The sequence below is a fragment of the Microcoleus sp. Z1_A1 genome, assembly GCF_036700305.1.
Lineage (GTDB): Bacteria > Cyanobacteriota > Cyanobacteriia > Cyanobacteriales > Microcoleaceae > Microcoleus.
Map to the genome: position 1 here is coordinate 26,053 of NZ_JAUBOR010000011.1, position 115,343 is coordinate 141,395.

Annotated in this window: 103 protein-coding genes (1 of these 103 running past the window's edge); 55 read left to right on the forward strand and 48 right to left on the reverse strand. The window is 46.3% G+C overall.

Features of this window, described 5'->3' with window-relative positions; all coding sequences use genetic code 11:
• Positions 1-190: 190 nt before the first annotated feature.
• A complete protein-coding gene (locus QT973_RS09580; protein ID WP_333391223.1) occupies positions 191-2,173 on the reverse strand; it encodes a calcium-binding protein in 1,983 nt (660 codons plus the stop codon).
• Positions 2,174-2,636: 463 nt separating this feature from the next.
• Complete coding sequence (locus QT973_RS09585) at positions 2,637-3,770, reverse strand: cob(I)yrinic acid a,c-diamide adenosyltransferase (protein ID WP_333054445.1); 1,134 nt, start codon at positions 3,768-3,770, stop codon at positions 2,637-2,639.
• A gap of 227 nt (positions 3,771-3,997) precedes the next feature.
• Between QT973_RS09585 and fraC the strand changes: the two genes are divergently transcribed.
• From fraC to larE, 4 genes are all read left to right on the forward strand, one after another.
• Positions 3,998-4,516: a filament integrity protein FraC gene (gene fraC / locus QT973_RS09590; RefSeq protein WP_333054446.1), complete on the forward strand. Its 519-nt coding sequence runs from the start codon at positions 3,998-4,000 to the stop codon at positions 4,514-4,516.
• Between the two features lie 5 nt (positions 4,517-4,521).
• The gene (locus QT973_RS09595; protein WP_333054447.1) at positions 4,522-5,520 is read left to right on the forward strand and encodes a DUF5357 family protein; all 999 of its coding nucleotides are present in this window, start codon (positions 4,522-4,524) and stop codon (positions 5,518-5,520) included.
• 189 nt (positions 5,521-5,709) lie between these two features.
• Complete coding sequence (locus QT973_RS09600) at positions 5,710-6,483, forward strand: ABC transporter permease (protein ID WP_333054448.1); 774 nt, start codon at positions 5,710-5,712, stop codon at positions 6,481-6,483.
• 354 nt (positions 6,484-6,837) lie between these two features.
• The gene (gene larE / locus QT973_RS09605) at positions 6,838-7,665 is read left to right on the forward strand and encodes an ATP-dependent sacrificial sulfur transferase LarE (protein WP_333054449.1); all 828 of its coding nucleotides are present in this window, start codon (positions 6,838-6,840) and stop codon (positions 7,663-7,665) included.
• A gap of 452 nt (positions 7,666-8,117) precedes the next feature.
• On the opposite strand, the gene QT973_RS09610 is transcribed toward larE, so the two are convergent.
• The gene (locus QT973_RS09610; RefSeq protein ID WP_333054451.1) at positions 8,118-9,950 is read right to left on the reverse strand and encodes a polysaccharide biosynthesis/export family protein; all 1,833 of its coding nucleotides are present in this window, start codon (positions 9,948-9,950) and stop codon (positions 8,118-8,120) included.
• Between the two features lie 333 nt (positions 9,951-10,283).
• On the opposite strand from QT973_RS09610, the gene QT973_RS09615 reads away from it, so the two are divergent.
• Complete coding sequence (locus QT973_RS09615) at positions 10,284-10,973, forward strand: class I SAM-dependent methyltransferase (protein ID WP_333054452.1); 690 nt, start codon at positions 10,284-10,286, stop codon at positions 10,971-10,973.
• Positions 10,974-11,032: 59 nt separating this feature from the next.
• On the opposite strand, the gene QT973_RS09620 is transcribed toward QT973_RS09615, so the two are convergent.
• The 4 genes from QT973_RS09620 to QT973_RS09635 form a co-directional block, all read right to left on the reverse strand.
• Positions 11,033-11,380, reverse strand: a complete 348-nt coding sequence (locus QT973_RS09620) for a type II toxin-antitoxin system RelE/ParE family toxin (RefSeq protein ID WP_333054453.1) — start codon at positions 11,378-11,380, stop codon at positions 11,033-11,035.
• Positions 11,380-11,634 carry a hypothetical protein gene (locus QT973_RS09625; RefSeq protein ID WP_242716968.1) on the reverse strand — a complete coding sequence of 85 codons (255 nt, stop codon included), beginning with the start codon at positions 11,632-11,634 and terminating at the stop codon, positions 11,380-11,382. Before QT973_RS09625 ends, QT973_RS09620 begins: the two co-directional genes overlap by 1 nt.
• 709 nt (positions 11,635-12,343) lie before the next feature.
• Positions 12,344-12,565, reverse strand: coding sequence for a hypothetical protein (locus QT973_RS09630; RefSeq protein ID WP_333054454.1), 222 nt, complete (start codon positions 12,563-12,565; stop codon positions 12,344-12,346).
• On the reverse strand, positions 12,552-12,824 hold the full coding sequence (locus tag QT973_RS09635) for a BrnT family toxin (RefSeq protein WP_333054455.1): 273 nt from the start codon (positions 12,822-12,824) through the stop codon (positions 12,552-12,554). The genes QT973_RS09630 and QT973_RS09635 overlap by 14 nt, the downstream gene beginning before the upstream one ends.
• A gap of 63 nt (positions 12,825-12,887) precedes the next feature.
• Between QT973_RS09635 and QT973_RS09640 the strand changes: the two genes are divergently transcribed.
• Positions 12,888-13,526, forward strand: coding sequence for a histidine phosphatase family protein (locus QT973_RS09640; RefSeq protein ID WP_333054456.1), 639 nt, complete (start codon positions 12,888-12,890; stop codon positions 13,524-13,526).
• 148 nt (positions 13,527-13,674) lie between these two features.
• The gene (locus QT973_RS09645; RefSeq protein WP_333054457.1) at positions 13,675-14,442 is read left to right on the forward strand and encodes a YebC/PmpR family DNA-binding transcriptional regulator; all 768 of its coding nucleotides are present in this window, start codon (positions 13,675-13,677) and stop codon (positions 14,440-14,442) included.
• A 9-nt stretch (positions 14,443-14,451) separates the two neighbouring features.
• Here QT973_RS09645 and QT973_RS09650 read toward each other — a convergent pair whose 3' ends face one another.
• The 7 genes from QT973_RS09650 to QT973_RS09680 all read right to left on the reverse strand — a co-directional run bounded on the left by QT973_RS09650 (position 14,452) and on the right by QT973_RS09680 (position 26,681).
• Entirely contained in the window at positions 14,452-15,054 is a 603-nt protein-coding gene (locus QT973_RS09650; RefSeq protein WP_333054458.1) for a Uma2 family endonuclease, read from the reverse strand.
• Between the two features lie 494 nt (positions 15,055-15,548).
• Positions 15,549-17,423: an adenylate/guanylate cyclase domain-containing protein gene (locus tag QT973_RS09655; RefSeq protein ID WP_333211253.1), complete on the reverse strand. Its 1,875-nt coding sequence runs from the start codon at positions 17,421-17,423 to the stop codon at positions 15,549-15,551.
• 159 nt (positions 17,424-17,582) lie between these two features.
• Complete coding sequence (locus QT973_RS09660) at positions 17,583-20,891, reverse strand: PAS domain S-box protein (protein WP_333314910.1); 3,309 nt, start codon at positions 20,889-20,891, stop codon at positions 17,583-17,585.
• Positions 20,892-21,278: 387 nt separating this feature from the next.
• Positions 21,279-24,530 carry an SMC family ATPase gene (locus QT973_RS09665; protein ID WP_333211257.1) on the reverse strand — a complete coding sequence of 1,084 codons (3,252 nt, stop codon included), beginning with the start codon at positions 24,528-24,530 and terminating at the stop codon, positions 21,279-21,281.
• 64 nt (positions 24,531-24,594) lie between these two features.
• Positions 24,595-24,936 (reverse strand): type II toxin-antitoxin system PemK/MazF family toxin, encoded by a 342-nt coding sequence (locus QT973_RS09670; RefSeq protein WP_333054462.1) that lies wholly within the window; start codon positions 24,934-24,936, stop codon positions 24,595-24,597.
• Entirely contained in the window at positions 24,929-25,333 is a 405-nt protein-coding gene (locus QT973_RS09675) for a hypothetical protein (RefSeq protein WP_333054463.1), read from the reverse strand. The genes QT973_RS09670 and QT973_RS09675 overlap by 8 nt, the downstream gene beginning before the upstream one ends.
• Positions 25,334-25,571: 238 nt before the next feature.
• Positions 25,572-26,681, reverse strand: coding sequence for a hypothetical protein (locus tag QT973_RS09680; protein WP_333054464.1), 1,110 nt, complete (start codon positions 26,679-26,681; stop codon positions 25,572-25,574).
• A gap of 658 nt (positions 26,682-27,339) precedes the next feature.
• Between QT973_RS09680 and QT973_RS09685 the strand changes: the two genes are divergently transcribed.
• A complete protein-coding gene (locus tag QT973_RS09685) occupies positions 27,340-27,879 on the forward strand; it encodes a cyclic nucleotide-binding domain-containing protein (RefSeq protein WP_333054467.1) in 540 nt (179 codons plus the stop codon).
• A gap of 123 nt (positions 27,880-28,002) precedes the next feature.
• On the opposite strand, the gene QT973_RS09690 is transcribed toward QT973_RS09685, so the two are convergent.
• The 3 genes from QT973_RS09690 to QT973_RS09700 form a co-directional block, all read right to left on the reverse strand.
• Positions 28,003-28,416, reverse strand: coding sequence for a hypothetical protein (locus QT973_RS09690; RefSeq protein WP_333054468.1), 414 nt, complete (start codon positions 28,414-28,416; stop codon positions 28,003-28,005).
• A gap of 207 nt (positions 28,417-28,623) precedes the next feature.
• Complete coding sequence (locus QT973_RS09695; RefSeq protein WP_333054469.1) at positions 28,624-29,484, reverse strand: FAD-binding domain-containing protein; 861 nt, start codon at positions 29,482-29,484, stop codon at positions 28,624-28,626.
• 81 nt (positions 29,485-29,565) lie between these two features.
• Complete coding sequence (locus QT973_RS09700) at positions 29,566-29,793, reverse strand: hypothetical protein (RefSeq protein ID WP_333054470.1); 228 nt, start codon at positions 29,791-29,793, stop codon at positions 29,566-29,568.
• Between the two features lie 11 nt (positions 29,794-29,804).
• On the opposite strand from QT973_RS09700, the gene ribD reads away from it, so the two are divergent.
• The 3 genes from ribD to QT973_RS09715 all read left to right on the forward strand — a co-directional run bounded on the left by ribD (position 29,805) and on the right by QT973_RS09715 (position 33,315).
• On the forward strand, positions 29,805-30,980 hold the full coding sequence (gene ribD, locus QT973_RS09705; protein WP_333054471.1) for a bifunctional diaminohydroxyphosphoribosylaminopyrimidine deaminase/5-amino-6-(5-phosphoribosylamino)uracil reductase RibD: 1,176 nt from the start codon (positions 29,805-29,807) through the stop codon (positions 30,978-30,980).
• Between the two features lie 264 nt (positions 30,981-31,244).
• Positions 31,245-32,678 carry a transposase gene (locus QT973_RS09710; RefSeq protein ID WP_333054472.1) on the forward strand — a complete coding sequence of 478 codons (1,434 nt, stop codon included), beginning with the start codon at positions 31,245-31,247 and terminating at the stop codon, positions 32,676-32,678.
• Positions 32,679-32,703: 25 nt separating this feature from the next.
• Entirely contained in the window at positions 32,704-33,315 is a 612-nt protein-coding gene (locus QT973_RS09715) for a hypothetical protein (protein ID WP_333337998.1), read from the forward strand.
• A gap of 291 nt (positions 33,316-33,606) precedes the next feature.
• Here QT973_RS09715 and QT973_RS09720 read toward each other — a convergent pair whose 3' ends face one another.
• Positions 33,607-34,521: a PPC domain-containing protein gene (locus tag QT973_RS09720; protein ID WP_333054475.1), complete on the reverse strand. Its 915-nt coding sequence runs from the start codon at positions 34,519-34,521 to the stop codon at positions 33,607-33,609.
• Between the two features lie 93 nt (positions 34,522-34,614).
• On the opposite strand from QT973_RS09720, the gene QT973_RS09725 reads away from it, so the two are divergent.
• The 3 genes from QT973_RS09725 to QT973_RS09735 all read left to right on the forward strand — a co-directional run bounded on the left by QT973_RS09725 (position 34,615) and on the right by QT973_RS09735 (position 39,058).
• Entirely contained in the window at positions 34,615-36,318 is a 1,704-nt protein-coding gene (locus QT973_RS09725) for an NAD(P)/FAD-dependent oxidoreductase (RefSeq protein WP_333210217.1), read from the forward strand.
• A 189-nt stretch (positions 36,319-36,507) separates the two neighbouring features.
• Complete coding sequence (locus tag QT973_RS09730) at positions 36,508-36,990, forward strand: FxLYD domain-containing protein (RefSeq protein ID WP_333054477.1); 483 nt, start codon at positions 36,508-36,510, stop codon at positions 36,988-36,990.
• 340 nt (positions 36,991-37,330) lie between these two features.
• Positions 37,331-39,058: an ABC transporter ATP-binding protein gene (locus tag QT973_RS09735; RefSeq protein ID WP_333054478.1), complete on the forward strand. Its 1,728-nt coding sequence runs from the start codon at positions 37,331-37,333 to the stop codon at positions 39,056-39,058.
• A 125-nt stretch (positions 39,059-39,183) separates the two neighbouring features.
• On the opposite strand, the gene QT973_RS09740 is transcribed toward QT973_RS09735, so the two are convergent.
• Complete coding sequence (locus QT973_RS09740; RefSeq protein WP_333054479.1) at positions 39,184-39,408, reverse strand: AbrB/MazE/SpoVT family DNA-binding domain-containing protein; 225 nt, start codon at positions 39,406-39,408, stop codon at positions 39,184-39,186.
• Positions 39,409-39,718: 310 nt separating this feature from the next.
• Positions 39,719-44,212 carry a WD40 domain-containing protein gene (locus QT973_RS09745; RefSeq protein ID WP_333391226.1) on the reverse strand — a complete coding sequence of 1,498 codons (4,494 nt, stop codon included), beginning with the start codon at positions 44,210-44,212 and terminating at the stop codon, positions 39,719-39,721.
• Positions 44,213-44,592: 380 nt separating this feature from the next.
• On the opposite strand from QT973_RS09745, the gene QT973_RS09750 reads away from it, so the two are divergent.
• Positions 44,593-44,949 (forward strand): hypothetical protein, encoded by a 357-nt coding sequence (locus QT973_RS09750; RefSeq protein ID WP_006631047.1) that lies wholly within the window; start codon positions 44,593-44,595, stop codon positions 44,947-44,949.
• Positions 44,950-45,001: 52 nt separating this feature from the next.
• Here QT973_RS09750 and QT973_RS09755 read toward each other — a convergent pair whose 3' ends face one another.
• The 4 genes from QT973_RS09755 to QT973_RS09770 all read right to left on the reverse strand — a co-directional run bounded on the left by QT973_RS09755 (position 45,002) and on the right by QT973_RS09770 (position 50,307).
• Positions 45,002-45,970, reverse strand: a complete 969-nt coding sequence (locus QT973_RS09755; RefSeq protein ID WP_333054482.1) for a YegS/Rv2252/BmrU family lipid kinase — start codon at positions 45,968-45,970, stop codon at positions 45,002-45,004.
• A gap of 374 nt (positions 45,971-46,344) precedes the next feature.
• A complete protein-coding gene (locus QT973_RS09760) occupies positions 46,345-47,073 on the reverse strand; it encodes a DUF3891 family protein (protein WP_333054483.1) in 729 nt (242 codons plus the stop codon).
• A gap of 182 nt (positions 47,074-47,255) precedes the next feature.
• On the reverse strand, positions 47,256-48,857 hold the full coding sequence (locus tag QT973_RS09765; RefSeq protein ID WP_333054484.1) for a metallophosphoesterase: 1,602 nt from the start codon (positions 48,855-48,857) through the stop codon (positions 47,256-47,258).
• Positions 48,858-49,251: 394 nt separating this feature from the next.
• A complete protein-coding gene (locus QT973_RS09770) occupies positions 49,252-50,307 on the reverse strand; it encodes an alpha/beta fold hydrolase (RefSeq protein ID WP_333391228.1) in 1,056 nt (351 codons plus the stop codon).
• 383 nt (positions 50,308-50,690) lie between these two features.
• Here QT973_RS09770 and QT973_RS09775 point away from each other — a divergent pair, with 383 nt between their 5' ends.
• Positions 50,691-51,884 carry a DNA cytosine methyltransferase gene (locus tag QT973_RS09775; protein ID WP_333391230.1) on the forward strand — a complete coding sequence of 398 codons (1,194 nt, stop codon included), beginning with the start codon at positions 50,691-50,693 and terminating at the stop codon, positions 51,882-51,884.
• Here QT973_RS09775 and QT973_RS09780 read toward each other — a convergent pair.
• Both QT973_RS09780 and QT973_RS09785 read right to left on the reverse strand, forming a co-directional pair.
• Complete coding sequence (locus QT973_RS09780) at positions 51,847-52,578, reverse strand: restriction endonuclease (RefSeq protein WP_333391232.1); 732 nt, start codon at positions 52,576-52,578, stop codon at positions 51,847-51,849. The genes QT973_RS09775 and QT973_RS09780 overlap by 38 nt on opposite strands.
• Positions 52,575-52,823, reverse strand: a complete 249-nt coding sequence (locus QT973_RS09785; protein WP_190740357.1) for a helix-turn-helix domain-containing protein — start codon at positions 52,821-52,823, stop codon at positions 52,575-52,577. The genes QT973_RS09780 and QT973_RS09785 overlap by 4 nt, the downstream gene beginning before the upstream one ends.
• Positions 52,824-52,971: 148 nt before the next feature.
• On the opposite strand from QT973_RS09785, the gene purB reads away from it, so the two are divergent.
• Positions 52,972-54,267, forward strand: coding sequence for an adenylosuccinate lyase (purB, locus tag QT973_RS09790; protein ID WP_333039418.1), 1,296 nt, complete (start codon positions 52,972-52,974; stop codon positions 54,265-54,267).
• A 300-nt stretch (positions 54,268-54,567) separates the two neighbouring features.
• Positions 54,568-55,293 carry a M15 family metallopeptidase gene (locus QT973_RS09795; protein ID WP_333313113.1) on the forward strand — a complete coding sequence of 242 codons (726 nt, stop codon included), beginning with the start codon at positions 54,568-54,570 and terminating at the stop codon, positions 55,291-55,293.
• Between the two features lie 129 nt (positions 55,294-55,422).
• Here the strand turns inward: QT973_RS09795 and QT973_RS09800 are convergent, their stop codons facing one another.
• Entirely contained in the window at positions 55,423-56,262 is an 840-nt protein-coding gene (locus QT973_RS09800; protein WP_333271332.1) for an SH3 domain-containing protein, read from the reverse strand.
• A gap of 389 nt (positions 56,263-56,651) precedes the next feature.
• Between QT973_RS09800 and QT973_RS09805 the strand changes: the two genes are divergently transcribed.
• The 5 genes from QT973_RS09805 (at position 56,652) to QT973_RS09825 (ending at position 62,519) form a co-directional block, all read left to right on the forward strand.
• A complete protein-coding gene (locus tag QT973_RS09805; RefSeq protein WP_333391234.1) occupies positions 56,652-58,019 on the forward strand; it encodes an NACHT domain-containing protein in 1,368 nt (455 codons plus the stop codon).
• A gap of 152 nt (positions 58,020-58,171) precedes the next feature.
• Complete coding sequence (locus QT973_RS09810; RefSeq protein WP_333109434.1) at positions 58,172-59,155, forward strand: alpha-ketoacid dehydrogenase subunit beta; 984 nt, start codon at positions 58,172-58,174, stop codon at positions 59,153-59,155.
• A gap of 189 nt (positions 59,156-59,344) precedes the next feature.
• Positions 59,345-60,742 carry a protein translocase subunit SecD gene (gene secD, locus QT973_RS09815; protein WP_333054497.1) on the forward strand — a complete coding sequence of 466 codons (1,398 nt, stop codon included), beginning with the start codon at positions 59,345-59,347 and terminating at the stop codon, positions 60,740-60,742.
• Between the two features lie 194 nt (positions 60,743-60,936).
• A complete protein-coding gene (secF, locus tag QT973_RS09820; RefSeq protein ID WP_333210200.1) occupies positions 60,937-61,905 on the forward strand; it encodes a protein translocase subunit SecF in 969 nt (322 codons plus the stop codon).
• Between the two features lie 233 nt (positions 61,906-62,138).
• Entirely contained in the window at positions 62,139-62,519 is a 381-nt protein-coding gene (locus QT973_RS09825) for a hypothetical protein (protein ID WP_333210197.1), read from the forward strand.
• 189 nt (positions 62,520-62,708) lie between these two features.
• Here the strand turns inward: QT973_RS09825 and QT973_RS09830 are convergent, their stop codons facing one another.
• Positions 62,709-64,193 (reverse strand): ATP-binding protein, encoded by a 1,485-nt coding sequence (locus tag QT973_RS09830; protein WP_333391236.1) that lies wholly within the window; start codon positions 64,191-64,193, stop codon positions 62,709-62,711.
• A 1,429-nt stretch (positions 64,194-65,622) separates the two neighbouring features.
• Between QT973_RS09830 and QT973_RS09835 the strand changes: the two genes are divergently transcribed.
• Positions 65,623-66,021: a DUF4342 domain-containing protein gene (locus QT973_RS09835; RefSeq protein ID WP_333259880.1), complete on the forward strand. Its 399-nt coding sequence runs from the start codon at positions 65,623-65,625 to the stop codon at positions 66,019-66,021.
• Between the two features lie 478 nt (positions 66,022-66,499).
• Positions 66,500-66,700, forward strand: coding sequence for a hypothetical protein (locus QT973_RS09840; protein WP_333298497.1), 201 nt, complete (start codon positions 66,500-66,502; stop codon positions 66,698-66,700).
• Positions 66,701-66,813: 113 nt separating this feature from the next.
• Here QT973_RS09840 and QT973_RS09845 read toward each other — a convergent pair whose 3' ends face one another.
• Positions 66,814-67,998, reverse strand: a complete 1,185-nt coding sequence (locus QT973_RS09845) for a class I SAM-dependent methyltransferase (protein ID WP_333391238.1) — start codon at positions 67,996-67,998, stop codon at positions 66,814-66,816.
• Positions 67,999-68,653: 655 nt separating this feature from the next.
• Between QT973_RS09845 and QT973_RS09850 the strand changes: the two genes are divergently transcribed.
• The 4 genes from QT973_RS09850 (at position 68,654) to QT973_RS09865 (ending at position 76,072) form a co-directional block, all read left to right on the forward strand.
• A complete protein-coding gene (locus tag QT973_RS09850; protein ID WP_333054505.1) occupies positions 68,654-71,425 on the forward strand; it encodes a phycobilisome rod-core linker polypeptide in 2,772 nt (923 codons plus the stop codon).
• A 1,599-nt stretch (positions 71,426-73,024) separates the two neighbouring features.
• On the forward strand, positions 73,025-74,389 hold the full coding sequence (locus QT973_RS09855) for a P-loop NTPase fold protein (protein ID WP_333054506.1): 1,365 nt from the start codon (positions 73,025-73,027) through the stop codon (positions 74,387-74,389).
• A gap of 103 nt (positions 74,390-74,492) precedes the next feature.
• Positions 74,493-75,533, forward strand: coding sequence for a shikimate dehydrogenase (locus tag QT973_RS09860; protein WP_333054508.1), 1,041 nt, complete (start codon positions 74,493-74,495; stop codon positions 75,531-75,533).
• 107 nt (positions 75,534-75,640) lie between these two features.
• Positions 75,641-76,072 carry a hypothetical protein gene (locus tag QT973_RS09865; RefSeq protein WP_190657424.1) on the forward strand — a complete coding sequence of 144 codons (432 nt, stop codon included), beginning with the start codon at positions 75,641-75,643 and terminating at the stop codon, positions 76,070-76,072.
• Between the two features lie 224 nt (positions 76,073-76,296).
• On the opposite strand, the gene QT973_RS09870 is transcribed toward QT973_RS09865, so the two are convergent.
• The 3 genes from QT973_RS09870 to QT973_RS09880 all read right to left on the reverse strand — a co-directional run bounded on the left by QT973_RS09870 (position 76,297) and on the right by QT973_RS09880 (position 77,669).
• Positions 76,297-76,584: a YggT family protein gene (locus QT973_RS09870; protein ID WP_333054509.1), complete on the reverse strand. Its 288-nt coding sequence runs from the start codon at positions 76,582-76,584 to the stop codon at positions 76,297-76,299.
• 230 nt (positions 76,585-76,814) lie between these two features.
• Positions 76,815-77,138, reverse strand: coding sequence for a hypothetical protein (locus tag QT973_RS09875; RefSeq protein ID WP_333054510.1), 324 nt, complete (start codon positions 77,136-77,138; stop codon positions 76,815-76,817).
• A 162-nt stretch (positions 77,139-77,300) separates the two neighbouring features.
• Entirely contained in the window at positions 77,301-77,669 is a 369-nt protein-coding gene (locus tag QT973_RS09880; protein ID WP_333054511.1) for a YkgJ family cysteine cluster protein, read from the reverse strand.
• 492 nt (positions 77,670-78,161) lie between these two features.
• Between QT973_RS09880 and psb30 the strand changes: the two genes are divergently transcribed.
• Positions 78,162-78,302, forward strand: coding sequence for a photosystem II reaction center protein Ycf12/Psb30 (psb30, locus tag QT973_RS09885; RefSeq protein ID WP_333054512.1), 141 nt, complete (start codon positions 78,162-78,164; stop codon positions 78,300-78,302).
• Between the two features lie 106 nt (positions 78,303-78,408).
• Here psb30 and QT973_RS09890 read toward each other — a convergent pair whose 3' ends face one another.
• The gene (locus tag QT973_RS09890; RefSeq protein WP_333391240.1) at positions 78,409-80,556 is read right to left on the reverse strand and encodes a DHH family phosphoesterase; all 2,148 of its coding nucleotides are present in this window, start codon (positions 80,554-80,556) and stop codon (positions 78,409-78,411) included.
• 375 nt (positions 80,557-80,931) lie between these two features.
• On the opposite strand from QT973_RS09890, the gene QT973_RS09895 reads away from it, so the two are divergent.
• Positions 80,932-81,837: a bestrophin family ion channel gene (locus QT973_RS09895; protein ID WP_333054515.1), complete on the forward strand. Its 906-nt coding sequence runs from the start codon at positions 80,932-80,934 to the stop codon at positions 81,835-81,837.
• Positions 81,838-81,903: 66 nt separating this feature from the next.
• Here the strand turns inward: QT973_RS09895 and lnt are convergent, their stop codons facing one another.
• Positions 81,904-83,724, reverse strand: a complete 1,821-nt coding sequence (lnt, locus tag QT973_RS09900; protein ID WP_333391268.1) for an apolipoprotein N-acyltransferase — start codon at positions 83,722-83,724, stop codon at positions 81,904-81,906.
• Between the two features lie 64 nt (positions 83,725-83,788).
• On the opposite strand from lnt, the gene QT973_RS09905 reads away from it, so the two are divergent.
• Positions 83,789-83,965, forward strand: coding sequence for a hypothetical protein (locus QT973_RS09905; protein ID WP_333054517.1), 177 nt, complete (start codon positions 83,789-83,791; stop codon positions 83,963-83,965).
• A gap of 95 nt (positions 83,966-84,060) precedes the next feature.
• On the opposite strand, the gene psbA is transcribed toward QT973_RS09905, so the two are convergent.
• Positions 84,061-85,143: a photosystem II q(b) protein gene (psbA, locus tag QT973_RS09910; RefSeq protein ID WP_333160757.1), complete on the reverse strand. Its 1,083-nt coding sequence runs from the start codon at positions 85,141-85,143 to the stop codon at positions 84,061-84,063.
• 674 nt (positions 85,144-85,817) lie between these two features.
• Positions 85,818-86,165, reverse strand: coding sequence for a histidine triad nucleotide-binding protein (locus tag QT973_RS09915; protein WP_190657440.1), 348 nt, complete (start codon positions 86,163-86,165; stop codon positions 85,818-85,820).
• A 265-nt stretch (positions 86,166-86,430) separates the two neighbouring features.
• Here QT973_RS09915 and QT973_RS09920 point away from each other — a divergent pair, with 265 nt between their 5' ends.
• A complete protein-coding gene (locus tag QT973_RS09920) occupies positions 86,431-87,960 on the forward strand; it encodes a YifB family Mg chelatase-like AAA ATPase (protein ID WP_333054521.1) in 1,530 nt (509 codons plus the stop codon).
• Positions 87,961-89,039: 1,079 nt separating this feature from the next.
• The gene (locus QT973_RS09925; RefSeq protein ID WP_333233760.1) at positions 89,040-90,425 is read left to right on the forward strand and encodes a hypothetical protein; all 1,386 of its coding nucleotides are present in this window, start codon (positions 89,040-89,042) and stop codon (positions 90,423-90,425) included.
• A 433-nt stretch (positions 90,426-90,858) separates the two neighbouring features.
• On the opposite strand, the gene QT973_RS09930 is transcribed toward QT973_RS09925, so the two are convergent.
• The gene (locus tag QT973_RS09930; protein WP_333210184.1) at positions 90,859-91,701 is read right to left on the reverse strand and encodes a hypothetical protein; all 843 of its coding nucleotides are present in this window, start codon (positions 91,699-91,701) and stop codon (positions 90,859-90,861) included.
• Between the two features lie 526 nt (positions 91,702-92,227).
• Positions 92,228-93,217 (reverse strand): GTP 3',8-cyclase MoaA, encoded by a 990-nt coding sequence (gene moaA, locus QT973_RS09935; RefSeq protein WP_333054525.1) that lies wholly within the window; start codon positions 93,215-93,217, stop codon positions 92,228-92,230.
• 166 nt (positions 93,218-93,383) lie between these two features.
• Here moaA and QT973_RS09940 point away from each other — a divergent pair, with 166 nt between their 5' ends.
• Together QT973_RS09940 and QT973_RS09945 are read left to right on the forward strand one after the other, a co-directional pair.
• Positions 93,384-93,833 (forward strand): nitrate reductase associated protein, encoded by a 450-nt coding sequence (locus tag QT973_RS09940; protein ID WP_333210182.1) that lies wholly within the window; start codon positions 93,384-93,386, stop codon positions 93,831-93,833.
• 135 nt (positions 93,834-93,968) lie between these two features.
• Positions 93,969-95,258 carry a hypothetical protein gene (locus QT973_RS09945; RefSeq protein WP_333391243.1) on the forward strand — a complete coding sequence of 430 codons (1,290 nt, stop codon included), beginning with the start codon at positions 93,969-93,971 and terminating at the stop codon, positions 95,256-95,258.
• 98 nt (positions 95,259-95,356) lie between these two features.
• Here the strand turns inward: QT973_RS09945 and QT973_RS09950 are convergent, their stop codons facing one another.
• Positions 95,357-95,578: a hypothetical protein gene (locus QT973_RS09950; protein WP_333054528.1), complete on the reverse strand. Its 222-nt coding sequence runs from the start codon at positions 95,576-95,578 to the stop codon at positions 95,357-95,359.
• A gap of 177 nt (positions 95,579-95,755) precedes the next feature.
• Here QT973_RS09950 and QT973_RS09955 point away from each other — a divergent pair, with 177 nt between their 5' ends.
• The 8 genes from QT973_RS09955 to QT973_RS09990 all read left to right on the forward strand — a co-directional run bounded on the left by QT973_RS09955 (position 95,756) and on the right by QT973_RS09990 (position 102,117).
• Entirely contained in the window at positions 95,756-96,217 is a 462-nt protein-coding gene (locus QT973_RS09955) for an ATP synthase subunit I (RefSeq protein WP_333054529.1), read from the forward strand.
• Positions 96,218-96,272: 55 nt separating this feature from the next.
• Complete coding sequence (gene atpB / locus QT973_RS09960) at positions 96,273-97,031, forward strand: F0F1 ATP synthase subunit A (RefSeq protein ID WP_006631104.1); 759 nt, start codon at positions 96,273-96,275, stop codon at positions 97,029-97,031.
• A gap of 128 nt (positions 97,032-97,159) precedes the next feature.
• On the forward strand, positions 97,160-97,405 hold the full coding sequence (gene atpE / locus QT973_RS09965) for an ATP synthase F0 subunit C (protein ID WP_006631105.1): 246 nt from the start codon (positions 97,160-97,162) through the stop codon (positions 97,403-97,405).
• Positions 97,406-97,502: 97 nt separating this feature from the next.
• Positions 97,503-97,988: a F0F1 ATP synthase subunit B' gene (locus tag QT973_RS09970; protein ID WP_333054530.1), complete on the forward strand. Its 486-nt coding sequence runs from the start codon at positions 97,503-97,505 to the stop codon at positions 97,986-97,988.
• A gap of 87 nt (positions 97,989-98,075) precedes the next feature.
• The gene (locus QT973_RS09975; protein WP_333054531.1) at positions 98,076-98,603 is read left to right on the forward strand and encodes a F0F1 ATP synthase subunit B; all 528 of its coding nucleotides are present in this window, start codon (positions 98,076-98,078) and stop codon (positions 98,601-98,603) included.
• A gap of 3 nt (positions 98,604-98,606) precedes the next feature.
• Positions 98,607-99,152, forward strand: a complete 546-nt coding sequence (atpH, locus tag QT973_RS09980; protein ID WP_333233762.1) for an ATP synthase F1 subunit delta — start codon at positions 98,607-98,609, stop codon at positions 99,150-99,152.
• A 111-nt stretch (positions 99,153-99,263) separates the two neighbouring features.
• Positions 99,264-100,781 (forward strand): F0F1 ATP synthase subunit alpha, encoded by a 1,518-nt coding sequence (atpA, locus tag QT973_RS09985; protein ID WP_333037344.1) that lies wholly within the window; start codon positions 99,264-99,266, stop codon positions 100,779-100,781.
• A 382-nt stretch (positions 100,782-101,163) separates the two neighbouring features.
• Positions 101,164-102,117, forward strand: a complete 954-nt coding sequence (locus QT973_RS09990; protein ID WP_333391244.1) for a F0F1 ATP synthase subunit gamma — start codon at positions 101,164-101,166, stop codon at positions 102,115-102,117.
• Between the two features lie 148 nt (positions 102,118-102,265).
• Here QT973_RS09990 and QT973_RS09995 read toward each other — a convergent pair whose 3' ends face one another.
• Together QT973_RS09995 and QT973_RS10000 are read right to left on the reverse strand one after the other, a co-directional pair.
• The gene (locus QT973_RS09995; protein ID WP_333054533.1) at positions 102,266-102,574 is read right to left on the reverse strand and encodes a DUF2442 domain-containing protein; all 309 of its coding nucleotides are present in this window, start codon (positions 102,572-102,574) and stop codon (positions 102,266-102,268) included.
• Positions 102,555-102,791, reverse strand: coding sequence for a DUF4160 domain-containing protein (locus tag QT973_RS10000; RefSeq protein ID WP_333054534.1), 237 nt, complete (start codon positions 102,789-102,791; stop codon positions 102,555-102,557). Before QT973_RS10000 ends, QT973_RS09995 begins: the two co-directional genes overlap by 20 nt.
• Before the next feature lie 108 nt (positions 102,792-102,899).
• Here QT973_RS10000 and QT973_RS10005 point away from each other — a divergent pair, with 108 nt between their 5' ends.
• Positions 102,900-103,274: a hypothetical protein gene (locus tag QT973_RS10005; RefSeq protein ID WP_333391246.1), complete on the forward strand. Its 375-nt coding sequence runs from the start codon at positions 102,900-102,902 to the stop codon at positions 103,272-103,274.
• Positions 103,275-103,303: 29 nt separating this feature from the next.
• Here QT973_RS10005 and QT973_RS10010 read toward each other — a convergent pair whose 3' ends face one another.
• From QT973_RS10010 to QT973_RS10025, 4 genes are read right to left on the reverse strand one after another with little or no spacing between them, the layout of a single operon-like run.
• The gene (locus QT973_RS10010) at positions 103,304-103,516 is read right to left on the reverse strand and encodes a helix-turn-helix transcriptional regulator (protein WP_333391248.1); all 213 of its coding nucleotides are present in this window, start codon (positions 103,514-103,516) and stop codon (positions 103,304-103,306) included.
• A gap of 54 nt (positions 103,517-103,570) precedes the next feature.
• Positions 103,571-103,783: a helix-turn-helix domain-containing protein gene (locus tag QT973_RS10015; RefSeq protein WP_190735550.1), complete on the reverse strand. Its 213-nt coding sequence runs from the start codon at positions 103,781-103,783 to the stop codon at positions 103,571-103,573.
• Positions 103,784-103,839: 56 nt separating this feature from the next.
• On the reverse strand, positions 103,840-104,052 hold the full coding sequence (locus QT973_RS10020; protein WP_333054536.1) for a helix-turn-helix transcriptional regulator: 213 nt from the start codon (positions 104,050-104,052) through the stop codon (positions 103,840-103,842).
• Between the two features lie 52 nt (positions 104,053-104,104).
• Positions 104,105-104,317 carry a helix-turn-helix transcriptional regulator gene (locus QT973_RS10025; RefSeq protein WP_333054537.1) on the reverse strand — a complete coding sequence of 71 codons (213 nt, stop codon included), beginning with the start codon at positions 104,315-104,317 and terminating at the stop codon, positions 104,105-104,107.
• Positions 104,318-104,466: 149 nt separating this feature from the next.
• Between QT973_RS10025 and QT973_RS10030 the strand changes: the two genes are divergently transcribed.
• Positions 104,467-104,910, forward strand: coding sequence for a hypothetical protein (locus QT973_RS10030; RefSeq protein WP_333391249.1), 444 nt, complete (start codon positions 104,467-104,469; stop codon positions 104,908-104,910).
• Positions 104,911-105,096: 186 nt separating this feature from the next.
• Here the strand turns inward: QT973_RS10030 and QT973_RS10035 are convergent, their stop codons facing one another.
• Positions 105,097-108,279 carry a type ISP restriction/modification enzyme gene (locus QT973_RS10035; RefSeq protein ID WP_333391251.1) on the reverse strand — a complete coding sequence of 1,061 codons (3,183 nt, stop codon included), beginning with the start codon at positions 108,277-108,279 and terminating at the stop codon, positions 105,097-105,099.
• Between the two features lie 108 nt (positions 108,280-108,387).
• On the opposite strand from QT973_RS10035, the gene QT973_RS10040 reads away from it, so the two are divergent.
• The 9 genes from QT973_RS10040 (at position 108,388) to QT973_RS10080 (ending at position 114,316) form a co-directional block, all read left to right on the forward strand.
• Positions 108,388-108,927: a Uma2 family endonuclease gene (locus QT973_RS10040; RefSeq protein ID WP_333391270.1), complete on the forward strand. Its 540-nt coding sequence runs from the start codon at positions 108,388-108,390 to the stop codon at positions 108,925-108,927.
• Between the two features lie 188 nt (positions 108,928-109,115).
• Positions 109,116-109,613 carry a DUF29 domain-containing protein gene (locus tag QT973_RS10045; RefSeq protein WP_333054540.1) on the forward strand — a complete coding sequence of 166 codons (498 nt, stop codon included), beginning with the start codon at positions 109,116-109,118 and terminating at the stop codon, positions 109,611-109,613.
• A gap of 155 nt (positions 109,614-109,768) precedes the next feature.
• Positions 109,769-110,950, forward strand: a complete 1,182-nt coding sequence (locus QT973_RS10050; RefSeq protein ID WP_333054541.1) for a GTPase — start codon at positions 109,769-109,771, stop codon at positions 110,948-110,950.
• A complete protein-coding gene (locus QT973_RS10055) occupies positions 110,943-111,233 on the forward strand; it encodes a hypothetical protein (protein ID WP_333054542.1) in 291 nt (96 codons plus the stop codon). Before QT973_RS10050 ends, QT973_RS10055 begins: the two co-directional genes overlap by 8 nt.
• A gap of 22 nt (positions 111,234-111,255) precedes the next feature.
• Complete coding sequence (locus tag QT973_RS10060) at positions 111,256-111,801, forward strand: Uma2 family endonuclease (RefSeq protein WP_333298245.1); 546 nt, start codon at positions 111,256-111,258, stop codon at positions 111,799-111,801.
• Positions 111,802-112,045: 244 nt separating this feature from the next.
• Positions 112,046-112,363: a 2Fe-2S iron-sulfur cluster-binding protein gene (locus QT973_RS10065; RefSeq protein ID WP_333054544.1), complete on the forward strand. Its 318-nt coding sequence runs from the start codon at positions 112,046-112,048 to the stop codon at positions 112,361-112,363.
• A 57-nt stretch (positions 112,364-112,420) separates the two neighbouring features.
• Positions 112,421-112,612 carry a hypothetical protein gene (locus tag QT973_RS10070; RefSeq protein ID WP_333076025.1) on the forward strand — a complete coding sequence of 64 codons (192 nt, stop codon included), beginning with the start codon at positions 112,421-112,423 and terminating at the stop codon, positions 112,610-112,612.
• Positions 112,609-113,712 (forward strand): DUF3326 domain-containing protein, encoded by a 1,104-nt coding sequence (locus QT973_RS10075; protein ID WP_333054546.1) that lies wholly within the window; start codon positions 112,609-112,611, stop codon positions 113,710-113,712. The genes QT973_RS10070 and QT973_RS10075 overlap by 4 nt, the downstream gene beginning before the upstream one ends.
• 10 nt (positions 113,713-113,722) lie before the next feature.
• A complete protein-coding gene (locus tag QT973_RS10080) occupies positions 113,723-114,316 on the forward strand; it encodes a CPBP family intramembrane glutamic endopeptidase (RefSeq protein WP_333391254.1) in 594 nt (197 codons plus the stop codon).
• Between the two features lie 385 nt (positions 114,317-114,701).
• On the opposite strand, the gene QT973_RS10085 is transcribed toward QT973_RS10080, so the two are convergent.
• Both QT973_RS10085 and QT973_RS10090 read right to left on the reverse strand, forming a co-directional pair.
• A complete protein-coding gene (locus QT973_RS10085) occupies positions 114,702-115,106 on the reverse strand; it encodes a TIGR02588 family protein (protein ID WP_333054548.1) in 405 nt (134 codons plus the stop codon).
• A protein-coding gene (locus tag QT973_RS10090) for a TIGR02587 family membrane protein (RefSeq protein ID WP_333391256.1) crosses the window boundary here: on the reverse strand, positions 115,103-115,343 show its end. 614 nt of this gene lie beyond the right edge of the window; only the last 241 of its 855 coding nucleotides appear in the window; the start codon falls outside the window, past its right edge — the gene reads right to left on this strand; it ends in the stop codon at positions 115,103-115,105. Before QT973_RS10090 ends, QT973_RS10085 begins: the two co-directional genes overlap by 4 nt.

Genomic DNA, 115,343 nt, shown 5'->3' on the forward strand with positions numbered 1-115,343 from the left:
TTATCGAGATTATTGATGGGTGGCAAAATTTATGGGTGAACCCGCCCCTACAGATTCTACTTTTCGGCCCAATTCCCAATGCCCACAAAAAAGCCAGGGATGGATATCCCCAGCTCGAAACATAGGACAATTAGTTTTGAGAGTTGGTAGGGCGATGTTTCAGAATCGACCCCACCCACTTTTACCCAACTTAAATCAGGGTAATGTCAGAAGCCGTAATGCCCGGTCTGCCATTCAGAATTGCCAGCGTAACTACTCCGCCAGCAGTACCAAAACCGTTAGAGTCATATCCTAGTCGTCCAGTTTCATTTTCATAAAAGACGAACGGCTCTGTCGCGCCCGCCCCGGCTGGACCAAAACTGCCGTTGTACTGCCCACTCTCAAGCGGCAAGAACGCCTTCGAAGAAATTCGATTCGTATTATCCAGTACCCTCAAGTTGGGGAAGCCGTTGGAGTCATTGATTTGGAAGATAAACTTGTCTTGGCCGACTGTAAAATCGCCGATTTGGTCTACGTTAGTACCCACGGCGCCCTCGCCGGAGTTGTTGTAGTAGAAGCTGTCATTACCCGATCCGCCAATCAGGGTGTCAGCACCAGGGCCGCCGCCGAGAGAGTCGTTACCGTCGCCTCCGATCAAATAGTCGTTACCAAAGCCGCCCAGCATGGTGTCGTTCCCGCCACCGCCAATTAAGGTATCGTCCCCGGCTCCTCCGAGGGAGTCGGTAGCATTGGATGAGTCGCCGAACAGGATGTCATCCCCGTTACCAGTAGTGATCACATCAGTGCCGTTGCCACCAATAATGAAGTTGCTGCCTAAGGTATCGGTAATCAAGTTGACGACTGTGCCGCTAAAGGTGATGGTGCTAGCGTAGGAGATGAAGTCGTTACCCTCCAAGTTGCCAATCAGGCGATCGAACTGGCTGCCAAAGATGATGGTGTCACTTCCCACGCCACCGTTCATGAGGTTGGTGACGGTGAAGCTGCTGCTAGTAGTAGGATTGGTGTAGCCAATTAACGAGTCGTTGCCCAGCCCGCCTTCGAGAGTAATCAAAGCAGTACCAGTACCAGCAAAAATGGCAGCGGTAGCATTGATAGTATCGTTGCCATCTCCACCGGCTGCATTAGTAAAGGTTCCGCTGAGGCTGTCGTTGCCTTCACCGCCGATCATTGTATCCGTCGCAAAAGCTGCAACGATCGTGTCATTGCCTACTCCGCCGTCGAGCAAGTTGCGACCCGCGAAACCTGGAAATGAACTCCGCGCGCCTACGCTCGAAATTACATCCGGCACCGACGCCGACCGGATGAAGTCGTCGCCTTCACCTCCCAACGCGGTATCAGAAAAGGCAAAAACGTTGATCGTGTCGTTGCCTTCGCCGCCGTCAAAGAAGTTTCTGCCGCCGCCAAAGTCGCCGATCGCGCCGTTGAGAGAATCGTCGCCGCCACCGCCAATCAAGGTGGTTCTCTCAATGCCGATCGTGATGACGTCGGTAGTAAAGGGGCTGCTTTGCGTACTGTTGGTAATGACTAAGGTGTCGTTGTCATCATCGCCCGACAGGTAGCTGTTGCTGGCCACACCACGTAGCGTGTCGTTGCCTTTACCGCCATAAAGACTGTCTCTTACATTGATACCTACAACTAAGTCGTCGCCCAAATCACCCCGCAAGAAGTTGCTGCCTTCATTGCCAGCGAAGCCAATAGCCAAGCCACCCTCTAAAGAGAGGTTGTTGCCACCGCCTGCGATGAAGAAGCCGATCGCGTCATTGTCCTTACCGCCATAGAGGGAATCTCCTCTCTGCGCCCCTCCCAGCATCGTATCTGCGCCCTCATTACCAAACATGAGGTTAGCTTCGACAGTACCTTGGACGAAGTCTTCTCCCTCGCCGCCGTACAGGGTAGCGCGGGCTTCAGCGACTATGGTGTCATTACCTCGGTCGCCTAACAGCAAAGCCGGAGTGCGCTGGGATCTGATTGAGTCTTCGTCGTCGCCGCCGTACAGTGTATCGTTCGGGCCAACTGAAATCAGAGTATCGTTATCGCCTTGGCCAAATATTAAGCTGCCGCCCAGGGTGGAAGTTCTAACGAAATCCGCCCCGCCTGCGGCGAAGATTGTATCCGGGCCCAGTCCCGGAAGGTTTAAATCTAGTTGATTAGAATCGTCATTTAACGTTGTCATAAAGCTTCACTCCTCTACTTGTTGGTCATCGCTGGTGCGACTACAGACACTGCCTAGAACACCGAATGTTTGGATTCCGCTGTAGTTTAACCTGTTTGCCAGCCGCAAGTCTAGCCTACTGGCGTTAACCCTGTCTAGACTTTCTCCCTCGCGGATTTTTTGCTTGTAAGCTTTTATATTCAATGTCTTCACCCTTTAATAATCCTGGTGCACTGTCTCAGGTGCTCACGCTCTACAAGACGCGGCTCATATTCTTAATGTTCCATTCTGGATTGGCGGTCGGGGATCGCGTCCGGGGGAGGAAATTAAAGATTAAAAAAGGCTGATCTGGGTGATCCCGAAGACAAGGAAAATTGGGAGATTTGTTACTTGGTAACAAGGCTTTGTGGCAATTTCCGGTTTTCCAGGCAGGGCCCTCATTTAATAATTCTGGCCCGGATTGAACTCGGTACCGCTCCGGGCTTTAAAAGTCTACGCCCCGCTTTAGTTCTACGCCCCGATCGCCGTAGTGTTTGTGACAGTATACCTCGGAGTGTACGCTTGCCAAGTCAAAGTAAGCGTGGGGTTTGTGGCAGCGCCCGGTGATAATAATTTCTGTATCCCGCGGCTTGCGTAGCAGGGCTTCGACGATCGGCTCTACCGGCAGCAGTTCTAAGTCTACTGTGGGATTGAGTTCGTCGAGAATAATCGTTTTGTACCAACCGCTGGCGATCGCACATTTGGCGATTTCCCAGCCGCGTTCTGCTTCTATGCAGTCTAGCTCTTGCTGTTGCCCCCGCCAAACTATAGCATCTCGGCCGCACCGCTGGTGATCTACTAGCTGGGGGTAGCTTTGTCGCAAGGCTGCGATCGCCGCATCTTCTGTATAACCGGTGCCACCTTTGAGCCATTGCACGATTAACACCCGGTGAGATTGGTCTTGACTGATACCCCTACCTATTGCCTGCAAAGCTTTTCCCAAAGCGCTCGTAGACTTGCCTTTCCCCGCTCCGGTGTATATTTCGATACCGGAAATATGATGGTCTGCCGCTGCGGGGTTATAGTGGGGCTTCATTTCTGAGTGTAAGTCGGCAATCTCCAGCAAAGCTTCGGGGGCCGCTCGGCCTGTGGCGATGACTTCTAAATATTCTGGTTTGTTTTTGAGGGTTTGGACTACTTCGTCAACTGGCAGCAAACCCAAGTCCAATACGGGGTTTAGTTCGTCTAGTACCACCACGGAATAGAGCGAGCTTGCGATCGCTCCTTTGGCGATATCCCAGCCTCGCTGAGCTTCGGCCCGATCGAAGCGGGTGATTGCTTCGGCCCCAAAATATTCGGCTCTGCCGGTTCGCACTTGGTCGATCAAGTGCGGAAATGCCCGTTGCAAGGCTTCTATTGCCCCGTCTTCGTCGTAGGAGCGGCCGGGGCCTTTGAGAAAGCGCAGCAATAAGACTCGTGTGGGCGAGTCAGAATTGATACCCAGCCCGATCGAGCGCAACACTACTCCCAAAGCTGCCTGAGACTTGCCTTTACCAGCGCCGTCGTAGACGTGAATCTGACCCGCGGCGCGTTCCGAGCGGGATGAGGCTGTCCGAATACCAATGCCATTCCTTACCATAATCAGCAGTTGTTTGAGTCTGTATCGGGGTGGGTATTCGATCGCGCGCCTTGAATGTTTAATTTTTCCATTCTGTTGGCGGATCTCAACAGATTATACGATAACTTCTAACTCCCAATCTTTTAAGCAGCGATCTAACGGAATCAGGTGCTCAAACCTCCGGTTAAGATTCTTCCGCTTGTGCTGTACAATTAAAATTTAACACGGACTGATATACCTAAAGGCTTATGATTGCGAGTGTTTTCCCATTTCGGACTGTTTTGGTGCAAATTTTAATTATGTTTTTGGCGATCGCGATCGAATCGTGGTTTTTGCAAAAACTACTTAAACTCGGCCCCAAAACCAGCATTGAATATACAGCCATCCTCAATCTATCTTGCACTTGCGTAGGCTGGTTAGTTTTCTTCGGCATTGAAAGCGTTCTTAGCAAAGAATTGCGGGAACAGCTTATCGGTTATATTTTATTAGGACGTGGGGATAATGTTTACGCTCCAATAACTATGATAGCACTGTCAGTATTAGCAGTAACCTTTCTAGCTAAATGGCAGGGATTAGAATTCATAGAAAACATGGTTTCCGGCAATAAAAAAGCTTCCACACCTCAGTTTTTAGGACCACCAACCCTCACCCGCCGTCCTCCCAAAAAAACTTTTCAAGTAACTACCCAGTTTGGGGGAATTTTAATCGCCCACACTGTTAGCAATCTCGTTATTTTAACCGTGTTGTTTTTGCAAAGCGTGTATTGAAATTTATGATGAAGCAATTTTTAGATGTCACTCAGCAGCTAACTAAGCTGACGAACAACCTTTGGGAAACCAATAAAAAAATCCAAAAGGCGATGATTCCGCCTAAAGTTGTTCACTGGAAGACTCCTTTACTACTCAGCATCTTTTTAGCTTTGCTGACAGTGGCAGCCGTAACTGACTGGCGGACGAGAACTCTGCTTTTTGATATGAGCTGGTTATTATTTACACTTTCAATGGGTTTGCTGACCAGCCAGCAACCTTTTGTGATTAAAGGAGTAAGTCTGAGTCCGTGGGTGACAAGCATCTTAATTGGCTTGTGGTTACTGATAAGATTACCGTCGGATAGGAAGGAAATAGCATGGATATCCGGCCCACTTATAGCAGTAGCAGTTCTTGCTACAATAGAGATTTGGAATAGCGAGTCAAAACGGGAAGGTATCAGGTCGTTGGTGCGCCCTCAGTTTTTGATGATTACTCTCGTTCACCTGCTGTTTTCCTGTTGGTTTGCTTTTCACTTTTTAATTCAAGGTTGGATAGAACAGTATCCGAGTGTTTTATCTCAGGATTTAAGGCAAAGCGATTATGTGGTGACATTTCAACAGCCAACTATTAATCGCTCCCGAGGAGTTGTCATCCTCAATGAAATGGAGCGATACCTGCGAAATGAAGCCCGCACAAAACCGTGGGCGCAGGTAGAGCAAATGTTAATAGATATTGACAATGAGCGATTTTTTCTGCGGAATCAAGCCTTACAAACAACTGGGGTAGTCGCAGAAGATGGGAGGTGGGATGTCAAAACTTCGATCGTCCAAGGAGAGTCTCGCTATCAGTTAGATATGCAGGCAACTTGGCTGGGAGTGGTTTTTAGACCGGAAATATATTCGTTTACCAAATCTTGCGAGGTGTTCCAGATAGCCAATAGGGCGACTGTAACCTGCGATGCCATCAAACGCTCTCAACCCGGACAGAAAAAAGATGGAACGCCGGGGGACACTCAAGTTTGATTCTGTCTCTGTTAACTAATTGCGATGGGTATAGCGGGAGAGTGGGAGAGTCTGAAAGTGGGAGAGTCTGAGAGTCTGAGATGGAAAAAATCCTCTTTCTTCCCTCTTCCTTCTTCCTTCTTCCCTCTTCCTTCTTCCTTCTTCCTTGCACTAAAGTATGGCGAAAGTTTCCAGCGGGTTAATAACTAGATGAATTTGAGAAGAATCTTGACAGTCGCGACCAATGTATTTTGGGAAGTAATTCGCGATCGCATCCTTTACTTAATTATTATTTTTGCTCTGTTGATGGGCGCCTCGGTACGGTTGATACCGGAATTGGCGGCGACAACCGAAAAGAAAATTATCTTAGATATCGGTTTGGGTGCTATGAGCATTCTCGGTTTAATTGCCACAGTGTTTGTGGCTACCGGACTGGTCAACAAAGAAATTGAAAAGCGCACTGTTTATCTGTTAGTTGCTAAGCCGATAAGTCGGGCTGAGTTAATTGTGGGCAAGCACTTAGGACTGTCGGCGGTGCTGGCGGTGCTTGTAGCGGCAATGACTGTTATCTATCTGGCTATTCTGAGTTTGAGTAGCATTCCTTTCCCTTTGGGAAGCATTTTAATCGCTTCGCTGTTTATCTGGTTTGAGCTTTGTCTCATGGCTGGTGTAGGGATTTTATTTGGGGTGTTCAGCAGTTCGCTGTTGGCAACTTTACTGACATTTGGCGTTTATTTGATGGGACATTCGACGCGGGATTTAGTGGCTTTGGGCAAGTTAACTAAAAATCCTGGCCTAGAACAATTGATGATGGGACTATATCTGGTTTTGCCGGATTTAGCCAGATTCAATTTGAGAAATGATGCTGTTTACGGACAAGTTCCTTACTTGGCAGGTTTGATTACAGATGCTGGCTACGGTTTGCTGTATGTGGTGCTGCTGCTGTCAATTGCGATCGCCATATTTTCCCGTAGGGAATTTTAAAACGCGCCTTCGCTACTTTCAAAAGTGTGACTATATCAAATTATCACGCTAAAATATAAAGGAGGCGATCGCTCAGAAATCTCAACTAAAACTCAAACTTTTAATTGATCCCGAATAAGCTATTCTGTATTTAAATAGTACCTTTGGGCGGACTTTTCTGCCCTCCCCACAAGATAGGGACTTACGCATCGGGGTCCAGAAACCGGGTTTGTTACCGAATCTGCGGTCTACAACGCGTCTTTTCGTAAAAAAAACCTCGTTTCTAAACAATAGTGCGTAAGCCCTAAAGATGTTGAAGAGACATCCCCCTGTAAATTAGATTGCGATAGCTTAGCAGTAAGAAAAAATGAAATTATGTTAGTAGAAAAACTCGAACAATTAAAAGATATTTTCGCACAAATGGAACGGGCTTTGATTGCCTACTCCGGCGGAATTGACAGCACTTTGGTAGCAAAAATCGCTTTTGATGTGTTGGGCGATCGCGCTTTGGCAGTGACGGCAGTTTCCCCCTCTCTACTGCCCGAAGATTTAGAAGATGCGCGGATTCAAGCAGCAGAAATTGGTATTGCCCACGAGGAAGTACAAACTCAGGAAATGGCAAATCCAAATTACACTTCTAACCCGGTTAACCGCTGCTATTTCTGCAAAAGCGAACTGCACGATACTTTGAAACCCCTAGCACTAGCAAAGGGTTATCCTTATGTGGTGGATGGGGTTAATGGTGACGATTTAAAGGATTACCGTCCCGGAATTCAGGCGGCAAAGGAACGCGGCGCGCGATCGCCTTTAGCCGAAGTAGGAATCACTAAATTTGAGGTGCGGCAATTGGCAAAAGAATTGGGTTTGCCTTGGTGGGACAAACCGGCTCAACCTTGTCTCAGTTCGCGCTTTCCTTACGGCGAAGAAATCACCGTTGGAAAGTTGCAAAGAGTGGGGCGCGCCGAACGGTATTTGCGGCAGTTGGGACTGAAAAATCTGCGAGTGCGATCGGACGGAGATACGGCACGCATTGAGTTACCCGCAGAGGAGATTCAGGAGTTTGTGGTAAACACGGATTTGCCTGCATTGGTGGCGGTATTTCAAGAGTTTGGTTTTGTTTACGCTACTTTGGATTTGGAGGGGTTTCGCAGCGGCAAATTAAATCAGGTTTTGCAGCCGCAGTTGTTGGAAACGAAAGGTTGATTAATTTTCCCGAATACAAAAATTTTTTCATGATTGATGTAGTTTGGGACATGGACAAAGGGGAACAATGTCAATCGAACCTTTATCTTTGATGTAGCAACTTATACGTTTCAAGGATCGAATTGTTAGGATTACAGGACTTACGCAAAAGTAAGGTATTTCTGTTGCCCAGCGAACTCAGTGAAGCAATCTCAAGGTGGCGTTACTTAATCAGGGTATGAAAAAAAAATCACTTTAAAATCCACCCGCTTTGTGGATACTGGTTTCTCTGACGGGCCTATTTAACGTTTCATACCGTAAATCAGCAACGCCTAGAGGGCCGGCACTCTTGGCACGGCCCCTACGGATAATGAAACAGCCCTGCCTTTGCTCGGACGAAAGTTTGACTCTATGCAGCGGTTTCAACCACCTCTTCATAAAAATGGTGGCTAACTATCAACGCCCGAGTCCGATCAAGGAGTAGTTGGCTGAATTTGCTGTGGCTGCATTTGCTGCTGCTGATTTTGGAGCTGAAGTTGCTGCTCCTGGATCTCGATTTGCCGATTCTCAAGATCTATTTGCCGCTGTCTGTCTTCGAGTTGCAAGCGTCTGTCTTCAAGTTGCAGTCTTCTGTCTTCTGCTTGCTGCAATCTATCTTCACGTTGTAGCTCTCTTTCTAGCAGTCTGTCTTCACGTTGCTCTTGTCTGTCTTGACGTTGTTCGCGAAGCTCTCTGAGCTGATTTCGTCGCTCGAAATCCCCTCCCAAAAATAAGTTTTGAAAAGCGTTGATAGTTGCTTGAAACCCAGTAAAAACGCTGCTAACAGCGCCGATACCTGTTGCTACTCCTGTTATTGGCTGCAAGAAAGTGTTGATATTGTCTGCTACCCTAGCATAGCCCGATCGCGCTACCAGAATCACATCGTTGTTGCGGAGAGTGGGGTTATTATTAGGATTCAATCCTTGAGCAAAATCCACCTCTATCGTGCGGCGAGAAACAGTACCGTTGGGATTCAATCGCAATAGTTCTACCTTGTCTTTTTTAGCCCGCAATTGATTGAAACTGCCTGCGGTGAGCAAAGCTTGGTGCAGGGATGTACTAGGTCGCACCTGCAAAGCCCCAGGCCTAATTACTTCTCCTACAATATTGATGCTAATCGCGTTCGGAGAAAAACTGCTATTTGCAACTTGAGAAACTTCAGCTAAGTCTACCGTAGCCGCTGTCGGGATAATTACGCTATCTCCTTCTTGCAGCAAAATATCTTGAGTTGCGTCGCCTTTTTGCAGTAAATCCCACAGATTTACCATGATAGTTTGTTCGTTGCCACCTCTGACTCGGCGGCGGATTTGTACGCGGCGAATGTCAGCTTCTGTAGTGATACCACCAGCAATTTTCAGTGCTCTAGTTATTGTTGGTAAGCCCACAACTGCTCCTTGCTGTTGGTCGATAGATACAAAACTCAACTCTGTTTGTTGGTTGCTCGATCGCACATCCGAAGCAAATACAGTATAAGGCCCCGGCCGGTTTACTTCCCCGACAATTACTACCCCAATTGGTTTAGTAATATCAGCGGAAAAATTAGCACTGGCTCTTTGACGAACTTCTTGAGTATTGAGGGCACTTGCTGTCGGTATAAAAATTGTATCTCCATCTCGAATGGTAACATCTTGACGCAAATTTCCCGTCTCTAAAAAATCCTGCAAATCAACAGTAGTAACTTGCTCCGGCCCGCCTCTGCGGGGACGACGAATTTGGACATTTCGCATATCTCCTGCTGATGTCACCCCTTGTGCAAGTTGCAGCATTTCCATCAAAGTCGGGAATTTTACTCCTCCTCCTTCTCTAGTGGGATTAATCTTGTATGAACCCGGGCGAGTAACTTCACCGGCAAGACCTATATTTAGGGGGCGAGCGACTACCAGAGTCACGGTAACAACGGGAACATTGATGAAGGGTTCGTATCGCTGGGTAATCACATTAGCGGCTTGTTGCAGCGTCAACCCTTGAATTGAGACGCTACGAATGATTGGCAAATTGAGCGTCCCGTCAACTAGCACTTGATATTCTCTGCTGAATTCAGGGACGCCGAATATCTCTAAAGCAATGCGATCGCCCGATCCTAAAGTATAAGCTGCTTCTTGTGTCAGCGAACCCGGAGGTGGCGGCGGTACTCTCGGTTGGTTTTGGTTCCTAGCGGGCACAGGATTTCTGACGGCAGGCAACTGAGCTCTACTGGGCGGCGAACTCAATAGCACCAGGAGTGCTGACAAACTCAGACTTGTAGCGGTTTGAACGGTATATTTCATCTTTCTTCCCTGGTTGCGGCCTGCCATTGAACAAGAGCAATTTAGCTAGTGGATTGTAGTTTATTTTCCCTGCTGTCCAGTGTAGCCTCGCTTTGCGGCAAAATCCACAGGTACAAGCATAAAAATTGTGCGATCGCACTTAACTATTTTGCCCCTTGTTTGTAAAGAAAGTGTAAAGCCCGCCAACTGTTGTCAGGATTAATATCTCGTTTGAGCAAAATTCTTCATACATAAGTCCGCATACAAATCAACCCGCCGCAGAAAGGAGATAGAAAAAAACCGCCCTGATTTGAGGTAAAATGTTAAATAATTCTCTCTGCAGGACAAAGACAAGTGTCACTAAAATTGGATAAAGTAATTCCCTGGGGACGCTGCTTGGATGAATACATAGGAATGTTTAGCTTGACATCAAGTGACCTCAAGCTAGCAATTCTTGATTGTGCTGGCGGCCCAGCGAGTTTCAATGCCGAAATGACTCGCCAAGGTAAAAAGGTAATTTCTTGCGATCCAGTTTATCAGTTTACTGCGGTGGAAATTGGCGATCGCATCCAAGAAACATATCAAACTGTGATTGATGCTGTCAAAGCCAATGTAGACGGCTACCTGTGGAACAATTTTGAATCGCCCTACCAGCTAGGAGAAGTGCGAATGAAGGCGATGCAGGAATTTTTAGAAGATTTTCCATCTGGCTTAGAGCAAGGCCGCTACCTGAATGCTGAGCTGCCAGTTTTGCCTTTCGATAACGGTCAATTCGATTTAGCTTTGTGCAGCCATTTCTTATTTGCTTATTCTCACTTGCTTTCCGAAGAATTTCATTTGGAAGCAATTACAGAAATGTGTCGGGTTGCGAAGGAAGTCCGGGTATTCCCTCTATTGCAGAGTTTTAGCGGGGAGGAATCCGATCACTTAAATCCGATTATCACCGAATTAAAAAAGAGAAGTTTTAGTGTAGAAATTCAAGAGGCTCCTTATGAGTTTCAAAAAGGCGGGAATAAGATGCTGCGAGTTAGGGGGCGAATGTAATTCGCGGCTGCGGAGGGCATGGCAATTTGCGATCGCTTATTTCCAAAAAATTAGATAAGCTAAGCATAAGGTTCTGCCTCATCTTGGGGTTCGCCAATCGCACGCTGGACTGCATGGCGAATGTGGATAATCCTCACCGTTGGTATGGGTTGATCGTCAAAAATAATGAAGAGTATGCGATACGTGGTTTTACCACTTCCATACAGAAGCTGGCGAATCTCTTGGCTGAAAAACGCGTTTTCACGGGCTAAAACACAACGACGCGGCATTTCTTTCAGTGAGGAAATCGCTTTAATCAAACCCTGATACCATGCTTGAGCGCGTTCGGGAGTCGTGAATTGGGAAAAGTTCAGAAACGCTGCATCAGCTTCAGATTGAGCTGTACTGGAAAAGTCAATGCGATACATTATGCTTCCAAAGAAAGTCCGTATTTCTGGTTTTGTCTATCGACAAACTCTTCCAGAGTAGAAAACTGACCCCGATCGAAGTCATCAAGTCCGCGTTGAATCCCTTCTAATGCCTCGAAGAAATCGCTTTCATCAAAGCTAAGTCCGAACGCGATAACAGCTAGGGTAACGCTGGTTATATCTTGTCCTGTACTTTCCGCCCGTTGGCGCAGCAGTGCTTCGATTTGGGGGGGTAAGGTGAGTGTAAGAGTCATAAAAGTTATGATGAATGGTTAACTTTATTTTCTAACTTTATTTTGGCATAGGTAGCCAAAACGATCGCTTCCTAAACTATCTGCCCATTCCTGAAACCGATCGAGCTCTGCGGCCCGTCTTGTTTTTCTGGTAATCTTGGAAGGCTGCGAGACTCAAGGCGATCGTTTCTTCTTCACTGAGGGTTTGAAACTCCTTTGCTGTGTCAATTTCGCCCCACTGATATCCCTCCGTTTCCTCGGCAATTTCTGCGATTGTTCAAAGTCGCTGAGATTACCGTTGGACTGATTCAGTCATGAAAGCACGATCGCCTTAACCGAATCGCTGGGCATGGCTTGAATTTGGGCGTGGAGTTGCTTTAAGCTGTTCTGCATTTAAATTGGATGTCAAAAAATAATCAAACTATTGTGGGGTGGGCGTCCCGCCCGCCCTGAACCTACAATTTAAATGCGCGACAGCTTATAGATTGAGCCATTGGACAATAGAGAGTGACTGATGTAATTTTAGCGCAGTGTCAAATAGTTGCACATACTATAGCAATCCTACATGAGTCGTAATTTTTTACCCCACCCCAACCCTCCCCTTACTAAGGGGAGGGAGTAAGAAGTTCACAAATGATTTAGAATGGCTATATAAGGCACAGTGGCGATAAAATTAATTAAAGACTTTAAAGCGACCCCACGGATCGATCGGGGGGCTTATTTCGCGGGCTTATTTCTCAGATACCACGTTTTCTTTAGTAATTCTAATCAAAAACCGCAGAGCTTCATTCACTGCTTCAGAATCGGGAAACATCTCTGCAACATCCGGTTCTAAACGAATATTTACACCACCAAAGGTCTTTCGTCCCGATCCTACCCTTCTTACACGCAACTTCCTCAAATCATATTCCGACCGAAGCTCATCGTCCATCCCTGTTTCATCCTTCTTCATAAACTTCTCGCTCCACTCGTGTTACTTTTCTGGCGCTAATCAAACGAATAAAATCTGCTCTTTCTGTATACGACACTATCAATAAATTACCTTGCTGGGACTCTCCAACAATAATATAGCGATCTTCTTCATCAGAGTGATCCGGATCGTAGAAATCGACGTAGAGGGGATCGTCAAAAACCGTTCTGGCTTCCTCAAATGAGATCCCATGCTTGGACAAATTTACCGCTGCCTTCTTTTCATCCCACTCGAATTTCATAAAGAGCCCAAATCAGCATCTTTGATATAATATTACACCTAGAAGCAAAACTCAAACCAACTCATGCCACAAACAGTCTGGATCGCACGACACGGAAACCGCATCGACTTCGTTAACCCCGACTGGTTTCTCACCGCAGAACACCGCTACGATCCCCACCTTTCCGAAGACGGTCACGTTCAAGCCAAACAACTCGCAAATCGCCTCAAAGGAGAAGGAATTTCTCATATTTTTGCTTCCCCTTTTCTGCGAACTGTCCAAACAGCAAATCACGCGGCAGAAGCTCTCGATTTGTCAATTAAACTAGATTGGGGACTGTGCGAATGGCTGAATCCTGAATGGATGACAGAAATGCCGGAAACAGAGTCCGTCGAAGCTTTGTGCAGGCGTTTTCCCAGGATTGATGCTTCCTACAAAGGCGGTATTGCTAATTATCCCGAAACCGTGGAAGCTTGTTTCAAAAGGGCGGGGGAAACGGCTAAACGCCTCGTGGCTGATTTTCCCGAAGATATGTTATTAGTAGGTCACGGTGCGTCGGTTTTAGGCACTGCGATCGGGCTGGCGGGGGGTGCAGAAACGGAAATTAACGCTTCTTTGTGCTGTTTGGTGAAAGTGGTGCGGGATGAGGGAGAATGGTCGATCGCACTTAATGGCGATACTTCTCACCTGACTGACTCTGAAACCGCGATCCGGTTTAATTAAAGTTGAGATTCGTGCCAAAAATCGCATTTTATGCTATGTGTGTAAGGTGCGCGGCAGAAGAGCACCCTACGTTCATCTGATTAGTCCGAATCTGGGTGTTATTGTTTAATCTCGATCGCACATTTTAAATCGAAAATCTTAAATCGATATGGCTGGACACAGTAAGTGGGCGAATATTAAACGCCAAAAAGCGAGAGTTGATGCCGTTAAAGGCAAGGTTTTTGCTAGAATATCTCGCGAAATTATTGTCGCGGCCCGCAGCGGAGTTCCCGATCCCGCTGGCAATTTTCAACTGCGGACGGCTATTGAAAAAGCCAAGGCGGCGGATATTCCTAATGAAAACATAGAAAGGGCGATCGCCAAAGGTGCTGGCTTGGCGGGGGGAAGTTCGGATTTAGAAGCTATTCGCTACGAAGGTTACGGCGTTGGCGGAGTTGCTATTCTGATTGAAGCGCTGACAGACAATCGCAACCGCACAGCGGCTGACTTGCGAGAAGCTTTTACTAAAAATGGCGGCAACCTGGGCGAAACTGGTTGTGTGGGCTGGATGTTTGACAACAAAGGAGTTTGTACGGTACGCGGGCCGATTGATGAGGAACAATTGTTTGAAGCGTCGCTAGAGGCGGCTGCGGAATCTTATGATTTGATATTAATTGATGAGGATACTGAAGGTGCAGAGGTATTTACAAGTGTGGCTAATTTGGAACAGTTGGCTGATGTTTTGAAACAAAAAACTTTTGCTGTTGTGCAGTCGGAAACTCGCTGGATTCCGAGCAATACAGTGGAAATAGACACTCCTGAAAAAGCTCGATCGCTCTTGAAGTTAATGGATGCACTGGAAGATTTGGACGACGTGCAAAGTGTGACGGCGAATTTTGAAATGACAGATGAATTGATGTCTTTGAGTATGGTTTAATGCTCTAAATCACCAGATTTTTGCCATCCGCAAGACAAATCCCGGTAACTCTGGATCTGCGCTGACTGTTTCAGGATTATCTAAGATTTCCTGTTCGCGATTGGGACGGTAAATATAGACTTTTCTGTTTTTGCGATCGACCAAAAAGCCGAGCGATACACCGTTCTCAATATATTCTTGCATCTTATTTTGCAATCCCTTGAGAGTGTCACTAGCAGACCGCAATTCAATCACAAAGTCTGGACAAATCGGTGCGAATGAGGCTTTTTGTTCTTCAGTTAAGGCATTCCAGCGCTCTAGTTTAATCCATGAGGCATCGGGAGATCGGGTTGCTCCATTCGGCAAGGTAAAGCCTGCACTGGAGTCAAACGTTTCACCTGTGCCATCTTGTTCTGCCCAGTTCCCCAATTGTAGGGCAATCTTGAAGTTGCGGTTCCCTGTATCTGAAAAGGCTGGTGACATAATGATAACTTCCCCACTGGCTGTACGTTCAATTCTCAAATCGCGATTAACTAGACAGAATTCATAAAACTGTTCAACAGTCATCGATTGGATCGCAGGGAAATTGACCGTCAGTGGGACGCTTTCGGTTTGAATTAGCAGCGTCGTCATGGTTTTTCCTTTTTTTGGTGCAGGGGTGATATAATACCTTGATATTACACTATTTTAGCTTGGCGCTCGAAAGTCTTAGTCGATCGGGGAGTCGGAGGCTTGTATCCGTTTTTGGGCTGGATTAATCGATTTTAGATTTTAGATTTTAGATTTTAGATTTTAGAATTGAAGCATTTTTAGATTAAAGATTAAAGATTAAAGATTAAAGATTAAAGATTAAAGATTAAAGATTAAAGATTAAAGATTAAAGATTAAAGAATAGAAGCCTTGACCCAGCCCAAAAACGGATACCGTGCCACGTACTCCTGTCGTGGAAAGATAAAATTTTTAGACCCTAGTTCAAGATCCCAGATTTATCTGTGGGGTAAATCTAAAATCTAAAATCTAAAATCGACTGACCCCACGGATAAATTTGGGGGGCAAGTTTCATCGGATACAGGTTTTTTATTTCTGGACGAATGAATCCGGGGGCTTGTATCCCGGATGCTTGATTGTCAATAATCTTTTTTCCCAGTCAGTAAATAAGTAACCATGTATCCCTTGCCCTTAACTTGAATGGCGCCGCGCTTCTGAAAAGTATATTTATCTTTTAATCTCTCGTAGGTTTCGGCGGTGACTTGAATGCAGCCGGTAATCCCGTGGGATTCCATGCGCGAAGCAATATTTACTGTGTCGCCCCAGAGGTCGTAAATAAACTTTTTTAAGCCGATAACGCCTGCAACGACAGGCCCACTGCTAATCCCGATCCGAATGCTGAAAGGTTCCGAATGTTCTAAACTCAGCAGCCTAATTTCGTGCAGCATATCGATCGCCATGTTCGCAACGGCCTCGGCATGATCCTCTCTGGCTGTAGGCAAACCGCCGACAACCATGTAAGCGTCACCAATAGTCTTAATTTTCTCCAAACCGTGGCGATCGGCCAAGTGGTCAAAAGCCGAAAAAATATCGTTGAGCACTTCCACCACCGCCGTCGCTGAAATTCTCGACGAAAGCTCTGTAAACCCCACAATGTCGGCAAACATCACAGTTACTTCCGCAAAACTTTCGGCGATATTGTGTTCATTGTCCTTCAAACGCAGGGCGATCGCAGCAGGCAAAACGTTGAGCAGCAGTTGCTCGGATTTAGCTTGTTCGAGTTCCAACTGTAGGTAAGCAGCCTGCAACTGTTCGGCTTGGCGAATTCTTTCTCCGGCTAGCTTTTCGATTTGGGCGGTGCGACTCAAAGATGTCAGCATATATGTCACCGGAATCAGAGTCCACAGCATCCCCATCGTCAGAGTTCCCCAAGAGCGCCAGTGCTTGCGAATCCGGCGAATTTCCGGCGTTGCAGACACGTACATAGACCACTGGCGGCCGCTAATTTTCAGCCGCCTTCTGCAAGCTGTATAGTTCGGGCCTGGATTGTCAAGAATTGGGCAGTTTTGCATGAGGGATCGGTCAGCAGTGGCTGATACTGGAAGCACTTGTTGGCTCGCGGATTGGAACTGCACCGCAAATTGCTGAATTTGGCCCTCAGCAGGGAGATTTTTGAGAACCGGGTTGGCCGTTTGGGGTAACAGTGACGCTGCTTGTTGCTTGTCTGGAGCCTCGCTAACGAGATAAATATTGAGGTATTCGGTATTGCGTCCTTTTAAAGAGGTTTGGAAAATATCTTTGCCTCGAAATACGCCCAGAACAAATCCTTGTAGCAGTTGGCGACGGGATTCCAGGGTAGTCGGGTTACTGCTGTTTTCGTAAATCGGAACTATGGCCAAAAGACCTAGTTCCGGGGAATTGCCTTGAGTTAAGCCGATGTAGTTGGTGACAATCATTTCTCCTGTATCGCGTCCTCGATCGAGCGCAGCGCGGATTTCTGGGTGGGAGGCGAGGTCAAAGCCGAATGCTGTCTCGTTTCCGGCTGGTGGTTCGACGTAGAAAGCCGGGAAGTATTCGGAACGCTGGAGGGCCTTGCGGAGTTCTCCTCGCGGGCCACGCTCTGTAATCTCGAAGCTGGGGTCGGTTTCGGTTCTAGCTTTGGTTTCGTAGTTGCGTCGCTCGTCCTGGGGGACGCGGGGGGCCCAAGCCAGGAGTTGCAGGCTGGGGTGGACGGATAGGGGACGGGCGACAAACCGGGCAAAAGAGGAACGCTCGACGGTGTTGAAGGCTTTCATGTAGTCGCTGAGGGCGAGAACAGTATCTAAGTCGGAGTTGAGCTGGCGTTCGATGCCGATCGAAATATCGTCAATGCGGCGGTGCATTTCGTAGTCGCGGCGCTTGTCTTCCCAGTCCCAAACCAAGGCGAATGTGAGAAGCGACAGTCCCACACCCAAACCCAGCGTCAACCCGGCTGGAATGTAGCGAGACCAGGATAAAGGTAGTTTTTTCAGCATATTTGCCTAGCGAATAAGGGCAGCAGATTAGCACACCGCTGAGTGCGATTTGTTCCGGCCTCTGAGTGCGGTTAATTCAAAACCCTGATAACTCAAGCACCGACGGCAATTGGGAGTTAAAAGTTAGATATTTAAACTTTTAGATTAATCGACGATCGCTCAGCAGGGGATTTCAATCCAGAATTCCGCTCCCTGTCCGGGCGCTGAGATGCACCGCAGGCTTCCCTTATGTTTTTCTACCACAATCTGATGGCTGATGGATAATCCTAAGCCGGTTCCAGCCCCTACGGGCTTGGTGGTGAAGAACGGGTCAAATAGCCGCTTGCGAACCTCTTCGCTCATTCCCGGCCCACTGTCGGCGATGCAAATTACAATGCGATCGCAATCACTGAGCTGGCTTTTACTGTGGCTTTTCAACCCAGCTTTTTTCATGAGGGTGCGAATCACGATCGTCCGAGGTTCCGGTTGGTTTTCTAGAGCGTCGATCGCATTGCTTATAATATTGAGAAAAACCTGGTTTAACTGTCCCGCACAACAGTATATTTTGGATATCTTTCCGTATTCTTTAATGATTTCAATCCCGCTTTTTATACTTGCTTGATGCAATCTATGCTGCAAAATTAACAGTGTACTGTCAATTCCTTCATGAAGGTCTACCAACTTCATTTCTGATTCATCCAGTCTCGAAAAATTTCGCAGCGACAACACAATATTACTGATTCTTTCTACTCCTACTCTCATGGAATTCAGCATTTTTGGCAAATCTTCCTTCAGAAAATCCAACTCTAACTCCTTAACTTTTTCAGCAATCTGAGGTACTGGGGACGGATAGCATTCCTGGTAGAGACTTAACAGTTCAATTAAATCGTGAAAATAGTTATAAGTGTGAGAAATATTGCCGTTAATAAAAGTTGCGGGATTGTTAATTTCGTGGGCAATCCCAGCCACCATCTGACCGAGACTCGACATTTTTTCGGATTGAACTAATTGGATTTGAGCGTTTTGTAGTTGTTCGTAGGCTTCTTGCAATTGGGCGGCTTGTTTTCTTAATTGAGATTCGGAAGCTTGGAGTGCGGCGGCGGAAATTTTGCGATTGGTTATATTTTCAATCATCCCTAAGTTGTAAATAGGTTGTCCTTCGCCGTCTCGAATTAAAGTAGCTGTCACATTTACCCAAACAATTTTACCTGTAGCGGTAATCTGGCGGAGTTCGATTTGATAGTGAGTAATTTCTCCCCGCTCAAGAGAATCAGCAACTTGGAGATTTTTGGGAGAATCTTCGGGATGCCCAAGTTCAATAAATGTTTGGGCGAGCAATTCGGCTGCGGTATATCCCAGCATTTCACAGTAAGTTTTATTGACTCTCACTAACTTGTTATCATCTAAATTAGCTAAGTAGATAGCGATGGGTGCATCTTCAAAAATTGTGCGAAATAGTTCCTCGCTGGCCCGGACTTTAGCTGTGAGGGAAAGGCGATCTGTGATGTCTTCAAAGGTAGACAAAATGCCGACAACATTGCCGGAATTGTCGTGTAAAGGTATTTTATTTGTATCCAGACAGCACTGGGTGCCGTCGGCTTGCATTTTGGATTCTATGATGTGATATTCTGGGGTGTTGGTTGCCATGATGCGGCGGTCGCAGGCTCGAAAAAATTCTGTTTCTTCCGGCTTCCAGGGCATATCGAAGTCGGTGAGACCGGCGATTTCACTGGGGTGATTGAAACCTGCGACTTTGGCAAAATTTTTGTTGCCTCCCAAGTAAACTAAATCTCGATCTTTCCAGGCGATTAACTGAGGGATGTTATTGATTACTAACCATAGCATTTTTTGGGATGTTTCCAAGGCTTCCGTGCGTTCTCGGACGCGCTTTTCAAGTTCTTGATTGGCTTGTTGCAGGGCGATTTTTGACTGGCCCAGGGCGATTTCTGCTAGCTTGCGATCGCTGATGTCGATTGTCACTCCCTCCCACAGTATATCGCCCCCAGGCTGCCGCTCGGGGCGGGCTATGCCGCGAATCCATTTCAGTTTTCCCGATCCGGTTACGATCCGCCCTTCATATATCCAAGGTTTGAGAGTTTTGCCGGAAAGGGCGATTGATTCTAACAGATTTTTTAGGTCTTCTGGATGCACCCTTGCCCAAATTAAATCGGAGTTTTGTTGAACTTTTTCAGGATCTAATTCGTAGAGTTCCCAGCAGCCTGAACTGAGATAAATGAATTCATCGGAACCGTCGGGATGCCGCAAGTATTGATAAATCATTCCCGGCACATTGGCGGCCATTTTTTGGAATCTGGCTTCGCTTTGCCGCAGTGCTGATTCTGCAAGTTTGCGATCGCTAATATCAATCAACAAGCCGTCCCAAATAATGTTATCTTTTTCGCCCGGTTCTGGTCGGGAAGCCCCGCTAATCCACTTAATCCGATCGCCCGGAAAAACAAATCTGCCTTCCCACCGCAAAGGCTCTAAAGTTTTAGCTGAGATAGCAACAGATTCATGGAAGCTTGGCGCATCGTCTTGATGAATCATTTCGAGCGCGGGAATAGCTGAGTTTTGCAGTACCTCTGGTTCTAATTCCCAGAGTTCGCGACAGCCGGAACTGACGTAGGGGAATGACATAGTGCCGTCTGCTGCTAACTGAAATTGATAAATCATTCCCGGAACGTTGGCTGCTAGTTTTTGAAACCTCGCTTCGCTTTGCCGTAGTGCTGTTTCTGCTTCTACGCGAGCGGTAATATCGTAAAATGCCGATAAAATTGCGGCTTCCCCATTAAAATTAATCGCTCGCATCGACATTTTTACCCAAAAAAAACTGCCATTTGCTTTCTTGAGGCAGATTTCTTCGCGGTCGCTAAAGCCATTCTTTTTGACCAATTCTAGTAGTTGAATGTTGTCATTTATATTGGCATAGATGTCAATTTTTTCTCCACCCACAAGTTGTTCATAACTCAAACCTAAACTTTCACCAACAGCAGGATTTGCATACAAAATGACGCTGTCTTCTAGGCGCGTAATTAACAGGGGCACGGGAGTTGTACTGGCAATCGCGCGCAATCTTTCTTCGCTTTCTTCCCTGGCAGTTTCGGCTGCTACTCTTTTGCTAATATCGTTCTGAACTCCGATAAAATGAGTTAATTTTCCCTCATTGTCTAAGATGGGGGAAACCATTAATTCGTTCCAAAAAGGAGTTTTGTCTTTGCGATAATTTTTGAGCACTACCTGAATTTCCGTTCCCGCTTCCAAGCTGCGGCGGAGTTTATTTAATTCGACCTGATCGGTATCTGGGCCCTGCAAAAATCGGCAGTTGCGTCCAATAACTTCTTCGGCACTGTAACCGGTCAGTTTCTCAAAAGCAGGATTGCAGTAGATAATCGGTATGTCAGGCTTGCGAGCATCCGCGATGAGAATGCTGTTGCTCGACGCTGCGATCGCCCGTTCTAGGAGAGACAGGTTGAAAGAGTCTGTTGTCATCTGTAGCAATATCCAAACTCCTTGGGAGCGGACAGAACAATAGAAAATTATAAATAGCTTGAGCCATTCTTATTCTATAATTTTATTTTTAATTTAGCTTTTTTAACAAAATCAGCAGCCCAAAAAAGCCGACGGGGAAAGGAGTAATACCATTGTAGATTTTAGATTTTAGATTTTAGATTGGCAATGACTGATTCCATTATGGTTTGGGGCACGGGCCTACAATTGCCTTTTTGTTTGAAAGTAAGTAGTATCACCGAAGGCATGAGGCACTTATCCAGAAAACAGAAGGTGAAAATACCGAAGGCGGCAAGAAAACAGAAGGTGAAAATACTGAGATTTTTAACTTTTTTTCTTCTCCTCCTTCCATCCGGCTCATCAACCCTTTTAAATTGACAAGCTAAGGCAAGAACCCTGAGCAGTTTTGCTTACTTCAATCCTGGCTTGAAAAGCTTCTTTCAGGTGAGGCATATGGGTAACGGTGAGGATGCAGGCGAAGTCGGAGGCGATCGCATTAATTGCAGCAATCAGCCGATCGCACCCTTCAGCATCCTGAGTCCCAAATCCCTCATCAATAATCAACATTTGCAAAGCCGTACCCGCCCGCTGAGACAGCAGTCTCGCCAGCGCCAGCCGAATCGCAAAATTAATCCGAAAAGCTTCACCGCCAGAGTAAGTTTCGTAGGCGCGAGTCCCGCGAGCATCAGCAATTAAAATGTCTAAAGTGTCAATCAATTTAGTTGCTTTTTTAGAAGCAGCCGCCCGCTGAGTAATAAATTGAACGTGCAATTGATTGGCGCTCAATCTCGACAATATCTGATTTGTTTCAGCTTCAAGTTGAGGCAAAACATTTTCAATCATTAAAGCTTGAATGCCGTTTTTACCAAATGCTTGACCCAACTCTTGATAAACTCGCTGCTGGCGTTTTGCAACTTGCATTTGCTCTTTTTGAGCTACTAGCTGAACTTGCAGAGTTTCCAGATTTTGCTGCTGCTGCTGGAGGCGTCCGAGACTGCCCAAATGTTGGTCTAGCTGCTGGCGGCGGCGACTGATTTGCTGTTCGATCGCACTTATGCGCGCTGTGGGATCGGGATGTTCTTGCAACTGCTGGTTCATCGCGGAAGTTTGAGCGCTGACAGCTTGCAAATCTCGATCGCGCACAGCGATGGAATTTGCTATTTCATTAACCCGCTGCTGCACTTGCGGATACTGCACAGTTGCCGATCGCAATTTTTCGGCGCGGGCGATCCAAAACTGCGATCGGCGCATTTCGCTCCGCACGTGTTCGTGCTGTTCCAAATTATAGCCAATTTCCGCAATGTATCTATCTAAAGATAGAATTTGCTGCTGTATTTCCGAGCTGTTTTTTTGCTGTTCTAACTGTTGCTGTACGGTGGCTAATTGAGTTTGCAAATCCGGGCGACGGGCATTAATTTTATTCAGTTTCTGCTGAGCGTCTTTGATTTGAGCTTGCTTAATTTCCGCCCACCGCAAGCGCTTTTCATCGCTGCGGGCGAGGGAATGGCTGCGATCGCTGTAATTGAGCTGTTGCAGTTGCTGTTCGATTTGCTGGAGTTCGCCCAAATCCTCCGCTGCATACTCGCCTGTGCGTAGCAACCGCTCTATTTCTGCCGCGTCTTGACGCATACTCTGCAGTCGAGTTTCATCTTGACTCAGGCTATCTAATTGTGCTTGCAAATGACTGCGACGTTCCCGCAATTCTTGGTAGGGCGCTAATTCCTCTTCTAGTTCGCGGTATTCATGTCTGAGGACTTGAATTTCGCGCTCGGAGACGGCTAACTGTTCGCGCACAACCCACAGTTGGTTCCAGATTTCCTGCTGTTGGGTGTGGTGTTTTGTGACTACCAAATTCCAGTAGTGTTCGTCTAAAGGTCGATCGCACAAAGGACAATTGCCAAAATTTGTATCCCGCACCATTAAATGCGAATTTGATGGCTCGTTTTCCGCAAAATTCGAGGCTTTACCTTCACCTGCGGTTTTTTCTCCTTCATGTTTCCGCAGCAGTTGCAGTTTTTGGTCGATCTCGGCGAGTCTGGTTTGATAGTCGCGGCTTTTGGCTTGCAGGTTTCCGAGAAAGTCGTGCCTTTCTTGACCTTTTTCGCGGACTCGCTGCTGATAAACTCGCTTGTTTTCCAACTGCAAAATTTGATTGGCGATGGCCGAGATTTCCTGCTGTAATTGCGGCTGTCGCTGCTGCTGCTGAACTTGCACCTGTCGGTTGATTTCCTCTAAGCGGGCGGTTAAACCGGCGCGGGCGCGATCGAGCTTTTGTTGCTTTTGCTGCTGCTGTTGTAGAAGCGGCGAAACTTGCAGTTGCAGTTGCTCTAGTTCGTTGAGGCGCGATCGAACTGCTTGCAACTGTGCGAGTCCTTTGTCAACCTCCGGCTGCTGTTTGAGAATTTCCAGAACATCTTTTTCATCCTGTTCTAAAACATCTAATTGAGCTTGCAATTGCTGAATTTTGCTTTGCAAAAAGCTCAGTTCTTGCCGCTGCTGTTCTTGCAATTGCTGGCGCTGATTTTGGGCTTGTTGGTTTGCCTTAAATTTTCCAGCCAGAGTCTCTTCTGTGGCTTGCAAGCTGTGGAAATACGCAATTCCTTCTGTTATTTCATTTTCTTGAACTAAGAGGGCTTGTAGCTCATTTTGCTGCTGTTTGGCGGCGCTGAGTTCTTGCTGCAAGCGGCGGCATTCTTGAGTGATATTGTAGTGCTGTTGCTGGTGGCCGGCGAGGAGTTTTTGCCAAGTTTGACGGTTGTGGTGCTGGAGTTGCAGTTGCTGTAACTCGGTTGTGTCGGCTTGCTGCTGCTGCTGAAGCAAATCGGTTGCTTGCTGCAATTGAGTTTGTTCGGCGGCGATGGTCTCTTTTTGTTGCAGTTGCTCTTGTACGGTTAGCAAACTCTGTTTGAGTACATCGACTTGAGCTTTAAATTGTTTGGACGTATCTTTGGCTTGGTCGGATAAAGTGTCGTAGGAGTCGAGCTTGAGCAGGTTGGCTAAAACTTGTTTGCGTTCGATCGGCTTTTTGAGCATAAATTCATCAGCTCGCCCCTGTCGCAAATACGCCGAGTTGATGAAAGTATCGTAATCAAGTTTGATGTGTTCGAGGATTTTTTGCTGAGTTGTTCTCAGCCCCTTGTCTGTGAGCGTGCGAAAATTCACCCCCCCCGACCCCCCCTTACTAAGGGGGGGAGAAGAATTTACTTCTTCGGGTTCCTCTTTACCAAGGGAAGAATTCACTTCTTGTGGCCCCCCCTTACCAAGGGAAGAATTCACTTCTTGTGGCCCCCCCTTACCAAGGGGGGGGAAGGGGGGGTTTGTTGCTACTTGAAATTCCAAACTTCCCGATTGTCCGCGTCGGCGGTTGCGAATCACCCGGTAGATTTGGCCGCCGGTGGAGAAAGTGAAATCAACGCGCACATCAGTTTCGCCGATATGGATGATATCGTCTTCCGTATCGCTGCGACAACAGCCCCAAAGTGCCCAGGATATGGCTTCTAAGAGGGAGGATTTGCCAGCACCGTTAGGCCCGCAAATGCAAGCGGTGTGCAGGCCGCGAAAGTCTAAAGCAGCTTCGCGATAGCTGAGAAAATTTTTGAGTGTAAGTTGTATAGGAATCATTTAGGCCATCGCGCCATACAATCTATCTATAAATAACACTATTTGTACGCTGTTGCCTAGTTATTCAATCTAGATCCAGAACAATTGTCAGTGCTTCTGCAATTTCTTCCATAATTGTCTCGGACAGGGTTCCGAGTTGTCGGACAAATCTTTGTTGGGAGACGGAACGGACTTGAAAAGTATCGGCTGCTGAGAGTTTGGCTAAGCCATTTTCTGAGGTCGGTTCGAGCTGCACCATCCAATCAAGCGGGGAAAAAAGATCGTTCCATGCTGTAATTGGAACAATTACTTTGAGCCGCAACTTTCCCAATTCATCATCGCTGACAACCACAACAGGTCTAGTTTTGCCAATTTCATCTCCCACCGTTGGATCTAGTTTGACAAGCCAAATTTCGCCCTTACGCATTAGTTTCTACCCCTGCGCTCAGGTATTCTTCCTCTGAATCGAAATACGGTTCGCTGTCGGGCGACCACAAATCGTGCAGCGGCCCTCCTGGTTCATACAAAGGAACCGCTGCTTCTGCTGCGGCTCTGAGTCTGCGTTTTCTCTCAGCTTTGCGCTGGGCTTTTTCTTCTATTTCTTCGCGCATCATCCGCGAAGCTGTTTCGATGATTTCTAGGCGTTCTTCTGCTGTCAGATTTTTGAGTGCTGCTAAGATTTCTGTTTTGGTCACGGTTTTTTCGGGTGGTTGGTGAGAAAGTGCGATCGATCTCATATGTTGCACCATTTTCAAGAACAGGCTTTCCGGCCTGTTCCACAAAGAGTGAATTTGATTGTGGGATGGGCAGGAGAGCCCGTCCATAAAAAGCTTATTGAAAATGGTGCAAGATATAAGATCGATCGCACCATCATTATATCTTTCACAAAAATCCCTATCGGCGCTCTGTGCTTATGACGCAACCTACATTACCGCTCTGTGCTTATGGCGCACCCTACATTGATCGCATAGGCAGATTTTCCATCATCAAAAAGGGTTGACTGTATTCCTACAGCCAACCCCGCGCTTATTTATTTGTCATGCGTTTGCTCAAACAGCAACACTACCGGGCAATATTCGGGAACGTATAGCCGACACCGACCAACAATCCCACTTCAGCTCCGTCTACAAAACCAATATTCAGTCCGGCTGTGGCTGTAAAATTTCTCGACAGTGGCACATCTACACCTCCCGAAATCAGGAAGCCAAAAGTACCGTCATCACCGGTAGAAATTAGCACGCCAGCACCTGCATAAGGAGCAGCAGTAATCACAAAATCATCGCTGACTTCCACGGTCTCTTGAGATACAAAATCGTAGGTAACAGGAACTAGAAAAGCTAAGTTGTCGCGGAACAAAACAGTCGGTCTCACCGAGAAATTGTTCGTCAAACCGATTTTGCTAATAATCGCAAATGAACCGTCGCCTAAAGCTGAATCTCCGCCAAAACCTAGATTGCCGCCAATGCCGATGTAGCTGGGCCCAGAACGGGTTGCTCGGCCTGGTCGGATTTGAGTTCCTTGAGCTACTTTTTCAGTTGCTTCGGAGACAGTTGCAGGTTTTTGGGCAACTTTCGGTTGGTTTGTCAGAGCTGAGGCGGAAGTGCTGACAGGATTGCTCAACAATTCTTGTGCTGTTTGGACTTCTTTTTCTTCCTTTGTTGCTGTTACTTCAAGATTATTGCTCTGGGCAACAATTGAGGTAGGTCGATCGCTCTTTTTGACAGTCTCGACTGTTGACTGCACTTTGACACCATTATCAGCAATTTTAGCGGTTTCTTCCGACTTTTGAGTCTCAGCAGCAATGGATGTATTTTGCGCTGTTTCTGTCTCAGCAATTTCAGATGTTGCTGCTTCCGATTTTTCGGGTGCAGCAATAGATACTTGCAAGTTGGCGGCAGGTTCAGAGGCTGCTGGCTCTGCCGCTTCTGTTAGTTCGCTCCAACTGATTGAATCAATTTTTTTATTACTAGCCGTTGTTTCTGCGTCGGGTTTAACTGCTGAAGTTGCCGTCGGCTCAGAAGTTTGGTCAATATTTTGAGCTGCGATTGTTGCAGTTGTAGCGACATCGGGCAAGTTGCCAGTTTCAGCTTTCGCTGACATGGTACTGCAACAAACAGCTAAAGCTGCAAGATTTATTAACGCAAAAGTAGACTTGGAAAATAGACTATTCATAGCAACTCCTCAATGAAGGGTGTGTTAAAAGTGTAAGTGTTTGAGGGAGAACGTCGAGAGCTTTGGGAAAAAAAGACACAAATATGAGTTGTGTTGTTCCTAGATTGCCATTTTACCGTTGAATAGTCAACTCTCAAGCTGATTAGATTCAAGAACGGACGGTGGGTTTAGAGGCTAATTTTAATTTACAGATCGATCGGCAAAAAATCAATCCTAGGGATGATTTCATCCTTAATCCTGTTTAATTGAGGGGTCGATCGTTCGCCTCGCTTGCATCCTACAATACTTTACTTGGGGGCGCTGCACTCGCAGCCACGCCGGAAAAATCCGGTTTTTGAGGGCGCACCAGCTCTAAACCAAGAGACAACAAGCTTTTAAAACAGTTTGGGCAACCCCGCCGTCCCAAGCAAGTGCAGTTAATACAACGCGATCGGCTGCTGCAGGGTTCCTGACAAGTAATGTAGAATAATACCACCGATTCGAGAAAGATTTGTGGCTCGATCGTGTCAAAATTACTGAATATTATGAAAATTGTGTAAAATTTAGTGTTCTATTTGTAAAGTTTAGCCTTCGCTTTCGCTCAGGGTCTGACCATCTCACAACAGCACGCAACTAAACAAGTAAAAAAATACAAATTATCTCATCTCAACCTGACTTTATGAGCAAAGTTCTAGTGATATTAGGCGAATTGAGCGATCGCGACATCGATTGGATGCTCGCCAACGGCACCCGCACCCAAGTCCTCCCCGGCACAACCCTGATCGCCGAAGGAAAGCCCTTAGACGCCCTGTACATAGTTCTGGAGGGAACTTTGAGCGTTGCTGTATCATCTTTGGGCGACAAAGAAATTGGAAAAATTATTTCCGGGGAAGTGTTAGGCGAAATGTCTTTTGTAGACGGGAGGCTTCCTTCTGCTAGCGTCACGGCAATTGAAGAGTGCCTCATCCTGTCAATTCCCCGGCGACTGCTAACTGAAAAACTCGAGCAAGACGTGCTTTTTTCCCTGCGGTTTTATCGGGCGATTACCAAATTTCTGTCGTCGAGACTGCGGGGTACAGTCAAACGCTTCGGCGATGATAGTGATGGTTTAATATATGAAGATCCCGACGGCGAGGACGCCCTCCGGGGAAATGTCGAAAATCCCGATTTGGCGGCATCGAGATTTCAATGGCTGTTGGAGCGTTTGAAGGGGAGTTGAAGAAAGAAGGAAGTTCGGCAACGGATTCTGTAACGGATGTAACGGATTTCAGGAAGAAGGAAGAGGGAAGAAGGAAGAAGAGAAAAGAACACCTATTTCCAATTACAAATTCCCAATTCCTAATTAGAAAACATATTTTTCAGCGACGCGCCAATAGCGAGAAAAACGCTTCAAATCAATGTAACCATCGTAGCGGACAAAGGGTTCCGGTGGCAAAACTTCTACTGGGTGCGATCGCTTAATTTTCCCGCAAATATCCTGAAAGCGAGGACTGGGACTTTCGGTAGTTACCACTTGATTAGCGCCGGATTCGATCGCAAAAGCGATAACTTCCGCAGCCACATCGCCCCGCCGAATAACTACTGGCAACTCCAGCAAACATTCGTAAATAAACACCATTCGTTTGAGACTCAACTGCCATTCATCAATCAGCGCATCATCCCAAACCCAGATAGCCGGTGCCTGTGGGTGCGCTTGAAAAGCGGGGCCTTCAGGACTCAAACAGTCACCGTGCAGCCAAATAATCGGATTGTTCATAAATTAGTAATTGTTAACTTTTGACTGTTGACTGTTAACTGTTGATAACTACTGACTACTGACTAATGACTAGACCTCTTGCAAAAATAATTAGGACGGGCTCTGGGGCCCATCCCACAAGAAAAAATAACTCTTGTGGGATGGGCCCCAGAGCCCGTCCCATCAATTGAGGAAAAGGATTTTTGCAAGAGGTCTACTAATGACATTTTAATTTCTGCGAGTTTTTTTAGGGCGGTTCCAACTTTTAGAACCGCCGCTACGATCGACCTTTTCTCCATTAGGAAACAACTTCCCTTCCAAATATTCGTAAGTTCCCTCAAAATCGCATTGCCCATACAGAGGACAATCGCGACAATAAACCGCCTTAGTGTAACGCTCCAAATTTTCCCGATTAAAAAAATAAGGTTTGTGACTAAAAGTGCTGGCTACCCACTGCCAAGAAAGATTATTGCTCGCCGGATCTCCATCTAGCAAGTGTTGCAAAAACCAGCGAGCTCCGGCTTGCCAGCGCACGCGGCGCCAGTGTACGAGATAAGCGGCAGTCCACATCCGCTGGTGATTGTGCAAATAACCAGTTTCTCGCAACTCGCGACTGAAACTGTCGATGCAAACCAAACCAGTCGTGCCCTCGACGACATCCTGGGGCAGAGTTTCGCTGTAAGATGAGGCAGTGTAACCAGTTTTGTAGGGTTCCCGGTCTTCCCAAATCCCGTTGCCCAATTCGGCGTAGAGTCGCTGCCAATAATCCCGCCAACCCAACTCGTTGACAAGTTTCACAGCTTCTTCTGGATGCCGCACCTTCTCCAGCACGGCATCCCGGACTTCGGCAAGACTCAAAACTCCGTAGCGCAAATAGGGCGACAAGCGCGTTACCGCACCGTTGAGGAAATTGCGGGTTGAGGCGTATTTGCCGGGGTCAATTTGTTGCAGGGCTGTCTCGGCTGCTTTGCGCCCGCCTGGGGTTGGGGGTACGCTGCTGTCCCGCCGGGCGGCTTCGGGGAACTGTTGGCGCACGTAGGCAATTAATTCGTCGCGGCTGGCAAATTCCCGCTTCATGTCCTGACTCATTCTTTTCTCAAGCACCTGCTATTTTTTCTTAATGTTAAAGCTATTCGATCGGGCCCGCGGCTAGATGCCCTAAATTGCCCTTCACTCCTGGTAACTCACATCTTGCACCCTTGTCAGCAACAGGCTTTTCGGCCTGTTCCACAAAAGATAAATTTTCTTGTGGAACAGGCCGGAAAGCCTGTTCATAAAGGCTAATTGAGAATGGTGCAATATCTCAGTGGTAACGTACATTTTGCCCCCGCCGCAATTGATTGTGGGTTCGCTGCCAAAATTAGCATCAAACTCAGTACACTCAGGGATAGATATCATAGCAAAATCTCATGGAAACTTTTCCGGCGCACGCTCAAGCGATCGCCAGCTTAGCTAACGGACAGCAGCAAGGTACAAAACAACTGGAAAACAGCGAAGTTCAAGAGTTCGATCGAGCCATGATGCGCCGCTGCATAGAATTGGCTCGCCGTGCTCTGGGCAAAACCGCACCCAACCCCCTTGTCGGTTCTGTAATTGTCCGAGACGGCAAGATTGTCGGCGAAGGGTTTCATCCCGGTGCCGGTCAACCTCACGCCGAAGTTTTTGCGCTCCAGGAAGCGGGGGAACTTGCCGAAGGAGCGACTGTCTACGTGAACCTGGAACCCTGCAACCACTACGGCCGGACTCCTCCCTGTTCCGAAGCTTTAGTTAAGGCGAAGGTGGCAAAAGTAGTGGCTGGCATGGTCGATCCGAATCCTTTGGTAGCTGGCACTGGGCTAGCCCGGTTGCGAGAGGCTGGCATTGAAGTGGTGGCGGGAGTGGAAGGGGAAGCTTGCCAAAAACTCAACGAGGCTTTTGTGCACCGGATTTTGCACCGCCGGCCTTTGGGAATTTTGAAATATGCGATGACTTTGGACGGTAAAATTGCTACCAGTAGCGGCCACAGCGCTTGGGTGACAGGCGAGGAGGCTCGGAGCGAGGTTCACCGGGTGCGCGTCGGCTGCGATGCTGTGATTGTTGGGGGAAATACGGTGCGTCTGGACAATCCCCTACTGACGAGTCACCAGCCTGATAGGAATAATCCCCTGCGGGTGGTGATGAGCCGCACTCTGGATTTGCCGAAGTCGGCTTGGTTGTGGGAAACCTCTGTGGCGGCTACTTTGGTGCTGACTGAGCCTGGGGTTAACCCGGAATTTCAGGAATTTTTGATCGCCAAAGGGGTGGAAGTTGTGGAGCTCTCCCCTCTGACACCGACTAATGTTATGGCTTATTTGTACGATCGATCTTTTCTTTCTGTACTCTGGGAGTGCGGTGGCACTTTGGCCGCGAGGGCAATTGCTGAGGGTGCAGTTCAAAAAATTATGGCTTTTATTGCTCCTAAAATTGTCGGTGGCCAAGGAGCTCCAACTCCGGTGGGAGATTTGGGCTTTTCGGCAATGACTGAGGCTTTAACTTTAGAGCGGGTTTCTTGGCGCACAGTGGGTACAGATTGTGTGGTTGAAGGCTATTTAAAAATTAAAGATTGAAAGTTAAAAGCGAGTCTTTTGAGTTTTTGATTTTTAACTTTTAACTACCAGCCGGGAAGTCCCTCGGTATATTCAGATGGGACGCATCTGAGCGCTACGCCCCGTACCCCGAATGAATTACGCCCGCGTGATGAAAGGCTCGTCGGGTGTAGGTACGGAAACCGACAATTAGACATTGCGAGTACCTTTAACTTCGATGTACTTTCTCTAACTATTAAATCGAAAAAATGGTACATTAAGGTAGGTCGAAAAAAGAAATTTCCCATGCAACTAACATACAAATACCGCCTCAAACCCACAAAAGCCCAATTGGCAACAATTGTGGCTCATCTAGAACTATGTCGTCGGCAGTACAACTACCGACTTGGCGAAAGATTTAGGTGGTGGTCAGCCACGAGAACGCCCGTCAACGCCTGTCCCTTGATTGTTTCGATAGTCCCTGTTGAAGAGATTTATCAAAACATTCCTTTGACGAGAGTGCAGACTAGGGATGGTAGAAAAAAGGATGAATCGGGTAATCCTTTGACTAAGAAAGGCGACGTTTTCTCGAACATTGAAGGCGGATATGTACAGTGGCAGACGATACAACTGGCTGACATCAAAAACACTAAAAAGTTATTCCCTGATTATAAAGTGTTGGATTCACAGGTCTTGCAAGATGTCGTCAACAGAGTGGAAACTTCCTTCTCAAATTTCACCACACCCGATAAAAATGGCAATCGTAGGGGTCAACCCAAGTTTAAGGGGCTTCACTACTATAAATCCTTCACTTATCCTCAATTAGACAACTTAGATATTGTCAAGGATGAGCAAAATAGGATTTGCATTCGCCTCGCAAAGATAGGTCAAGTACCTATGGTTTTTCATCGTCCAATACCAACGGGCTTCAAGGTTAAGATGGGGAGCGTTATTAGAGAACCGGATGGGTGGTATATTTCCCTGACGCTAGAAGATAAGACGGTTCCTGTAACGGTTGCAGAAATTCAACCGACTGATGAAAACACTGTTGGTATAGATTTAGGAATAACTAATTACGTTTATCTTTCTAATGGCGAAAGAGTTGATAATCCTAGATTTTTGAGGAAGTCTGCCCAGAAGCTGGCAAGACTTCAAAGGAAGCTAGCTAACCGAGTTAAGGGTTCTAAGCCTTGGAAAGTTATCAAGGACAGAATTTCTAGACTTCATCAGTTCGTAGCCAGAGCTAGATTAGATTTTCAATTTAAAACGGCACATGATCTATTCGGGAAATGTGAAGTTTTAGTTGTTGAAGATTTGAGCGTCAAAAATCTGACTAGACGCGCCAAACCTACAACAGATACTGAGAGTGGTAATTTGGTTTATTTGCCCAACGGTCAATCAGCTAAAAGTGGCTTGAATAAATCCATGCTTGATGCTGCTCATGGGCAGTTCGCCAGCGTCCTAAAATATGTCGCCGGGAAATTGGGTAAAAGCGTTTTGTTTGTTGATCCGAAGGGAACTTCTCAACATTGCTGGAACTGCCTAAATAAAGTTCCGAAAGAATTATCGGATCGGTGGCATTCCTGTCAATGTGGGGAATCATTGGATCGAGATGAAAACTCAGCTAAACTTATTAGAAAGATTGGTCTGAGTTACGAAAGTGGCGGGGGAACTCCGTCACTCAAAAAAGCCTTTGCAAAAAAGGAAAAAGAAGCCTGCAGTCTAACTGTACTCAGTTGACCGTCAGGTTAGTTCACCTCCTTTTATGGTTGAAATTCTGATTTGGAGTTTGATGGTTGGCAGTCTCGGCTTGGAGGCTGCGGTTGTGGGTATTTTGGTGAGCCACGAGCAATGGGATGCGGGGCAAAAATGCGATGAGGAGGAGGAAGTTTTGACTCGGTACGAATCTCAAGATGGTAATTTTAATGCGCCTGAAAATGCGCGATCCAAGGGCAATCCCAAATCCGATCCCAATTCTGTTGATTTGACGGTTTGGGAGTACAAGATTGTGCGGGCTAGCAACGATTTGTTCCGCAATCCTGCGATTTTTCACAAGCTATGCGGTGAAGAGGCGGAAGTTGGCTGGATTTTGCTCGAAAAGCTAGACGACAGGCGGGTGCGGTTCAAACGTTCGATCACGCTGCGGGACGCCCCGATGCCTAATTTACCAACGTTTGACCCTTACCGCACTCATTACGGCCCAATCTCGACTGCGATGAATTGGGCTGTGGCGATCGTGTTTCTGAGTGCGATCGTGCTTCCTGCTGTTTTGGGCTATGCTTTGGTGTCTACCACTCTCACCAGAAGTCGCTCTAATTGGCCTCCGGCACCTGTTCAATCTTTGCCTTCTCCCAGCGAGCCAGCAACTAATAAGTGAAACCTTGGCAAATTGTCGATCGCCCTTTTTGCAGCCTGTTTTATAGCAAGTCTAAATCATTTGTCAACTAGATGTTTTTTACGAACCGCGAAGGCGCAAATACCGCGAAGAAATAGAGGAGAAGTGATATCGTTTCCGGTTGCATCGGAATGATTTAACCGCAGAGGGCGCTCCAGAACGCAGAGGGGGAGAATACAGAGATGAATACAGGACGATGCTACCGGATTTGATATGAGGAGAAGTCTGGGTTCGTTTGACTGATTTAGGCTTGCTATATACGTTATTTTGATTTTAAATTTGGGGCGGTATTGCTGAGGGAGCGGCTAGCAATCTCAAGTCATAATTTGTATCGCCTTGAAATTGAGAAACGCGGACGAAATAAGTCCCCGCAGGCAAAGCCCCATTACTGACAATTGTTTCTGAAGACGTGCCTAAATTGTTAGACGAAGCAATAATATCGTCTAATCCAACGGCGCCGTTGCCGTTCAGATCCTGAATTAATTCAACATCAACATCTGCACTCAAACCGTCAAAAGTTACACTGAAAAGGCTGGGAGTATTGAGGATGAAACTGTAAATGTCGGCTGGTTCAGCATCTCCCACAAAATCGCTCGCCGTTTGAATTTCTGTGAGAATGCCCAAGCTTTTTGCTGCGTTCAAATTGTCGGCGGGATCGGGGAGAGTGCTCAACAATCCTTCTTGTTGACCGAATTGAATGTAATGGTCGATCGCACTTTTAACTGCGCCGCTATTGACTGCTGCTGCTACCAGCGGATATTTTTCTAGATAAAAGCTGGGATCGAAGAAAATGCTGGCTTTGCGGTTTTCTAATTGACCGGCTTTGAAGTAGTGTTCAAATGGGGTAAATTGATTGGTTTGGACTGCAGTCAGCACGTCTGGGTTGCTTGTTAGATAAAAATTAACATCGAAGAATGGGTTGGGGTTGCGTAGTTCAAATTGACCGAATCTGATAAAGTGATCGGCCCCTGAAAAGCCATTGAGTTTGGCTGATACCGCTACATCTGTATTGGTGTCTAAATAATAGCTGGCGTCGAACAGGGCATTCGGGTCGCGATTTTCAAATTTGCCAATTTTTCGGTAGTGATCGAAGGGACTCGATACCGTGCCTCTGGCAACTGCTACGGCGACATCTGGGTTGTTTTCGAGATAAAATTTGCTGTCGAACAGTGTTCTGAGGGTTAGCATTATTAAAAAAATCTCTCTGGACTTTAGTCTGGAAATTGCACGATCGAGAATCCAGTTTACATCAAAGTTTTGTTTTGTGAGGATGTCTTAATTATGGCTAAATCTGCACTGATGGCAATGCTGCGCCGCGCTGCAAGCATTGCCCAGAAATCAAGGGAAACGGGCATTCCGGCTGATGAACTGCTGGGGATGCTGACAGATCGCATTCCTAATTCTGCCATATCTCGGCGCCGCTTGCTGCACGGGGGTTTAGCTGCTGCGGGGGCTGCCGCTGCTGCGACTTTTACCAGGGAGGGAGAGGGAGCTTTTGCTCAACAGGGTGGACGATCGCCGATTTTGGTTGTGGGTGCGGGAATTGCTGGTTTGACGGCGGCTTATCGCTTGCGCCAAGCGGGTGTGCGTGCCGATATAATCGAGGCAACGAACCGCGTGGGGGGGCGGATACGCACTATTCCCAAGGTGGCTGGAACGCTGATTCCGGCGGATTTGGGGGGAGAATTTATTGACACCGGCCACACTAATTTAATCTCGCTGGCGACGGAATTGGGTTTGCGGGCGATCGACTTAGCCCAAGTGCAGAGTGGATTGGTGAAGGATACTTTTTTCTTTCAAGGACGGCGCTTTTCTCTTGAGCAATTAATCGCGGAATTTGCGCCACTAGCGAGTAAAATTACTGCTGATTTGCAGGCGGTTGGCGATGAAATTAGCTATCTTGATTTTACAGAAGCAGCGGAAAGATTGGACAATCTTTCGATCGCTGAATATGTAGACCAAGCCGAGATTAGCACGATTGTCCGGCAGTTACTCCGCATTGCTTACACGACGGAATACGGTCGAGATACCGAGGAGCAGTCGGCGTTAAATCTGCTGTTTTTAATCAGTTCTGAAGCGGGCAGTTTTGAATTGTACGGCGACAGCGATGAGCGCTATCAAATTGACGGCGGCAACAGTCAAATTATCAACCGTTTGGCGGGTCAATTGTCTGGTTCGATCGAGGCGGGGACGGTTTTGGAAGCGATTACTCTTTTGCCGGATGGCCGCTATCGCGTAAATTTGCGATCGGGACTAAGCGCGTTCGATCGCACTTACGAGCGAGTTTTGTTAACTTTACCGTTCAGCACTCTGCGAGACGTTAAAATTAACGTACCTTTGCCCCAACCAAAGCGCAGGGCGATCGAGCAATTGGGTTACGGTACTAATTCTAAGTTAATTACTGGCTACCGCAGCCGCATTTGGCGGGAACCTTATCAATCGACGGCTTCTGTTTATAGCGATTTAGGATTCCAGAATACCTGGGAAGCTACGCCTTTCGCTCCTACTCCTAACGGTTTAGTTACTAATTTTACAGGAGGAAAGCAGGGTTTGTCGATCGGTGCCGGCACTCCAGAAGACCAAGCACAAAGATTTTTGAACCAATTTGAAAGAGTTTTTCCCGGAGTGAGAAATTTGCGATCGGGCAAAGCTGTGCGAGCATATTGGCCGGGAGAACGCTTTTCTAAAGGTTCTTATTCCTGCTATTTAGTAGGACAGTGGACGCAAATGTACGGCGTTGAAGGCGAACGAGTTGGGAACTTATATTTTGCCGGGGAACACACTTCGCTGGAAAATCAAGGTTACATGGAAGGCGGTTGCGAAACTGGACAAAGGGCGGCTGTTGAAATCTTGCAAGATTTAGGTTTAATAGCTGCTGCTGATGCTGTGAATACTCGAACTGCGAGCAGTTTGAACAATCGCCGTCCCAGCCGGAAAATTCCCGGAGCGCGGAATCTTAGGAATAGAAAGCCGAGTATTAGATAATCTCGTCAGGTGTACATCTAATTCTTGTGGGCCGTTGCTCCTAGCCCGTGCATCTAATTCTTGTGGGGAGTAGGGGTTGGGCTTCTAGCCCGCCCAAAAAATTAAATTAGTCATGAGATCCACCATACATAGAGATATGCAAACGTAAAAAATATATGAATTATCATGTACAAGTTATTGCCAAAAAACATGATTATTTTACCTTTCACAGTAGCTTTATCGAGTTTTCTAATCTCGCCGATATCTGCTATTCCTTTGCTGGCAGACGCTACAAATACAATGGCTCAAAAATCACCAGTTGATGAGCCATTTTGCTACATGAAAACTCCCGAAGGCAAAACAGTAGACTTGGGCAAATTGTGCGAGAAACAGCCAGCATCTGGAACTTCCCAAACTTGCATTACCGGTTCCAACATTGCTGCAAAAGTTTCAATTGCGGCGGCTAATTATGACGGTAACTTTTTCAGCGGTCAAGTGCTTAATCGAGGCTGCAAAACAATCAAGAATGTCAAAGTTAATTATGAAGTTTTGGACGAGTCAGGCAATTTAATTGACAACGGATTTATCTACTCTCAACCAGTTACTCTTGCACCCGGACAGTCAGCCGCTTTTCGGGGTGAAGTTGTCGAGGGGGCTCAGGTACTAGCGACTCATGCAGACGGGCAAGAATGATTGTTGATAAATGGCGACCCACTTCCAGAAACCCGATCGAGGTTATAGTAAGGTGCGTCGCTTTGAGATTGTCGCTGTTTTTGAAGATTGTAGATGGCGACGCACCCTACAGCAACTATTCCATGAGTTTTGAGAATTAGTATTATTTACCGATCGCTGTTATCATATTCTGGCTCAGATATCTCTATGACTTACGCAGAGATCCCCTCGCATCCCCCTTCAAAAGGGGAACTTGCAATAATAATCTTGTCCCCCCCTTATTAAGGGGGGTTAGGGGGGATCGAAGTTTGAATATTCTTGCAGAGAACCCCAAAAACAGAATTTGCGAGGGCAAAATATCTTGAAAACTCGATCGACATACTGGCAAATCTTACCCTACCTCCGTCCCCAAAAACAAACCATCGGTAAAGCATTAGCTTGTACCGTAGTATTTACCATATTTTGGCCGATTATAGCGTGGCTAGTTGGCGAAACTGCCAAATTTATAGGTAAAGGAGATTTACAAGGGTTCGCTCAAATTGCGGCACTCAGCGCCATTATATTTCTAATTCGCGGTACAGCCCAGTACGGTCAAGATACGCTGATGGCAAAAGCTGCTTTGACTATTGCTTTGGAAATCCGCAAAAAAGTTTACTCCCACCTGCAAAAACTCAATCTCGGCTACTTTGAAACAGCCAAAACCGGAGACTTATCCTACCGCCTCACCGAAGATATTGACCGCATTGGCGAAGTAGTAAATAAATTTTTTCATCAGTTTATCCCTTGTGTTTTGCAGCTAATTGCGGTTCTGGGATATATGATTTATCTCAACTGGCAATTAACTCTAGGTGCATTAATTATTGCACCGCTGATGGCTATTTTAATTGGCTGGTTTGGTGAAAGACTGCTAAGTTACTCGCGCCAAAGTCAAAATCGCATCTCTGATTTATCTGCTTTGCTGACAGAAGTATTCAGCGGCATTCGTTTAATCAAAGCATTTGTGGCTGAAGACTACGAAATTGCCCGCTTTGCAGAAGAAGCAGAACAAAACCGCCGCGCTAAGTATTTGTCAGAAAGAATAAAAGCACTTCAGTTCGTTGTAGTTGGCTTTCTGGAAGCGATGAGCGTGATTTTGCTCTTTTTCCTGGGAGGTTGGCAAATTTCTCAAGGAAATCTCACAGGTACTCAATTTATAAGTTATATCGCAGGGGTGGCACTGTTAATTGACCCCATTGCTATCACAACTGCTAATTACGGGGATTTTAAGCAGGGAGAAGCTTCTAGCGATCGCATTTTTGAATTATTAGCAATTGAACCCGCTGTAGTCGAAAAATCGGGTGCAATTGAACTTCCCCACGTTACCGGAAAAGTCGAATACCGCAACATTAATTTTGCCTATAACTCAGAGACACCCATTTTACAAAGTATGAGTTTGCTGGTACTTCCCGGAGAAATGATTGCCCTCGTGGGCGCATCCGGTGCGGGTAAAACTACTTTAGTAAACTTGTTACCCAGATTTTACGATCCGCAAGCGGGACAGATTTTAATTGACGGTATTGATATTCAAGATGTCACCTTAAATACTCTGCGGAGGCAAATCGGAATTGTACCGCAAGAAACGATTTTATTTTCGGGTACAATTGCTCAAAATATCGCTTTCGGTCAATCTTATTATGAACTGAAAGATGTGCAAAAAGCTGCGGAGATTGCTAACGCTCATCAATTTATTAATGAGTTTCCCGATGGCTATCAAACTTGGGTAGGAGAAAGGGGTGTAAATTTATCTGGCGGGCAAAAACAAAGAATTGCGATCGCCCGTGCAGTTTTGCTCGATCCCAGAATTTTGATTTTGGATGAAGCGACATCGGCGCTGGATTCGGAATCCGAAGGTTTAGTGCAGGAAGCGCTGGAAAGATTGATGCGCGATCGCACGGTGTTTATTATCGCGCACCGCTTGGCTACTGTGCGGAGAGCCGATCGTATTTTAGTGTTGGAAAAAGGCAGAATTGTCGAATCTGGGACGCACGAGGAGTTGCTGGAAAAGGGATCTCGCTATGCTGGCTACTACGCTCAACAGTTTAGTCAGTAGGCTACTTTAGAAACCGGGTTTTTGGCCGTTTCTGCTGGCCTCAACCAAGTATTATCTAAAAAACCCGGTTTCTGACTACTCGTGGGTAAGTGATGTTCAGGATAACTCTAGTAATAATGTCATTCTTAAGCCTCTCTAGTCTCCAAAGGAAGCTGATTCCTGACTAGCATAAAGTCATCCGCGAACATATTTAAACTATCAAAAAAAGTTTGCCAAGTATTTTCTTTGGAGATTAGGACAATAACATCTCCTATTTTTTTGACATACACTTCATTTCCTGCCAAATGAAATTCTTTAGGTAATATGACTGTCTGATAGTCATCAGCGATCGATAATTTAGCCGTATTCATTGTTTTGCCTCCAGAGTGATTTAACTTATATTTTAAATTGACTCTCCGCTTGCTCCAACTATATTCTAGCAGAGAAGAGTAGATATAGATTCGGTTCAGGTTTTTTCTATTTGACTGTCGCATGAATGCGATGATGTAGATGCAGATTAAGGGTAAACCCGCAGTCCGGCAAGGGTTGAAACCCCTGCCTCAAAGCGAAAGTCCTCTAAAGAGGACTAATTAATTCTTTAGTCCTCTTTAGAGGACTTTCGCTATTAGACAGGGAATTCATTCCCTGTCGGACTTAGTGGAGTGACAGCCTTTGCGACGATTAATTTTCAACAGCCCCTAAAGCTTTGAGCGTGGCTTTTTCAACTTCCGTTAAACCCGTAACTCCTGCAATATTCATGTTTTCATAAGGTCTGTCACTTTTCAATATTTTGAGGCACTCACCAGTCTCAATATCCCAAAGTCTAATTGTGCCATCCCGACAGCAAGCAGCAATAATTTTTTCATTTGAACTGAAGGCAACAGAGTTAATTCTACTGGTATGACATTGCAAAATTTTTAGACATTCACCTGTACGAATATCCCATATTCTTACCGTTCCATCTACACTTCCACTAGCAACTATTTCACCAGAATAACTAAAGGCAACTGAACGTATCCAATCAGTATGCCCCTGTAAGATTTGGAGGCATTCACCACTGCGAACATCCCATAATCTTACTGTTCGATCGACACTTCCACTGGCAAGTATTTCACCGTTCTGGCTAAAGGCGATCGCGCGTGACCAACCCGTATGCCCCTGTAAGATGTGGAGGCCTTCACCAGTATGGATATCCCACAGCCTCACCGTTCCGTCAAAACCTGCACTGGCAAATATCTCACCCAAAGGACTGAAAGCAGCCGAGTATACAGAATTGTTATGCCCGTGCAACGTTTTGAGACATTCGCCAGTACCGATATGCCACAACCTCACCGTTTGTTTGTAACCTGCACTCGCAAGTATTTCACCATTTGGACTGAAGGCGATCGATCGTGTTTCATTGTCAACTTCTGGCAAAGTATGAAGGCATTCACCGCTGCGAATATCCCATACCCTCAATGTTTCGTCATAACTGTTGCTAGCAAGTAGCTTACCATTTGGACTGAAAGCAACCAAGTCTACCCGATCGAGATGTCCGTGCAAGATTTGGAGGCATTCACCACTGCTGACATCCCACAGCTTGACTGTTTTTTCATCATCGCTGCTGGCCAGCATTTCACCGTTGGGGCTGAAGGCGATCGACCTTACTTGATTGCTATGCCCTTGCAGCGTATTCAAGCATTCACCGCTGTTAATAGCCCACAGCCTCAGCGTTTTATCGTAACTGCCGCTAACAAGTATTTCACTGTTTGGACTGAAGGCGACTGACCCTACTCGATCGTTATGCCCTTGCAAAGTATTCAAGCATTCACCGCTGTTGATATCCCACAGTTTTGCTGTGCAATCCTGACTTCCACTTGCGAGTATTTCGTCCGAAGGACTGAAGGCTATTGACCGTACATGACCGAAATGTCCCTCCAAAGTTTTGAGACATTCACCGCTGCCGATATTCCACAGCTTCACTGTTTCGTCGCCGCTGCCGCTAGCAAGTATTTCACCAATAGAATTGAAAGCAACTGAAAACACGTTTTTAGTATGACCGTGCAAAATTTGCAGGCATTCACCAGTGTGAATATTCCACAACCTTACTGTTGTGTCGCTGCTGCCACTGGCAAGCATCTCACCAGCAGGATGGAAAGCCACTGAAAACACACTTTCAGTATGACCTTGCAAAATTTGCAGGCATTTACGCGTGCGGATATCCCATAACCTTATCGTGCGATCGAAACTCCCACTAGCGAGTATATTTCCATCAGGATTGAAGGTGACAAACATTACTGATTCGGTATGTCCCTGCAACACTTTTAAACATTCACCACTCTTGACATCCCATAACTTGATTGTTTTGTCATAACTCCCGCTAGCAAGTATCTCACCGTCAGGACTGAAGGTCACTGACTCCACCACGTTGGTATGTCCTTTACAGGTCAATATTTCTCTGCCACTGCTAGCTTCCCACAAGCGAACTACGCCATCGCTATCACCTGTAGCTAACAGTTTGCCATCAGGACTAAATATTACTGACCGAACACTGCTGAAGATTTTAGTAAAATCAGAATTAGCTAAATTTGCTTCAGCAAAATTGACGTGGCGCAGACTAGCATTTGTAAAATCAGCACCTAAAATAACTGCACGAGAAAGGTCTTTTGCTTCTAACGCAGTTCGATCGATTTTCACCAACAGCGTCGCCGCATTCCCTCCCACATAACCTACCTCACTTTCAGTTTTTCCCCGCGTTGCTTCCAGAATTTCCAATAATTCCTCCGTAGCTGCCCCTACATCGAGGCAGGGCCGGCACGAGGGTACAGCCCCTACCATTGGTAAGAACAAATCCATCACAGCTTTAGTCAGCCGCGCTTGTCCGAAACTCTGAAGAAGTTGCCCTAAATCTTCAGCAACAAATCCTTTTAAAGGCGCGATGAGTTCATTCTTATTTCTCTTCTCTGCCTGAAGCCGACAATAATTAGACCAAGTGTACGATCGAGGTTCTGCATCAGGATTGACACAAGACTGTTCCGGCGCAACTAATTCGGTAAAATCTGCGGCCAAAACTCCCAATTCTGCTGCAAATTTGTAAGCGACAAAAAACTCTAATAACGAACGATGGGCTGGAGTATAATCCCCATCTGCATTGCGGATTAGCATCGTTTGACCCATCATGTCATAGTGCCAGTGGTCTAAGTCTTTTTCCTCTTGCACCACGGAACCAAACAAGCTGCGAATGCGATCGGGAAAACCGCGATAATTGAGACTCATTTGGTTGGTAGACAGCATTTCCCAAGACAGTTCGCACAAAAAGTAAAGCTTATCTGCTACAGACGTAAAAGTACGTTCTGCTTTGATATCTCTCTCTATCTTCCGCCGCACCGCATACAGATAAATCCGCGACATATCTACTGGTTTTCCAGCTTCAATATCGGGCAATGCTTCCAAAATTAACTCGGTCATCACCGGGCGACGCGCTAAATCCAATAGTTGCGGGTTTCCCATCACTTTTTTTACAGTCGCCGCTTCTGTTTGAAATGACAACGCTTGCCCAATTTGTTCGTCGTTAAATTTCTCTAATTCTAAGACTTCAAATTGGGGAGTTTCGCCTGTTAAAATGGTTGTTGATGCTTGCAGTTCTGCATTGAACAATGCCCGTCCTTCCTTGCCTTCAGGAAAGTGTTCGGTACGGCAAGTCAGGATAACTTTTGCGCCGGGAACGACGGCTTTTGCTAGTTCCCAGAAGTTGTTGATGGTTTCTTGCCGATCGCACTTAGCGGCCATTTCATCAAAACCGTCGAAAATTAACAGAAACTTGCCCATGCGATTCAGTTGTTCAAAGGCCGAATAACCCGCCAGAGGTATCTCGTGCTTGCGAAAGAAAAACTCGGAAAACAGCGACTCGACGCTAACTGCTTTCGCGTAATCTCGCAAAGGAATTACTAACGGCAAACGCGGACGTTCCAAGCCGCGCTTTTGAGCTTCTTTGTAGCGTTGCAGCGCCATCCAAGCATAGTGCATCGCAAACCAAGTTTTGCCGGTTCCAAATTCTCCTAAAACTGAAATATGTTCTTTTACTGGGTCATTCAACCACAGGTCAATATAACCTTCGATCCAGCCATCTCGCCCGTCATAATGACTCACGCCTATCTTGCGGTGAGTATCGGGGTCAATTTCTTCTTTCGTACAAGCTAGCGGCACATATTTGGTATCAATTTCTCGGCTAGTAATTTCTGTTTCTAGCCAATCCAGATAAGCGGTAAAATCGGCATCTTGGTCGAGTAATTCATCAAACGTATAGCAAGCTAAATTACGATTTTCGTCTTTCTCTACCTCATCCCGCGCGGCGCGACTGATGCGGCGGGCGGTGACTAACCATCCTTCATCGGTGCGCTGTTTTTCCACCGACTCGCGCAAGGCTGAGATGTCTCTGAGTCCGGCTTCTCCGGCAATTCCGCGCACTAAAATGCGATCGTACCGATTGCGTCTGACAGGAACATTGATAATCCATTCAAAATAGTTATCTTCCGAGATTTGATATGGCTCAAACTTATAACTTAATGTTTCAAACCAACCGCGAACTTGTTGCGATAAAATAAAAACTTGAGATTTTTGAATATTGGTTGATGCTGCTGCGGGCAGTGCCGGATAATCTTCGGCTTCTAACCGCGCAAATTCGGTGCGAATTCCTTCGATAGTGGGGAGGCGATCGATGCGATCCATTACCATAGATAGGCGTTTTTGCAAAGAGGCGATCGAATTTCCCATCATCACATCTCCCAGCGTCCGCGTCCGCTTTGCTACTTCCATAAACACGGCGGCAAATGCCATGAATTCCCGTCTGGGGTCAATGCCTAAATCTCGAATTTCTTTGCCTAAAGCACTCTCATTCAGATATTCATCGCCTGCTTTAATTAAAATGGCTGGGCTATCGGACTCGAAGGCTTTGCGAAATGCTGATTCAATCTCTTTTTGGCGAAACAGTTCTAAAATCTGCTTGGGTTTGCCAGCGCCGTATTCTACTAAAGTATAAACATAAACTCCGCTAAAATCTGCGGGCGGAGCATCCGGGTCGAGGTTAAATCTTTTTAAGATTTTGATGACAGTTTCGTTGCGCTGAAACTTGTCTTTGATAGTGCCGAAGGGAATTGTCGTCAGGATACTGATAACTAAGTCGAGACTAATTAGCATGATTTAGGCTTTCCTGTTTTTCCGTGGAAGTAATGCTCAAATCTAGAATCGGTAGGCTGTGTCCCTGAAATGCGTTGCGGGCGATCGCAAACTGCTCTATTTTTATTATGGTAACAGGATTTACGCGCTCCGACCAAAGAAACCGGGTTTTTACCGAATCTGCTGGTTGGAGCGCGTCTTTTCGTTAAAAACCCGGTTTCTGACCCACCGTTGGTAACTTATATCCAGTTAATTAACTTAGCACTTTTTAGGAAAATTGACAACTATAAAACACAGAAAATACCGACACATATTGTAGTACAAACAGCTAGGATATTAGTTGTCATCTCTGAGTTGGCAAAGTTAAAATATAGATAACTAACAAATAAAAATTGCTATCTATGAAAATACAATCTTCTGTCTTAGTCCACCTGGGATTTGGCAAATATGTACGCTCCGATCGAGTAACAGCAGTAATACCAATTGAAGAAGAACGGGGGCCCGGTCGGCGCACTTTCGTACACGTAGACGGCGAAGCAGACCCGATCGTTGCTTCGCGCGCGGAAGATACAATCGTTCGCGATTTGGTGCAGGAACCGCGCGAAATAACTCAAGCTCGGCAGCAACAAGAAATCCTGCAAGATTTGCTTGCCGATTTGAGCAATGTTAACGTCACCGTGCGACGCATCAGCCGCGATGAAGGCGGACTCGATCTCGAACGTTTGGAGCGCCGCATTCGCCAAATTTTAGACGCCTAAAAACAAAAGACCGCCCGGGCGGTCTTTCTTTTTGTTTGTTTCGCTAAAATTTTTAAGTTGAGGGCTTCAATGTAACTTCGATGTCCGCTAAACCAGTGAGTTTTTCCACCACTGGTGCTTCTTCAACTCGCGGTACAAAAATAGTTAAACCTCCCGGAACGCACTCAATAGAAACCGGAGTCATGCCGATAATTTCCCCGTCTAAAACCACTTTTTGAGGCGGATCGGTAGTAATTTTTATTTTTTTTGCCCGCAAATAACCGATGTCATCGCGATCGGTAGGATTGCCGCTCAAAGCGGTTTGCAATAGGTGATAAGAAGCTGCGATCGCCCCAGCTTTATTCTCCGGCGCAACCAGCGTCACGTCCAGCAAGCCGTCATCAAAAACAATCCCCGCCGGGCCTTGAGCTAAAATGGAAGTAGGCGGCGCTGCATTTGCTACTGTTACGGCCACAGCAGTAAGGTGGATAATTTTATCGTCGGTTTCTATTTCCGCTTCAAATCTTTCTAAATTGTTTAACTGTTTAATTCCTGACAAAATGTAAGCCAGCATTCCCCAGCGATTCTTCATTTCGCGATCGGCTAGTTCGACAGTTTCTGCCTCAAAACCCACTCCAGCTAACAAAACCATCGGCATTTTACCGTTGCAAATCCCGGCATCCACTACCCGCGTCAACCCTCCCAAAATAGTGGCGCAGGCGGTTTCAATTGTATTCGGAATATCTAAAGCATTCGCAAAAGCATTAGCCGTTCCCCGCGAAATAATTCCTAAAGGAATATTTGTGCTCACAATCGCCCCAGCAACTGCTGATAATGTGCCGTCGCCCCCGGAAGCAATAATTTCTTCAACTCCCCTAGCAACTGCTTCGCGGGCGATTTGATCTGCGTCTAATTCTGGGGTTGTCAGACGAATGTCTAAGTCAATAAAAGGCTCTAAAAGTTCCTGAATTCTAGCTAAGTCTTGGTCGGGGTCGCTGTTACCGGCGACTGGATTGAAAATTAGGCAAGCTGAACGTTTCATAGTTGGTAATAGGTAATACGTAACGTTTATATCGAAGTTTCGCTCCCCCTAAATCCCCCTTAATCAGGGGAGTAGGAGTTGACTTTGAGTGTTCTTGTCCACCCCCTACTCCCCCTGATTAAGGGGGGTGAGGGGGGGATCAAGACTCAACTATAATGCTGATTGATATCATGTCCGATCGAGTGACCGCGATTAACAGGGCAGGTTTTTGAGATTGTCAATTATTGGCAGATATTTTTCGTGAGGGGAACCCCTACCGTATTAGGGGTAATCGACCCGACATAATATGAGACATGGTTTTAAGATTAAGTTAACACAAATGCCATGCCCGCTAAACTTCGACAACAACCCTCACCTATTTTTCAAAGGTTTAGTTAAGACTTGACAAAAGTCCACTCTAAGACTTTGCGCGGAGCTTTGTGCAACGCTTCCTTGATTTCCTCATTGGTGTCAAATTTGACTTGATTTAAATTGCACGCTTCGACGTTGACAGTAAATTTATCGTCTTCAAAAGGCCAAGGAGTTACAGTCACGAGTTCGTTGCTGTGCTGTACAATATCGTAGCGCTTGCCGTCCGGGCCGACACTAATTTCTAAAGCTCGTTCTCCTGCAGGTAACTCGCGGCTGCAAAGAATTAATGATAGCCGATCGCACCACTGGAAAAAAGCATAAGCTGCCTTAGCATCTTCCTCGGAAATCTTCAACTCTTTTTGCCATTTTTTTTGATTTTCCAGTTGTTCGTCCAAAAATTCGTCGAGTTCCTTGGACTCTCCCCGCTTTCCTTCGTTGAGATAACTCATGTGCATAGAAATCAGCATGGCTACCCACCTACCGCGATATAGGGAATTCTGCGTCATGGCTTTAATTTTAGGCAGAGAAGTTTCCGTCTGCAAAGTAAAATCAAAGGGCGCGCCCGCTTCAGTTAAAATATTTTCTTCCCACTCTTTCTCCAAATCATCGTGATGCGAAATCGCGGCTATGGTTTCGTACAACCGAAGCGGAGATTTCGAGCGCTTCCACTGTCCGCCAAGTTGGGCGGCGAGCAAAGCATGGGCGCGGTGGTAAATAATTTCCCAGCCGGTGGCGGTTAAGTTAGCAATCATTGAATTTTTGTCCTGAATTAAGTGATGTTGGTTTTCTGGAACAGGCCGGAGTGCCTGTTTGGGCGGGCTCGCGTGCCCAACCCACAATCAAATTGAATTTTTGTGGAACAGGCCGGAGTGCCTGTTTGGGCGGGCTCGCGTGCCCAACCCCTACTCCCCACAATCCAATTGAATGACTGATGCTAAATCACAAAAGGTTCGATCGAGATATCCTGCCATTTCCCCTCAAATCGTTCGACAACAATAGGTCGGATGCGGAATTTGGGGGGACACCCATCGAGAACATCAATCCGCAAACACGAATAAGGACGACGTTTGTGGGAACCTTGACCGCTGCGGCCGACAAATAGCAAAGACTCCGCTACCCGCCGGCTGGCTGTTTCGGAACCAGACTGCCGCGCCAACCGATAAGCTTCAGGACTCAATGCTTCCTCCAACATCGGCCCTTCCGGGCGCTGGCGGCGGAGACTGTGGCCGCTTCCCCCGCAGACAATCCAATTAATCCCAGAGTCGCCGTGTCCAGTATCCCCAGTCCGCAGGTATTCCAAACAGTGAGCGTGGCCCGTCAGCACCAAATCTACTAGCGGACGCCCCTGCGCCGCGTCCCCAACAGCATCGGCCACCGCGTCGAGTACCTCGCGCAATCGCAACCGAACCGCCAAAGTTTGAGCTTGATTCCACTTTGTCGCCTCGGTTACGTAGGGGGGATGGTGCAGGTAAATTACCCGCCCCCGCACCTCGGAATCCCGCCAAGAGTCAATCAGCCTTTTTTTCAGCCATTCGAGCTGTTCAACGTCTGTGGCTGCTGTTTTGTGCGACGACAGTTGTTTGTCAATATCCATCAGGATTTCGTCAACTTGCTCTAACTTGGCGCCCAAGTCGTCTAGCTGTTCGGCTTCCTCGGGAATTTCGGGGTTTAGCCGATCGCAGATTTCGATCATTGCCAATTTTTCTTGTTCCAACTTCTGACGATCGAGTTCCAAATTCTGGCGGCGAATGTCGCCCTGTTTGGTTTTCGGGATCGGTAATGGTTCGTTGAAAGTGTTGGAGTCAAGGGCGAAGAAGTCGATGCCGCCACTGCAGAAGGTGTAGTAGCGGTTGGGTAAGCGGGTAAAGCGTCCGGGTTGGTAGCGGAGGCAGCGGCCTGTGCTGGTGCTGGCGGTGTAGTGGGCGTCTAGGTGGCGATCGAGTTCTCCCGGCATTTTGTGAGCTTGCAGGTAGTCGAGAAAGGCTTTGGCGTAGGTGTTTCCGCGATCGGAACCGTGCCAGCCGACATCGAGATCCAACTTGGAACCCAACAGCCGGCGCAGCGGCAAAGCTGTCGCCGACAGAAGGCCGTAGACTATCGGCAAGTCGTAATAGTCGTGGTTTCCCGGTACGGGCAAAAACGGAAAGTTAAACACCATGCGATCGTAGGCAATCCGAGATGGCTCCTCGCCGCCGACTATAAATTCTCGGTAGGGGCGAATAAAGTTTTGCAAGTAATATTCGCTGGAACCGACGAGATAAACTACATCGCCGGTGTGGAGGACGAAACGGCAAGTTTCGCGCTCGGAGACCATCTGTTCGGCAATCTGTCGCTGGGGATTGTAGCCGCGGTGATTGCCCGTGCCGCTGTCGCCTACAACTAAAAACGAAAACTCTGGAGAGTCGGTGGTTGGAGATTCCAAAACCATCCGAGTTTGGTCGATTCCCCGATGGACGATCGACTGTTCTTGCCACCGCACCCGCTCGTTCATTTTGCGGATTTTGACTTTTATTTGCGGGTCGGAAACGAATTTCAATTCACCTCTTCTCCAAAATTGCTGAGTTCCTAGTTAATAGTGTAGCGATCGGGCGAGTTTTTACCTCTCTCTAAAAGCTGAAAATCGAGGCGCGGGTACTCAGCAACCGGGTTTGGGACGAGAATACGGCGTTAAAACCGATCGCAACGGCCAAAAACCCGGTTTCTTTGGTTTGAGGCGCGGGTACTCAGAAACCGGGTTTTTTACCAGAATATTTCCTTAAAACCGACAGCAACGGCCAAAAACCCGGTTTCTTTGGTTTGAGGCGCGGGTACTCAGAAACCGGGTTTTTTACCAGAATATTTCCTTAAAACCGACAGCAACGGCCAAAAACCCCCTAATCCTTTCCTCCCGCAACTATTGCCGAGGAGTGTTCAGGTTTTATTTGATAATCTCAATCAACACTCAAGGCATCGAACCACTGTAAAATCCGATTCCAGGCCCACCACCGATCGCTATCACCAAATTGATGCTGACAGCGTTTACTACTGATATGCCCAACATGACCGCCGTAGGCTGTCACCACTAATTCTAAGGCAGAATTGTTCGCGCCAATGGCTTGCAACTCAGAGACAAGCACCGGATCAAACATCGGATCGTCTGCTGCATAAAGGATGTAAGTGGGTTTTTTGAGGTGAGGCAAAATGTGTAGAGCGCTGCTAGCCTCATAGTATTCTTCCACAGAGGAGAAACCTAACGGGCCAATTACCAGTTCATGGTCAAAGCCCCAAATGCTGTTGGCGCGTTCAATAGCGGCAGGATCGATCGCCCCCGGATGCGATGCGGCGATGTTTTTTGCTAGTTTTTTTAACTGTCGCGCGATCGCCTTTTCTAAAAATTTCCCCCACTCATCTTTAACTAGATAAGACAGAGAACGGTTCGAGTCCAAGCTGGGGCAAATCACCGCCGCGCCTGCTAGTTCTGACTCTTCGAGCCCTAAGTCAGGCCCCCAATCTGCGATCGTCTGAGCTGATTTTACGGCCCACAAGGCTAATTGTCCCCCCAGAGAATAACCAGTGAACCAAAAAGGGGCGGGACATCCCATTTCTTTAGCAGCGGCAGCAATCCGAACGAAATCTTCACCTTCGTATAGACCATCAGAAGTCAGGGTGGGAGAGAGTTGGGCAGTTTTGCCGTGAGCTCGCCAGTCAAATAACACCACTGCACAGCCTTGGGCATAAGCTTTACGGCCTAGTAGCTTGAGATACCATTGATTATCCAGATCGCCAGTAATGCCGTAAGTGCCGACAATGGTATATCGGGGATTTTCGGGGATGGCAACCCAGCCGAAAATCGGGACTCCACAGGCACCAGTAAAGATGTGTTCTCGGTAAGGGGGCTCTGGGTAAGGGATCGTCTTTTCCCAGCGGCGACTAGCCCTTAATGCGGTGTACAACGTCATTAATAGGCCGTTGTTCAGCAGCCAAGGTGGAGTATAGGCAATTGTCATAAGCGGATGTGGGAAATGTCTGTCTTGTTGATGGGATTTTTTTACTTGACAGGTTGGCTATTCTAGCGAATAACCCTGAAAATCGCAATACTTTTTGAGTAAATGCACTCAAGGGCGAAGTCAAGCCAAAATATTAATGGCTATTCATTTGGAACCATTTATTGGCGAATAGAGAAGAATGCCAGCTAACGAGGTTTAGCATATCGTAGCGGATCGCCCAAACTACAAAAACCTGGTTGCTTTCAGAAACAGGGTTTCTGAGTCTTGCATCCCCGCGCAGATGTACAATAGGACGATCGCACTCTCCGACTCCAAGCGCGATCGATCCCTACACCCTGGCCCAAGTGGGCAACATCAGAGAGAACGCAGTAAAAAAATATAAAATGGAAGCAATACAACTGTCTTTATTCTCAAATGACTCAGAACCAATTCCTGCCAAAAAGCAAAAGAAAGCAAAATTAGGGCGTTACGAACGCATCCAACGCGAACTAGAAGCAAATGACTGCGACCCCTACAAGATATTCATTGATGTTGAATCTCAGTCACTGCCAAAATCAGACTATACATTTGTCGATCTTTTTTGCGGCGCGGGCGGCATGACCCAAGGTTTATTGCAAGCAGGTTTTCGACCAATAGCAAGCGTTGAAATTAATGCGATCGCCTCGGCAACTCATACAAAAAACTTTCCAGATTGCCATCACTCGTGCGAGGATATAAAAGACTTAAATCCCCAAAAGTTGCTCGCTGAAATTGGTTCGCCAGAAGTTCATGTTGTTGTAGGCGGGCCGCCGTGTCAAGGCTTCTCAGTTGCAGGAAAACGCGACCCCAACGACCCTCGAAATCGCCTCTTTAGAGAGTTTGTCCGCGTAGTGTCTGAGATACGTCCTTGGTATGTTGTCATGGAAAACGTACCCGGAATATTGACCATACAAAAAGGAGCTGTTAAGCAAGCCATTTGCGAGGCTTTTCAGGAAATTGGCTATCCCCATATGTCCGTTGCTGTTCTGGAATCAGCCGCCTATGGAGTCGCGCAAATCCGCCCGCGAGCTATTTTTATTGCCAATAGATTTGGGATGCAAAATCCCTATCCGAAGCCGCAATTGTTGCCCGAACAATACAAAGCGATTGAGTCAGCAATTGATGATTTACCAGAGTATACTCCCCTACCAGAAATTAACCACGAATGGACTCGTCATTCTGTTGAGTACATGGAAAGACTTGCTAAAGTTCCACCAGGCGGTTCTTTGTATGAAAGCTACGCCGATGCTTTCAAGCGACAGTATCCGGGAAAACCGAGTATGACTGTTAAAGAAAATCACGGTGGCACTCATATTCATCCTTATCTCAACCGCGTGATTTCAGCTCGCGAAATGGCTAGATTGCAAAGTTTCCCGGATTCATTTATTTTTGAAGGTTCAATGAAAAAGGCAATGTGGCAAATTGGAAATGCCGTGCCGCCTCGTTTAGCAGAGTGTATCGGCTTTGCACTTATTCCATACTTGACTGATATTGCGCTTAACAAGCCTAGCTTAGTTACTGTTAAACCTCCCGAACAGATTCAGCTAGTTTTTGATTGAGAGCATTTCGCCAAGTTTTAAAATCATACCAGCCGCATCCTGTGCAGCCTTCCTCAGCTTCAGCGCCGCGCTGATGTATGGAAGGCCAGTCTTCGCCTCTTTCATACCAAAACTTGATTCCGAAAGGTGTGCCTCTTTTCCCTGTTTTGATGCAGCGTTCGCAACTTCGAGATTTTAGAAGATTGTGATTGCCTGAAGCATCTTTTTTGAGCAACTGAAACTTTGCCTTGATTTCAGATTCGCTCATAGATGCCAGGTGTGGTGGCTCATTATCTCCCCAACGCTCCATTGGGAATCTATGGTCAATTACTAACTCATGAGCTGCTCGTTTTCTCTGTTCGATTACATCTGTATAAAAGTAAACTTCGAGAATTCTTTTTACCAGAGAAGCGGGTATGTTAGCAGCAGAATTTGCTGATTTAATTTCTCCTGTCCACAAATCGCCCAAACGTGTTGCCTGACAAGTTTGACAGTATCTCTTTTCTGTTACAATAACCAGACCGGGGCGCTTCCTTGTTCCGCGCTGCAATCCCTGAATTCCGCCACCGCCAGCATATTGAGCTGATGCTATCTGTTTGCCTTCGCACTCCCGACAGTGCCATTTTTGGTCTGAGAGGAGATTAAAGACTTTGAATTGAGTTGAGTCTTGTTTTAATTGAGCTTTAATTGTTCCTGCTAAATCTTGATTGTTCACTCTACGTTTTCCGCTTCTATTTCTAGATTTTCGAGAAGATTGGAAACTGTTGTGCCCAAGCCGGTAGCTAGACTTGCAATTGCAGTGATGGACGGGTTTCTGACTCCGCGTTCGACTCCAGATATATAGGTGCGGTCTAAATTAGCCCGCATTCCGAGCTCCTCTTGCGAAATTCCCAACGCTGTCCTGCGTTGCTTTACGAGATGACCTAAAGCACGCAGAATCTTCTGTTTCGATCGACTCATCTGCCAATTTTCAGTCTCTGCGGACAATCGGTCTACGGACGATGTGTCACATATCTCAAAAGTTCGATCGCCCGAAATTCCCCCTCCCGACTGAAGACGGATGCTTCGCAGATGTACAATAAGACGATCGCATTCCCCAACTCCCACCGTGATAGAGCGCTACACTTTGCCCGAAATGGGCAACATCTGGACTGAAACCGCCAAACTCAAAAGCTGGCTGCAAGTAGAAATCGCTGTCTGCGAAGCTCAAGCCGAACTCGGCTACATCCCCGCCGCCGCAGTCGAAGAAATCAAAGCTAAGGCTAATTTTGACCCCAAACGAGTCCTCGAAATTGAAGCCGAAGTCCGCCACGACATGATCGCCTTCTTGACAAATGTCAACGAATATGTAGGCGATGCCGGCCGCTACATTCACCTCGGCTTAACCAGTTCCGATGTGCTCGATACCGCTTTGGCGCTGCAATTAGTCGCTAGCGTCAATATCTTGTTAGAACGTGTCGAAGAATTGAGTCAAGCTATTCGCTATCAGGCTCAACAGCATCGCAATACCGTCATGGTTGGCCGATCGCACGGAATTCACGCCGAACCGATCACCTTTGGCTTTAAACTAGCAGGATGGCTGGCAGAAGTCTTTCGCAACCGCGCCCGATTGGTGAATTTGCGATCGTCCATTGCAGTCGGCAAAATCTCCGGCGCAGTCGGAACCTATGCTAATATTGACCCGCGAATTGAAGCGATCGCCTGTCAAAACCTCGGACTCGAACCCGATACCGCATCCACTCAAGTCATTTCGCGCGATCGACACGCCGAATACGTCCAAACCTTAGCACTCTTAGCAGCATCGATCGAGCGTTTTGCAGTAGAAATCCGCAACCTGCAACGCACCGATGTTCTCGAAGTCGAAGAATTCTTTTCCAAAGGGCAAAAAGGCTCATCCGCCATGCCTCACAAACGCAACCCGATTCGATCGGAAAGACTCACAGGAATGGCGAGAATCGTCCGCGCCAACGCCGTCGCAGCCTTAGAAAACGTAGCGCTTTGGCACGAACGAGACATCTCTCACAGTTCCGTAGAACGGATGATTTTGCCCGACAGTTCTACAGTAACTCACTTCATGTTAGTAGAAACCACAGACTTAGTAAAACACCTGCTAGTCTATCCCGAAAACATGAAGCAAAACATGAACCTTTACGGCGGAGTCATCTTCAGCCAGCGGGTGATGTTAGCTTTAGTAGAAAAAGGCACGAGTCGCGAAGACGCCTACAAAATTGTGCAATCTTGTGCTCACGAAGCCTGGAACAAACCGGGCGGCAATTTCTACAATTTAATTGCTAAGGACGATCGGGTAACAGCTAAGATGACCACCAAAGAGATTGATGATTGTTTCGATCCGCAGTATCAATTGAGGCACTTAGATTTAGTGTATCAGCGCTTGGGAATTTGAGGAGAATTAACAATTAAAAATGACTCAGAGAGAAAAGAGAGCGAGCGTTCTCGCGCTTGTTTCACAGTCCGCCGGGGGTTAAAACCCCCGTCTCATAGCTAAAGTCGGTTAAAACCGACTGAAAGACTCATAAAATAAAAGTTTTAGAGAAATATTTCAGTCCTCTTCAGAGGACTTTAGCTATGAGACAGGGGTTTCAACCCCTGTCGGTCTGGCGGGATGACAGACAACACGAAAAGCGCGAAAATTCCCCAAAATATCCAATGTAAAAACTCTATTAAATATCCACTTAACACAGCTATGAAATTAAACCGATTTACAAAATATTTAATTGTATTCGCTCTAATATTACTATCTACAACCACACTGAATTATACAACATCTATTAGCGCCCAGGAGCCGCCACAAGTGCAAATTACCCAACCCGAACCCAACCCAGTAGTACCTGAAAGCATTTTCATGAGTCAACTTCCCCCTGGGGCGCGACTGGTTGACATCCGCACCGTAAATCCCAACATTCGCCTCGATATCCGGTACGCCACTACTAACAATTTCTTGAAACGGAAACTTTACCCTATATCGAAATGCGCCTTGAGAAGTTCTGTTGCTCAAAAGTTAGGGCTAGTTCAAACTGATTTGGAAAAAATCGGATTGGGTTTGAAAGTTTACGATTGCTACAGGCCTTTCTCTGTCACTAAGCAAATGTGGCAAGCTTGGCCAGATCCGCGCTATGTTGCTAATCCTGCTAGGGGTTCGCGGCACAATCGCGGTGCTGCTATTGATTTGACTTTAGTCGATCGCACCGGCAAAGAATTAGAAATGCCTACACCTTACGATGATTTTACCGAAAAAGCTCACGGAGATTATCAAGGCGGCAGCGCAGAATCTCGGAAAAATCGTCAAGTGCTTAAGGATGCGATGAAAAAACACGGATTTATGGGTATCACAACCGAATGGTGGCACTTTGATTCGGAGGATTGGCAGAAGTTTGCAATTCTTGATATATCCCTTGGGGCGATTCCTTAATTTTAGGACTTATGCACTCCGACAAAGAAACCGGGTTTTTTCGCGAATCTGTGCGCCACAACGCGTCTTCTCGTAAAAACCCGGTTTCTGACCACCCGTGCGTAATTATCATTCTATAAACCTGCATATTTATCGCAATTTTACCGAAAATTCGTATTCGTATCCCCGGAAATTCGAGTCTAATTGTAATGTGTAATTGCCTGTTACTGGCACTTTTCCCGTCCACTCTGTTTCATTGCCTTCATAAGGATTTCCTGCTAATAGTTGGCCACGAGGAGTTATAATTTGCGGAAAAACATCTTTCCGATTCCTAACAGTCATTGTTTGACCTTTTCGGGCGCGAATCCGGTAAGAGTGAGTGCCGCCGCCGATAATTCGACCTTTAACAATTGCCTCATCTCCTCCCGGCCGAAAATTAATCTGCTGGTTGACGTTAGAACAACTGCTTTCGGTGCGGTTTTTGGCAATCCAACCGGGCGGATCTGTAATTCGCAGCCAACCGTTTTGTTCTTCGGCGACTGAAACAAAGGTATTATTTTTAAGTTTTCCTACTATTTGGCTGCCCCTTACTTGCGGGATCGATCGCACATTTAGCGGTGGATTCGGATCGCTGACTACAGCTTGGCTGATTTTGCAACCCGAATTTGGCGGTGTGACAACTACGGGCTCAACTTTTCGTGGAGGGACTCCTGCAACTAGCGAGGATTCAAGTGCTGGTGTTTTTGCCGGTTGGGGCTGGGATTTCGGAGATTCTGCCGCCTGGGTTTGTGCTTGCAGAGGTTCTGGTTGCCGAGATTCAGGGTTTTTCGTCGGCCCTGCAATCTGGTTTCTGGTGGATGCGGGCGATTCTGCAAGGGGAGGATTGGATTGTTTCATCGCACCCGACTGTATAGTTGCAACGGCCACTCCCACCGCTGTTGCCACTCCTGCTAAGCTTACTGTGATGATTTGACGCTTCGTAAATGACATAAAAAACCCTCTCTGTATCTATACTAATAATTTTTGTTTGGGAGTTGGGGCGATCGCCAGTTAATTTATAGTGGAAATACCTAGTGCCGACCACAGGGTCATTCGATTTTAGATTTTAGATTTTGGATTTTGGATTGACTTGCGCCAGATAAATTCGGGGGACGCAAGGATTTTAGATTTTCGATTTGGGATTGATTCCACGGATAAATCACGTGGCGGGTACCAGCTTTGAAATTCGCTTGTCAGGATTTTTAGATAAAATTTCAGATCCATAATTGTCGCAATAATTTGAGTCAATATATACTGGACGCCTATACTGATGGTAATCTTGCTCTGGGTTATTTGCGCGCAAATTTGCGAAAGTAAGCGTTCAGCGCGAGGTACATAAAATGTCAAAATTGATTCCTCTGAGATTACAACCGCCTCGCGATCGATTATTGGAGGAGGTGAAGCAGGAAGTCCAAGCAGGACGATCGCAGTCTTTGCACGCTGCTGTGCTGGCTAACCTCAGCCAAGACTCCTCGGCTGTTGGTGTTAACCGCTGTTGGGATGTGGAAGTGAAAGCGGGCAACCGTCCGAGTTTTCGGCTTCCTCCCAAAGCAAGCGTTGCCAAAGTGTTCGATCGCACCGGTGGCAAATTGGTAATTTTGGGAGCCACGGGTGCAGGCAAAACAACGACGCTGCTAGAATTAGCTCGCGTGTTAGTTTCCCGCGCCCAAAAAGATGCTAGTTTGCCAGTACCAGTGCTGTTTGAACTCGGATCATGGAAAGCAGAATCCGGGGCGATCGCAGATTGGTTAATTGCTCAACTTCACTTCAAATACGGTATCTCTCCTGCTGTCGGCAAAAAATGGCTTGCCGAACAAAAATTGCTGCCTCTCTTAGATGGCTTGGACGAAGTGGAAACCCACCGCCAAAATATCTGCATTCAAGCAATCAATCACTTTGTTGAAAGCGAATTTAAACCCAAACATTTAGTAGCTTGCAGCAGTTTTGAAGCTTACAAAAACTGCTCCACTAGATTTCGCCTGCAAGCAGCGGTTTTATTGAAACCTTTAACAGAAACTAAAATCCAAAATTATTTGCTAGAAGCCAGAAGCCGCGAACTTTGGTACAGCATTGAGCATGAGCCGGAGTTGTTGAAATTGGCAAAAGTTCCCTTGCTTTTGAGCATGATGGCTCTGGCTTACGACGATATTTTAATTGAAGCTTGGAAGCGCATAACTTCGGCCGAAGAACAGCGCAAATATCTCTTAACTGCCTATATTCGCCACCAAATGACCGGGCAAGTCAAGCAGTATCCCAGAGGTAAGGAACTGCGGCCGGAACAAATTCGCCACTGGCTGGGATGGTTGGCCAGAAGGATGGAACAGCAAGGAATTCAAGAATTTTACCTCGATCGCATACCGTCTAGCTGGCTGCAAACAGGCGAGGAACGGCGCAAGTATCAGCTTGGAGTTAAGCTGCTTGGCGGGCTGATTTGGGTGATTTTAGGATTAATTGCCAGCCTAGTCTCCGGGTCAATTTGGGGATTAATTGCGGGTGCTGTTGCTGCGGTAATTAGTGCTTTGTTGCCGGGAATTCCGGGGATTGAAAGGTTTATATTGCACCTTATGCTGTGGTCGAAGGGCTACATTCCTTGGGATTACAAGCGTTTTCTCGATGCAGCAGCCGATCGCTTGTTGCTGCAAAAAACAGGCGATCGGCGCTATCGATTTATTCACGATTTACTGCAAAAACATTTTTCAGAAATATAAATTTCGCTACTTGACAAAATTAAATGATTATGATAAATGTCTTGCCAATTCTGCCTGGTTCAATTGCCGAATTTGCGATCGACTCCTAGATCGACACCCCCAAAAGGTTAAGATTCTAGTCTGACCCTCCTGCAATGATTGCTTCACCTCCTATGGCAGAAACCTTATTGTTCAACGCCCTCCGCGAGGCGTTAGACGAAGAAATGGCCCGCGACTCCGCCGTATTCGTACTCGGCGAAGACGTAGGCCAATACGGCGGTTCCTACAAAGTCACCAAAGACCTCTACAACAAATACGGCGAACTTAGAGTGCTCGACACCCCGATCGCCGAAAATAGCTTTACAGGCATGGCAGTAGGCGCAGCAATGACGGGATTGCGGCCGGTCATCGAAGGCATGAACATGGGCTTTTTGCTGCTGGCCTTCAACCAAATTTCCAACAATGCCGGAATGCTGCGCTACACATCGGGCGGCAACTTCAAAATGCCAATGGTAATTCGTGGGCCAGGGGGCGTGGGCCGGCAACTCGGCGCGGAACACTCCCAGCGCCTAGAAGCATATTTCCAAGCAGTACCGGGTTTGAAAATAGTCGCCTGTTCGACTCCCTACAACGCCAAAGGACTCTTAAAATCAGCCATCCGCGACGATAACCCGGTTCTGTTTTTCGAGCACGTTCTTCTTTACAACCTCAAAGAAAATTTGCCAGAAACAGAATATTTAGTGCCGCTGGACAAGGCAGAAATTGTGCGATCGGGCAAAGATGTGACAATCGTGACTTATTCCCGGATGCGGCACCACGTCATGCAAGCCGTGCCCGCCCTGGTAAAAGAAGGTTACGATCCAGAAGTGATCGACCTAATTTCTCTCAAACCCCTGGACATGGAGACCATCGGCGCATCCATTCGCAAAACTCACAAAGTAATTATTGTAGAGGAGTGCATGAAAACAGGAGGCATCGGTGCCGAACTAATTGCCTCAATCAGCGATCGATTTTTTGACGAACTCGACGCACCAGTTTTGCGCCTGTCTTCACAAGATATTCCCACACCTTACAACGGCAATTTGGAAAGACTGACAATTGTCCAGCCCAATCAAATTGTCGAAGCCGTCCAAAAAATGGTAGCTTTGCGAGTATAAATAGTCATCAGTCATTAGCCATTAGTCATTAGTTATCACTCTTTTGTTGTTCGCTAAAACTAACGATATCCAGCAGGACATTGATGCTAAAAAACGGATGCACCGATTGATTATTTCTTGCACCTAACTACTGACTAATGACCAATGACTAATGACTAATGACTAATGACTAATGACTAATAATTAAATATGCAAAAACAACGTTCCCTATTAGCCCTAATTTTTGTTCTAATCATCGCCGCCATTACTGTAATAGTAACAATTCCGACGCGGCTGGGATTAGACTTGCAAGGAGGGTCGCAACTCACAATTCAAGTAAAAACTACCCCCACAATTCCCAAAATTGACCAGGGAATGTTAGAAGCAGTGCGGCGGATTGTCGAAAACCGGGTCAACGGTTTGGGTGTTTCCGAAGCATTAGTCCAAACAGTAGGAGAAGACCAAATTCTCGTGCAGTTGCCAGGAGTAAATGACCCGCAGCAAGCAGAACGAGTTTTGGGCGGCACGGCCAAGCTAGAATTTCTGGAACAACTGCCCGGAACAGAAGCACAATTGGGCATTGAAAGGCAGTTGCAGCAGGAATTGCTGGTCAAACAAGCAGAACTGAAAATTAGCCCGAATGAGGCAGCTATTAAAGAAAATCAGGCTGCTTTGACAAGAAGCAATGAGGCGATCGCCAAACTCTTCAAAAGCAGCGGCCTCGGCGGCGAAAACCTCAAAGACGCTCAACCTCAACCCTTGGCTTCTGGGAACAACTGGAACGTTGCTCTTGTTTTCGATACCAAAGGAGGCGAACTATTTGCCCAACTCACTAAAAATTTAGCAGGCACCGGACGCAGTATCGGTATTTTCCTAGACGATAGAATGATCAGTTCTCCAGTCGTCGGCGTTGAATTTGCCCAAACAGGAATTACTGGTGGAAGTGCCGTAATTCAAGGCAACTTTACAACCCAAGAAGCCAACGATTTGGCAGTGCAACTGCGGGGCGGCGCTTTGCCGGTACCAGTCGAAATTGTAGAAAACCGTACTGTCGGCGCTACCTTGGGTAGAGACAGCATTCAAAGCAGTATTAACGCAGGTATCGGCGGCTTGATTTTAGTCTTGATTTTCATGGTTGCCTACTATCGACTCCCTGGCGTAATTGCCAATATTGCGCTGTTAATTTATGCTCTGTTAACTTGGGCAGCTTTCGTGCTTTTGGGAGTGACATTAACGCTGCCGGGAATTGCTGGTTTTGTGCTCAGCATCGGGATGGCTGTGGATGCTAACGTGCTGATTTTTGAGCGCACCCGCGAAGAGTTGCGGGCGGGGAAATCGCTTTATCGATCGGTCGAATCGGGTTTTTACCGCGCTTTTTCCAGCATTTTAGACGGCAACGTCACAACAGTTATTGCTTGTGTTGCTTTGTTCTGGTTGGGCGCTGGTTTAGTTAAAGGGTTTGCTGTAACTCTGGCATTGGGCGTATTAGTGAGTATGTTTACTGCGCTCACTTGCAGCCGCACTCTGCTGTTCGTAGTATTGAGCTTTCCAGCCCTGCGGAAACCTCAGTTGTTCTGTCCCGATTTGTCGAAAACTGCTAATAGTTAACTGTTGACTGTTGACTGTTGACTTCTTCCTTCCTTCTTACATCCGTTACATTCGTTAAGGTGAGGCGCATCTACATTTGACAATCAAATTCGAGCAAATTCTTGTGGGGTGGGCGTCCCGCCCGCCCAAAAATACAATTTAGATGCGTAACAGCTTACACAATCCGTTGCCGAACTTCCCTCTTCCTTCAAATTATGAAATTCAGTGTAATCAAATATCGATCGCTCTGGTGGAGTATTTCCGCCGCTATAATCCTCGCAGGTATAGTGTCGATGGCGATTTCTTGGACTCGTCCCGACATCCGCGCACCCCTGCGCCCCAGTTTGGACTTTATCGGCGGCACTCGGTTGCAATTTGAACTCGACTGCACAAAACCGGACAATTGTAAACCTATCGATCTTGCTGCTGTCCGCCAAGTCCTAGACACCCAAGGTTTGGCCGGTAGCAGCATTCAAGTTATCGGCCAAGAACAGCAGGGTTTGTCGCTGCGAACAAAAACTTTGGATGTCGAACAGCGGACTAATTTGCAAACAGCTTTGAGCGAAAAGATAGGCGCTTTTGCTCCTCAATCTACTCAAATTGATACGGTTGGGCCTACCCTCGGCAAACAGTTGTTTACTTCTGGTTTGCTGGCTTTGTTGGTTTCTTTTGCTGGAATTACTGCTTATCTGACATTCCGATTTCAGTTGGATTATGCCTTTTTTGCTTTTGTGGCTGTGCTTCACGACGTGTTGGTCACGCTTGGTGTTTTCTCGTTTTTGGGTTTAGTTCAAGGACTGGAAGTTGATAGTTTATTTGTGGTCGCGCTCTTGACACTTATCGGTTTTTCTGTTAACGATACTGTGGTAATTTACGATCGCGTGCGAGAAGTAATCAAGCTAAATCCGGGACAGTCGATCGATCAAATTGTCGATGATGCTGTCATGCAGACGCTGGGAAGGTCAATTAACACAACGTTTACCACGCTGCTGACATTGTTTTCAATCTTTTTGTTTGGTGGCGAAACCCTCAAATACTTTGCTTTAGCTTTGATTGTCGGTTTTATTGCTGGTTCGTATTCGAGTATTTTCGTTGCCAGTACGCTGCTAGCTTGGTGGCGCAGTCGCACCGGCCACTCCATCCCCGTCCCCGCAGAAGGAATCAACCAGTCAGAGGAAGTTTAATTGACTGTTAACGGTTAACTGTTAACGGTTAACTGTTGACTGACTAATAATAAATCATCAATAACTAATGACAAATGACAAATGACAAATGACAAATAATATCATGTCCAATCGAGCGATTAAAAGGGCGGGTTTTTGAGATTGTCAATTATTGGCGGATATTTTTCGTGAACCAGCCCCTACCGTATTAGGGGTAATCGACCGGACATAATATAACAAATAATAAATAACAAATGACTACTGACCAAACTTTTGAAATTGAAGTCCAAAGGCTTCACAAACTAACAGTTTACGGCCGCTGGTTAACAGTGATATTGCTGTGGATTAGCGTCGGTTCTTTGAGCATTTGGGGTTTGCGCCGCGAAATCGCTTTGTGGTTAGAACACTTCACTTGGGTCGCAGTGCGCTATGGTTTATCTTTTCATCGCTGGCCCACTCTCGGTTTAGGTTTGTGCTTGGGGATGACTTTGGGAGTGCTAACTTGGCAAAGTCGCAATATGGTGCGAGGATTGCCCCTGCGGGAAAAACAGGGTTTGGAACAACAAGTTCGCCGCATTCGCCAACAGGGGCCGAGTCATCCTTTGTGGAAGTGGGTTTGCAAAGGTTCGCGGTAGCTGACGGGCTTTATTCTTTAGTCCTAGACGCACTCCAACCTAAGAAACCGGGTTTTTTACCGAATCTGCGCGCTGCAAGCAAATATGAGGGTGAAAAACCCGGTTTCTGACCACCTTTGAGTAGATGCTAATTATTTTAAATCCGTTAAATCCCGTACATTGCTCGTTGCCGAACTTCCTTCTGTTGTATCACGCAAAGCGAGGCAAAATCTGTGCTAGGGAAGACTGTTGAAGTGGAATTTCGATCGCAAATTCGGCTCCTTTTCCCGGTTCCGAAAAGCACTTCAATGCGCCGCCATGTTGGTTGACAACAATTTCATAGCTAATCGACAGTCCCAAACCCGTTCCTTGGCCGACTGGCTTAGTAGTAAAGAAAGGGTCAAACAACCGCTTCCGAACATCTTCTGTCATCCCCGGGCCGTTGTCAGAAATTTTAATTATTACCTTTTTTTTCTCAATTAACTCGGTGCGAATCAGAATCGTAGGAATCAGGCGGGTAGACTTAGAAACTGATGATTGAGTCTTTGTACTAGACTGATCTTTTTCGCCTAATTGCGACTTATTTGCGTTTTTTTTATCGACATTTTCGTATGTATTAGACTCAACCAGAGCGTAAACTGCATTAAGTAAAATATTCATAAATACCTGATTGAGTTGTCCGGGATAGCACTGCACCAGTGGCAAGTCGCTGTATTCTTTGTGAATTTCGATCGCCTCCTGCCCCGGTTTTCCTTTAAGCTGGCTTTGCAAAAGCATAATCGTATTGTTGATACCGTCGTGAATGTTGACTTGCTTCATTTCAGCTTCGTCTAATCTGCAAAAATTCCGCAGCGACAAAACGATGTCGCGCACTCTTTCTGCACCTTGCTGCATAGAATTTAAGACTCTGGGCAAGTCTTCTAGCAAATAATCGAGTTCTATTTTTTCCGCTTCCGCTGCAATTTCCGGTATGAATGCGGGACACTGCTGCCTGTAGATATCGAGCATCTGCATTAAAGCTTGCGTGTACTCTTTAGCGTGGTGCAAATTGCTGTAGATAAAGCCGATGGGATTGTTGATTTCGTGAGCTACTCCTGCTACTAACTGCCCCAAAGAAGACATTTTTTCTGTTTGAATTAGTTGAGTTTGAGTGCGCTGAAGTTCCAGCAGGGCCAGTTCGAGCTGTTGGGCTTGATGTCTCAATTGTGCTTGCGACTCGCGCATCGCCACGGTTGATAACTCGTGAATTTGCAACTGAGAAAGCAGCAGTTGGTGTACGTCTAAAAGTTTGTAAGTTTCCGGTTCTACTTGTACTACAATTGGTTCGTGGATTAGTTCGGGCGATCGCTCCAAAGACTGCCGCACTGCTGTCATAATTGAGGTTTCGCGATCGAGAACCAACATATCAGTTTTAGTAAAGCGGTAGAGTATGAACAAAGGCTGTTGAGAAAATAACTCCAAGCTGTAGGGGCGGCTCATGTGTTCAAAATAACGCCGCCGCGAAATCATCCCTATAAACTTTCCTTGCTGAGTGATGATGATGCCCGGAACTAAAGGGTTTGCTTGAAAAATTTTAGCAACTTCGTCTCCCGGACACTCAGATTCTAGGAGAAAGTCGTACAGGGTTAATTCCTGTAGAGTCGATCGCAAACCAAGCGACGATTTTAGGGGACTCAACCCGTCAGTTTCATACACTGCTCCCTCCTTTGGTAATTGGCAGTTGTGGTTTGCTGCTGGAGTATTGCCTACTATTTAGAAGGCTTTTTCAACTCTTTTTATAGCTTAGTCATCAACTTTCCTCTGCTCCCTCGAACCCAGTTAATTCAGCAGGATTTTTTTCCTTAAATCGTGCTGGTGTCACCAGAAATGATATTGCAGGTTAGATTGATTTAACAGCAGACACCCCTTTGAAACCTGACTATGTATTGAATTTTATATATCCAAGATTTTACTAATCCGAATATAACAGTCATAACTATTTTTAATGTTTGATGACATTAAATTGGTTCAGATGGATAGACATCTGCGACCTGTGGCAGTACATTTCGTATTGCCCCTTGCGTAAAATTATATTACAATAAGACAAGAATAGCGACAAATCAGCAGCCGATCGCCCGATTTGAAAATTCAGGCAAAACAGGTTTCCGGCAATTGCCAAGAAATGTCAATTGTCAGTTTTTTTGCACAAATGCCGATCGCACTCAACCCGAAGATTGTATTGTAGGTAGTCTCAGAGCCAAGGACAGCCGATGGCGAGCAATTTGTCAAGTTCGGCAGCTTATACTTTAGCCGCATCGAGACTCCAAAGCTTCACCAACGAAATTTTTCCCGGCAGATGCTAAAGTTGTGCGATCGCAGCTAAAACTCACATTCGACACATCCGCTTGATGTGCCTTAAAATTTTCCAGAAAAGTACCATCGGGTTCCCAACTTGAGATTCAAACTTTGTCGCTGGCAAATCGGACACGGAGAATCAAGAGGAAGCAGAAGCAAATAATTCTATTTTACCTTTCCGTTTCCCCAAATTCAACTTCAATGTGAACAAGTTGGTTTAGTTGCGGTAATATTTCGATCATTATTACTTCTCCTCCCCCTTGATTTTAGGCAATTCTCATTAGAAACTCTAAGATGTTGATTTGAGGAACCTCGGGGGGTCGGGTTTGATGTGGCGATCGCACTGAGCTAAATTGAAATAACATTTGAGGAAAGTAAGCGACGGTTTTCATGTGCGGTTTCCCGAACGAGAGGTGGTAATTGTATACACGGCGGGACGATCGTACTTTCAGTACAATGTCAGTATTTCAACCTGTACACCTGTTGAGCCTGAGTCTCTGAGAGTGTGGAAGTCGCTCTCATCCTTTCGTTGTCTGGATTGGACGCTTTTCAAGGATTAGGCGGTGCGAGGGCCAGAAGCAGACAGTTAACCAAACGGCACAAGTGAAGTCGGCTGCTAACGCCCACTGAGGAAGGATTTTAGGCTCTCACCGTCAAAGATCAATAGAGAAAAGCACCATAGCACCCGCAGCAATATCACCCAAAAGAATGATTGATAGAAAAAAAGTGGCGTGTTATATTTCAATATAATTCTATACAAAAATACTTTTACCTAAAAGGAGAACAAAAAATGGACACACCTACAGATCGCGAACAAGAACCTGTCGGGACAAGAGAACTCGAATCAATACCTGTATCTGAAAAAGTTTCGGCCCAAAAAGTTGCTGAGGTTAATTTTGAAACGACTCCTCTAGAAACTCCTGCTTATACTCAGGAAAAAGTTAGCGTCGAGGAGGTAAAAATTAACGGCGACGATTTGGTTGCTAAAGTTAAAGAACTGATTCACGAAGGAAATATCCGCCGAATCATTATCAAAAATGAAGAGGGACGGATCTTAGTAGAAGTTCCTTTGACAGTGGGAGTAGTCGGCGGAGTCATCGGTGCGGCGTTGTTTCCAGTCATTGCAGCAGTAGGAGCGATAGGTGCATTAGTAGCTCACCTGACTATCATCATTGAAAGAACAGAATAAAAAAATTCGTAAGGATTCAGGTCAAAAAAACTTCGGTGACAAAAGTTGGTAAAATAAACCAATGAAAAAGCCCGCAGCAACCAGAAAGCAGAAAAAAACCGAAATAGAGCAGTTGAGCCAAGCTGAACTTTTAGAAATGGTACGGGGGCTGCAAAAAATCATTGAATAATTGCAAGAAAAACTAGGGATTGCTACGGGCAAAAATCCAACCACCCGTCAGACTTGCTTCACTACGTTCGCAATGACAGGAAATTCTAGTACGTGCATCCAGGATTAACTGGTTCCCAGGCTCCAGCCTGGGAACTGAGGAATGAGCAATAACTTCCACAAACTTGTGGAAGTTATTTAATTCTCATTCCTTAGTCCAAACCGAGAGTTAAGCAACGTTTGCACGCGCCCGATTCAGAGACATGGATTAGGGCGTACTGCAATAGAAGCAGAGGCAGAAATTAATCGCTTAAAACAGCTTTTTCCTCTGTTGTTGGATACCGAAGCAATTTATCAAGAATGGGAGCGACTGGCGATCGCAAATAAGGTTGTAGGTGTTAAGGTTCATGATGCGCGGCTAGTTGCTGCTATGCTAGTTCATGGTTTAACCCATATCCTAACTTTTAACATTGCTGATTTCGCTCGTTATTCACAAATTACGGCTGTTAATCCTCCAACTGTAAAGCCTTGATTAATTGGGAATTTAACAGAAATTATACTCTGAGCAAAAAACAGGCAAGATGCCTGTTCCACAAAAAGCTAATTTGATTGTGGGGAGTAGGAGTTGGGCCGGAGAGCCCGCCCTTAGATTTTACCGGGTGTGAGCAAAATTAGCTGTTTTGATAAGATCGATCGCACTTCATCCAATCCCATCTCCACATCCGCCAAAATCTCTCCCACAGTTCTGGTATTGCAACCTTGCAAAAACTCAAATTCAGCACTTGACAAATTGACCAATTGGTAATTGCAATCAAACACTTGTTGACTCGGCCAACCGTGCATACAACCACTCAACTCAGGAATTGCCGCCAAAAGTGCCTTATCGTCCGACCAATCAATCTTATTAACAGGCTTTTTGCCCAAGAAAAACTCGTAATGAGTGATTTCCGTATCCAACAATTCAATTAATCGATAAAGCTCCCGTTCCGTCAAACCCTGAGCTCTTTCTATCAATTCCGGCGCTTTCCCCAAAAGTCTTTCTAACTGCCAATATCCCGGATTTGAGAAACCGATAAATTCCAATCCCGAAGCGTCAATTAACTCGAACAAAGTCTCGATATTGTAGTCAATTTCCTGCGGGTGAACGTACATATCAGCAAAACATTCGTCCCGCTGATTTTCTCCTGCCCAACGCTGTTTTTCGTACTTGACAAGACGGTTGTTTTCTGGTAGAGAAGCAAAGATTTGACGACCGACTTTCACACCATCGGGATAGTCACCTTTTTGGGAACCTTGGAGAAGTCCGATCGCCCTTTGCATGAGTTGAATTTCCCAGCGTCCGAGCTCAGCATACACAAAAATGTGCATCAAACCGCCCGCCGCCAACTTCGCCGCCAGGGCTTGAATGCCCCGGATCGGATCGGGTAAATGGTGCAGCACACCCACGCAGTTGATCAAATCAAACTCGCCATCTAACTCAGCCGCATCGTACAGGCTGAGGTGGCGGAAATCAGCTTCCCGCGCTCCAGAGCGCCGACAGCGTTCTTGTGCTACCTTCAAAGCACCTTCACTCAGGTCGATCGCCGTCACCGAAGCTTCGGGATTGAGGTGAATCAGATAATCGGTACTCGAACCCGTGCCGCAGCCAGCATCTAAAATCCGAACATCTAGTTTTGGCGGCTTTTGGCCAGTGCAAAAATTGTAAGCATCAGGCCAACTCCAGCGCCAGTTGTAGCCTGGGGGCGGTTCATCTGACAAAGGATCGGGCGGGAAAGGGAAAGTATCGTAAAGCCGCCGCACGGCAGCACTGATATCGGGTGTAGTATCCATAGGTGACATTTGTTGGGCTTGGGGATTCGGGATTGGACTGACAACTGACCGCTGACCACTGACCGACAGCAATTTGATCCGCGCCCCCCGGATTTATCGGTGGGGTCGATTCTTCAATCTAAAATCTAAAATCTAAAATCTAAAATCGGTTGACAGCTTCTGCGTAATAAAACTTATCATTTTTTCTCATATAAGCTCTCTTAAATCTATACAATAAATCTCGACAGGCTTTTTAACAAACGAGGACTGTCAATAGCCCACCGCTGAACTGTCGGGTAAAGCGGAGGCGTCTTTCAAAAGAGCAACAGGTCTCGAAACAGGCAGAAGAAAATTTTTGATTTTCTTTTCCTTTAATTCAAGGCACTGGCTGCAATCGCCCAAAGGCAACTCTCCTGCCGAGTCTTTTTTTCCACGGGTATACCGACGGATCGCAGCGGAGGGAGTACCCCGTGCCTGCCTTCGGATCGGACATTTACCCGCAGGCAGAAAGATGAAACCAAAACATTTTAATCTAAGAAAGTAAGCGCGCCCGAACCTCGTGACAGGTAAAGGCAAAAAGTAAACAAAGCAAAAATACCTACTTTGACCTGCATGAGAAGGCAAGGTTAGTCTGGTTAAATGCTGCAACGATTTAGATAGGGAGCGAAAGAGTCTAATGACTGTAAAAGCAAGTGGTGGAAGCTCGGTTGCGCGTCCGCAACTATATCAAACTGTACCGGTCGCAACAATTTCGCAAGCAGAACAGCAAGACCGCTTTCTACAGCGGGGCGAACTCAGCGAACTGGCAAGTTATTTCAGTTCCGGGGCTCTTCGGATCGATATCTCTGCGACGCTGACCCAAAACTCGGAACTGATAGTATCCCGCGCAGCTAACCGGATTTTTACCGGCGGTTCCCCGCTGGCATTTTTGGAAAGACCACAAGAACCTGCGATGGCTGTAGCAGGGGCGGCACGTGGCGGTTCGGCGAATGTCTCTGAAGGCATGAAACTGGGAAATGTCACCTACGTAGAAAGCCGCTCTGGCGGCAACGGCGGTGGCGGCGGCGGATTCTTGGGGCTAGGAAATCTATTTTCTGGCAACGGTGGCGGCTACAGCGGCCCAATCCCAGCAGGATTTCAGCCGATCAATGTCTCGCGCTACGGCCCGGGCAACATGACCAAATCTCTGCGGGACTTGAGCTGGTTTTTGCGTTACATCACCTACGCAATTGTCGCTGGCGACCCGAATATTATTTCGGTGAACGTGCGCGGATTGCGGGAAATCATCGAAAATGCTTGCTCTTCGGCGGCCACAATTGTGGCAATGCAGGAAATGAAGGCAGCATCTTTGGGCTATTTCCGAAACAATGCAGAGGCTAGTGCGATCGTCGGACAGTATTTCGACGTAGCAATTACCGAATTCAAAGCTCCCACACCTTCAGACAAGGTGCGGCAGCGCGAAAGCAACGACCAGCAAGGGCTGCAACTGCCTCAGATTTACTTCAACGCAGCCGAGCGCCGATCGAAATTCGTCATGAAAACCGGTCTGTCTTCGGCCGAAAAGATAGAAGTAGTCAAAGCAGCTTACCGCCAAGTATTCGAGCGCGATATTACCCGCGCATACAGCCAAAGCATTTCTGACTTGGAATCCAAGGTCAAAAATGGCGAAATCTCGATGAAAGAGTTTATTCGCCGCCTTGGCAAATCTCCTCTGTACCGTCAGCAATTCTACGAGCCGTTTGTCAACAGCCGCGCTGTAGAACTTGCCGCCCGCCACTTCTTGGGCCGCGGTTTGAGCTCGCGGGAGGAATTTAGCAAGTATTTTGCGATCGTCAGCAAAGGCGGCCTGCCAGCCCTCGTAGACGCGATGGTTTATTCCCAGGAGTATTCCGACTACTTCGGCGAAGAAACAGTGCCTTACCTGCGCGGTTTGGGCCAAGAAGCTCAGGAGTGTCGCAACTGGGGCCCGCAAATTGATTTGTTCAATTTCAGCGCTCCGTTCCGCAAGGTTCCTCAGTTCATCACCTTGTTTGCTGGCTACACCCAGCCTCTGCCAGACCAGCACGTTTACGGTGTTGGCAATGACCCCTTAGAAATTCAGTTCGGCGCGATTTTCCCGAAAGAAACTCGCAACCCCAAGAGCCGTCCAGCTCCCTTCGGCAAAGACACTCGCCGTATCCTGATCCGTCAAGGTGCGGGGATTGACAATCAGTTGAGCAATCCGGCGGCTCGCGGTGCTGCTCCTGGTTCTCTGGGCCCCAAGGTCTTTAAATTAGACCAGTTACCGAGCAACTATGTTGCTTCCAAGAAAACTGCCCGCGGTGTCTCCAGCAGCTACAGCAATTCTTCCAGTGTCAAATATACCGAAAGTTCCACCCAAGCGGTGATTCGGGCTGCTTACCTGCAAGTGTTTGGTCGCGATGTGTTCGACGGGCAGCGCCAAAAGGTAGCGGAAATTAAGCTGGAAAACGGCGAGATTCCGATGCGCGAGTTTATTCGGATGTTGGCGAAGTCTGATGTGTTCCGCAATATGTACTGGAGCAAGCTCTACGTTTGTAAGGCGATCGAGTACATTCACCGCCGACTCCTGGGACGCCCTACCTACGGCCGTCAGGAAATGAACGCTTACTTTGACATTTGCGCCAAGAAGGGTTTCTACGCGCTAGTCGATAGCATCATGGACAGCATGGAGTACAACGAAGCTTTCGGGGAAGATACAGTGCCCTACGAGCGCTATGTGACTCCCGGTGGTTTGTCGATGCGGACGATGCGATCGGGTTCCATCGCTGAGCAAAATTTCCAAGCTCAGACGCCCGAAACTCCTCGGTTTATTGAACTGGGTACAGCAGGCAACCGAGGCGATATCGAGTTGCAAAGTCGGATTGCTCAAGGTGTTAGCAAGCGGCGCGAACAAACTAAGATGTTCAAGCTGACGACAACTTCGGACAAAGTAGCTTTGAAAACTTTAATTCAAGCTGCTTACCGTCAAATTTTTGAACGCGATTTAAACCCCTACGTTGTGAAGAATGAATTCACGGCGCTCGAAAGCAAACTGGGCAACAATGAAATCAATCTCAAGGAGTTCATTGAGGCTTTGGGCTGCTCGTCGCTGTACATCAAACAGTTCTACGCACCTTATCCCAATACTAAGGTAATTGAGTTGGGTACGAAGCACTTCTTGGGCCGTGCTCCTCGCAATCAAGCGGAGATTCGGACTTATAACCAAATCTTGGCAAGTAAAGGGATTAAGGGCTTTATCAACGCGATGTTGAACAGCGTTGAATATGCTGAGGCTTTTGGTGAGGATACTGTTCCTTACCGCCGCTTCCCGACTCTACCTGCTGCTAATTTCCCGAATACTGAAAGACTGTACAACCAGTTGACTAAGCAGAATGGTGAAATTGTGGTTCCGAGTTTTGAGCCTGTGGCTGCGATCGACAGAAGCTAACAACAAACTGCAAGAAAGTTGATTTTGTAGGTTGACAAAAATCCCTCGCTATGGTAATGCTGTAGCGGGGGATTTTTGGTAATGTTACGCTGTTGATCGATCGGCGAGTCCCATAGTCCGACAGGGATTGAACTCCCTGTGTCCTAGCTAAAGTCCTTGCTATGAGGACTGAGGTGGGCGATCGTTTGATTTGGCGTTTCAGTCGGTTTTAACTGATATCTTGCACCATTCTCAATTAGCCCTAGGGGCGGGTTCGCCAACAGCCTTAAAGCTTGCAAATAGGTTCTATAAACCCGCCCGACCCCACGAAAAATCCTCTTATTGATATTGCTGCAAGATGTCAGTTAAAACCGACTTTAACTCTCTCGACGGGGATTTCTATCACTGCTAGGACTCAAAGCAAAACCCGATCGCCCCAAAAGTGCGATCGGGGTCGATCGATGAGTCCGAGAGTCCGACAGGGATTGAAATCCCTGTCTCATAGCTGAAGTCCACTTAAGTGGACTAAATTGAACCACAGTTTGATGAGACTGAGAAATTTGATAACGGGCAGGCAAGCGTGAGAAATGGTTGGCAATTCAGTATGGTCTCTGACCACGAATTTCTTGATGGTACCCGCCACGTGATTTATCCGTGGAATCAACCCAAAATCGAAAATCGAAAATCCTCAAGAAAGAGCATTTATCCGTGGGGTCGCCTCTAAAATCTAAAATCTAAAATCTAAAATCGATTGACTGTACTGAGTATATTTAGGATTTGAATAATTAAACTAACTGCCACTCAAGAATACCAAACTACAAAGTATAGGACGAAAAGAATATGGGTTTGTCGATCTAAGCTGTTGTGCATTTAATTTGTATGTTAACGGCGGGCTTTCGGGCCCAAGCCCTACTTCCCACAAGAGAAAAAATTTATTTTACTATGCAATTTAAATGCGGATTAGCTTATTGATTTCGCTAATCTTAGGATTATTAATTACAGCCATGATTAATCGGTTAATGGCGATATAGCAACCGCCTTGGCGGTTTCTATACTAGCGTGTTTTTTTATTCAAACTGACAACAAGTATTTTTTGTATCGGAGGCGGAATATGGATAATTTATCGGACAATTCAGCATAGAAAACACAATATATTGGTTTATGAAGTCGGGGCGGAAACTTGCACCCGCCCTTTAGATATTCGGTTAACCGTACTCAAATAGCCACTTTAACGCGAGAACATTACCGCCCACTCTTCGTCGTTGATTTCAATATACAAAATTGCGATCGGCACAGACAGATCCATTACCTAGTTATCGGGCATTAGTGATTTCCCTTCATTCCCTATAGGCAAAAATTAGGTATAATTGGTTAGCGCGTATTATGATAAAAGTTTAAAAAAAGAAGGGCCAGGGAGGGAAGAACCCAAACGCGATAGTGATGAGTCATTACCCATCTAAAATCTAAAATCTAAAATCTAAAATCTAAATTTGTATGAGCTACATCAAGATATTGACCGCAAAATAAAACAGCACAATAAACGGGCCACTTGTTCTGATTAGTAAAGTAGCGAAATGAATAAGGTATTAGGGCATAATGTTGTGAAAGATGGAACAGGGTATGGAACTAAATTTACAGAAATTTTATAGCGCCTGCAATCCCAGCTACACCCTGGCAGTAGCAAATCAACAAGACCGACAATACTATATCGATTTCTCTTCAGTGCGGGGCGGCACGATCGTAGAACAATTGGAGCGCACCATCAGCCGTCTGTCCCCCGATTCACCTACCTGTCAATTATTCACCGGTCACATCGGCTCTGGTAAATCAACTGAATTGCTGCGGCTACAAGCTCAATTGCAGCAACAAGGATTTCATGTTGTTTATTTTGAGTCGAGTAAAGACTTAGACATGGCAGATGTAGATATCACTGACATTTTATTGAGCGTTGCTCGTCAGGTGAGCGAAAGTATCGAGAAAATGAAAATCAAGCTGCAACCGACGGGTTTTAAAGCTTTGCTCAAAGGGGTTGCTGATGTTTTTCAAACTCAAATAGACTTGAGTGCTGAAGCTAATGTCCCTGGTTTTGGGGAAATAAATGCCAGCACGGAGGGAGAATTTTCTCTGTCTTTGGGAATTGGGAAAATTACTGCTAAGGCGAAAGATGCTCCGAATCTGCGATCGGAGTTAAGGCAATATTTGGAGCCGCGAACTAACGTAATTTTAGATGCACTGAATAAGGAGTTGCTGGAACCGGCTAACCAAGAACTGAAACGCCAGGGAAAACAGGGACTTGTGGTAATTATCGACAATCTCGATCGCATACACCTGTGCGCGAAACCGACGGGGCGACTGCAGCCGGAATACCTGTTTGTCGATCGCGGCGAACAATTGGCAAGACTAAATTGCCACGTCGTGTATACAATTCCTTTGGTGCTGATTTTCTCTAACGATTTGGGCCAGTTGACCAATCGATTTGGGGTAGATCCGAAGGTTTTGCCGATGGTGCCGGTGCAGTTTAGCGATGGTTCTGAGTGTTCTGAGGGTGTGGAATTGCTGCGGCAAATGGTTCTGGCGCGGGCTTTTCCAACGGTGCATCCTTCACAGCGCTATGCTTTGGTGGGCAAAGTTTTCGACTCTGCGGAAACTCTCGATCGCCTGTGTCGAGTCAGCGGCGGTCATGTCCGCAATTTGCTGCAACTACTGTATGGCTGTCTGCAGAAACAAGACCCTCCTCTGTCGCGGGAAACTTTGGAAAATGTGATCGTCCAGCGCCGCCACCAGCTTACTTTGGCGATCGAACCTGATGAGTGGCAATTGCTGCGCCAAGTATCCGTTACCAAAACTGTGAACGGGGAAACTAAATACCAAATATTGCTGCGGAGTCTCTGGGTTTTTGAATACCGTTACGGCGAAGATTATTGGTTTGATGTCAATCCGATTTTGGCTGACGCCAAAGAGTTTCGGGAAACAGTTGAGAGTTGAGAGTTGACAGTTGACAGTTGATGGTTGAGAGTTGATGGTTGATGGTTCATGGTTGAGAGTTATCTCCGCCTAATCATAAACAGTCAACAGTCAACTAACAAAAATGATTAAAGGCACGACTAAACTGTTGGGAGTAATTGGTCATCCCGTCGAACATTCTTTGTCGCCGGCGATGCACAATGCTGCTATTTCCCACTTGGGAGTCGATTTTGTTTACTTGCCGTTTCCGGTAAAACCAGGGGATTTAAAAGCTGCTCTTGCAGGATTTGCGGCGATCGGCGTTCGGGGATTTAGCATCACGATTCCCCACAAACAAGCAATCTTACCGCTGTTGTCAGAAGTTTCCCCGATCGCCCGATCGATCGGCGCAGTCAATACCGTATACCTGACTGACAAAGGTTGGTGCGGCACAAATACAGACGTTGAAGGCTTTCTCGCGCCCCTGCAAACCCCCCCAACCCCCCCTTACCAAGGGGGGGCTAGGGGGGATTCCGAAGAAACGGGCAATACGGCAGTCGAATCCTGTCCCCCCCCTTACCAAGGGGGGGCTAGGGGGGGTTCCGAAGAAACGGGCAATACGGCTGTTGAATCCTGTCCCCCCCCTTACCAAGGGGGGGCTAGGGGGGGTTCCGATTGGAGTCAGAAAGTAGCGGTAATTTTGGGGAATGGCGGGGCCGCGAGAGCTGTTGTGGCTGGATGCGCTCAATTGGGATGTGCAGAGATTCACGTTGTCGGCCGCAACGAACAAAATTTAGGGGAATTTCAGCAGAGTTGGGTCAATTCTCCGATGCCCGTGCATAATTTGCAGGTGCATACTTGGGATAATTTGTCAAGCTTAATCTCGCAGGCAGATTTGCTGGTGAACACGACGCCTGTGGGGATGTATCCGCAGGGGGAAAAGTCGCCGGTTGCGGCTGGTGAGATCGATCGAATTTCAGCAGGTGCGATCGTCTATGATTTAATTTACACCCCTAATCCTACCCAGTTTCTCAAAGATGCGAAGCTTCGGGGAGCGCGAGCTATTGACGGACTCCCCATGCTAGTTCAACAAGGAGCAGCCGCCTTAAAAATTTGGCTGGATCAAGAATCCGTCCCAGTCGATGTGATGCGCCAAGCCTTGCGCCAGCATTTAGGTCTAGATTAATGCCATTTCTTCAAAAAGTAGCTGTAGTTTTCAGAATTCCTATAAGCAGGAATTTGAGGCCCAATTCGCGCTAAGCTGAGAATTAAAATATACTTGCCCCCCCATTTATGAAATTTCGAGCTATCAGCCTTTTTTTTGCTACTTGCCTAATCGGAATTTTTAGTTTGGTATTCACTCCACCTGCTTGGGCTTTGACGCAGATTAAACTTTCAGACCTTTCTTATCGCGAATGTCCGGCAGAAATGGGAGAAGGAACAGTCACCAGCGGCAGTTCTATGGAAGCTACCTGCTTTTTGATTACTGGGAAAGCTGAAAATAGCACCGGCAAACCAGTTGTCAATGCCGATATTTTCGGCCGCATTTATGATGCTGACGACAATCCGGTGATGCAAAACCGGACTCGGTTGGGTTCTATAGAAGAAGTTCCTCCCGGAGTTAGCGATTTTCAGCTCAGAATTTCCGTTGCCGCCAATCAACGAACACCTTTGAAGCTCAAGCAATTTAAAGCTACAGGTTTTACTGGCGTGGTTCGCCGCTAACGAAACTCTTGGAGATTTTGGGTTGGCTGCCGATGAAATTGCGATGCAGTTTTCGATTTTCGATTGTTGAGCGGCCGGCAATTTCTCATTTCTAATTTACGATAAACTCCCCAGCTTTTCAACCGGGGAGTTAATCTAAAAATGTCAAATCTAAAATTTAGTTGCCGGCGGCTAGGTCTGCCAAACAATTTACGCTCGATGCTGAAAAACTTAAGCTTTTCCAACTACAAAGATGTTTGCAGGCTGGTCAAAAGACCGATCAAGAATTCCGAGCCGAATTGCAGTACAAAAAACGCAATTAGTGGTGAAAAGTCAATCCCTCCCAAGGGGGGGATAATCGAGCGGAATAGATTGAGGTAAGGGTCTGTTAACTGACTCAAAATTGAAAACGGGGGGTCGTACCAATTGATGTTAGGGAACCAGCTTAACAGCACCCGAATAATCATCAGGGCTACATAGATTTGCAGAAATGTGGACAGCGTGGTTGCCAAAAGGCCTAGGGAATAACTCATATATTCTCGTTGAAGTTTGAGTAAAGTTTACAGACACTTTAACTTAAAGTTTAGCATAGGTCGGGGAGAGGGGGAGCATGAGGCTGTTTACGGGCGGGCTAGAAGAGTAACGACCCACAATAAAATTCACTCTTGGCTTCACAGGCCCGAAAGGCCTGTTAAGCGAGAATGGTGCAAGATGTCAGTAGCCCCCATCGATCGGCCCGACTAATCTAAAATTTTAAAGGGATTCAGGAGTCTTGGGCGATCGAACCCTCGCTGCCCGACGCCGGCGCGTTGCCGTTTACGTCGCCGAGTTGCAGCCGCACGTCATCTATTGCCTGATTGAGCTGGGCAATTTTATCTTCTAAACTCAGCCTTGCTACTTCCATCCCTTCGGCTTCGAGTTGGCTGGCTTTCCTCTGGCGGATCTTTCTTGTCTTTGCTTCTGAAGGTTCACTCAGCAAAGCTTCAGCAGCGCGCCGCGACAGCACCGCGCCCAAAACGGCACCCACCAAGCCGCCAACTGCGGCTCCGGCAATAAATCCCCCCGTAAAACCCTCTCGATTGCTCATGGCTCAACTCAACAGCGCGATATTTCTTTGATTTGTTTATTTTGACACTCTCCCGGTGAGAAACCGGCAGACGATTTTAGATTTTAGATTTTAGATTTTAGATTGAGATGCCCAGCGCGAAAAATCATCCGCAAAGAGAAAGCCTAATGAGCATCAAGTCGGTTAGTTGTCAGGTAAGGCGAGAATTCCGACTTCCGAGTTAAAGCGGATCATTTCCAAAGATCGATCGCCATACAAATCTTCTATGTGTTCCAAGCAGCACTCGATCGCGAAATCGTTCAATTGGGCCGGCTCAACGCCGTACATTTCCTCAAACACCTCTGAGTCTACCCGACAAAAGCGCGGTCGATCGGCATAAATTCCGCATTCTCTGGTGGTTTTGTCAAAATTGATACACCAACCGTCATCTCCGACTAAGCTCAAATAGAGCGATAATTCGTCTTCTGATAAATACTCGTCTAAGTCTGGGCGCTCTGTTGGGTCGAGGTAACAACAAGCACCGCACTGCTTTACGCAACGCCAAGTAGCCATAGTTTGATTTTAGATTTTAGATTTTAGATTTTAGATTTTAGATTCGGAGCATTATGTGGAAAATGCCAAACTTTAGGAGATTTGGGCTCTTCAAGTATATCAATTGCCAGCGCCGGAGGCCCATATCCCGAAGGGGCGGTTGGATTTGAGATTTGAGATTTGAGATTTGGGAGACTTTCCGGGAAGGGGCATCAAGTCCGCAGTTCCCTGTGACCAAGACTTTCTTCATGTGGTACCCGCCACGTGATTTATCCGTGGAATCAATCCAAAATCGAAAATTGAAAATCCTTGCGTCCCCCGAATTTATCCCTGGGGTCAATCCAAAATCTAAAATCTCAAATCTAAAATCGAATGACTGAGAGGTCGATCGTAGTTTACATTTTGTTGAATTTTGTAAAGTTCCTTAAAAAATATGGTCGATCGCCCGGTAAAATCAGAAGCGGATTTTCTAATGCAACAATCTAGACTTAATCACTACAGTCAGGAGGACAAATGGACTTTATAACCGATCTTTTCAGTGGTATGGGTGGTGTAGACTACCAACTCATTGTTCAGGTAGCTTTACTCGCAGCCGTCGTGCTTTCTGGCCCGATCGTGATTTTTCTCTTGGCAGCTAAAGGCGGCGACCTGTAATTATAGCACGCTAGGCGGCGATCGAGAGTTGGGAGTTTTGAGTTTTAAATTAGGCAAAATTCACAACGCTCGATCGCCAAATTTCCCAGCAGCACGAGCTTTCTTATCAAATACCAAGGGCGTGTTTAGCAGTTTGAATCAAATTCTCAAAAAAAGGTAGAGATACATCGACTTCTCTAGCATCTTTGCGGGAGTTACCTAACAAACCGATGTTTTGTCCGGGTGCAACAGCCAAAACTTGCCCTTGAGAGTTGCGAATTCTCAATTCCTCGATCGAGCCGGCGGGAGACAGACTGCAAGAATAAGTGCGATCGCAATAATCAAACTCAACTTTTCCGAACCTCGGTGGCCTGGAAGTAGCAGCATTTGCCGGTAGCCGAACGCCCAACAATTCTAACTCAACCGATGTCTTGCCATTAAAACTATTTTCCCGCAATCGGTAAGCAAGATCAACCCGCCGAGGCAAAGGAAAATATTCGCCCCAACGCCAAGCAATCGCCTTCACACTAGCCGATACATTTCCATCTTGAGTTGCAGTTAATTTAACGTGACCTCCTTTACCAACAATTTTCTGTTCAGTTATGCAAACATTAGGCGTCCAAAATACAGGAGCCTTATTTTCAATCCCGCAAGGTTCCAGAGCATCAATTTGTCGGTAAAGGTCAAGATTAATCTCAGCCAAATCTGCTCGCACGTCAACTGAAACCAGCGGTTTTAAGTGTTCCGGCTGCAAACATTGATTGGCAAAAATTGACAATTGGCTGCGGAATTGTTCGATATTCTCAGCAGGCATAGAAAAACCGCCAGCCGCTTTGTGTCCGCCAAATTTAGTTAATAAATCCGCGCAAAAATTCAGCCCATCAAATACATTAAACTCAGGAATTCCCCTCGCCGAACCCCGGACAATTTTAGCGGGCGGGCACGGGGGAACGGAGGAGGATGAGGTTGTAGGGGCGGTGCCCCCGTGCCCGCCCTCATCCTCAAAAGTACCAATAAACACAGGTACGCCGTAGCGTTCCACCAACCGAGAAGCTACAATCCCGATCACCCCGTGGTGCCAACCGGGCTGCACCACAACTAAAACTCGTTCTTGCTGCAAGTCGATCGCCTTTTCCTCGCACCAAGCAATTGCTTCCTGCTCAATTTCCTGGCACAACTCCTGCCTGCGCTGATTAATTTGTTCGCACTGCATCGCGTTTTTAAGAGCTAATTCGCGATCGTCCGTAGTCAGCAACTCTATCACAATTTGAGGGTCAGCCAGCCGCCCCACAGCATTAATCCGGGGCCCAAGCCTAAAACCAATATCTTCAGGCTTTAACGAATTTTGAGTAGGGGCGGTGCCCCCGTGCCCGCCCTTGAGTTTTGAGTTGAGAATAGATGAACTTTCCGCACTTCCAGGCTGCACTCCCGCCACCTGAATCAAAGCCTGAATACCCGCCAATTGCGAGTGAGGCAACAGCCGCAAACCCCGCTTTACCCAGCGCCGATTAACTCCAGTCAAAGGTGCTAAATCCGCAATAGTTCCCAACGTGAATAACTCCAGCAGGGGATTTACCAACCCCCCAACTTTTTTCATATCCTGAGCCAAAGTAATAGCCAAAACATAAGCAACGCCTACGCCAGCTAAACCGCGATAAGGCGAAGATTCCGCGATTAATTTCGGGTTGAGAATAGCATCTGCCGGCGGCAGTTTTGGCGGCAAATCGTGGTGGTCTGTAATAATAACTTTGACACCGAGTTCTCGTGCTCTGGCAACCGGGCCGTAGGCTGCAATTCCGTTGTCAACCGTGAGAATGAGAGCGACACCTTCCGAGTGAAATTCTTCTACAATGCGATCGTTAATCCCATAACCTTCTCGCATCCGGCTCGGAATAGCATAATCCACATTCGCCCCCAGAACCCTGAGAGCGCGTAACAACAAAGCCGTGCTCGTCATCCCGTCAGCATCGTAGTCGCCGCAAATCGCAATTTTTTGCCCTCCCGAAATCGCCTCCCGCAACAATTTGACACTCGCAGCCAAATCTGGAAACTCATCCATTGGCGCCGGCAAAACCAGAGATTCCGGTTCGATAAACCCTTGCACTTCTTTAACCGAATCGATGCCCCGGTTAATCAGCACCTGGGCCAGCAAAGGCGACAAACTGATTTCAGTGGCAAACTGTTCGGCTTGCTGTGTTTGAGGCGAATAAATTTGCCACCGTTGGTTTGGCAATCGGTGAAAATGCGGGGGCACAGATGTCGGTAGCTCTTGCACGGAAGCTGAGGTTTAAAGATACATGATTAATCTTACCGAATTAAGTGCCTCAGTCAATCAATTTTAGATTTTAGGTTTTAGGTTTTAGATTTTAGATTGATGCTGATGAGTTTTTTGGGTAAAATCCAAAGGTTGTTTGTAGGAAAGCTTTTTTCGGAAGCTCTCACCGCACCCAAATAGGGATCAAAGCCCTGCCAACAGTCATGGAGACCAAAAAATTTTAGACCAAAGTTCAAACGCCCCAGATTTATCTGTGGAGTCAATCTAAAATCTCGAATCTCAAATCGACTGGTGGGAGCCGAAGAAATAAGTGTAGCAGGCAGTTGTGCCGCCCGTGCTAGGGCGAGGCTAATTTAATTTAATGAGGAGACTTGCATGAGAGACGATCGACCACCTTGGTTTAAAATGGCATTACAGGTTCGGGGGTCTGTCATTCTCTCAATTTTGCCCCGCGTTTTGCTGTGCGGCGGCTTTGGAGTTTTTATTTCCCTACTGCACTTTTTTAAGTGGCCAGTTTCCTTACCAATTTTGTCGAGTATTGTACCCAGTATAGTCCTGGGTCTACTATTAGTTTTTCGGACAAATACAGCCTACGAAAGATTTTGGGACGGCCGAAAAATGTGGGGAACTTTAGTCAACAACGTCCGCAATTTGGCGCGCCAAATCTGGGTAGCAATTGAGGAAAAAGACCCGCAGGATATCGAACTCAAAAAGTCAGTCCTGCGCCTGTTACCCGCCTTTGCAGTGGCCCTAAAACTGCATTTGCGGCAAGAATCAGTCAATCCAGAGTTGGAGCCGTTAATGTCCCCAGCGCACTACCACAAGCTCAAATCAATGAACAATCCGCCTCTAGAAATTGCCTTTTGGATTGAGGATTACTTGCACGAGCAGTACGAGCGCAATTGCCTCGATGTTTATCAGTTAACTGGTATGAATGAGTTGCTCAACTCTATGATTGATGTATTAGGTGGCTGCGAGCGGATTTTGAAGACGCCTATCCCTTTGGCTTACGCGATTCACCTGAAACAACTATTGTTGCTTTACTGTTTAGCCCTCCCCTTTCAAATGGTGAAAGATTTGGGTTGGGGAACCGGCTTAGTTGTGGCTTTAATTAGTTTTACTTTGTTCGGCATCGAAGAAATCGGCATTGAAATAGAAAATCCCTTCGGGCACGATGACAATGATTTGCCTTTGGACAATATTTGTGCTGCCATGCAGCGCAATATCGACGATTTAATTTCTTTATCTCCTAGCGTTCACGAACACGTGAAAGATAAGTAGAGTCATTCGATTTTAGATTTTAGATTTTAGATTGGTACATAAAATCTAAAATCTAAAAGCTTCGGATTAATTTTTTTTAACAATCAACCGCATTAACCCCGCTAATACTAACAATACAGGTGTCAGCCAATCTCCCCACCGCACGTAAAAAGTCCGAGTTTGCCGCCGATAGATAGTAGCATCTCGGACTTCATAGGTATTAATCCCAGACTTCCAAACCGTCTCGCCGCGAGGATTTACAAAAGCAGAGTAACCCGTATTAGTTGCGATAACTGCCCATCTATCCGTCTCAATTGCCCGCATCACATCTAGAGCGTGATGTTGATCCAACATGGGCGGTTTGTAGTGGGCATTGTTGGAAGCTGTGAGCATAAATTCGCCTCCATTCGCCGCCTGATATCGGAAAATTTCCGCAAAGGCCGAATCGTAACAAATTCCGACAATGGCGCGGCCAAACGGCGTATCAAACAATTGTTGAGAATTGCCGGGTACTAAATGAGCATCTAAGGGCGAAAGTCGATTAATAATCCCGCCTAAGATTTCGTAAAAAGGGATATATTCGCCTAAAGGCACTAGCTTTAGTTTATCGTAGCGGCCGACAATTTCTCCAGTGCGATCGATCGCCAATAAGCTGTTAGTGATACTATTATCTTGCTGTCCGAATCCTCCAACCCAAGCCACAACGCCGCGTTCTAGAATAGCTTGATAAAAGGAAAGAGTAGAACGTTGATACTCGTTTGTCCAGATAAAAGGCAAAGCGGTCTCTGGAATTAACACAGCATCGACTTTTCTGTCTGCTAACTGTTTGTATCCAGTGGTGTAACCTTCTAAAGCGCGCCCCCAACCCGCTGAGTCAAACTTAATCTCGTTAGGAATATTGCCTTGAATAATGCCAATTTTTAATGATGTTCCCGCCTCTTGAATTAAAGGCCGATTGTACAAACTCCAGCCTGCAATATGCAAAACTAAAAATAAACCCGCAGGCAAAATATAAGCAACCGACTTCTTCCCTCGGACTTCTCCCTTCTTACCTCGGACTCTCTCCTGCTTCCATCCATCCGTTACATCCGTTACATCCGTTACACAATCCGTTGCCGAACTTCCTTCTTCCTTCTTCCTTCTTCCTTCAATAAAAGCTTCTGCGATTAAGCCATTTACTGCTACAATAGCCGCTGTTACTGCGCTGGGCCCGGAGAGTTGACCGAGGTGCAATATTGCTAAATTGTGCGGGCTTTGCGTGTAAGATAGTGATGTCCACCACAGCGAACCTGTACTCCAAATACTTTCTAAGGCACACCACAAAGCTGTGCCAATTAAAACGCGAGTTAATGCTGAAAATTTAGAGCTACCCCCCCCAGCCCCCCCTTGTAAAGGGGGGGAGTTAGGAATAGGGTTTTTGCCTGGTAAAGTGAGGGAGTTGAGAATTACAAATAGCCACGCCCAAACGGCGACTAAGGCTGCTCCCCAGAGGGTGATGAATGCCCAGCAAAAAAGTGCGATCGCCAAACTCGGCCACCAAGGAACTCCCAACCAAGTCATCGGGTGAATTCCCATAATCCAAGATAAAGCTAATCCGTGATAGCCAATTCCCCAGAGTGAAGGAAGAAGGAAGTTCGGCAACGGATTCTGTAACGGATGTAACGGATGGATTTTGAGGAAAGAAGGAAGAAAGAGAAATTTTTGTTTTTGTTGTTCTATTTTTGGCTTTTGATAACTGACAACCAAAACCCACAGCGGAGCTAATGCTACCCAAGCCAATAGCCAAGCATTTACTGGTGCGGTTGTCAATGCCATCAAAATGCCGCTGAAAAGTGGGATCGCCCAGGCTAATGTTTTTGATTTATGAACCACGAGTTTTTCAAATTTGTGCCTGTTAAATATCGCCACTTTGATGCTTGCCAAAAATAATAATTCTTAATCAATATATCAGATCGATCGGGAAGAAGGGAGTTTGGCAACGAGCAGTGTACGGAATTTAACGGATTTAATGAATTTAACTCACATTTTGCACCCTTCTCAAGAACAGGCTTTTCGGCCTGTTCCACAAAGAGTTAGTTTTCTTGTGGAACAGGCCGAAAAGCCTGTTCCTAAACAATTAATTGAGAATGGTGCAACATCTCAGATTTAACGGATTTAACCGAAAAAAATCTCTCAAATTCTACTTGCTCAAACAAAAAGCGCCCCTATTTCTAGGAGCGCTTTTTGTTAAATCAAAAGCTAAATTTAGCCGTTGATGGAAGGAGCAACCATTGCTACTGGGGTGACTTCACCGGCGGCCAAGTCGAGGGGGAAGTTGTGAGCGTTGCGCTCGTGCATTACTTCCATGCCCAAGTTAGCGCGGTTGATGACATCAGCCCAAGTGTTGATGACGCGACCTTGCGAGTCGATAATCGATTGGTTGAAGTTGAAACCGTTGAGGTTAAACGCCATCGTGGAAATACCCAAAGCGGTAAACCAGATGCCGACAACAGGCCATGCACCTAACAAGAAGTGCAGAGAACGGCTGTTGTTAAAGCTCGCGTATTGGAAAATCAAACGACCGAAGTAGCCGTGGGCTGCAACGATGTTGTAGGTTTCTTCTTCTTGACCGAATTTGTAACCGTAGTTCAAAGATTCAGTTTCGGTTGTTTCGCGAACCAAGCTAGAGGTAACAAGAGAACCGTGCATGGCGGAGAACAGAGCACCGCCGAAGACACCAGCAACTCCCAACATATGGAAGGGGTGCATCAGGATGTTGTGCTCGGCTTGGAACACGATCATGAAGTTGAAGGTGCCGGAGATACCCAAGGGCATACCGTCAGAAAAGCTGCCTTGTCCGATCGGGTAAATCAAGAATACTGCGGTGGCTGCTGCAACAGGTGCAGAGTAAGCGACGCAGATCCAAGGACGCATACCTAAACGGTAGGACAGTTCCCATTCACGACCCATGTAGCAGAAAATGCCAATCAGGAAGTGAAATACTACCAATTGGTAGGGGCCGCCGTTGTACAACCATTCATCGAGGGAAGCTGCTTCCCAGATGGGATAGAAGTGAAGCCCGATCGCATTCGATGAAGGCACAACAGCACCAGTAATGATGTTGTTGCCGTACATCAAGGAACCAGCTACTGGTTCGCGGATGCCGTCGATGTCCACTGGAGGAGCAGCGATGAAGGCGATGATGTAGCAGATGGTGGCACTCAGCAAGGTGGGAATCATCAAGACGCCGAACCAACCGATGTAAATCCGGTTTTCAGTGCTTGTGACCCATTCACAAAAGCGTTCCCAAACGTTGCCGCTTTCGCGACGCTGTACGGTTGTTGTCATTTGGTTTATGATGGCTTAATTGAATTTTCAAGGTTCATTGTGGGGATGTCCCACGCTTATATTAGTAACACCATTCACTAAAGTTTGCCAAGGGATTTCTGCTGACAATTCAAAAATTTTACAAACTTTTACAAAAATTTGATTATTAGTAAATATTTGTAGTTTTTTACAAAGTAAAATTACACACCAAACGAGTTAAATACAGCGGTCAGAAGAACTGAATCTATTGTCTGTAGCTTGGTTCAGCAGCTCCATCAAATTATTTTTGTTCAGGTCGATTCTCTTTCTATTTAAATATCTCTTAATTAGGTCTGGGGGAGAGGATTTTTAATATTTATTCACATATACCCGGTGGATTCTGCGAGGGTAAATTTTTATCGGGAGAATACTGACAACCGGGTTTCTAGTGCGATCGGGCTGCATTAGACAAGATTGCAACAGTTCTTTTAATTAAATTTTAGGACGGGCTAGAAGCCCATCCCACAAGAAAAAAAATTTGTGGGATGGGCTTCTAGCCCGTCCTAATTATTTTTGCAATTCAAGTCTATTCTCAATAAGAGCCAATCAACCGGGTTTATTGACGAAAAAAGAAACCCGGTTTCTGAGGCGCTGGGCAATAGACATCAACCGGGTTTCTGAGGATGAATCCGCAAGTTATGCGTAAAAATTAGGCTTTAGCCTGGGGGCCACTTCATCTGCCGTCCGCCGAGAATGTGAAGGTGCAGGTGGTCTACAGTTTGGCCGCCGTCGCTGCCGCTATTAATGACGACGCGATAGCCGTTGCTAAGTCCGAGTTGTTCTGCTACGCGCTTGACAGTCAGCAGCAGGTGTCCCATGAGAGCATGATCTTCCGACTCGGCATCGGCTAATTTGGCAATAGGCTGTTTGGGAATGACGAGGATGTGGACGGGCGCTTGCGGATTGATATCTCTGAAGGCGAGGGCCAAGTCGTCCTCATAAACGATGTCTGCGGGAATCTCTTTGCGGATGATTTTGCTGAAAAGCGTTTCTTGAGTTGTCATGGGTGTTAACGAAGTTCGGCAACGGATTGTGTAACGGATGTAACGGATTTAACGGATGGAGTTTGACGGAAGAGGGCAGAAGGAAGAGGGCAGAAGGCGGAAGGGAGAAGGGGAAGAGGGAAGAGGGAAGACTCAGCAGGAGAGAGGGAAGAGGAGAAAAAGAAGAGGCAAGGAAAAGTTTTTCTTGCCTCTCCCGATATTCATTAGTCATTGTTAATCATAATAGATGATGAATCAAGGACAGGCAAATTAAGGATAAAGAAAAATGCTTGCTAGGGTTTGGAGTGCATCGATCGTTGGAATTGACGCGGTAAAGGTGGGTGTTGAGGCTGATGTGTCAGGGGGGCTACCGAAAATCGTCGTTGTGGGGTTGCCCGATTCTGCGGTGCAAGAAGCTAAAGAAAGGGTTAAGGCTACGCTGAAAAATTCGGGATATGCTTTTCCGATGCGGAGTATTGTGATTAATTTGACTCCGGCGGATTTGCGGAAGGAGGGGCCGAGTTTTGATTTGCCGATCGCCATTGGCATTTTAGCAGCATCAGAACAAGTCAGCGGTCAACTTTTAGGAGATTATTTGTTTTTAGGGGAACTTTCTTTAGATGGGAGTTTACGGCCTGTGGCTGGGGTTTTGCCGATCGCCGCTGCTGCTCAAAAAATGGGTATTTCAGGATTAGTTGTACCGGCTGGTAACGCGCAGGAAGCGGCTTTGGTGCACGGAATATCTGTTTATGGTTTTGAGAATATTTTTGCAGTTACTGATTTTTTGAACAATCCTGAAGTTTATTCGCCTGTCGAAGTAAACGGTCGAGAAGAGTTAGCTAAAACGCGGTTTTCGGGTTTAGATTTAAAGGATGTAAAGGGGCAAATTCACGCGCGGCGGGCTTTGGAAATTGCGGCGGCGGGGGGGCACAATTTAATTTTTGTGGGGCCGCCAGGGAGCGGTAAGACGATGTTGGCGAGGCGTTTGCCTGGTATTTTGCCGCCGCTGACTTTTGATGAAGCTTTGGATGTAACTCAGATTCATTCGGTGGCTGGGTTGTTGAAGGATAAGGGAAGCTTGGTGGGCGATCGGCCTTTTCGCAGTCCTCACCATTCAGCATCGGGGCCTTCTTTGGTAGGTGGCGGCAGTTTTCCGCGTCCGGGTGAAATTTCTTTAGCACATCGCGGCATTCTTTTTTTGGATGAATTAACTGAGTTTAAAAGAGATGTTTTGGAGTTTTTGCGACAACCGCTGGAAGATGGTTATGTGACGATTTCTCGAACTAGACAATCCGTGATGTTTCCGGCTCAATTCACTTTAGTTGCGAGTACAAATCCTTGCGCTTGCGGTTATTACGGGGATTCGATTCAACAGTGTACTTGTTCGCCGCAAAAGAGGGAGCAATATTGGGCAAAACTTTCGGGGCCTTTGATGGATCGGATTGATTTGCAAGTGGCCGTAAATCGTTTGAAACCCGAAGAAATTACGCGACAGCCGACGGGGGAGGAGTCGGAACCGGTGCGGGTGAGAGTACAGCGGGCGCGAGAGCTCGCAACTCGCCGTTTTCAGTCGGAATCTAGTTTGCGCTGTAATGCGGAAATGCAAAGCAGTCACATTAACAGATGGTGTCAGTTGGATGATGCTTCTCGGAATTTATTGGAGATGGCGATTCGGAAGTTGGGGCTTTCGGCGAGGGCTAGCGATCGCATTTTGAAGGTTGCTAGAACTATTGCTGATTTGTCGGGGGATGAAAGCTTGAAAACGAATCATGTGGCGGAGGCGGTGCAGTATCGGACGATCGATCGAATGCAGTAAGTCAATCGATTTTAGATTTTAGATTTTAGATTTTAGATTTTAGAGGCGACCCCACGGATAAATGCTCTTTCTGGAGGATTTTCGATTTTCGATTTGGGATTGATTCCACGGATAAATCACGTGGCGGGTACCACATGAAGAAATTCGCTTGTCAGCAGCGGCTCAAAAGACACAATCCCCCGATCCCCGACTTCTTAAAGAAGTTGGGTATTTAACAGTTGATTCGGCGATTTAAATTGCTTCTAAACATACGAAGTCGCAGCAGAGGGGGACGAAGGGATTGAGGGGGTATTGAAGCTCGATTGATGTTGTCCCATTATTTAATTGAGCCACTGAAACGCCCCGATGTTCCCATGTTTATTGTCTGATTTTGTGCTGCATGGTGCCAGTATCACTTGTGACCGAAAGCATCCAGGATACCCGCCACGTGATTCATCCGTGGAGAAATCAAAAACGTGTATCCGATAAGCAAGCCCCCGAATTTATCTCGCGCAAGTCAATGCTTCAATCTAAAATCTAAAATCTAAAATCTAAAATCGATTGACAGTTGCGTAAGTTCTGTTAGTGTTAGATTGGGGGAGGTCACAGCAAACCAAGGCAGCAGTTAAAGTGGCGAGCGAGGAAGCTTTAGACCAACTGCCCGAAAGCTAATCAACTGAAGTTTATCAGCACGTCTAGGAATCTTATTCTGAGGCCACACGCAGTATTTAGACCACCGCAGCTTGAAGCTGGTGTCAATGCCACCCACCCACAGCTTTTGTCAAAAATCCCTCATAATTTCCTCAAAAATTCATCAAGTTTTTACCCACTTTTTGTCATTTTTACTGTAATTTATGATACCGATCGCCCAAGTTGCCCGAATCTCCACAACGGCAGAATTTTTAATACTTAATTTCTCTCCCTCGCTCTCCCTCGCTCTCCCTCGCTCTTCCTCGCTCTTCCTCTTTCCCTCGCCCCCTCTCCCTGTTTCACCCTAAAATTTGAAATTTTTGAGTGACGAATTATGGCACGATCGCAGCGCGTTTTGATACCATGCAATCAAGCGCAAGACAATCAGGGAATGCACTGGAGGTGTGTAAATGGAGCTTTTCGCAGAACAAAAACGGTGCTTGGATTGCTTGGTAAGCTCGATCGAGCAATTGGGAGGTCAAGTAGACATTCCCAAGCTGGAGCAGATAGCTGAGCTAATTATTCAAACGATGAGAGGGCCTTGGCGCTACTTTCACACGTCGGAACACATTTTTGAGGTCGGGGGGTCAGTCGATCCGATCGAGGTGCTGGCTGCCCTGTTTCACGACCTCGTGTACGTGCAAGTCGATCAGGGGGTTAGTTTCAATATTAGCAGCGCCCTTTGTCCTTTTGTCAAAGAAGTGCGATCGCAGTTAGTTATTAGAGATGAAACCGAACTGCCCGACGATGCCATGTATCACCTAGTGGCCTCAGTATTTGGGTTTATTCCCGGCAAGACTCTCTCTCCGTTTGGCGGCCAAAACGAATTTTTGAGTGCCGTTATTGCTGCCAAATCTTTGGAGCCTTTTTTGCCAGCTAGTACGATCGCCGAAATCGCCGCTTGCATCGAAGCTACTATCCCTTTTCGCCCCGTTTCGCCCAGCGGTTTGAGTGCGATCGAACTTTTGTACCAGCGTTTAGCAAGTGCAAATCGCGATTTTAACTTGGGATGGAGCGATGCCCAAACCTTAGAAATTGTCAAGCGTGCAGTCAGGTTAGCAAATAGAGATGTCGAGAATTTTGCATCTCCAAATTCCTCTAATTTCTTAGACAATACCTGGAATTTGATGCCAGAAACCAACCACGAATTGACCAATGTTAATTCCTATACTGTTGCCGGATATCGCAGGTCTCTGCAAAAAATGGAAGGATTTTTGAACTTCCTCAAACCCGAGCTGGTTTTCCAGCAGTTTATGCAAGAGCCGGACGATGCAACCTACGCTAACCTGATTGCCCGAACTCGCAAAAATATCGAAGTTGCTAAACTTTATCTGGGTATCAAGCTAATTACCATCGCCATTTTAGAAGCTCTTTCCTACCGCTTGGGGCGCGATATTCCGCTTTCTACTATGATGGGAGAATTGCGCGCACCCGGATTTAAGACCTCAGTTTTGGAGGATTACTTGCCCAACAAACAGATTGCCTACCCATTAGAAACTCAGTTGGAAAAAGAGGTTTTAAATTTGTTAGCAATAGGACGAAATCAAGAATCTCCCTATGATATTAAAAACTCTCCCGTAGCTACGTTTATTATCAAATCTATCGGTTTTGCTGAAACTGAAAACTTTTTGAAGAAAGCTCAAGAGTTTTTTGCCGGTCATATTTCCTCGGAAGAGTTTCTCTCTTACTGTTCTCCCGATGTCATCGAGACCATCTCCTCCGGGGTGATGAAACTATTTGACAGCAGAAAGACGGCTTTAGGGAAAGTTAAATTAGTTCACCAAACAGTTTCTTAGGATAGATTGGCAAAATCTTAAAACGTTTTCCATCGCAGAAACCTGGTTTTTTGAGTTCAGCCACAATGTGCGGTTAGTCTGAGATGTTGCATTATTCTCGCTTAACAGGCTTTCGAGCCTGTTCCACAACAAGTGCATTTTCTTGTGGGGAGTAGGGGTTGGGCAGGATATCCCGCCTATAGCAGGCTTATTGATAATGGTGCAAGATTTCACTTTAAACCCTAAAAAAAGTCCTCTTTAACTAATATGTTGCACCATTATCAATAAGCCTTTTATGAACAGGCTTTTCGGCCTGTTCCACAAGAAAATTTATATTTTGTGGAACAGGCCGAAAAGCCTGTTAAGCGAGAATGGTGCCAGATATCAGCTTTAAAGGACTTTAGCTATGAGTCTGGGGTTTGAACCCGTAGCGGACTAATTCGACATCAAACTTTTATTGTGGTGAACCAGTCGCACCCTCTGCGCCGGAGTTGCTATTAGGTACAGCCGTATCCGTAGGATTAGAATCGCTCTGGCTTTCCGTATTAGTTTGGCCACTGGTACCTGCTCCAGAAGCACCATCATCTTGAGTTGGAGATGGAGTAGCTGAACTCTCAGGTGCTGGAGTTGTTGGAGTGGAATCTGGCTCATTCTGCGGAGTCGGAACCGTAGTATTGGTATTATTTGACGGCGAAGATGGAGACGGCGCTGCTTCCTGAGCGGGTGCATCTTGCTGCTGTGAATTTGGAATTGTAATATTGATATTGGGAGCCGGACTTGCTTGAGGAGCCGGAGTTGCGTTTTGAGCTGGACTTGGTTGAGGATCAGGCGTAGGGTTTTGAGCTGGAGATGGTTGAACCGGAACCGGAACAATCTTTTGAATGATCGTTTTTTCTCTCTCTATAGTCCGAGTCGGAGCTGGTGTTGCTGAAGGCTGATTCGCTTTCGGTACAACAATCACAGGAGCAGAAGCCGGAGTAGGAGCCTCCTCACTCCGATTGAAGTAATATACACTGCCCAGAACTAAGCCTGCCAAAGAAGCAAGAAGAATTCCTAACAGTAACCCGCGACCAGCATTCTCATTATCGCGGACTTCTTGGACTCCAAGTTGGCGGTGATTTTCCGCCATTTGACCCTGTACATAACCTTGGTGATGAGCTGCTTCTTTAGAAGCCTTCCCCGTTGTACTCGGAACACTTGTAGTGGTTCGCGTTGTACTGACGTGACCGTTAGTTGCATCGGTGTGAACTTCTTGATGAATTTCACGGCTAGAGCTATTTTCTTCGTTAGGTTTCATAATTATCTTGCCACAACTATTCAAAAAATATTGTCTGTAGGAGATGCCCTGGTTTGAAAACTTGAGCTAAGCTGTTGAGCATTTAAATCACTTATTTCGATTTACCGTCAAGATTCAGGTGTAAGCGTTGGGTGTTTGGCTCATGAGTTTAATTGCTTAACAGCTTTTAGCTTAGGGAGTTTAGAGAACTTTTGGTTTTTCCTTCATTTGTATCCAATGTAACTCGTTAAGGTATTAACCAGGCTCTACCCTCAGAGTGATTCCCAAGTCCCCAAAGGCATAGAATTAGCCGTACTTCAACAAAGAATATCGGCTAAATGAGTGATTTATAATGCTTGCGGTGCAAGCATATAGCAATCCTTGCAGGAGTCGTGATTTTTTACGACTCCTGCAAGGATTGCTATAGTAGTTGTAGGTTGGGTTGAGGAACGAAACCCAACTTGTTACTTTCACAGAGAGTTGGGTTTTGCTTAGCTCAACGCAACCTAGGAATAAGTACATAAATGACCGATCGCACTAAAGACAATTACCCACCGATTTGAGACATGGTGCGACTGTAATTTCCTTGAGTAGTTCCCGAATCCCGCTGTTTGAAATTAATTTCCGGTTTCATCTCTAATATGTGCCGCACTCGATCGCGCAATTCAACCGTAGACACCCCATTCCGCAAAGCAGTTTTCAAGTCAATTTGCCCGGTTTCGTTCAGCAGACAAGGCCGCAGCCACCCGTCAGCAGACAAACGCATCCGGTTGCAGCGATCGCAAAAACACTCGGACATTTGGCTGATAAATCCTAAAGTGCCCTTCGCCCCCGGAATTTGAAACACATCCGCCGGCCCATTTCCGCGAACACCCGACTCCGCTAACCCGTATTTGTCGCTAATTCGTTGCCGCAATTCGGCTGAGGCTACCCAACCCTTATCGCCAAATAAATCCCCATTGCCGATCGGCATAAACTCAATAAAACGAACGTGCCAATTCCGGTTAATAGTTAACGCCGCTAAATCCAATATTTCGCCGTCATTCACACCGGGAATTACCACAACATTCAGTTTCAGCGGGTCAAATCCTGCGTGATAAGCCGCTTGAATTCCCTCCCAAACCTGCGTCCATCGCGATCGTCCCCGACTGCCAATTATCTTATCAAAAGTCTCCGGTTCCAGCGAATCCAAACTAATATTAATCCGGCGCAAACCAGCATCGTAGAGATTTTGGGCCATTCCCGCCAGCAAAAAGCCATTAGTTGTCATTGACAAATCTCGCGTTTCCGGCAAAGATGCGATCGACCTTACCAAATCCACCACCCCAGGGCGCAGCAGCGGTTCCCCACCCGTCAACCGAAACTTGGTAAATCCCACGGGTATAAAAACTTCCCGCAGCAGAGTTAGCAATTCCGAGTGAGTTAACAACTGCTGCTGCAATACATAGTCCAACTCACTACCTTCCGGCATACAGTAGAGACAGCGGAAGTTGCAGCGGTCTATCAAGCTAATCCGAAGGTAGTCTACGGTATCCATGTCAATAGTTTGTAATATTATTTAATTATAAATGCTGACTCGATTTTCTGCAATTATTGATAGAAAGCAAAAAACCTGCATAGATTTCTCTCTCTTCTCTTACTCTGCGCTCTCTGCGCCCTCTGCGGTTAATAAAAAAAAATCTCATTCACAAATTTGTATATTTATGTTCTTTGAATTTGAAGCCGATTTTGTAGAAGCCCTGCGGTGCATCCCGATGCAAGTACGTCTCAAGTTAGATACTTGTGGCATTAAATTAAAGTTGCAGGATTGGAATCATTTTAACCAAGCAGAACGTCAAATGCTTGTAGAGAAACCTTGCTTGACAGAAGCAGAAATTATCGATTACCGAGAACAGCTAAACCAAGTATTAATTCAACAGACAGGCAAACCGGGAACAGATTTGACCGTTGATGAAAATCCCCCGTGGATGGATGCTGCAACTGTACCGGAGTCTGTTTCTGCAAAAGCGCAAGAGTTCGGCGTCACAATAACTTTGGCACAGTGGGCGAGTTTGCAGCCGCTACAGCGATTTGCTTTGATTAAGCTTAGTCGATCGAGCCACGAGAATAAAAACTTTCTCCCCGCTGTTCGAGAGTTTCAACTTATTGAATAAGTATATGGTAAAAAGTTTGTAGCCAGCGCGAGCAATCACTCAATGTAGGTTGTTGGTTGGGAGCGATTTCTTTACCATATCGCCTCATTTTCAGCGAGAATATAACTTTTAAGTAGCATTTACTTTCAAGACACCATGTCTAACAATCCTCAGTTTTTTGATCCACTGCCCTACTGGGCTTTCAACAATCCATCAGCAGGAAGTGCCATCAGCCCATTTAGCCCAGTTAGGTTCACTTACTTTCATTTAGAAGACTTTGAAGACGGCGCTTTAAATACACCGGGTGTTACTGTTTCTGAGTTTGCCACAACAGATATTGCAACAACCTTCAGCGACTCGGTGGACGGCGATGACGGAGTTATTGATGGTCAGGCCAGGGGAAACAGCAGCAGCTTATTCTCGAATTTGAGGACTAGCAGCTTTACCTTCAACTTTTCCGCTAATGCACTTGGGGGTCAATTACCAACCCATGCTGGAATTGTCTGGACGGATATTGGCAGGAATGGTGGCGGCACACCCCGGTCTGGCGACTTGCTAAATAACACGTTATTTGAGGCGTTTGGGCCATTGGGAGAATCTCTGGGGGTTATCGGTCCCTTTTCGCTGGGTGATGAGAGTATTTCGCGTACAACCTCAGAAGATAGATTCTTTGGAGTGGTCAATCAAAACGGGATCTCATCAATTCGATTGTCGATGCCCGGTAAAAATAACTGGGAAGTCGATCATCTTCAATATGGTTTCACACCTGGAACCATTTCTCCTTCCCCCTTGGATCCCAATGGCCTCTTCTTCAACCTCTCCACCAATGCCGATAACTTTACCATCGATCCAGCTCGAGTCGGCAATCTACTGGTTCAAGGTTTAGATGGTAACGACTCGATCCAAGGGTCGCCATCGGCCGATCGGGTAAATGGCAATGCCGGCAACGATACTATACTAGGAGGCGACGGCAACGATACGCTCTGGGGCGGTCGCGATAACGATCGCATCGAGGGCAACGCCGGCAATGACATTATCGCTGGAAACCTCGGAAATGATACGATCTCTGGCGGTGCGGGTGACGACCTCCTACGTGGCGGACAAAACAACGATGTGCTCAATGGAGGAGAAGGTAACGACCAATTGGTAGGTGACTTAGGTAGAGATATTCTGACGGGTGAAGCTGGAAACGATCAGTTTGTACTGCGGGGGAATGCAGCGGCCTCCAATGTATCTGAAGCCGATATTATTGCGGATTTTACGGCGGGTCAAGATGCGATCGCCCTCACCAACGGACTTGCATTTGCAGGAATTGCCTTAGATGCTTCGGGTAGCAATACAGCAATTCGGATTGTTGCTACCGGACAAATTTTAGGGGTTGTTACCGGAGTCCAACCTGCTGCTCTAAGCGCAGCCAATTTTACCACGTTGAATGGGGACTTTTAACTGTTATCAGTTATAGCAATCCTCAAGCTGAATGCGGTGAAGTAGTTTTCTGAAGACGACTGCAAGAAGACTAAAAATTATAGGATTTCAGTCGGTTTTTAACCGACTTGTGCTATGAGACAGGGAATTAATTCCCTGTCGGTCTTCTGGACAATCCGACAGCCCGACAATCCGACAATCCGACAGCCCGACAGTCCGACAGTCCGACAGCGGGTTGCAAACCCCTGTCTCATAGTGAAAGTCGTCGGTCGCCGACTCAAAATGATGATGCGTTCAGTCGGTTCTGCCTCGTAACGCAGATAGGCGAGAAGAGCCTCCAATTTACCCTTCGCCACGCGAGGCAGAGCAAGAGTGACATCGGTTCCCAGGCTCTTCCTAGAAACCAGTAAAGTAAAAAATATGATTAATTTTATTTTAAGTATTGTTACCGCAGCGTGGTATTATTTTTCTGAGTTTGCAAAGCACTCGCCTGCTACCTGCATTAGTTTCTGAGCTTCGTGAACACGCAAAACACACCCACCGAACCCACACCAGCAACCGAGGATATTCCTCAAGCTGGCACAGTCTCAACAGTCTCGACAGTCTCGTCCGAGACAACGAATCCCATGCAAGACTTTTATCGCCTCCAACAAGAGTTGTTGGCGTACACCCTTGCGTTTACGGCGATTATTTTTATCTCCGTTTGGATTTTTTACTCGCTCAATATTGCCCTGAATTATTTGCTTGGGGCGAGCACAGGTGTGGTTTACTTAAAGATGTTGGCTAGAGACGTTGAACGAATCGGCAGCCAAAATCAACGCATCAGCAAGACAAGGCTCGGTGTGTTTTTAGCGGTGATGATAGTAGGAACACAGTGGAATCAGCTACAGATTTTACCGATATTTTTGGGATTTCTGACTTACAAAGCTGCGCTGATGGTTTACGTGATCCGAAGTGCATTAGCACTAGACTACAGGTAAGTCAGGCAATTCGAGCAAAACTCAACTCATCGATTTGTATGGGGAAGCCCGTTGAATGGCAATGCTTGACGTTCTAAACACCTTTAATCGTTTCCCCCTCGCCGAATTGGAAGTTGGCCAGCAGTTGTACTGGCAACTGGGCAATCTGAAAGTGCACGGGCAGGTTTTTCTAACCTCGTGGTTTGTAATTGCTGTTTTAGTCGTAGTTTCGATTTTAGGAACCAGCAAAATCCAGCGAATTCCCAGCGGAATGCAAAATTTTATGGAGTATGCGCTGGAATTTATTCGGGACTTGGCTAAAAACCAAATTGGGGAAAAAGAATATCGCCCTTGGGTACCGTTTATTGGTACATTATTTCTGTTCATCTTTGTGTCAAACTGGTCTGGCGCTCTAATTCCTTGGAAGCTGATTAAGCTGCCATCAGGGGAATTGGGAGCTCCTACCGCTGACATCAACACGACGGTAGCATTTGCACTGCTGACTTCTCTAGCATATTTTTATGCAGGTCTCAGCAAAAGCGGCTTGGGGTATTTCGCCCACTATGTTGAACCGGTGCCTTTTATGTTGCCGTTCAAAATCATAGAAGATTTCACTAAGCCTCTGTCCCTGAGTTTCCGTTTGTTTGGCAACATTCTTGCGGACGAATTGGTGGTCGGAGTGCTAGTGTTGCTAGTGCCTTTATTTGTTCCTCTGCCAGTGATGGTTTTGGGACTATTTACGAGTGCAATTCAAGCTTTGATTTTTGCTACCTTAGCCGCCGCCTACATTGGTGAAGCTCTAGAAGGCGGTCACGGCGAAGAACACCACGATTAACTAACGATAAACGGCGAAGCATGAGGGAGGAAAAAATAAATTTCTGAACTTAAACTTTCGGCCGTAAAATCGGACAATTCTCTAGACTTTCTGTTCTCAATTTTGTACTTTAGATAAGGAAAATCATCATGAACCCAACAGTTGCTGCCGCTTCCGTAATTGCCGCCGCTTTGGCAGTAGGTTTAGCTGCAATCGGCCCTGGCATCGGTCAAGGTAATGCAGCAGGTCAGGCTGTAGAAGGTATTGCCCGTCAGCCGGAAGCAGAAGGTAAAATTCGCGGCACCTTGCTGTTGAGTTTGGCGTTCATGGAAGCGCTCACAATTTACGGTTTGGTCGTAGCCCTAGTGCTGCTGTTTGCCAACCCCTTCGCATAATAATTGGAAATTTTAGATTTGAGGTTTTGGCGATTCTAATCCAAAATCTCAAGTCTAAAATCGATTAAGCGAATTAGATGGAAGCCGTCAAAAAATCATGATGCACTGGACAGTATTACTAGCAGTTGAAGAAGCGGCTAAGGAAGGGGGACTGTTTGATATAGATGCTACGCTGCCTCTGATGGCGGTGCAGTTTTTAATTCTAGTCGCAGTCTTGAATGTAATTTTTTACAAGCCGCTCAGCAAGTCAATTGACGATCGCGCCGATTACATTCGCAACACTCAAGTCTCCGCCAAAGAACGCTTGGCAAAAGCTCAGCAACTAGCGCAGCAGTACGAGCAAAAACTGGGAGAAACTCGCAAACAGTCTCAATCAGTAATTGCTGCTGCTCAAGCTGATGCCCAAAAAATTGGGGCAGCAAAAGTAGCTGAGGCTCAACAAGAAGCTCAAGTCGCGCGAGAAAAAGCTGGGCAAGAAATAGAGCAGCAAAAGCAAGAAGCAATGCGCTCACTAGAACAACAAGTAGACGCGCTCAGCGGCCAAATTCTCGAAAAGCTATTAGGGCAGTCGTTGGCCAAATAGCGAGACCGAAGAGTTTTAGATTTTTGATGGAATCTCAAATCTAAAATCGCTTCACCCAATCTGCACGCGCAATTATGGAAGAGTATCATGGGGACTGTTTTATTGCTAGCCACAGAAGCTAGCGGCGAAGGTGGTTTCGGTTTAAATTTCGATATTTTAGAAACCAACCTGATTAACCTGGTCATTATTATTGCAGTGCTGTTTTATTTCGGGCGCGGATTTGTAGGTAAAATCCTGACAGAGAGGCGTTCGGCTATCCAAGAGGCGATTCAAGATGCAGAAAAACGCCAAAAAGATGCAGCAGCAGCTCTAGCAGAGCAACAGCAAAAATTGACTCAAGCGCAAGCAGAAGCCGAACGAATTCGTGCCGCTGCTGAAGAAACTGCCAAGAAAGCAAAAGAAGCAATTCTAGCTCAGGCAGCGCAAGACGTTGAACGAATGAGAGCAACAGCAGGTCAAGAGTTGGAAGCGGAGCGGGAAAGAGCGATCGCCCAACTGCGATCGGCTGTTGTATCTCTGGCATTAGCAAAGGTGGAAAGCCAGCTAAAAACTAGCTTAGACGACAGCGCTCAACACCAATTAATCGATCGCAGCATTGCGTTACTGGGAGGCTAAAACGTGAGTACAGTCAGCACAGAAGTCTTACAGCCTTACGCATCTGCCTTGATGTCACTGGCTCAGTCCAACAATCTCTCAGAGAAGTTCGGCGAAGATATTCGTTCCTTGCTGAGCCTGCTAGAAGGTTCGGAAGATTTGCGTCAATTTTTAGCCAATCCGCTGATAAAACCGGATGCTAAAAAAGCCGTAATTGGGCAAATAGCGGGTGAAGAAATGAGCCCCTTGATGCACAGCTTTCTGAAGCTATTAGTAGACAAAGGAAGAATTCTTTTTTTAGAAGGGATTGGCAAACAATACTTGGCAAGGCTCCGAGAACTAAACCAAACAGTATTGGCTGAAGTTACATCGGCAGTCCCGCTTTCAGACGCTCAACAGCAGACTGTTCGCGAGAAAGTGCAGGCGATGACCAGCGCTAGAAGCGTAGAAATTGAAACCAAAATAGACGCAGATTTAATCGGCGGTGTGGTAATCAAAGTAGGCTCTCAAGTAATTGATGCCAGCCTGCGGGGACAATTGCGCCGTCTAGGAATTCGCTTGAATTCCTGAGAGTTAATAGCTGATGACTATTAGCTAATTTAATTAGCAGTTAACGGTTGGTAGTTTTGAACAACTGATAACTGACAACTGACAACAAACAACTGACAAAAAACAACTGACATGGCAGCAATCAGACCTGACGAAATTAGCAGCATTATTCGCCAGCAAATTGAACAGTACGACCAAGACGTAAAAGTCTCTAACGTCGGTACTGTTCTGCAAGTAGGCGACGGCATTGCTCGGATTTATGGCTTGGATAAAGCTATGTCTGGGGAATTGCTAGAATTTGCCGACGGCACCGTGGGCATTGCACTGAACCTCGAACAAGATAACGTGGGTGCAGTGTTGATGGGCCAAGGCCTCGGCATTCAAGAAGGTTCGGCAGTTACTGCTACTGGCAGAATTGCTGAAGTCCCCGTGGGTGAAGCAATGTTGGGACGGGTAGTTGATGCTTTGGCCCGTCCGATTGACGGCAAAGGAGAAATTAAAACTACTGAATCTCGCTTGATTGAATCTCCGGCACCGGGGATTGTTTCTCGCCGTTCTGTTTACGAACCCATGCAAACAGGAATTACCGCTATTGATGCGATGATTCCGGTGGGAAGAGGACAGCGGGAACTGATTATCGGTGACAGACAAACCGGTAAAACTGCGATCGCGATCGACACAATCATCAACCAAAAATCGGAAAACGTGATCTGCGTTTACGTGGCGATCGGTCAAAAAGCTTCTACAGTAGCTAACATCGTCAACGTCCTGCAAGAAAAGGGCGCGATGGACTACACGATCGTAGTAGCAGCCAACGCTAGCGACCCCGCAACCCTGCAATACTTGGCTCCCTACACAGGTGCTAGCTTAGCCGAGTATTTCATGTACAAAGGCAAGCACACTTTGGTCATTTACGATGACCTTTCCAAACAAGCACAAGCTTACCGCCAAATGTCCTTGTTGCTGCGCCGTCCTCCCGGTCGCGAAGCTTATCCCGGAGACGTGTTTTACCTGCACTCTCGCTTGCTAGAACGCGCTGCTAAATTGAGCGACGATTTGGGCGAAGGCAGCATGACTGCTTTGCCAATTATCGAAACCCAAGCTGGTGACGTTTCTGCTTACATTCCGACGAACGTAATTTCGATTACCGACGGTCAAATCTTCCTTTCTTCTGACTTGTTTAACGCTGGTTTGCGTCCTGCAGTAAACCCCGGTATTTCGGTATCGCGGGTAGGTTCGGCGGCTCAAACTAAGGCTATGAAAAAAGTAGCCGGTAAGGTGAAATTGGAATTGGCACAGTTTGAAGAACTGGCAGCATTTTCTCAGTTTGCTTCTGACTTGGATAAAGCTACTCAAAATCAATTGTCGCGCGGTCAGCGCTTGCGGGAACTGTTGAAACAGCCCCAAAGTTCGCCTCTGCCGATGAACGAACAAGTTGCTGTAATCTATGCCGGTATTAACGGCTATATGGATGACATTCCTGTGGAAAAAGTCAGCAAGTTTACTGTTGGTTTGCGCGACTATTTGCGGACTAGCAAGCCGAAGTACGGCGAAATTGTTCAAGGCGGAAAGGCCTTGACTGATGAAGCTGAGAAGCTGCTGAAAGAAGGCATCACTGAATACAAGCAAAGTTTCTTGGTTTCTGCGTAATTAGTCTTTAGTCATCAGTGATTAGCGGGTGAAATTGTTAGGGACACGGCTCTTGGAGTGTCCCTAGATTAAGGACACGGCATTGCCCATTGGTGTCAACAAACACGTTAAACCCTCAGTCCGACAGGGGTTAAAACCCCTGTCTCAAAGCAAAAGTCCTCTGAAGAGGACTGAAGAAATTATTAGTCCTCTTCAGAGGACTTTCGCTATTAGACAGGGACTTCAGTCCCTGGCGGGCTTTCGGCTTAAGTTGACACGAATGGGCAGTGCCGTGTCCCTACGGTGGGTTAAAAAATGCCGTTTCTCGATCGCGCACAAGCTTAAAAATTGATGACTAGGAACTAAGAACTCAGAATAAAAGCTAAGAAAAAAGGAGAAAATTATGGCAAATCTGAAAACTATTCGCGATCGCATTAAGTCGGTCAAGAACACTAAAAAGATTACAGAAGCAATGCGCTTGGTGGCCGCTGCAAAGGTGCGCCGCGCTCAAGAACAGGTGACTGCTACTCGGCCTTTTGCCGATCGACTGGCAGAGGTATTATACGGTTTGGCGGAACGCTTGCAGTTTGAAAACCTGGATTTGCCGCTGCTGAAAAAACGCGAAGTGCGATCGGTGGGACTGTTGGTAGTTTCGGGCGATCGGGGTTTGTGCGGCGGCTACAACAGCAACATCATCAGATACGCCGAAAATCGCGCTAAGGAAATCAAAGCTGAAGGCTTGGACTACAAATACGTGTTGGTAGGACGCAAAGCTACTCAGTATTTCCAGCGCCGCGAACAGCCGATCGATGCTACTTACGCTAACTTGGAACAAATTCCCACAGCACCGGAAGCGGCACAAATTGCTGACGAATTGCTTTCTTTGTTCCTGTCGGGAACTGTGGACAGAGTTGAGCTAATTTACACCAAGTTTGTGTCATTAATTAGTTCGCGTCCGGTAATTCAAACTTTGCTGCCCCTCGACCCCCAAGGTTGGGAAACTCCCGATGATGAAATCTTCCGCTTGACATCGCAAGGCGGACAGTTTCAAGTATCGCGCGAGAAGGTTTCTGCACCTACTCAGAAGAGTTTGCCCCGCGACATGATTTTTGAGCAAGATCCGGCGCAAATTCTGGAGGCTCTTTTGCCCTTGTATTTGAACAACCAATTGCTGCGGGCTTTGCAAGAGTCTGCTGCTAGCGAGTTGGCTGCGCGGATGACGGCGATGAATAATGCTAGTGAGAATGCTAGCGATTTGATCGGTAGTTTGACGCTGACTTATAACAAGGCGCGGCAAGCAGCAATTACTCAGGAAATCCTGGAAGTTTGCGGCGGTGCTGAGGCTTTGAATGGTTAGGTTAGGGTTGACAATTTGTTGATTTTATGGTATGCGTCTGGGGGAACTCAGGCGCTTTTTTTAAGATAATTCGGCGGTTGAAACCGCTTTTACACAAACGAAGTCCTTCTCTAAGAGACTAAGAAGGGTATTTAAGCCAGATTTGTTATTAGACTATCTTCCCGCGTTCCTCTAACCACCGCTGAAATGACTTCTGACTTTCTCCAGAGGGTTTACCGAGAATGATATTTTTGATGCTAATGTCTTCGTCAATATCAGACCAGTGGATTCCCTCATTTCCACCAATAAATCGCCAATTATTGCGTTCGTTTGGTGTGCTGTGCAATAGCCGAGGATACCAAGCTAAAGGAACAGAAATAGTACGACCATCGGATAGATCGACTGTTAGCGCGTCGTCTGTAAGGACTACGTTTTGTGCTTGGGGAATTTCTAGTAACTCAACCATTAAAGAAGTCATTCCAACCTGCTAATAACTGCTGTTGATGTTCTTCAACAAGTTTCTGAATGCCATTGATTTCTGTACGATTGAAGCCTTTATTATTTTGAAGGCGAACTGGACTAAGCCAAAACTTAGCTTCTTCTCGATCGCGCTCAACGTGAACGTGCGGTGGTTCATCCCGATCGCCCGCATAGCAGAAGAAACGGTATGGGCCGACTCGGAGTAACGTAGGCATTCAGACTTATCGATCGCAAAATTACTTCTCTATTTTAACCGATGCACGAGCTTTCATCTCTGATATAGTCGAAGTATTGAACGCGATTGTGCGATCGTCTTTAAAAAAATGGCAAAAAAAATCTGGATTGTCTACAAAACCGAAAGCATGAGTGCTCCGGGCTGGGAAGAACGTCAGCTTATGCCGAGGGGCGGTCTCACTAATATACTTTGGGAAAATTGGACTTGGGAAGAAAACCCAGAAATTCCTCAAGTAGGGGACAAAACCCGCGATTATGAAAATTTATCTGACCCCGGTAATGGAGTCACCCACGGGAAAGATGGAGATTGGGTAGTTACTCGCGTTCAGCAGTTTTTTGCTTCCGATACTGAGGAGCGAATTGTGGTGTGTTACTGTTCTTACCAACCTGTTACATCGGATTGGGAAGCGCTACAAGGGGGTGAGTCTGTCAATCAGAGGCTAGCAACTGTCGAGCAATATTGAGTGGATAATTAGTTCGTAAAAGCGATCGACTATTCCTGGACAATTTCATACAAATCTTCGATCGACAAATCAAAAGTCCTTGCCAACTTATGCAAGGCTGTCACGTCAACAGTTGCTAATCCGGGCGATCGGGCATAGGTTCTGAGCGTACTGTAAACTACTCCCGATCGCTCTGAAACCTCTTTGATCGTCGGGCCTTTCTCAGCAGCCAACTCTCGAACCCGCAATCTAATTAAACCCATCGACAGAACACTAGATTTACTCTGGGATAAAATTTTATCGTAAAAAGCGATCGCTCACTCCTGCACAATTTCCACCAAGTCTTCAATCATTACATCAAAGGTGCGAGCCAATTTGTGTATAGAAATAAAGTCAATGGTTGACACTCCCGGACAGCGGGCGTAGTGTCTGACGGTGCTGTAAATTACTCCCGATCGTTCTGAAACTTCTTTCAGCGTCCAGCCTTTCTCGCTAGCTAGTTCTCGGACTTTTAACCTGACTAAACCCATACTTGACAAATGATGGTGTACCATCATCGGATAGTTTTATCCCAAAAAGCGATCGACTACTCTTTGACGACCTCAACCAAGTCTTCCACCATCACGTCAAAAGTACGTGCCAACTTGAGCAGACAAGTAAAATCAACCATTGCCATTCCTGGAGAACGTGAATAGGTGCTGAGGGTGCTGTAGTTGACTCCCGATCGGTCAGAAACCTCTTTGATCGTCCAGCCTTTCTCACCAGCAAATTCTTTAACCCGCAATCTAATTAAACCCATTGACAGACCACTAGATTTAGTTTGGGATAATTTTATCGTAAAAAGCGATCGGCTAATCTTGGACAATCTCATACAAATCTTCGACCATCACGTCAAAAGTCCTCGCCAACTTGTCCAAGGCTGTCACGTCAATTGTTGCTAATCCGGGCGATCGGGCATAGGTTCTGAGCGTACTGTAGACTACCCCCGATCGCTCTGAAACCTCTTTGATCGTCCAGCCTTTCTCAGCAGCAAACTCTCGAACCCGTAATCTAATTAAGCCCATAAGCTCTTGACAGATGATTGATATAGGTCATACAATTATAATGTAAAAAGCGATCGCCCCTAGGCCTGGAAAACTCAAGGACGATCGCCTATCCAAATTCAATCCCTTTACAAAAGTTTGCACTCTTTACAAAGGATTTGCTTAACATCATGTTAACAAAATTTTCGCGAAAATCAACCCCCAGACACAGATTGAGCCGGTTTGTGACGAAAGAGGCGATCGCGCGGCTGCTGAAAATCAAGGTAGAACAAATATATCGCTTCGAGTGCTGGGCGCATATCCTGTACGTGCACGCCAAAGGCATGAGTCGGTTTGTGAGTTATGCCGACTTTCCGCCTGTTTTGGGAGTGGAATCGCCCTCTGGTTTAGATTTTGGTTATTGGAAGCGGCGGATAGCGAGTCAGAAAGAGAGACACGCGCCGGATTTTTGGGTGGATTTCTATGCGGATAGATTTCATAAAGCTGTTTCTGTTTCTGAATTGTTCGAGTGGGGAAATTTGGTGGGGGTGATTAAATTGATGTTAAGTCGAATAGCCCTGGAGTCGCTGCGAAAAGTTTACGCCCAAGAGAAATCTCTGCTGGAACATTTCTAAATGCTGTGTTTTTTTATAACTGGACTTACGAACTCGTGACCTAAAAAGTAGTGCTACAAGATTGTACCCCATATCCGTAGGGAAACGGCAATGCCGTGTCCGGTGCCGGGAGCTACGACTTTTAAGAATTGGCATAAGTTCAGGGCAAGAAACCAAAGTGATGATACCATGCAGCATCATTCCAGTCTAAGAGTCAATAATATCTTCCTCTCCTATTCCCACACTCGGCAAACTGCTGACAATTTGCACAGTTTCCAAACTGACTGCGATGACTTGGCCAATTAACCGGACAATGTATTGTTCGTCATCCAAGCGATTCGGGTCATTAACAATTCCACTCCGTTTATCAGTTTTGAATTGATACTGGTCTATTACCCAATCTAACGCAGAACGGTTCCCCAGACGGTACTCAAATGCTGAAGAGGGAATGCCGCTTAAGGTGAGAAAATCGTTGTAAATCAGTTGAGTTTTATCTTTACTCAATCTCATCTTTTCTACCCGCCAATTTAACGGCACGTCAGTATTTTCTATCCACTTAAGCGGATATTCGGGTTGCTGTTCGTAATTGACGTGAATTTCTGCTAAACGTTTGCCCGCATTAGCGAAAGAATGAAAATCGGGAGTGTAGGGAATATGGGGCAATTCCCGTTTCAAATTGGCCGCGTAGCGAGTGCAATAGGTGGGATGGTGCAAAACAGCATAGACGTAATAGAAAATATCCCATTTGGTAATCCTGTCGTCTTCGTAGTGGCTGCGGAATTCTGTTAGCGCCCAGTCTGTGATATTTTCGCGGCGGTTTGTGCCGTCTTCATCGTAGATGTAGAATGGGAAACATTGTCCGGGACGCCCCCCTACTCCCACATCAGAAATACAATCAGTCATCTGTACTAGAAAGGGAATTTGGGAGTGATTTGTCACGGCAATTACTCGATTCTCTTTCTCAGTATCTGGTACAGGAAATATATAGGGAAATTGACCGCGACGATGAGTTAAAACTTCATCAAAATACAAAAATTGCAAACTGAACGGGCGATAAAGTGCAAGCCGAATTTTTTCAGAATTAAACTCTGTTTTGACATTGGCTGCAAGGCATTCTTTTAGACGGCTACTCCACTTAATTTTAGTATCCTCATATTCAACAAAGTTATCAATAGTATCCCCCGGTTTTCTTAGATGATGCCAGCGATAAACTTGGTGATTATAATTGTCTATAAATAATCTAATATTTTCCACTAAATCATCTTTTGTAAAATTATATGCCCAGGTATCGCGATTGGTTTGGACTCCATTACTATATAACGTAAAAATGACTCTTTCATCCATTTTCTTAGAAGCTTTAGCTTCTTTACCACCAATCGGTATCAACGTCTCAAAATCATCCTGCAACCCTTCAGTTAGCCAATTGGACTTTAGATCGGGCTGAATTAATTGCCATTCAACCCCACCTCGATGTTGATACTTTTCTAAATATTCATACTTTTCTTCTTTGCGCCACAACTCCTCAACCCGTGCATAGTAAATTTGTGCAGGTTTAGAAGTTTGACCATTTTTATTCCTGACAAACAGGTTAATACTAACTCCTACTTGAATGCCGAATACATTATGAGTTGTACCTGAAAGTTGGGGATTTTTTCTCACATTTCCTCCTAAATCCAAGATATAAATCGCCTCAAAATCTTTCTGAATATGTTTTCTCATTCCATCAAAAGCAATATCATTAACAAAGTTGTTATTAGTTACAAAAGCTACAATTCCCTCATCACCAATTCTATCAGATGCCCAGCGAATCGCTTTCACATAAGGGTCAGACAGTGCATTTTTATTAGTTGCTTTCGAGTCTTTAGAATAAGTTTCGGCAACGCGGCGGTCTATTTCTTCATACTTGCGATTTTTATTGTTATCATTTTCACTGATTTGAAAAGCATTATAAGGTGGATTGCCAACAACAACAAAAATCGGCGAACTTCTCTGCCTCTCAACCCTCGCTGTATTGGCCGCCGTAAACAAAGAAAGTTGCTGTACTTTTTGGTCAGAAAAAGTATCAACTAAACAAATACCTTCAAATGGTTGATAAGTTCCCGTTGCCTCAAAATACTCATGTTCGATATTCATCGAAGCAATGTAATAAGGCAGTAACATCAATTCATTGCAGTGCAATTCGTCAGCATATTTCTGCGGTAGTGCCGTTTTCCGAATCTCCCGCATTACCCGCATCATAAAATTCCCTGTCCCCACAAAAGGATCTAGGATATGCACTCCTTTATCGCTTAATGATTTGCCAAACTCTTTTTGCAAGATATCCTCAACACTTTTGACCATAAAATTCACAATCGGTTGAGGAGTGTAAACGATGCCGTGAGTGTCCGCAACCTTGATAGCAAATCCTTGGAAAAACTTCTCGTAAATGGTGTTTAGAAAGTGCTGTTTTTCGCTAAATTCATCAATTGTAGCGGCGGCTTCTTCTAAGGCACGGTAAAAATAGTCAACTTCTCCGAGGAAATGGTCACGACTGAATGATTTAGAAGTTAAAGCATTAATAACTTTTTCGATTTCAACAGCGATGATATTGCGGTTGGTAAAATCTTGGTTGTCAAAAATGCGGCGAAAAATGCGTTCGGTGAGGATGTGCTGAATTAGCATTTCCTCGACAGCAGCTTCGGAGAGATTGGGGTTAATTGATTGGCGGCAGACGGCGGTAAAGTCATTAAATGCTTCAATAAATCTTTTGTTAGTTTTGCGTTGTCCGTCAATCAAACTAATCATTTTTCCGGCTAAATCTTTGACTCTGCTGCCAAATTCAGCGGCGGCGACTTCCCACTGGGCGATAGCGGGAGTTCGGTATTCAAAAAATAGCTTCAGCGTATCGACTAGGGATTGCGGTTTTGTGATATCTTCATCACAGAGTTGCTTGCCGCCTTGCCAAATAATTGCCCGTTCCGGTGCTTGAAAAATAATGTTATCTTTGGGATAGCCAACAGCAAATTTTTGTTTAACTTCGCGTTCCAGCTTGTCATGGGTGTCTTTTGCTTCCCAGATACCGTGTCTGAGACTGTCGGCGCGCACTAATTCCCCATCAACTCTGATCCGCTTATTGTTGCCGATTTTCATCTCTTTTTCCGGCACCAGCGTCCACCCAAATTGCTGACAGCAAGACTTTAGCAAATCGGCAAAAGCATCCTTTACTGCTAATTCGTGAGATATCCCCAATTTCGCAAATTGTCCCAGGGCATTGTAATATGCTTTAACAGGTTGGTGGGTTGGCTTGAGGTTGAGATTTGGCATGGGGGATGGGCGATCGCAAATTGCTGATTTAATTTTAAGCGATATTGTAACTTTTTTACCGTCAAACAAAACAAAATAAAAGTACACGCGGGGTAGCTATCCCGTAGGGAATTGCCCGCACCTATCGCCCCCAACAATTCCCACGGCATCAGCGATAATAGTATTAGCGAACTATTTAAAATCGAGGAAACACCTATGCGAGCGACTGCCGCCCTACAGGATAATCTTACCATAGAAGAGTTCATCACCGAGCCACCCGACAACATGGAATTGGTAGACGGCCAACTTGTGGAGAAAAATGGCATGACACTAAAGACGGGTAAAATTCAGTTAAGCCTGGGGGATGCTTGGAAAAATTACAAAGATTCTAGCGGACAAGGTGGAGAGGCTTATGTCGAGGTTCCTTGCCGCACCAACCGACAAATTCGCCGCCCCGATGTCGCTTATCTCACACCCGAATTAGTTGCACAATTTGGCAATCTTGCCACTTTACCCCAAAGTTTCCCTTTAGTTGCCGAAATAGTTTCACCCACCGATATCGCTGAAGATGTCTTTCTCAAAGCACAGGAATATTTAGAATCTAGCTGTCAGGAAGTTTGGCTAGTTTTTCCCGAAAGTCGTTTAATATTCGTGATGACTCAAAATCAAATATTGACATTTAGATCCGGCGATACCGCCACCACCCAACAAATCCTGATCGGTTTTAGCATTGAGGTCGATGGATTGCTAGGTTAAACTAAATTATGAAATCCGAAACTCAGTAGGTTGGGTTGAGTTTACGAAACCCAACAATTTCTGGGATTTGTTGGGCGGAGCATTTAGCGGAGGGTTCGCTGTCGCGGTTCCTGAGCGGAGTCGAAGGGCTACGCAACCTACTACTACAATATTCTTAGGTTGATGACCAAGAAATGGAGTCAAACAAAATGACAACTATCCAATCAATAACAACTGCAATAACATCTCTTTATGAACGGGATTTTTATCTTTGGTTACAGACAACAATCAACTTATTGAAAGAGGGAAAGTTTTCTGAAATAGATTTAGAGAACTTACTAGAGGAACTGGAAAGTATGGGAAAAAGCGATAAGAATGCTTTAAAAAGTAATTTAAGGGTACTTTTAATGCACTTACTTAAGTATAAATATCAGCCAGAAAAACGAACAAATAGTTGGGTGTACACCATTCGTGAACATCGTCAACGCATCCGAGATACCTTCAAAACCAGTCCAAGTTTATATCGTTTTTTTGAAGAAATTTTTAATGAATCTTATCAAGATGCTAGGGAATTAGCCGCAGATGAAACAGGTTTATCTATTCAGATATTTCCCCCAGAGTCTCCATTTACTGAAGAAGAAGTTCTTAATCCTGATTTTTTACCGCCTGACAGCGAGCAGCCTGAAAATCCTGAAAATATTGAATAATTGAATCAGATATCCTTTCCACTGGTTCTGAAATCAAATTGCTACAATATATTTAATACTCCCCCAGTCCGCCTTCGCGGACTTCGTTTGTAGAGCATCGGAATTCTATTCGGTGGTATTGAATTAATATCCCACCCTTATCGGAGCAAACCGCCATGTCAGACGACTTTTCCTTAGACGAGCTTTTAAATAGAAGTTATTACGCCTTCAAAGAGGCAGAAAACCAAGTGGGACAGTGCAATGTTTTAGTCATCGGCAAAACTGGTGTTGGCAAAAGTACCCTGATAAATTCCGTTTTTCGCCAACGCTTAGCAGAAACCGGAGTCGGCCGCCCCATAACTCAAGGCATCCGCCAATATACAAAACCGAATTGCCCAATTACAGTCTACGATACTCCTGGACTCGAACTCAACGCCGAACAAATTAAAGTTATTCAATTAAACGTTGCTAAACTGATTGAAGACCAAAGACTCCTGCACCCAAAAGAACACATTCACGTCATCTGGTACTGCATCAATCACAGCGCCAATAGAATAGAATCTGTGGAGGAAAGCTGGCTAAAAGAAATGGAAGTTAAAGATGTACCAGTGATTTTAGTTTTGACTCAAACTACATCTAAAAAGCCGAGCGAGTTTTTCAAGCAACTGGAACACATGAATTTGCCCGTCAGTCAAATCATCCCCGTCATGGCTGAACCGGAAGAAATTGATGAGGATTATACAGTAAACTCTCACGGTTTAGATAAGTTGGTAGATGCAACTTTTCAACTGCTGCCCGAAGTAGCTAAGAAAGCTTTTGTTAAAGAACAAATTGCCAATATTGCGCTCAAATCCGATATGGCATTTAAGTATCTAAGTGCTTATGTTGCAGGTTCTGCAATTGTCGGTGCAACTCCTGTACCGTTTGCTGATGCGCCGATTTTGATGACGATGCAAACGGCAATGATTGCTAATATTACTGTGATTTTTGGAATGCCCTTTGATAAGGGGTTTATTTCGGCGATGCTGTCTGCTATTAGCGGCGCTGGCGGGGTTACTGCTATCGGCAGAAGTATTGTTACTAATTTGATTAAAATGATTCCTGGTGCGGGTACTGTTGTGGGCGGTGCTATCTCCGGTGCAACGGCAGCAACTCTCACGCTTGCCCTCGGTTTGGCTTACATTGAAGTGCTTAAAGCTTATATGAAAGCTCAAGTTAATGGGGAACAACTTTCTTTGCAGCAGTTGACAAAGATGTTTGTGGATTTTTATAAAGATTATGCTAGTTCTGGGCGTAAAACTTTGAAGGATGACAAACCGAATCAACCTAAACCACCCAATCAAATTAATATTGAGTAAATTGGGCATGGGGCATGGGGCATGGGGCATAGGGCATAGGGCATGGGTTATTTTGTTACTCCAACTGAGATATTGCACCATTCTCAATAAGCCTTTTATGAACAGGCTTTCCTGCCTGTTCCACAAAGATATTGATTTTCTTGTGGAACAGGCCGGAAAGCCTGTTGCTGAAAATGGTGCAATATCTCAGTTCCAATTACCAATTACCAATTACCAATTACCAATTACCAATTACCAATTACCAATTACCAATTACCAATTACCAAAGATTGCTATAATTTAGTGAATTCTGCAAAAGGGAGTAAATGGCTATGGTAATGACAGCCGTTTTATCAGACAATGTTTCTCTAGAAGACTTTATAGCCAGTCCCACCGACGATATGGAATGGGTGGACGGGCAAATCGCGGAGAAAAATGGCATGACAGTAAAACACAGTCGAATCCAATCTAGACTAGATCGTGCTTGGGGAAATTACAAAGATTCTAGCGGACAATGCGGCGAAGTTTATACAGAAGTTCCTTGTCGTACAGACAGGCGAGTGCGCCGCCCTGATGTGGCTTATCTGACTGCTGAACTTGTTGCTGAATATGGCGATGTTCCTACTTTGCCTCAAAGCCCGCTGTTAATTGCTGAAATAGTTTCTCCTACTGATATTGCGGAAGAGATTTTTCTTAAAGCACAAGAGTATTTAGATTCGGGTTGTCTGGAAGTTTGGATAGTTTTTCCAGAAAGTCGCTGGATATTGATAATGACTCAAACTCAAAAGTTAACTTTTAACCTGGGTTCTACCGTCAGCACTCAGCTAGTGCTGCCGGGTTTTAGTCTTGCGGTTGATGAGTTGTTGGCTTGAAGGCAAAAAATTAATTAGGTATAAGTGCTTTGTGGCACAGTTCCGCCGTGAGGTTTGTAATAATTTGTGAAAAAGTCATTGACAAAATGCCACTCACTCGCCCGGCCAATTAATAAAAAAAATTATCAATAAAAAATGCAGTTGTAAATTTGCACAAAAGCACCAACAGCGGTAAAATACTGATTGCTTTGTTTCCAAATCTAGCGTAAATTCCAATTGGGGAATTAAAACCAATAATTGATATATGTCTAAGACTTACACTGTTGAATTGATCCACCAAGGCTCTACCTATACCGTAGAAGTACCCGAAGATAAACAAATTCTCCGCGCCGCCAACGCCGCTGGCATTGAGTTGCCGAGTTCTTGCAATGCGGGGGTTTGTACTACTTGCGCTGCTAAAATTATTGAGGGTCAAGTTGATCAAGTTGATGGCATGGGCGTTAGTCCCGAACTTCAGGCAGAAGGTTATGTGTTGCTGTGTGTTGCTTATCCCCGATCGAACTTGAAGATAGAAACAGAAAAAGAAGACATTGTTTACGATCGCCAATTCGGTAAATCCTAGCACTAAGCTAAAATTGACCTAAGTACCGTTAGCGGTAAAACCACTATGGATCGCCCTATGACCACCCATTTCATTTCCGCAGAAGTTGACCTCCACGATACCGCCGAGCAACTGCACTCGGCTATTGAAATTGAACTGCAAAAGCACGGCGAACCCCTACGGTGGGCAGTCACAGACGTGGATGTCGATCGGCAAAAGGCTGTGGTAGAAGGCTACGTGCTCGTGGAAGCATCCCCCGCAACATCGTGAACCCCCGCCCTTTGACAGTGGTTTTGATAGTCCCCACAGGCGTTGGAGCCTCGATCGGGGGGTTTGCAGGAGATGCGCTGCCCGTGGCTAGGGCGATCGCCCAAATTTCAGACACCCTGATCACTCACCCCAACGTCCTCAACGGCGCTCAACTTTATTGGCCCATACCTAACGCTCTCTACGTTGAAGGTTACGCCCTTGACAAATTTGCTGCCGGATGCTGGGGACTGCAACCGGTACATCAAAATCGCATCGGCTTAATCCTCGATGCCGGCATTGAACCAGACTTGCAGTTGCGCCACTTGCAAGCGGCTGATGCAGCGAGAGCTACATTGGGTTTGAATATAACCGATTGTGTTTTAACCGATCGCCCCCTGCAAGTAGAATTGCGTATTTCCGAATCCGGGGCATCCTGGGGGACGATCGGCAATCCAGACAGTTTATTGCGCGCGGCAGAAAAATTAATCACACAAGCAAGAGTAGAGGCGATCGCAGTTGTAGCCAGATTTCCCGACGATGAAGGCAGCCTCGCCCTCGAAAACTACCGCCGGGGCAAAGGAGTTGACCCCCTCGCCGGCGCGGAAGCTGCGATCAGCCACCTCGTCGTCAAAACGTTTAAAATCCCCTGCGCCCACGCCCCCGCGCTGTCAGCGCTTCCCCTCGATCCGCACCTGTCCCCGCGATCGGCTGCTGAGGAAATCGGCTATACTTTCCTACCTTGCGTGCTTGCCGGACTCAGCAAAGCTCCCCAATTGGTAGCGCCAGAAAGCCAGCAGCACAATCAATTATCAATTACCGCCGATCGAGTCGATGCGGTAGTGATACCCGCCACAGCCTGCGGCGGCAGTGCTATTCTGAGTTTGAGTGCGCGATCGTCCGTACAAATCATCGCTGTCGGCGACAACAAAACCCAGATGCAGGCGACTCCAGAAAAACTCGGAATCAAAGCTTTGCAGGTAAACTCATATTTAGAGGCGATCGGAGTTTTGGTCGCTTTGCGATCGGGCATCAGTCCAGCTTCCTTGGGCGCAGACATCTCCCCCCTGCGTTGTTTGTCTGACTCAACTAAACAAATCTCAAATCTCAAACCTCAAATCTAAAAGTGATTAAGTGGCAGAAAAACTTCCCGGAAATCCTGAAATTGAACCCTTGACGCGCACCCAAATTTTAGTAGCAATGGGCGTGACAGCAATTATGTTGCTGGCGGTAGCTAAATTGTGGTTACTATTTGGATCGGTATCGCTTTTGCCAGTCAAATTGATAGGAATCGACTTGCTCAAAGGATTTGCGCTCGGACTGGCAATTACAGGCGGCAGTGCGATCGTTTATCAACTCTGGCCCGGTTATCGCCGCAGTGCGGATGTTTACTTGGAAGTAGTGCTCAAACCTTTGTTTTGGCCGGATTTAATTTGGCTGGGACTCCTGCCGGGACTTAGCGAAGAATTGCTATTTCGAGGCGTGATGCTGTCTGCTTTGGGATTGAATGTTACCGGTTTAGTTTTATCGAGTTTTTGTTTCGGTATTCTGCACTTGGGAACCCTGGATCAGTGGCCTTATGCTGTTTGGGCAACGGCTGTCGGATTGCTGTTGGGTTACAGTGTTTTAGCTACTGGGAATTTGTTAGTGCCAATTACGGCTCATATCTGCACGAATTTGATTTCTAGCTGTGTTTGGAAGTGGGAACACACTCTCGTGAAGCGTTAGCTCGATCGCACTACAATATCGAGGTTGGGGCGGGTTTAATGAATCTCTCACTCGATTGGAGAGATGGGTGAACCCGCCCCTACGGGAATTATGTCTATTTAACGTGATACCGAGTCATTCTATTTTAGATTTTAGATTTTGGATTTTGGATTGACTTGCGCGAGATAAATTCGGGGGCTTGAGGATTTTAGATTTTGGATTGATTCCACGGATAAATCACGTGGCGGGTACCATGAAAAAATTCTCGGTCAATAAACGTAAATTTTGTAGGGGCGGGTTCACCCGTATCTCTGCTTAATAACCAAGGTATTTTTAAACCCGCCCCCACCCAGCGACAGGATTTTATGAGGGTCACACTTACCGGAAACGAGAGTTGAAAACCTTGTTAAGGCAGTTTGTAACTGCTCGATCGCACAATCAACTCACCTTGACTGGGGTTACGGCTGAAAATAAAAGCTCCTTCTTGAGTTTCACCGCTTGACAAAAAATCTATTTGTTGGTCGCCGGATTCTACAACTTCACCGTTGACGCGGAGTTCGGCCATAATTTGCACTGATTCTGCCGTTTCGCCGCCCGTATTAGTTACTGTAAACGGCACGTAAAATTGCCCTTGATTTTCGCGAATAGGCGTGTTCCGAGTGACAGAAATAACCGGAGGTTCCTGCTTTTTAGTCACCCAGTTGTAGAGTACGAGTCCGGTGAGGGCAAAGAGGATCAAGCCGGCGATCGCAAATGTCACCCATTCAGCAAAAGTTCTTTTTTGTTGCTGTTCGTTATTACTTTCACTCATACCGCCAACCTCCCCGCGGCGCCGCCAACAGCCGCCGGCAATCCCAATACTAACGTATAGTTCAACCACAGCGACCACGGGTCGTCAAAAGTGAGTTTGTGGAAGAAAAACATCATAAATGCAGAAGCCGCCAGGGACACTAAATAGGCCATGACAGTTTCGCTGAGAGGACGCTGAAAAATCCCTTGCTGCTGCTGCCTTTTTGCTTGATAAGTAAAGCCTGCTACAAATACTATA

Coding starts and splice junctions, on each gene's coding strand:
- QT973_RS09775 (WP_333391230.1), top strand. CDS start 50,691: ATGGAAGCAATACAACTGTCTTTATTCTCAAATGACTCAGAACCAATT.
- QT973_RS09920 (WP_333054521.1), top strand. CDS start 86,431: ATGCTTGCTAGGGTTTGGAGTGCATCGATCGTTGGAATTGACGCGGTA.
- larE (WP_333054449.1), top strand. CDS start 6,838: ATGTTAGTAGAAAAACTCGAACAATTAAAAGATATTTTCGCACAAATG.
- QT973_RS09645 (WP_333054457.1), top strand. CDS start 13,675: ATGGCTGGACACAGTAAGTGGGCGAATATTAAACGCCAAAAAGCGAGA.
- QT973_RS09690 (WP_333054468.1), bottom strand. CDS start 28,416: ATGAACAATCCGATTATTTGGCTGCACGGTGACTGTTTGAGTCCTGAA.
- QT973_RS09895 (WP_333054515.1), top strand. CDS start 80,932: ATGAGAGACGATCGACCACCTTGGTTTAAAATGGCATTACAGGTTCGG.
- atpE (WP_006631105.1), top strand. CDS start 97,160: ATGAACCCAACAGTTGCTGCCGCTTCCGTAATTGCCGCCGCTTTGGCA.
- QT973_RS09835 (WP_333259880.1), top strand. CDS start 65,623: ATGGACACACCTACAGATCGCGAACAAGAACCTGTCGGGACAAGAGAA.
- QT973_RS09675 (WP_333054463.1), bottom strand. CDS start 25,333: ATGGACGGGCTCTCCTGCCCATCCCACAATCAAATTCACTCTTTGTGG.
- QT973_RS10015 (WP_190735550.1), bottom strand. CDS start 103,783: ATGGGTTTAGTCAGGTTAAAAGTCCGAGAACTAGCTAGCGAGAAAGGC.
- moaA (WP_333054525.1), bottom strand. CDS start 93,217: ATGGATACCGTAGACTACCTTCGGATTAGCTTGATAGACCGCTGCAAC.
- QT973_RS09970 (WP_333054530.1), top strand. CDS start 97,503: ATGATGCACTGGACAGTATTACTAGCAGTTGAAGAAGCGGCTAAGGAA.
- QT973_RS10040 (WP_333391270.1), top strand. CDS start 108,388: ATGCGAGCGACTGCCGCCCTACAGGATAATCTTACCATAGAAGAGTTC.
- QT973_RS09850 (WP_333054505.1), top strand. CDS start 68,654: ATGACTGTAAAAGCAAGTGGTGGAAGCTCGGTTGCGCGTCCGCAACTA.
- QT973_RS10050 (WP_333054541.1), top strand. CDS start 109,769: ATGTCAGACGACTTTTCCTTAGACGAGCTTTTAAATAGAAGTTATTAC.
- QT973_RS10070 (WP_333076025.1), top strand. CDS start 112,421: ATGACCACCCATTTCATTTCCGCAGAAGTTGACCTCCACGATACCGCC.
- QT973_RS10045 (WP_333054540.1), top strand. CDS start 109,116: ATGACAACTATCCAATCAATAACAACTGCAATAACATCTCTTTATGAA.
- QT973_RS09770 (WP_333391228.1), bottom strand. CDS start 50,307: ATGACAATTGCCTATACTCCACCTTGGCTGCTGAACAACGGCCTATTA.
- QT973_RS09665 (WP_333211257.1), bottom strand. CDS start 24,530: ATGATTCCTATACAACTTACACTCAAAAATTTTCTCAGCTATCGCGAA.
- QT973_RS09860 (WP_333054508.1), top strand. CDS start 74,493: ATGATTAAAGGCACGACTAAACTGTTGGGAGTAATTGGTCATCCCGTC.
- QT973_RS10000 (WP_333054534.1), bottom strand. CDS start 102,791: ATGCCTACGTTACTCCGAGTCGGCCCATACCGTTTCTTCTGCTATGCG.
- ribD (WP_333054471.1), top strand. CDS start 29,805: ATGGAAACTTTTCCGGCGCACGCTCAAGCGATCGCCAGCTTAGCTAAC.
- QT973_RS09640 (WP_333054456.1), top strand. CDS start 12,888: ATGCCACAAACAGTCTGGATCGCACGACACGGAAACCGCATCGACTTC.
- QT973_RS09810 (WP_333109434.1), top strand. CDS start 58,172: ATGGCAGAAACCTTATTGTTCAACGCCCTCCGCGAGGCGTTAGACGAA.
- QT973_RS10025 (WP_333054537.1), bottom strand. CDS start 104,317: ATGGGCTTAATTAGATTACGGGTTCGAGAGTTTGCTGCTGAGAAAGGC.
- QT973_RS09805 (WP_333391234.1), top strand. CDS start 56,652: ATGTCAAAATTGATTCCTCTGAGATTACAACCGCCTCGCGATCGATTA.
- QT973_RS09930 (WP_333210184.1), bottom strand. CDS start 91,701: ATGAAACCTAACGAAGAAAATAGCTCTAGCCGTGAAATTCATCAAGAA.
- QT973_RS10085 (WP_333054548.1), bottom strand. CDS start 115,106: ATGAGTGAAAGTAATAACGAACAGCAACAAAAAAGAACTTTTGCTGAA.
- QT973_RS09700 (WP_333054470.1), bottom strand. CDS start 29,793: ATGATATCTATCCCTGAGTGTACTGAGTTTGATGCTAATTTTGGCAGC.
- psbA (WP_333160757.1), bottom strand. CDS start 85,143: ATGACAACAACCGTACAGCGTCGCGAAAGCGGCAACGTTTGGGAACGC.
- QT973_RS09695 (WP_333054469.1), bottom strand. CDS start 29,484: ATGAGTCAGGACATGAAGCGGGAATTTGCCAGCCGCGACGAATTAATT.
- secF (WP_333210200.1), top strand. CDS start 60,937: ATGAAATTCAGTGTAATCAAATATCGATCGCTCTGGTGGAGTATTTCC.
- QT973_RS09925 (WP_333233760.1), top strand. CDS start 89,040: ATGGAGCTTTTCGCAGAACAAAAACGGTGCTTGGATTGCTTGGTAAGC.
- atpB (WP_006631104.1), top strand. CDS start 96,273: ATGGCAATGCTTGACGTTCTAAACACCTTTAATCGTTTCCCCCTCGCC.
- fraC (WP_333054446.1), top strand. CDS start 3,998: ATGATTGCGAGTGTTTTCCCATTTCGGACTGTTTTGGTGCAAATTTTA.
- psb30 (WP_333054512.1), top strand. CDS start 78,162: ATGGACTTTATAACCGATCTTTTCAGTGGTATGGGTGGTGTAGACTAC.
- QT973_RS10005 (WP_333391246.1), top strand. CDS start 102,900: ATGGCAAAAAAAATCTGGATTGTCTACAAAACCGAAAGCATGAGTGCT.
- QT973_RS09680 (WP_333054464.1), bottom strand. CDS start 26,681: ATGAATAGTCTATTTTCCAAGTCTACTTTTGCGTTAATAAATCTTGCA.
- QT973_RS09745 (WP_333391226.1), bottom strand. CDS start 44,212: ATGCTAATTAGTCTCGACTTAGTTATCAGTATCCTGACGACAATTCCC.
- QT973_RS09630 (WP_333054454.1), bottom strand. CDS start 12,565: ATGAAGAAGGATGAAACAGGGATGGACGATGAGCTTCGGTCGGAATAT.
- QT973_RS09785 (WP_190740357.1), bottom strand. CDS start 52,823: ATGAGTCGATCGAAACAGAAGATTCTGCGTGCTTTAGGTCATCTCGTA.
- QT973_RS09585 (WP_333054445.1), bottom strand. CDS start 3,770: ATGGTAAGGAATGGCATTGGTATTCGGACAGCCTCATCCCGCTCGGAA.
- QT973_RS09650 (WP_333054458.1), bottom strand. CDS start 15,054: ATGACGACGCTGCTAATTCAAACCGAAAGCGTCCCACTGACGGTCAAT.
- QT973_RS09870 (WP_333054509.1), bottom strand. CDS start 76,584: ATGAGTTATTCCCTAGGCCTTTTGGCAACCACGCTGTCCACATTTCTG.
- QT973_RS10060 (WP_333298245.1), top strand. CDS start 111,256: ATGGCTATGGTAATGACAGCCGTTTTATCAGACAATGTTTCTCTAGAA.
- QT973_RS09580 (WP_333391223.1), bottom strand. CDS start 2,173: ATGACAACGTTAAATGACGATTCTAATCAACTAGATTTAAACCTTCCG.
- QT973_RS09715 (WP_333337998.1), top strand. CDS start 32,704: ATGGTTGAAATTCTGATTTGGAGTTTGATGGTTGGCAGTCTCGGCTTG.
- QT973_RS09825 (WP_333210197.1), top strand. CDS start 62,139: ATGACTACTGACCAAACTTTTGAAATTGAAGTCCAAAGGCTTCACAAA.
- QT973_RS09945 (WP_333391243.1), top strand. CDS start 93,969: ATGTCTAACAATCCTCAGTTTTTTGATCCACTGCCCTACTGGGCTTTC.
- QT973_RS09655 (WP_333211253.1), bottom strand. CDS start 17,423: ATGCTGAAAAAACTACCTTTATCCTGGTCTCGCTACATTCCAGCCGGG.
- QT973_RS09800 (WP_333271332.1), bottom strand. CDS start 56,262: ATGTCATTTACGAAGCGTCAAATCATCACAGTAAGCTTAGCAGGAGTG.
- QT973_RS09730 (WP_333054477.1), top strand. CDS start 36,508: ATGATTATTTTACCTTTCACAGTAGCTTTATCGAGTTTTCTAATCTCG.
- QT973_RS09720 (WP_333054475.1), bottom strand. CDS start 34,521: ATGCTAACCCTCAGAACACTGTTCGACAGCAAATTTTATCTCGAAAAC.
- QT973_RS09880 (WP_333054511.1), bottom strand. CDS start 77,669: ATGGCTACTTGGCGTTGCGTAAAGCAGTGCGGTGCTTGTTGTTACCTC.
- QT973_RS09710 (WP_333054472.1), top strand. CDS start 31,245: ATGCAACTAACATACAAATACCGCCTCAAACCCACAAAAGCCCAATTG.
- QT973_RS09620 (WP_333054453.1), bottom strand. CDS start 11,380: ATGTATCGCATTGACTTTTCCAGTACAGCTCAATCTGAAGCTGATGCA.
- QT973_RS10065 (WP_333054544.1), top strand. CDS start 112,046: ATGTCTAAGACTTACACTGTTGAATTGATCCACCAAGGCTCTACCTAT.
- QT973_RS09635 (WP_333054455.1), bottom strand. CDS start 12,824: ATGAAATTCGAGTGGGATGAAAAGAAGGCAGCGGTAAATTTGTCCAAG.
- QT973_RS09595 (WP_333054447.1), top strand. CDS start 4,522: ATGATGAAGCAATTTTTAGATGTCACTCAGCAGCTAACTAAGCTGACG.
- QT973_RS09750 (WP_006631047.1), top strand. CDS start 44,593: ATGAAAATACAATCTTCTGTCTTAGTCCACCTGGGATTTGGCAAATAT.
- QT973_RS09915 (WP_190657440.1), bottom strand. CDS start 86,165: ATGACAACTCAAGAAACGCTTTTCAGCAAAATCATCCGCAAAGAGATT.
- QT973_RS09725 (WP_333210217.1), top strand. CDS start 34,615: ATGGCTAAATCTGCACTGATGGCAATGCTGCGCCGCGCTGCAAGCATT.
- QT973_RS09940 (WP_333210182.1), top strand. CDS start 93,384: ATGTTCTTTGAATTTGAAGCCGATTTTGTAGAAGCCCTGCGGTGCATC.
- QT973_RS09685 (WP_333054467.1), top strand. CDS start 27,340: ATGAGCAAAGTTCTAGTGATATTAGGCGAATTGAGCGATCGCGACATC.
- QT973_RS09660 (WP_333314910.1), bottom strand. CDS start 20,891: ATGACAACAGACTCTTTCAACCTGTCTCTCCTAGAACGGGCGATCGCA.
- QT973_RS09875 (WP_333054510.1), bottom strand. CDS start 77,138: ATGAGCAATCGAGAGGGTTTTACGGGGGGATTTATTGCCGGAGCCGCA.
- QT973_RS09670 (WP_333054462.1), bottom strand. CDS start 24,936: ATGCGTAAGGGCGAAATTTGGCTTGTCAAACTAGATCCAACGGTGGGA.
- QT973_RS09610 (WP_333054451.1), bottom strand. CDS start 9,950: ATGAAATATACCGTTCAAACCGCTACAAGTCTGAGTTTGTCAGCACTC.
- QT973_RS09740 (WP_333054479.1), bottom strand. CDS start 39,408: ATGAATACGGCTAAATTATCGATCGCTGATGACTATCAGACAGTCATA.
- QT973_RS09760 (WP_333054483.1), bottom strand. CDS start 47,073: ATGATTGCTAACTTAACCGCCACCGGCTGGGAAATTATTTACCACCGC.
- QT973_RS09990 (WP_333391244.1), top strand. CDS start 101,164: ATGGCAAATCTGAAAACTATTCGCGATCGCATTAAGTCGGTCAAGAAC.
- QT973_RS09795 (WP_333313113.1), top strand. CDS start 54,568: ATGAAATTAAACCGATTTACAAAATATTTAATTGTATTCGCTCTAATA.
- QT973_RS10030 (WP_333391249.1), top strand. CDS start 104,467: ATGTTAACAAAATTTTCGCGAAAATCAACCCCCAGACACAGATTGAGC.
- QT973_RS09855 (WP_333054506.1), top strand. CDS start 73,025: ATGGAACTAAATTTACAGAAATTTTATAGCGCCTGCAATCCCAGCTAC.
- QT973_RS09995 (WP_333054533.1), bottom strand. CDS start 102,574: ATGACTTCTTTAATGGTTGAGTTACTAGAAATTCCCCAAGCACAAAAC.
- QT973_RS10010 (WP_333391248.1), bottom strand. CDS start 103,516: ATGGGTTTAATTAGATTGCGGGTTCGAGAGTTGGCTGCTGAGAAAGGC.
- QT973_RS09845 (WP_333391238.1), bottom strand. CDS start 67,998: ATGGATACTACACCCGATATCAGTGCTGCCGTGCGGCGGCTTTACGAT.
- QT973_RS09865 (WP_190657424.1), top strand. CDS start 75,641: ATGAAATTTCGAGCTATCAGCCTTTTTTTTGCTACTTGCCTAATCGGA.
- QT973_RS09625 (WP_242716968.1), bottom strand. CDS start 11,634: ATGACTCTTACACTCACCTTACCCCCCCAAATCGAAGCACTGCTGCGC.
- atpA (WP_333037344.1), top strand. CDS start 99,264: ATGGCAGCAATCAGACCTGACGAAATTAGCAGCATTATTCGCCAGCAA.
- QT973_RS09600 (WP_333054448.1), top strand. CDS start 5,710: ATGAATTTGAGAAGAATCTTGACAGTCGCGACCAATGTATTTTGGGAA.
- QT973_RS09975 (WP_333054531.1), top strand. CDS start 98,076: ATGGGGACTGTTTTATTGCTAGCCACAGAAGCTAGCGGCGAAGGTGGT.
- QT973_RS09755 (WP_333054482.1), bottom strand. CDS start 45,970: ATGAAACGTTCAGCTTGCCTAATTTTCAATCCAGTCGCCGGTAACAGC.
- secD (WP_333054497.1), top strand. CDS start 59,345: ATGCAAAAACAACGTTCCCTATTAGCCCTAATTTTTGTTCTAATCATC.
- QT973_RS10020 (WP_333054536.1), bottom strand. CDS start 104,052: ATGGGTTTAATTAGATTGCGGGTTAAAGAATTTGCTGGTGAGAAAGGC.